Consider the following 111,787-nt stretch of genomic DNA (forward strand, 5'->3'; position numbering starts at 1 on the left):
TTCTGCATCGCCGCGTAAATCTCGGGGTCGCGGCTCTCGAGCCGCTCGGTGAAGAAACCGGTGTCGCGGTGCGGGGCGTTCATCGGGGCGTCTCCCTGGTCGAGGATGACACGGGTTTACCCCCACGGGACGCGGTGCAAAAGCCTCAAAGCGGCTCGCCGGGGCGCGGGGGCGACGGCGGCGCTTGTCATTCGGCGCCAACGCGGCCAAGGCTGGGCCGCGACGGGACGACGAAGGGACGCCGCCGATGCGCCAGATCGCCTTTACCGCCAGCCGGGCCGAAATCGCGCAGACGGCGAAGGCCCGGCTCGCGCATCGCTACGGCGATGTCGCCCCCGAGGAGGCCGAGGTGATCGTCGCCCTCGGCGGCGACGGCTTCATGCTGCACACGCTGCACACGACGATGCATCTCGACGCGCCGGTCTATGGCATGAATTGCGGCACGATCGGTTTCCTGATGAACGAGTATTCCGACGACGGGCTCGACAAACGCCTCGCCGCCGCCGAGGAGGCGGTCATCAACCCGCTGGCGATGCGGGCCGAGCATCGTGACGGCCAGGTGCACGAGGGACTGGCGATCAACGAGGTGTCGCTGCTGCGCGCGGGCCCGCAGGCGGCGAAGCTGCGGATCAGCGTCGACGGCCGGGTGCGCATGGCCGAGCTGGTCTGCGACGGGGCGCTGGTGGCGACGCCGGCGGGCTCGACCGCCTACAACTACTCGGCCCACGGCCCGATCCTGCCGATCGAGGCCGAAGTTCTGGCCCTGACCGCGATGTCTGCGTTCCGGCCCCGGCGCTGGCGCGGCGCGCTGCTGCCGAAGGACGCCGTCGTCCGGTTCGACGTGATGGAGCCCGACAAGCGCCCGGTCATGGCCGACGCCGACAGCGGCCAGTCGGTGCGCGAGGTCGTGTGGGTCGAGATCCGCTCGGAGCCGGCCGTGGGACACCGCATCCTGTTCGATCCCGGACACGGGCTGGAGGAACGCCTGACGCGCGAGCAGTTCGTCTGATCCGCCGCTGGGGCGTCAGGAACCAATCCGCGCGCCTTTCATTGCACAGGCATGGAGACACTGACCGCGATACTGTCGAGCCCGTGGTTCCTGATCGTCTGGGCGGCGCTGATGCTGCCGTGCTTGATCTGGACGATCCGCGACCTGCGGGTGCGCAACAGCCACCTGATGCCGCTGATGCAGCTCGTCTGGTGTCTGACCGTGCTCTATTCCGGTCCGGTGGGCCTCCTGATCTACGTCACCTGCGGACGCAAGGAGATCGCGGAGGATGGCCTGTATCGCCGGGCCTTCCGGTCGGTCGCGCACTGCTATTCCGGCTGCGGCATGGGCGAGGTCGCGGGCCTCGTCATCGCAGCGGGCCTGCTGGCGCTCGGCAATCTCTGGGTGGCGCTGATCACCTTCACTATGGCCTATGTCGCCGGTTTTGCGCTGACCGTGGGGCCGATGGTGCAGGGCGGCACCGACATGCGCACCGCGGTCAAGGACGCAGTGATCGCCGAGACGCCCTCGATCACCATCATGGAGGTCGTGGCCATCGGCATCGACCTGTGGCTTTCGGGCGATGCCGGGATGGGCGACGTGCTGTTCTGGTCGTCGTTGATCGTGTCGCTGACCTGCGGCCTCGTCGCGGCCTATCCGGTCAACATCCTGCTGATCGCCAAGGGCGTGAAGGAAGGCATGATGGACCCGCGCAACACCCACCATGACCACGGCGGCGGCCACGCCCATGCGTGACCGCCACGATCGTCACGCGCGGGGATAGCCCAGCGTTTTCAGGCGGTCCGCGATCTCGTCGATGATGGCGGGGTCGTCGATCGTCGCCGGCAGCTTGAACTCCACCCCGTCGGCGATCGAGATCATCGTGCGCCGCAGGATCTTGCCCGACCGCGTCTTGGGCAACCGGTCCACCACCAGCGTCATGCGGTAGGCGGCCACCGGGCCGATCCGGTCGCGCACCATAGCGGCACATTCCGTCACGATCTCGTCGTGGGACCTGTCGACGCCCTTGGTGAGACAGATGAAGCCCATGGGCAACTGGCCCTTCAACTCGTCCGCGACGCCGATGACCGCACATTCGGCGACGTCCGGGTGGTCGGCCAGAACCTCTTCCATCGCGCCGGTGGACAGGCGGTGGCCCGCGACGTTGATGACGTCGTCGGTGCGGGCCATGATCCACAGATACCCGTCCTCGTCGATATAGCCCGCGTCGCCGGTCTCGTAGTAGCCGGGGAAGTGGTCGAGATACGATTTTCGGAAACGGTCCTCGGCGTTCCAGAGCGTCGGCAGGGTGCCCGGCGGAAGCGGCAGCTTGATCACGATCGACCCGAGATGGCCGGGCTCAAGCTCGTTGCCGTCATGGTCGAGGATCCGCAGATCGTATCCCGGCAACGGCACCGTCGGGCTGCCGATCTTGACCGGCAGTTTCTCGATGCCCATCGGGTTGGTGACGACGGGCCAGCCCGTCTCGGTCTGCCACCAGTGGTCGATCACCGGCACGCCCAGCTTCTCCGCCGCCCAATTGACCGTGTCGGGATCGGCGCGCTCGCCCGCGAGGTAGAGCGCGCGGAGGCACGAGAGGTCGTGCTTGCGGATGTATTCGCCCTCGGGATCCTCGCGCTTGATCGCGCGGAAGGCGGTGGGCGCGGTGAAGAACGACCGGACGTTGTGCTCTTCGATGACGCGCCAGAAGGTGCCGGGATCGGGGGTGCCGACGGGCTTTCCCTCGAACACGACGGTGGTGTTGCCGTGCAGCAGCGGCGCATAGCAGATGTAGCTGTGCCCGACGACCCAGCCCACGTCAGAGGCCGCCCAGAACACGTCGCCGGGGTCCACGTCGTAGACGTTCTTCATCGTCCAGTAGAGCGCGACGAGATGGCCGCCGGTCGCCCGGACCACGCCCTTGGGCTGCCCGGTCGTGCCCGAGGTGTAGAGCACGTAGACCGGGTGGTTGCCCTCGACCGCGACGCAGTCGGCGGGCGGGGCTTTATCTTGCGCCTCGTGCCAGTCGACGTCGCGGCCCGGCACCAAGTCGGCGGTCAGCTGTTCGCGCTGGAAGATGATGCAGAACTCGGGCTTGTGATGCGCCTCGTCGATGGCGGCGTCAAGCAGGGGCTTGTAGGCCACCGTCCGCGCGGGTTCGATCCCGCAGGAGCCGGCGATCACCGCCTTGGGCCGCGCATCGTCGATCCGCGTGGCAAGCTCGTGGCTGGCGAAGCCGCCGAACACGACCGAGTGGATCGCGCCGATGCGGGTGCAGGCCAGCATGGCGACCAGCGCTTCGGGCACCATCGGCATGTAGACGATGATGCGGTCGCCCTTGGTGACGCCGCGGCTGGCCAGCGCCCCGGCAAGGCGGGCGACCTTCTGCTGCAGCTCGGCATAGGTGATCCTCGCCTTGTTGTCGGTGACGGGGCTGTCGTAGATGATCGCCGCCTGCTGGCCGCGCCCGGCCTCGACGTGGCGATCGACGGCGTTGTAGCAGGTGTTCACGAGGCCGTCCGAGAACCACTCGTACATCGGGGGGTGATCGTCGAACAGGGCCTTCGAGGGTTTGCGCACCCAGTCGATGGCGTCGGCCTGTTCCATCCACCAGCCGTCGGGGTCGCTCTGCCACGCCCCGTACACGTCGCGGTATGCCATCGTATCCTCCCTGTCTCTCCTCGCTGGCGATCTAGGCAGGGTCGGCCGCGCGGGGCAACACGTTTGCGCAAACGAGATCGCCCGACGGCCGATTGCGACCTCGATGTCGGAGACCGGCGGGCGGCGGGGCGCTTCGCGTTGTCAGATGGAGCAGGGCGGGGCGATGCCCGCCCGTCCGCGGAGGAGGTCTGCTGTCATGGGTGACAAGAACCCGAAGAAGAAGCCGAAGGCCGTGAAATCCAAGCCGAAGCCGGCGACGGTGACCAGCATGACGGAACGCAAGTAGACCCCGGCGCCGCCGCGTTCGATCCCTCGTGCGGCGGCGTCCGGCCTCAGCCGTAGTGCGCCACCGGCGTCCCGGCGAGCGCCGACATGTTCAACAGCCCCCGCGCGGTGATCGACGAGGTCACGATATGCGCGCGGTTGCCCATCCCCATCAGGATCGGTCCGACCTCAAGCCCGCGCGCCTTCATCTTGAGGATGTTACGCACGCCGGATGCGGCGTCGGTGTTGGCAAAGACCACCACGTTCGCGGCCCCGTTCAGGCGGCTGTCGGGGAAGATCCGCGCCCGCAGCTCGGCGTCGAGCGCCGCGTCGGCGTGCATCTCGCCCTCGTAGGAAAAGTCCCGCGGCGCCGAGTCGAGGATGTCGAGCGCCCCGCGCATCCGCCGGCCGGTGTCGCAGTCGAGATTGCCGAACTGCGAGTGCGAGCAGAGCGCGATCTTCGGCTCCAGCCCGAAGCGCCCGACATGGCGCGCGGCGGCGATCACCGTCTCGGCGATCTGCTGCGGCTCGGGCTGGGGATGGACATGCGTGTCCGCGATGAAGAGCGGGCCGTCCTCGAGGATCATCAGCGACAGTGCACCCACCGGGTGCAGCTGGTCCGTGCCGAGTACCTGCTGGACGTAGTTCAGGTGCCAGAGATACTGCCCGAAGGTGCCGCAGATCATGCTGTCGGCTTCGCCCCGCTGGACCATCACGGCACCGATGGCAGTGGTGTTTGTGCGCATGATCGCCTTGGCGAGATCGGGGGTGACGCCGCGGCGGGCCATGATCTTGTGATAGGTGGTCCAGTAATCGTAGTAGCGCGGGTCGCTCTCGGGATTGACGATCTCGACGTCGGTGCCGGGCTTCAGCGGGATGCCGGCGCGGGTGGCGCGCGTTTCGATCACGTCGGGACGCCCGATCAGGATCGGCCGGTCGGTCGTCTCCTCGATCATCGCCTGCGCGGCGTGCAGCACACGCTCGTCCTCGCCCTCGGCAAAGACGATGCGGCGCACGGTGGTCGCCGCCGCCTCGAACACGGGCCGCATGATCAGGGCCGAGCGGAAGACCGAACCGTCGAGCTGCCGCTTGTAGGCCTCCATGTCCTCGATCGGCCGGCTGGCGACGCCGGTATCCATCGCGGCCTTGGCGACGGCGGTGGCGACGACGCCCATCAGGCGCGGGTCGAAGGGCTTGGGGATCAGGTAGTCACGGCCGAAGGTCAGCTGCTCGCCCTGGTAGGCGGCGGCGGCCTCGGCGCTGGTGGTGGCGCGGGCCAGCGCGGCGATGCCCTCGATGCAGGCGATCTTCATCTCGTCGTTGATCTCGGTCGCGCCGACATCCAGCGCGCCGCGGAAGATGAAAGGAAAGCACAGGACGTTGTTGACCTGGTTCGGATAGTCCGACCGCCCGGTCGCGATGATGGCGCCCGGCGCGACCTCGCGGGCGAGGTCGGGCATGATCTCGGGCTCGGGATTGGCGAGGGCGAAGATGATCGGGTCGTCCGCCATCTTCTCGACCAGCTCGGGCTTCAGCACGCGGGGGCCCGACAGGCCGAGGAACAGGTCCGCCCCCTCGACCACGTCCGCCAGTTCCCGCGGGCCGCCGGGCTGGGCGAAGGCCGCCTTCTGCGGCGTCATGCCGTCCTCACGTCCCTCGTGGACCAGCCCGTCGATGTCGCAGAGATAGACATTCTCGCGCTTGACGCCGAGCTTCACCAGCAGATCGAGACAGGCGATCCCCGCCGCGCCGCCACCGGTCGAGACGACCTTGATGTCGTCGAACCGCTTGCCGGCAACCTCCAGAGCGTTGGTCGCCGCGGCGCCCACCACGATGGCGGTGCCGTGCTGGTCGTCGTGGAAGACGGGGATGTTCATCCGCTCGCGGCACAGCTTCTCGACGATGAAGCACTCGGGCGCCTTGATGTCCTCGAGATTGATCGCGCCGAAGGTTGGCTCGAGCGAGCAGACGATGTCGGCCAGCTTCTCGGGGTCGGATTCGTTCAGCTCGAGGTCGAAGCAGTCGATGCTGGCGAACTTCTTGAAGAGGACGGCCTTGCCCTCCATCACCGGCTTCGAGGCGAGCGCCCCGATATTGCCCAGCCCCAGCACCGCCGAGCCGTTCGACACGACGGCCACGAGGTTGCCGCGGGCGGTGTAGTCGCGGGCGGTGTCGGGGCTTTCCTTGATCTCGAGGCAGGCCTCGGCGACGCCGGGCGAATAGGCCCGCGCCAGGTCGCGCCCGTTCGCCATTGGTTTGGTCGCGCGGATCTCGAGCTTTCCGGGTCGCGGGTACCGGTGATAGTCGAGCGCCGCCTGCCTGAACCCGTCTTTGCCCTTGCTGCCGTCCATGCTGTCCTCCGCCTGTCGTCGGGGCAGCGATAGCGGATGGCGGCACGGCCGGGAAGGGGGCTCAGCCGTCGCGGCCGGTCGCGCTGCGCAATTCGTCGATGCGGCGCGAGGCGTCCGCCTTGGAGAGGTCGGGGTCGAAGGTCTCTCCCGCCTCTTCGCACAATGTCTTGAGGTAGGACGCCTGCGCGCCGGTCATCGCCTCGTCGCCCGTCGTCCATTGGCCGACGGGCTTGTCGGCGTTGCTGGGAGTGTCGGTCTTCGGTTGGTCGAACGCGTCGGTCATGGTCGGTCTCCGGTTCATTTGTTCTCTAAATGTTCCGAGAGCAGACACGGTTCCAAGGTCTCTTCTGAGTCCGGTCACCTGTGCGTGATCGTCACTCCTCCGCCCGCCCGGTCTCCTCGCGCAGATAGGCGATGCGGTCCTCGGCCTGCTGCCGGTCGAGGCTGGCATCGAACGGCTCTCCGGCTTCGTCCGACAGCGCGCGCAGGATCGCGGCCTGCTTCTCGGTCATCGGGTCGTCGCCGTGGGTGCCGACGGTGGTGACGGCCGACAGCGGCGTGGCGTCTGCGGCCTTGGGGCTGTTTGTGTTGCGGCTCATGGGAGGGTCTCCTTTGTCGTCCGAAAACGAACGGCGGCGCGACCGGGTTCCCCGCGCGGGGCGCCTTGCGTCGGCCCGCGGGCCGCGCCACGATGGCCGCCACAGGAGGGACGCGAATGGATCTGATCGAGGCCGCGACGCGGGTACGCGAGAACGCCCATGCGCCGTATTCCGGGTTCAAGGTGGGCGCCGCGCTGCGGGCCGACGGCGGGGCAGTGCATGTGGGCTGCAACGTCGAGAACATCGCCTACCCCGAGGGCACCTGCGCCGAGGCGGGCGCCATCGCGGCGATGATCGCCGCCGGCGATACCCGTATCGAAGAGGTCGCCGTCATCGCGGATTCACCGTCGCCCGTCCCGCCCTGCGGCGGATGCCGGCAGAAGCTGGCCGAGTTTGCCGCTCCCGACGTCCGCGTCACGATGGCCACCACCCGCGGGGGGCGCCAGACGCTGACCGTGCGCGACCTTCTTCCCGGGGCGTTCGGCGCCGACCACATGGACGGCTGAGATGGACGCCCGGACGGTCCTGTCCGATCTGCGCGCCGGCCGGCCGCCCTCGTCCGAGGGGCTGGCCTGGTTCGCCTCGGCGCTTGCCGACGGCCGCGTTTCGGACGCGCAGGCGGGCGCCTTCGCCATGGGCCTGTGCCGCACGGGCCTGGACGACGCGGGCCGTGTCGCGCTGACCCTCGCGATGCGCGACAGCGGCGACCGACTGAGCTGGGACCTGCCGGGGCCGGTGGTCGACAAGCATTCCACCGGGGGCATCGGCGACTGCGTGTCGCTGGCGCTGGCACCGATGCTGGCGGCCTGCGGCGCCCATGTCCCGATGATCTCGGGGCGGGGGCTGGGCCATACCGGCGGGACGCTCGACAAGCTCGAGGCGATCCCCGGCCTCTCGACCGAGGTGAGCGAAGAGCGCTTCCGCGCCATCGTCGGCGACTTGGGCTGTGCCATCGTGTCGGCCACGGGCGATCTCGCCCCGGCGGACCGGCGGCTCTATGCGGTGCGCGACGTCACCGCCACGGTCGAAAGCGTCGACCTGATCACCGCGTCTATCCTGTCGAAGAAACTGGCCGCCGGGCTGGAGGCGCTTGTGCTCGACGTGAAGGTCGGGTCCGGGGCGTTCATGGCGTCTGCGGGAGAGGCCGAGGCGCTGGCCTCGGCTCTGGTCTCGACCGCGCGGGGCGCCGGCTGCCCCGCGGCGGCGCTGATCTCGGACATGGACGCGCCGCTCGCCCCGTCGCTGGGCAACGCGCTGGAGGTGGCCGAGATCATGCGCCTGCTTGCCGGACCGATTCCGCCGGGCCTGGAGCGGCTGGCGGACCTCACCGTCGCGCTTGGCGGGCGGCTGCTGACGCTCTGCGGCATGGTCGCGTCACGCGAAGAGGGCGAGGGGCGGCTGCGCGAGGTGCTGGAGAACGGGCAGGCGGCCGAGCTGTTCGGCCAGATGACTGCCGCGCTCGGCGGGCCGGTGGATTTCGTCGAGCACTGGCGCGACCGGCTGCCCCGCGCGCCGGTCGTGTACGAGGTGCCGGCGCCGGAAGGCGTCGTCACGGCGATGGACGGGCGGGCGCTTGGAATGGCCGTCGTGCGGCTGGGCGGCGGGCGCATGCGCGATGGCGACCGCGTCGATCCGTCCGTCGGGCTCAGCCGGGTGGCGCAGCTTGGCGATCGGGTGGGCCCCGGCGCGCCGCTGGCGCTGGTGCATGCCGCCAATGATGACGCCGCGGCGCGGGCCATCGACGCCGTGCAGGCGGCGATTACGTTGGGCGATACCGCGCCCGAGCGGCGCCCGCTGATCCTGAGGAGCCTCTGAGCCATGCCGCGCGCCTTTCTCGTCGTGCTCGATTCCGTCGGTTGCGGCGGCGCCCCCGATGCCGCCGCGTTCGGCGATGCCGGTGCGAACACGCTGGCCCACATCGCAGAGACCTGCGCCGCAGGACGCGCCGACGAGGGCCGCGAGGGGCCCCTGTCGCTGCCGAACATGGATGCGCTGGGTCTGGGCCGCGCGATCGAGCTGGCCTCGGGCGTGACCGCGCCGGGCCTCGGCGTCGCGCCCACGGGCCGGTGGGGCGCCGCGACCGAGGTTTCCCCCGGCAAGGACACGCCGTCGGGCCACTGGGAACTGGCGGGTGTGCCGGTGCCGTGGGACTGGACCTATTTCCCCGACACCCATCCCGCGTTCCCGCCGGAGGTGCGCGAGGCGGTCTGCACGGCGGCGGGCACCGACGGCATCCTGGGCGACTGCCACGCCTCGGGCACCGAGATCATCGAGCGGCTCGGGACCGAGCACGTCCGCACCGGCTGGCCGATCTGCTATACCTCGGCCGACAGCGTGTTCCAGATCGCCGCGCACGAAGAGACGTTCGGGCTCGAGCGCCTGCTGCGGCTCTGCCAGGATCTCGCGCCGCTCCTGCACGGGATGCGCGTGGGACGGGTGATCGCGCGGCCCTTCGTGGGGGACGAGGGCAGCTATCGCCGCACGTCGAACCGCAGGGATTTCGCCATCGCGCCGCCGTCGCCCACGCTGTGCGACTGGGCGCAGGTCGCCGGACGGCAGGTCAACGCGATCGGCAAGATCGGCGACATCTTCTCGATGCGGGGCATCGACACCGTGGCCAAGGGGACCGATGCCGAGCTGATGGAGGCCCTGCAGGCCCGCGTGACCGACGCCGACGAAGGCAGCCTGACCTTCGCCAACTTCGTCGAGTTCGACACCAACTGGGGCCACCGGCGCGATCCGACGGGCTATGCCCGGCAGCTCGAATGGTTCGACGCGCAACTGCCCCGCGTGATGGCGGGTCTGCAGCCCGGCGACCTGCTGCTGCTGACGGCCGATCACGGTAACGATCCGACCTACCGCGGCACCGAGCATACCCGCGAGAGGGTGCCGGTGCTGATGCACGGCGTGGCGCCGGGGGCGGTGGGTCTCTGCGCCTTTGCCGATGTCGCCGCGACGGTGGCAGACCACCTGGGTCTCGATCCGGCCGGGCCGGGGCGGAGCCTGCTATGAGCCTCGCCGAACGTCCGAAGCTGGAACTGCACCTGCATCTCGAAGGGGCGGCGCCGCCCGGCCTGATCCGCGACATGGCGCGCGAGAAGCGTGTCGATCTCTCGGGCGTGTTCGACGCGCGCGGGCACTACCATTACGACGATTTTCTCGGGTTCCTCAGGCTCTACGAGGCCGTGGTGTCGGTGCTGAGAACGCCGGAGGATTTCCGGCGCCTCACCCGCGCGGTGCTGGCGGAAAGCGCGGCCAACGGGGTGATCTATACCGAGGCGTTCCTGTCGCCGGATTTCTGCGGCGGGCGCGACCTGTCGGCGTGGCGCGACTACCTCGCCGCCATCCGGGACGCCGCGGACGAGGCCGAGCGGCAGGATGGCATCGTGATGCGCGGCATCGTGACCTGTATTCGGCATTTCGGCCCCGACGCCGCCCGCCAGACGGCGCGCTGCGCCGCCGAGACGGCGGATGACTGGCTGACCGGTTTTGGAATCGCCGGCGACGAGAACGCCTATCGCCCCGGCGATTTCGCCTGGGCTTTCGATTGCGCGCGGGAGGCCGGGCTGCGGCTGACGGCCCATGCCGGCGAGTGGGGCGGGGCGCAGAGCGTGCGCGAGGCGCTGGCCGATCTCCGGGTCGCCCGGATCGGCCACGGCGTCCACGCGATCGAGGATCCCGCGTTGGTCGAGCGTCTGGCCGAGGACGGGGTCACGCTGGAGGTGTGTCCGGGCTCGAACGTGGCGCTCGGCGTCTACCGCGACTGGCGCCGCCATCCGATCGAAGCGTTGCGCGCGAAGGGCGTGAAGGTCACCGTTTCGACCGACGATCCGCCGTTTTTCCACACCTCGATGCGGCACGAATACGACCGGCTGGCGGAGACCTTCGACTGGGACGAGACCGTGTTCGCCGAGGTCGAGCGTAACGCGGCGCAGGCGGCGTTCTGCGACGAGGCGACCCGCACGGCGCTGATGAAGCGGATTTCGGACGGCGGGGACTAGGCAGGCGCCCGGCTCCGCCCTTTGGCCAACGTGACGGGCAGTGTGTATCGGCGCTAGGATGCCGCGGTATTCTCTCTCGAGGAATTGCACGATGCGTATTGCCCTTCTCCTGGCGCTGGGATGCGCCACGCCCGCCGCCGCCGATGTCTGGACGTTCGAGACCCCGTCGGAGAACATCCAGTGCGTCGTCGGCATGGGCCACGACAGCTCGGACCTCGAATGTACCATCATCGAGCGGCACGGCCCCCCGGCCGCGGCCCGGCCGGCCGGGTGCACCAGTGATTGGGGACACACGTTCCTCATGTACGACCGGGGGCCGGTGCGGATGAGTTGCGCGCCGGTGAACGCCGGTCGCGGCGGGTTCGACCGGGCGGATTACGGCGTGACGGGGGAGTTCGGCGGCTTCACCTGCCACTCGTCCCGGGAGGGGCTGGAATGCCGCAACCTCGACGGCCACGGCTTCTTTCTCTCGCGCGCCCGGCAGACCGTGTTCTGAGGGCATGACCCGCGCATGAAAAAGCCCCCGCGCCGGGCGCGGGGGCTTCGGATGACTTCTTTCGGGCCGCTCGGGCCCGGAGCAGTCTTACTGCTCGGCGGCGCTGCGCGCGGCCTCGAGCCAGCCGTCGACGGTGTCGCGGTTGTTCTCGATCCAGGTCGCGGCGTGCTGCTCGATGTCGGACGGCTCGTTCTCGCCGTCATACATCTTGGCGTTCTGCTCGAACACGTCCTCGAGCGGCACCGAGGCCTCTTCGAGAAGCGCGCGCGCGGCCGGGTTCGCCTCGAGGAACTCGGTATTGGCGACCGGCACGATGTCGTTGGCCGGGAAGCCCAGCGTGCACGGATCGGCAACGCAGCCTTCCACGCCGTCCATCGTCGCGGCGTCCTCGAGATCGGCCATGTCTTCCGGCAGGTCGACCTCGGGCACCTCGATCCACATCACGTCTTCACCCGGCTTCAGGACGTTGACGGTCCAGTTCGGGGTCCAGGTGTAGAAGAAGATCGGGTTGCCCTGTTCCTCGGCGGCGACGGCGTCGGCCATCGAGGCGGAATAGCCGGCCTTCACGAGGTTGATGTGATCCTCGAGACCGTAGGCTTCCATGTGGTGGCTGATGTTGACCTCGCAGCCCCAACCCGGCGGGCAGGCTACCATGTCGGCCTTGCCGTCGCCGTTGCGGTCGAAGGCTTCCTTGACCTCGTCACGCTTGAAGTCCTCGAGCGACTGGATGTCGAACTCTTCCTGCGCGTCAGCCGACACGAGGTAGCCTTCCAGCGCGCCGCCCTCGGCCACGGTGCCGACCTTTTCGGCGCCGTTCTGGAAGGTGGACTCGTAGGTGTTGTGCAGCGGGAACCAGCCATCGACCCACAGGTCCTGATCGCCCTGGGCGACGGCCTGGTAGAAGATCGGGTTGTCGAGCGCGACCGGGCCCTCGACGGAATAGCCGAGCTCTTCGAGCGCCTGCTTGTAGATCTGCGTGTAGAAGTAGCCGGTGTCCCAGGTGGGCTGCGCCATCTGGATCGTCGTTCCCTCACCGGGCTGCGAGTCCTGCGCGAAGGCGGGCACGGTCATCAGCGCGGCCAGGGCGGTCGCGCCGGACAGCTTGGTGAATAGGTTCGGAGCGGTCATGTTTCGTCTCCCGTTTATCATTGTCTTCTCCGGTCCTCATGACGCGGAGAGGCGAGGCGACGGCCCCTGGGGGCCATCGCGGCGACAGGTCCGGGGCCGTCAGGCCGCCTGCTTGTCGGCGGCCGGCCTTGCCGGCTTTCCGGAACTGAAGAGGGATCGCAGGATGCCGGTCAGCGAAGGCGAGGTGCTGCTGCGCCGCTCGGCGAAGGACTGCGTGATGCGGTCCAGGATGATCGCCAGGATCACGATGCCGATGCCACCCTCGGTCGCGAGCCCCACGTCGAGCCGGCCGAGACCGGTGTTGACGGTCAGGCCCAGGCCGCCGGCGCCGATCAGCGCCGCGATGACGGCCATCGAAAGCGACATCATCAGCGTCTGGTTCAGGCCGGCCATGATGGTGCGCATGGCGAGCGGGATCTGGACCTCCCACAGCACCTGACGCGGGGTCGAGCCGAAGGCGTAGGACGCCTCGACCAGATCCTCCCGCACGCTACGGATGCCCAGGTTCGTCAGGCGGGTGATCGGCGGCAATGCGAAGATGAACGTGGCGATCACGCCCGGCACGGTGCCGACGCCGAACAGCATCACGATCGGCACGAGGTAGACGAAGGGCGGGATCGTCTGCATCACGTCGAGGACCGGGCGCAGCACCTTGAGGAACCGGTCGCTGCGCGCGGCCATGACCCCCAGCGGCACGCCGAAGAGCGCGCAGAAGAAGACGGCCGTCGTCACCATCGCCAGTGTCGTCATCGTCTCGGACCACACCCCGATCAGGTCGAGGAAGATCAGCGACACGATGCTGAAGATCGCCAGCCCGCGTCCCGCGGCCCGCCAGGCGATCGCCACCAGCACGACGGTGAACACCACCATCGGCACGAAGTTCAGAAAGCCGTCCAGCCCGTCGAGCACCCACTCGACGGGGATGCGGATCGACTGGAACACCGGCCGGAAGTTCGGAACGAGCCAGTCCTTGACGGCGAAATCGACCCAGTCGCCGAACGGCATTTCATAGATGTCGGAGGGGCTCCACATGTTCAGAATCCTCCGTTTGCGTTGTTTTCGGTCATGCTCATGCCGCGGTCATCCTGTCTCCGGCCTCGGCGGCCGCTTCCTCGCCGCGCACCAGCTGGGCGAATACCTCGCTCGGGCGGACGACGCCGACGAACGCGTCGCCGTCCATCACCGCGATCGGCATGCCGGCGCTGGCGGCCTCGTAGATTTCATGGAGGTACGCCTCGCCCTGGACGGCGGCGTAGTCGCGGTTCAGGACCGGGTCGATCGTCGTCTCGCCGTTGCGCAGCGCCGGGGCGGCCTCGCGATAGCTGAGAACGCCCGCGATCTTGTCTCCTTCGGTGATGAACAGCGCGTCCCGCTCCAGCTTTTCCATCCGCTCGACCGCGTCGGCCAGCGAATCCTGCAGCGTGAGCGAGCGGGGCTCGTTCGCGATCGTCTTGACCTTGAACACCCGCGAGCGGTCGATGTCCTGGGTGAAGGCGGCGACATAGTCGTCGGCGGGCTCGCCCACGATTTCCTGGGCCGTGCCGACCTGCACGAACCGGCCGTCCTTCATGATGGCGATCTTGTCGCCCAGGATCAGCGCCTCGTTCAGGTCGTGGGTGATGAAGATGATGGTCTTCTTCAGGCTGCGCTGCAGCTGCAGGAGCTCGTCCTGCATGTCGCGGCGGATCAGCGGGTCCAGCGCCGAAAAGGGCTCGTCCATCAGCAGGATCTCGGATTCCGCGCAGAGACCGCGGGCCAGGCCGACCCGCTGCTGCATCCCGCCCGACAGCTCGTCGGGGTAGCTGTCGGCATAGGCGCCGAGACCGACCTGGTCGAGCGCGTTCTGAGCCTTCTCGCGGCGCTCGGATGCGCCGACACCCTTGACCTTCAGCCCGTAGGCCGCGTTCTCGCCCACCGTGCGGTGCGGGAACAGCGCGAAGTGCTGGAAGACCATCGAGATCTTGTCGCGGCGCACCTTGCGCAGGTCTTCGCCCGAGCACGAGGCGACGTCGGTATCGTCCACCATGATGCTGCCCGACGTGGGAGGGATCAGCCCGTTGAGCATTCGCACCAGTGTCGACTTGCCCGAGCCGGACAGGCCCATGACAACGAAGATCTGGCCTTCATCGACTTCGAAACTGGCATCGTGGACGCCGACGGTCTGGCCGGTGCTTTCGAAGATTTCATCCTTGGTCTTGCCCTGCTCGACAAGGTCGAGGGCGGTTTCGGGAGAGCTCCCGAAGACCTTGTAGACGTTCTTTGCTGTGAGTTTGGCTGACATGAACCCCTGTGATTGCTGGCGCCCGTCCAGCGCTTCGGCGGTCAGACGCACACGTCGTTGATCTTTCGTCTTACAAAGGGTTGTCGGGCGGATGGTCAAGCGAAGATCGGTGACGAACCCGGCTTGCCGTCCGAGACGGGGTGGTAAAAAAAGTTTTCTATCAAGTACTTACATAGAGGAACGGTTTTTCCTCACGCGTTCCGAGATTCTTCGGGATTCTACTGTCTGATTCTGTCACAGGACATTCCGCCGGCAGATTTCAGCCGATGTGTCGCGGCAGCAGACCCTTGCGGTGGCGGGCCGTTGCAGATCGGCCGGGGGCCGCACGCTCGGGCGAACGGTTGGCCCGAGGCGCTCCGCGTCAGGTGTGATATGTTTTCGTGAAATCGAAATCGGCGGGCGGGCCGAAGGGTGGCCCGCCCGTGGTGTCAGGTGCGCGGGCCGCTCAGCCGGCCTGTCCGGCCGGCAGCATCACGCGGTCGATCACGTGGACGACACCGTTGGACTGGTCGACATCCGCGGTGGTCACGGTGGCGACGCGGCCGTTCTCGTCCTCCAGTTTCAGCTCGCCGCCCTCCATGTAGGCCTGAAGCGTGCAGCCCCCGACCGTGGGCACCGCGTGACGGCCGCCGTCATCCTCGATCATGCCGGCGATGTCGCTGGAAAACGCTTCGGCCGAGACGACGTGGCAGCCCAGGATCTGCTGCAGCTGGGCCTGGTTCTCCTCCATCAGCAGGGCCTCGAGCGACGCGTCCCGGATCATCCCGAACGCGTCGTTCGTCGGGGCGAAGACGGTGAACGGTCCGGCGCCCATCAGCGTCTCGCCCATGCCGGCGGCCTGGACGGCCGAGACCAGCGTCGTGAGGTTGGGCGCGTTCGAGGCGTTCTCGGCGATGGTCATGTCCGCCATCATCTCGGCGCCGCCGACGGTGGGGTTGGCGGACATCGTGTCCTGCGCGGCCGCAACGGTGGCGGTGCCAGCGACGAGCGCGGCGAAAAGGGTGGTCTTGAGCATGGAGTCCTCCGTGTTTCCAAACTCGGGGGCGGATGCCCGCCGATGCACGGAGACACGAGGGCCGCGGTGCAGGAGTTTCACGCGGACCGGATCTTTTCCGACCGCGCGGCGCCGACGGTTACTTGAGCTGGCTGTCCTTTGACGCGCGGCGGTTGATGCCGACCCGGGCGGGCGTGCGGCCGTCACGCTCCTGCCGGCACTCGATGCAGAGCTTGACGCCCGGAATGGCCGCGCGGCGGGCTTCGGGGATCGGCTCTTCGCATTCGGCGCAATGGGTCCGGCTTTCGCCGTGCGGGCCGGTCCGGGCCCGCATCCGCGCGAGCTCGTCCGCGATCGAGGCCTCGATCTGTTCGTTGACGGCACCGTCCTTTGACCAACCTCCGGCCATGGCTTGTCCTCCGGCTCGGGAATGGGAGACATGGTATCGAAGATAGGGGGCCGGGTGTGAGTACGGCAAGGGGTCGGCCGGGCGAGGCGGATTTGGTGGGCCGCGGGGGCGCTGCCCCCGCACCCCCGGGATATTTCTGGGCAGAAGAAGGGGCGTAAGATGGCACAAAGGGAGGCGCCGGGCCGGTGGGGGATGCTGGCGGTGATCTGCGTGGCCGTGGTCGGCGCGCTGGCCACGTGGTTCAGTGCCACGGCCGTCGTGCCCGAACTGACCTCGGCGTGGGGCCTGTCGGCCTCCCAGGCGGCGTGGCTGACGAGCGCGGTGCAGATCGGCTTCGTCGCGGGGGCGCTGGGGTCGAGCCTGGTGAACCTGCCGGACATCGTGCGCCTGCCGCGGCTGATGGCGGCCAGCGCGCTGGCGGCGGGGCTGTCCAACGCGGCGCTGTTGCTGGAGCCGGGGCCGGGCGTCGCCGTGGCGCTGCGTTTCGCGACGGGCGTGGCGCTGGCGGGGGTCTATCCCCCGGCGCTGAAGCTGATGGCCACGTGGTTCGTGCGGGGGCGCGGGCTGGCGCTGGGGCTGCTGATCGGTGCGCTCACGCTGGGCTCGTCGATGCCGCATCTTGTGCGGGCGGCGACCGAGGGGCTGGCCTGGGAGGCGGTGGTCATCGCCACCAGCGCCGGGACACTGGCGGCCGCGGCCTTGTTCCTGGGCGCGGTGCGGGAGGGTCCGTTCGCCTTTGGTCGCGCCGTGTTCGATCCGCGGCAGGCGCTACGGGTGCTGGCCGACCGGCCGGTGCTGCTGGCGAACATCGGCTATTTCGGCCACATGTGGGAGCTCTACGCGATGTGGGCGTGGATGCTGGCCTTTGGCACGGCGATCGCCGAAGCGGGCGTTGCGCCGGTGCCGTTCGGCTCGGCCTCGATGCTGAGCTTCGTCGCCGTGGCGTCGGGCGTGGCGGGATGCATCCTGGGCGGGGCGCTGTCCGATCGGATCGGCCGGTGCCTGACGACGGCGGGGCTGATGGCGGTCTCGGCCAGCTGCGCGGTGCTGATCGGTTTCGCCTTCGACGGCCCGTCATGGCTGCTGGGCGCGATCGCGGTGGTCTGGGGGATCAGCATCGTCGGAGACAGCGCGCAGTTCTCGGCGGCCGTGACGGAGCTGGCCGACACGCGCTTCGTCGGCACGGCGGTGACGGTGCAGATGGGGCTGGGCTTTGCGCTGACCGTGGTGTCGATCTGGCTGGTGCCGCTGGTGGCGGAGCTGCTGGGCGGCTGGCGTTGGAGCTTTGTCGTGCTGGTGCCGGGCCCGCTGGTGGGGGCGGCGGCGATGCTGGCGCTGCGCCGCCGGCCAGAGGCGGTCCGGCTGGCCGGCGGCGCGCGCTAGGCGGCGCGTGTCAGGCGACGTTGGTGCCCACGGGGCAGGTCACGCCGGTGCCGCCGATGCCGCAATAGCCCGCCGGGTTCTTGGCGAGGTACTGCTGGTGGTAATCCTCGGCAAAGTAGAAGGGCGGCGCGTCGACGATCTCGGTGGTGACGTCGCCATATCCTGCCGCTTTGAGGCGTGGTGCGAACTCGGCCATGGTCCGTTCCGCGGCGGCGCGCTGCGCGGCGTCGTGGACGTAGATGCCCGAGCGGTACTGCGTGCCCATGTCGTTGCCCTGGCGCATGCCCTGGGTCGGATCGTGGCCCTCCCAGAAGATCTTGAGGAGGTCCTCGTAGGACACTTTCGCCGGATCGTAGACCACGCGCACGACCTCGTTGTGGCCAGTGCGGCCGGTGCAGACCTCTTCGTAGGTGGGGTTCGGGGTGTAGCCGCCGGCATAGCCCACGGCGGTGCTGTGGACGCCGGGCACTTGCCAGAACATCCGCTCGACGCCCCAGAAGCAGCCCATGCCGAAGATCGCGACCTCGTGGCCTTCGGGGATTTCGGCAAGCGGCGCGCCGTTGACGAAATGCGTGGTCGCGGTCGGGATCGGGTGGTCGCGGCCGGGCAGGGCCTCGTCGGGGGATACCATTTCGGGCGTCTTGCGCTGGAACATGAACATCGCGCTCTCCTCGTCTGCGTGTTGCCACCGATATAGGTCCGGGGGCGCGTCTGCGCTACTCTGCGGGATGGGCGAGCGCGGCCTGGAACACGGTTTCGTGGCCCGGCGCGGGGTGACGCGGGATCATCAGCGCCAGCACCAGAGAGGCCAGCGCCATCGACGCGGCCAGCACGAAGACGCCGCCCGGACTGGTCACCCACAGATACCCCAGGAGCGCCGGCAGGAATACCGCGGCGATGTGGTTGATCGTGAAGGCGACGGCAGCGGTGGGGGCGATGTCGCCGGGATCTGCGATCTTCTGGAAATACGTCTTGAGCGCGAAGGCCAGGGTGAAGAACAGGTGATCCACCACGTAGAGCGTCGCCGCCAGCGCCACGCCCCAGCCGAAATAGTAGATGCCGCCATAGGCCAGGAACACAAGGGTCAGGCCGACATATTCGAAGATCAGGATGCGCCGCTCTCCGAACAGGCTCACGCCCTTTCCCATGAGCGGGGCGAAGGCGATGTTCGCGACGAAGTTGACGATGAACAGGGCGGTGACCTCATGCACGTCGAAGCCGAAGCGCTCGACCATCATGAAGGCGGCGAAGACCACGAAGATCTGCCGCCGGGCGCCGGACATGAACTGCAGCGCGTAATACAGCCAGTAGCGCCGGCGCAGGATCATGCGGGTCTGCTGGGGATGCGGCGCCTCGTATTGCGGATACGCGAACAGGCAGAACAGCGCGATCGCCGCCGTCGCCCCGCCCGACACCAGGTAGACGGTGTTGTAGCTGAGATCGAAGGCCCGCCAGGTGGCCACCAGCAGCGCGTACGAGATCAGGGCCGCGGCCGAGCTGACCGCGACGATCCAGCCCAGCATCTGCGGCGCCCGCCGCTTGTCCAGCCATTGCAGTTGCAGCGATTGGCCGATCGTTTCGAAGTAGTGGAAGCCGATCGAGGACAGCATCGTGATCGTCAGGATGCCGGCGAGGCTGGGAAACCACGCGGTCACCGCCGTGGTCACGCCCATCAGAAGCAGGCTGACGAGGCCCAGGACCTGTTCGCGCATCACCGCGATGAGGGCGATCACGCCGATGGCGAGAAAGCCCGGAACCTCGCGCACGGTGTGCAGCCAGCCGATCTCGACCCCGGTGAAATCCGCCGCCTCGACCACGAAGTTGTTCAGGAGCGCCGACCAGGTGGCGAAGGCGAGCGGCATCGCGAAGGCCGTGAGGAACAGCAGCGCCTCGGGTCGGCGCCAGCGGGGCTGGGTTCCCGCGTCTCTGAGCGGCACGATCTGCATCCGCCCGGCCTTACGCCCGTGCCGCCAGTTTGGCGAGGGCTTTCCGCCCGCTTGCGTCGCGCCGGCGGGACGGTCTAGTGAGCGGCCATGACACCAGAAGAGACCCAGGCCTATTTCACCCGCTCCGACGGCTCCTACGCGTTCGCGCGATGGGGGCGGCCGATCGCCCCGGTCGTGTTCGGCGTCGAGGACGAGACGCTGTCGACGGTGAAGGGCAGCCTCGAGGCGGTCACCGCGCTGGCCGGCAACGGGATGGCCGAGACGGACCCCGAGCTTGGCGTGAACATGATGGTTTTCTTCGTGCGCAGCTGGGAAGAGCTCTTGGGCGTGCCCGATCTCGACCGGCTGATCCCCGACTTCGCGGGGCTCATCGGGCGGCTGCAGGAGGTCGATGCGAACCAGTACCGCATCTTCCGCTTCGACGATGACGCGGCGATCCGGGCCTGCTTCGTGTTCCTGCGGATGGACGAGGCGCTGTCGGACCTTCCCGCCGAGACGCTGGCGCTGAGCCAGGCGGTGCAGTCGATCCTTCTATGGTCCGACACGGCCTTCACCGACACCTCGCCGCTGGCGGTGGTGGGCGAGGGCCAGACGATCCTGCGGCCCGAGATCGCCGACCTCGTGCGGGCCGCGTACGATCCGGTGATGCCGGCGGCGGCCGACGATCCCGCCCACGCGCTGCGGCTGGCGGCGCGGATCACCAGGCCGAGCTGAGCGTCGGCATGGACACGCCGCACCGCTTTCCCGTCCACGTCTATTACGAGGACACCGACCTTGCCGGCATCGTCTATTACGCCAACTACCTGCGCTTCATCGAGCGCGCGCGGACCGAGTGGGTGCGCGACCTCGGGATCGACCAGGGCCGGCTGAAGGACGAGCAGGGCATCGTGTTTGCCGTCCGCCGGGTCGAGGCCGATTACCTCCGGCCGGCGCGGTTCGACGAGGATCTGACGGTCGAGACGCGGCTGGTGTCGAGCGGCGGCGCGCGCGTCGTGCTGACGCAGGACGTCACCCGCGAGGGGGCGGTGCTGTTTTCCTCCGTGGTGACGCTCGTGGCGCTGTCCGACGGGGGGCGGCCCGCCCGGCTGCCGGCCGATCTGCGGGCCCGTTTGGGCTGAAATCTCTCGGCGACGCCGCGCCGATCCCGCACTTGTGTTGGCCTTCACCCGTGAAGTGCGGTAAAAATGCGTCTAGCAGGGCGCAGCAACACAGATAAGCGGCCGCGGAGAGAGCAGATCTGATGGAAATGGACTTTTCGATGTGGGCGCTCTTCGCCCGCGCGACGCTCACCGTCAAACTGGTGATGCTGGTACTTCTCGGCGCCTCGGTCTGGGCCTGGGCGATCATCATCCAGAAACACATCGCCTATCGCCGGGCCCGGAGCGAGGCTGCCCGGTTCGACGCGGCGTTCTGGTCCGGTGAGCCGCTCGACGACCTGTATCGGCAGCTCGGCCCCGATCCCGACGGCCGCGCCGAGGCGGTGTTCGCCGCAGGCATGACTGAGTGGCAGCGCAGCCACCGGCAGGACGGCGTGCTGATACCGGGGGCGCAGGCGCGGATCGACCGGTCGATGGACGTGGCGATCGCAAACCAGGCCGAGGATCTCGAACGCGGGCTGCCGTTCCTTGCGACCGTGGGCTCGACCGCGCCCTTCATCGGGCTGTTCGGCACGGTCTGGGGGATCATGCACGCCTTCATCCAGATCGCCGAGGCGCAGAACACCAACCTCGCCGTCGTGGCGCCCGGCATCGCCGAGGCGCTGCTGGCGACCGGGCTGGGCCTGCTGGCGGCGATCCCGGCGGTGATCTTCTACAACAAGCTGACCTCGGACAGCTCGCGCATCGTGCAGGGCTACGAGAGTTTCGCGGACGAGTTTTCGACCATTCTCAGCCGCCAGTTGGATACCTGACATGGGTGCCGGAGTGATGGACAATGGCGGAGGCGGCGGCACGCGCCGCTGGGGGCGCCGGCGCAGCCGCGGCGGGGCCAAGCCGATGGCCGAGATCAACGTCACGCCGTTCGTCGACGTGATGCTGGTGCTTCTGATCATCTTCATGGTCGCCGCGCCGCTGCTGACCGTCGGCGTTCCCGTCGAACTGCCCGAGACCGCCGCCGACCCGCTTCCGACCGAGCAGGAAGAGCCGCTGACCGTCACGTTGACCGGCGATGGCCGCGTCCTGCTGCAATCGAACGAGACCGAGTCCGATGACCTCGTCAGGCAGCTTCGCGCGATCGCCGCCGAGCGCTCCAGCAACCGCGTCTACCTGCGGGCCGACGGCGCGGTGTCCTACGCGCAGGTGGCCGAGGTCATGGGCGCGCTCAATGCGGGCGGGTTCGGCAATATCGGTCTGGTAACGGATTCCGGGGGCCGGCGGCTCGACGGGACGGACGAGTAGGCGGCGCGGATGCGCACGTATCTCTACATCTCGGCCGCGGGCCACGCGCTGCTGCTCGGGGTCGCCCTGTTCGGCGGCTTCTTCGTGCGCGAAGAACTGCCGCCGCCCGAGGTGGCCGAGGTGTCGGTCGTGTCCGAAGAGGAATTCGCGGCGCTCACTCGTCCCGAAGAGGGGCCGGCGATCTCGGACGCCGCCCCGGTCGCGCAGCCACCCGCGCAGGAGGACGAGACGCCCGAGGCGCCTGAGGCCGAGGCGCCGCCCGAGACGGCCGAGGCGCCGCCGGCGCAGGACCCGGATCAGCCCGACGCCACGCCCGAGTCGCTGCCCGAGCAGACGCCGGACGCCGAGGTGTCGGACGCGCCGCCCGAGGCGCCCGCCGCGCCCGACGACAGCGACCCATCGCCCGAGCCCACCGCGCCCACGCCGCGGCCCGCACCCCGCGTCGCCCCCGAGGCCGCGCCGCCGCCGCCGCCGGACGCCGAAGAAGCGCCCGTGGTCACCGAAAGCACGACCCCCGATCCCGCCCCGGCGCCCGAACAGGAAACCGTCGAGGAGCAGGAGCCGACCGCGCCGCCCGAAGCGTCGACCGAAATCGTGACCGAGGCCGAGCGGCCGACCACGGCACCCGAATCCTCTCCGCGCCCGCCCGGCCGTCCGACGCGCCCGATCCAGACGGCCGAGGCCGAACAGGAGCCGACGCCGCAACCCGAGCCCGAGCCTGAGCCGGAACCCGAGCCGGAGCCTGAACCAGAGCCCGAGCCCGAGGAGCCGACCGCGCCGCAGACACCCGGCTCGACGGCCGAGGCCTCGTCCGACTCGGTCTCCGGTGCGGTCAACGACGCGCTGGCCTCGCTGCGCGATCAGGAACAGTCCGGCCAGACCGCCCCGACCCAGGGCGAGCCCGCCGGTCCGCCGCTGACACGGGGCGAGCGCGACGCGCTGCGCGTGGCGGTGCAGCAGTGCTGGAACGTCGATGTCGGCTCGGAAGCGGCGTCCGTGGTGGTGACCGTGGGCTTCGAACTGGACCGCGAGGGACGGGTCGTGGGCAACGACGTCCGCATGATCTCGGCCGAGGGCGGCGGCGACAGCGCGCAGCGCACTGCGTTCGGCGCGGCCCGCCGCGCGGTCCTGCGCTGCCAGAGCCAGGGCCGCGACGGCTTTGACCTGCCGGACGAGAAGTACGCTCAGTGGCGCAACGTCGAAGTCACCTTCAATCCCGAAGAGATGCGCCTGAGATGATCCCGGCCGATCCCCGCCGACCGAACCGATCACGTTTCGGTCATCTGACAAGCGCGCTCGCGCTTCCTATGCTCTCGCCCGGTCGGACCTCCGGCCCGGCGCCCACCATGATGAGGATTCAATGACCTGGCTTCGCTGTCTCATGCTCGGTGCGCTTCTGGCGCTTCCGGTCCAGCCCGCCGTGGCGCAGGACAATCCCGGCCCGCTTCGGATCGAGATCACCGAGGGCGTGATCGAGCCCCTGCCGATCGCCATCCCGACCTTCATCGCCGAGACGCCGGCCGCCGAGGAATGGGCGCAGCGGCTGACGCAGGTGGTGGCCGACGATCTGACCGGCACGGGCCTGTTCCGGCGCATCCCGCAGGATGCCTTCATCTCGCCGGTGACCGAGTTCACGCCGCAGGTCGACTACGCGAACTGGAAGGCGATCAACGCGCAGGGCCTGATCATGGGCGCCGTCAGCGTGTCGGACGACGGCCGGCTCACGGTGAAGTTCCGGCTGCATGACGTGTTCGCCGAATCCGAGCTGGGGCAGGGCCTGCAGCTGGGCGGCTCGACGAATTCGTGGCGCCGTCTCGCGCACAAGGTGGCCGACCAGGTTTATTCCCGGATCACCGGTGAGGACCCCTATTTCGACAGTCGGGTCGTCTTCGTCTCCGAGCGCGGGCCCAAGAACGACCGGCGCAAGCGGCTGGCGGTGATGGATTACGACGGCGCGAACGTCCAGTTCCTGACCGACAGTGACGCGATCGTTCTGAACCCGCGCTTCTCGCCCACCGGCGACCGGGTGCTCTATACCAGCTACGAGACCGGGTTCCCGCGCATCTACGAGATCAACGTGGGCACGGTGAGCCGCACGCCGCTGCCGATACCCGGCGAGGACATGACCTTTGCGCCGCGCTATGCGCCGGATGGCCGGACGGTTGTGTTCTCGCTGACGCAGAACGGCAACTCCGACATCTATCGCCTTCAGCCCGGCGGCAGCCCCGAGCGGCTGACCTCGGCGCCCTCGATCGAGACCGCGCCGAGCTATTCGCCCGACGGTAACCGCATCGTCTTCGAAAGCGACCGGTCGGGCACGCAGCAACTCTATGTCATGCCGGCATCGGGCGGCGAGCCGCAGCGCATCAGCTTCGGTCCGGGTCGTTACGGCACGCCGGTCTGGTCGCCGCGCGGCGATCTCATCGCGTTCACCAAGCAGAACGAGGGCCGGTTCCACATCGGCGTGATGCGCACCGACGGTTCCGAGGAACGGCTTCTGACCGCGTCCTTCCTGGACGAGGGGCCGACATGGTCGCCGAACGGTCGCGTGATCATGTTCACCCGAGAGACCGCCGGCGCGAGCGGCGAGTCGGCGCTCTACTCCGTCGACATCTCGGGCCGGAACCTCAAGCGCGTCTCGACCGACGGCGCGGCCTCCGATCCCGCCTGGTCGCCGCTTCTCGATTAGTGATCGCAGTCGTTCCCAAACGCTTAACCCGGTGTTAAGACGGCACTCAAAGGGCCGTCGCCACCCAGAAAACAGGATGCTCGCCATGCATTTCCCCCGCCTCGCCGTCACGCTCACACTGGTTCTGGGCGTCGCCGCCTGTTCCAACGCGACCCGCTTTGGGCCCGGCGCCGAGGGGCAGGGGGCCGGCATGGGCCCCGGCGCGGGAATGGCGGGCAATGCCGCTGCGACCGGCACGGCCGATCCGAGCTCGCCTGCCTACTTCCAGAACACGGTGGGCGACAGGGTGCTGTTCGCGGTCGACCAGTCGACACTGTCGGACGGTGCGCGCACGACCCTGTCCGAGCAGGCGCGCTGGCTGACGAGCAATCCCGAATACACCGCCGTCATCGAAGGCCACGCCGACGAGCAGGGCACGCGGGAATACAACCTCGCGCTCGGCGCCCGCCGCGCCAGCGCGGCCGAGGATTACCTCATCAGCCAGGGCGTCGCTTCGAGCCGCCTGCGCACGGTGACCTACGGCAAGGAGCGCCCGCTCGAGGTCTGCTCGTCCGAGGCGTGCTATTCCAAGAACCGCCGCGCCGTCACGGTGATCGCCGCCGGCGGCACTCCGACGAGCTGAGGCCGGCCATGCTGCGCGCGCTGCTGATCGCCGCCCTCCTGCTGCCCGGCGTTGCCCGGGCGCAGTCCGCCCCCTCGACCGAGACGCTGGCCGATGTCCGGCAGGAGCTCTCGATCCTCTATGTCGAGGTGCAGAAGCTGAAACGCCAGCTGTCGACCACGGGCACCCCACAGGTCGATCTGTCCGGCACCTCGGCGCTGGAGCGGATCGACGCGATGGAGCGCGAGCTTCAGCGGCTGACCGCCCGCACCGAAGAGATCGAGTTCCGCGTCAACCAGGTGGTCGAGGACGGCACGAACCGCGTCGGCGACCTGGAGTTCCGGTTGTGCGAGCTGGAAGAAGATTGCGACATCTCCGAGCTGGGCGACACGCCGCAGCTGGGCGGAGACATGGGCGAGGCGCTTGGGCCCTCGGCGCCGCAGCAGGCGAGCCCGCCGTCGAACGGCGCCCAGATGGCGATCGGCGAACAGGACGACTTCGACGCCGCCAAGGCCGCTTTCGACTCGGGCGACTACAGCCGCGCGGCCGATCTGTTCGAGACCTTCACGACCAGCTACACCGGCGGGCCGCTGACGGCGCAGGCCCATTACTTCCGCGGCGAAGCTCTGAGCCAGCTTGACCGGACATCGGACGCGGCGCGTGCCTATCTCGCGGCGTTCTCCGGGTCGCCCCAGGGCGAGCGGGCGCCGCAGGCGCTGCTGCAACTGGGCCTCAGCCTGTCCGAGCTTGGCCAGAACGCCGATGCCTGCGTCACGCTGGGCGAGGTCACCAGCCGCTTCCCCGACAGTTCCGCCTCGGTCGAGGCACAGGCGGCGCGGGCGGACATGACCTGCCAGTGACCGACGCCGCAGAGGCGTCGCTGCTGGAGGCTGTCGCGCAGTCGATGCCGCGGGGCGCCTCGGTCGGTGTCGCGGTGTCCGGGGGGGGCGATTCCATGGCGCTGCTCGACCTCGTGTCGCGCTCGGCCGGATCGCGCGGCTGGGGCGTCCGGGCCGCCACGGTGGACCACGGACTTCGCCCCGAGGCGGCGGACGAGGCACGGATGGTGGCGCAGCATTGCGCCGATCTCGGCATCCCCCATGAGACGCTCGTCTGGCGCGATCCCCCGTCCGAGGGCAACCTTCAGGACCGGGCCCGCCGCGCGCGGCGGCGCCTGCTGACGGCGTGGGCACGGCGCGAGGGCATCGGGCACGTCGCGTTGGGGCACACGGAGGACGACCTGGCCGAGACCTTTCTGATGCGCCTCTCGCGGGAGGCCGGGCTGGACGGACTGTCGGCGATGCGTGCAGACTGGCAGGAAGAGGACGTGTGCTGGCACCGGCCCCTTCTGGCGGCCTCACGCGAGGCGTTGCGCGATTACCTGCGGGTGAGGGCGCTGCACTGGGTCGAGGACCCGTCGAACGACGACCCGGCCTTCGCCCGCGTGCGCGCCCGCAGCATCCTGGGACATCTGCAGCCGCTGGGACTGACCGGCGCGACGCTGGCCTCGGTCGCCCGCAACCTCGGCGACGCACGCGCGGCGCTGGCCCGCCATGCCGCCGAGGCCGCCGAGCGGATCGCCCGTGTCGAGGGCGGGGATGTGGTGTTCGGCGCGGACGCCCTGCGCGCGCTTCCGGCAGAGACCCGGCGTCGGCTGCTGATCGCCGCGCTGCGGTGGGTTTCGGGCGCCGAGTATCCGCCGCGCGAGGCGGCGCTCGACGCGCTGTGGGCCGCCGTGGGCGACCACCGGGATCACACGTTGTCGGGCTGCCTCGTGCTTGCCGGCGGCGACGTGGTGCGCGTCACGCGCGAAGCGGCGGCCTCGCGCGGGGTCGAGGGGCCGACGGATGCGTGCTGGGACGGGCGCTGGCGGCTCGACGGCCCCCATGCCCCCGATCTGCGCATCGCGGCCTTGGGTGAAGAGGGGCTGCGGCACTGCCCGGACTGGCGCGAAAGCGGCGTTCCGCGGGCGTCTCTTAGGGCCTCGCCGGCAGTCTGGCGGGGAGCGGACCTGGTCGCGGCACCGCTGGCCGGGCTCTCGGCGGGTTGGAGCGCTCAACTGGCGGGCGGCCGCGACCATTTCGCAAGCTATCTGTTATCTCATTGAAGTACGCGCCCCGATCCTTAGATTGGGGATGTGTGGTCGTTGCAACGCTCGACCGACGAAATTCATAGGAGTTCTCCTTGGGCAACGCGCGCAACATCGCATTCTGGGTCGTCCTGTTCCTGTTGATCCTGGCGCTCTTCAACCTGTTCTCCGGCGGCGGATCGAGCATGTCGTCGCGCCAGATCAGCTATTCCGACTTCATCGAGCGGGTGCAGGGCGGCGACGTCAATTCCGTGACGCTCGACGGTGAGCGCGTGCTGTTCCGCGGCGCGGACGGGAACGATTATTCGACCATCCGCCCCGAAGGCACCGACATCACCGACCGCCTGCTGGACCAGGGCGTGACGGTGAACGCCCGCCCGCAGGAACAGTCGGGCTTCACTACGGTGCTGATGACCTTCCTGCCGTTCCTGCTGCTGATCGGCGTCTGGATCTATTTCATGAACCGGATGCAGGGCGGCGGACGCGGCGGCGCGATGGGATTTGGCAAGTCCAAGGCCAAGCTGCTGACCGAGAAGCACGGCAGAGTCACGTTCGACGACGTGGCGGGCATCGACGAGGCCAAGGACGATCTGGAAGAGATTGTGGAATTCCTGCGCAACCCGCAGAAATTCTCGCGGCTCGGTGGCAAGATCCCCAAGGGTGCGCTGCTGGTGGGCCCGCCGGGCACCGGTAAGACCCTGCTGGCCCGCGCCGTGGCCGGCGAGGCGGGGGTGCCGTTCTTCACCATTTCGGGCTCGGACTTCGTCGAGATGTTCGTCGGTGTTGGCGCATCCCGCGTGCGCGACATGTTCGAGCAGGCGAAGAAGAACGCGCCCTGCATCGTCTTCATCGACGAGATCGACGCCGTCGGCCGCTCGCGCGGGGCCGGCTATGGCGGCGGCAACGACGAGCGGGAGCAGACGCTGAACCAGCTTCTCGTCGAGATGGACGGCTTCGAGTCGAACGAAGGCATCATCATCGTCGCCGCGACGAACCGCCCCGACGTGCTGGACCCCGCGCTGCTGCGTCCGGGCCGCTTCGACCGTCAGGTCCAGGTGCCGAACCCCGACATCAAGGGCCGCGAGAAGATCCTCGGCGTGCACGCCCGCAAGGTGCCGCTGGGTCCCGATGTGGACCTGCGGATCATCGCGCGCGGCTGCCCCGGCTTTTCCGGCGCCGACCTGGCGAACCTCGTGAACGAGGCCGCGCTGATGGCGGCCCGTGTCGGACGCCGCTTCGTGACGATGGACGACTTCGAGAACGCCAAGGACAAGGTCATGATGGGCGCCGAACGGCGGTCCATGGTGATGACCGAGGACGAGAAGAAGCTGACCGCCTACCACGAGGCTGGCCACGCCATCGTCGGGCTCAACGTCCCGCAGCATGACCCGGTGCACAAGGCGACGATCATCCCGCGCGGCCGGGCGCTTGGCCTCGTGCTGTCCCTGCCCGAACGCGACCAGCTGTCGGTGACCTACACCAAGTACAAGTCGAAGATCGCCATGGCGATGGGCGGCAAGGTGGCCGAAGAGCTCAAGTTCGGGAAGGACAACATCACCTCGGGCGCGGCGAGCGACATTCAACAGGTGTCCAAGATCGCGCGGGCGATGGTGACGCAGTTCGGCTTCTCGGAAGAGCTCGGGAACGTCGACTACGCGAACGAGCAGCAGGGCTATCTCGGGGCGATGCAGGGCCAGTCCAACGTTTCGCCCGAAACCCAGCAGAAGATCGACGCCGAAGTGCGCAAAATCGTCGACGAGGGTTACGAGACGGCCAAGCGCATCCTCACCGAAAAGAACGAAGACTGGGAGCGTCTGGCCCAGGGCCTGCTGGAATACGAGACGCTGACCGGGCCCGAGATCATGAAGGTCGTGAACGGCGAGCCGCTGAATCGCGGCGACGACAACGACGACACGCCCACGGGCACCACCTCGTCGATCACGTCGATTCCCAAGACGAAGGGCAAGCAGAAACCCAACGACGGTGGGCTGGAACCCGAGCCCTCGACCTGATCCACGCCTTCATTCGGATTAAGCGCCCCGGCGATGCACTCGCCGGGGCGTTTTCGTTTCAGGCGGCCCGGCGCCCCGCAGGTTTCGGATTGCGGCCTTCCACCCGGTCCGCATGATGCGCCCGACGACCGCATCCAAGGGACCGAGAAATGGCAGCGTTGAAACCAACTGACCTGACCGCCCATGTCACCTGGCTGGGCCGCGTGCCCCACCGGGACGCGGCCGAGATCGTCGGTGAGCCGCTGGAGGACATCACGCTCACCTTCGCGGGCCTGGATGGCGAGCATCACGCGGGTCTGACGCGCCCCTCGTGCAGCCGCGTGCTCGCGCTCTACCCAAAACGGGGCACCGAGATTCGCAACGTCCGGCAAATCAGCATCGTGTCCGAGGAAGAGCTTGCGCTCATCGCGGCGGACCTCGGGCTCGACGCGATCGACCCGGCGTGGCTGGGGGCCACGATCGTCTTGCGGGGCCTGCCAGATTTCAGCCACCTGCCGCCCTCCGCACGGCTGCAGGCCGACAGTGGCGCGACGCTGACCGTGGACATGCAGAATCGCCCCTGCCAATTTCCGGCCCGCACGATCGAGGCGGCGCATCCCGGCCACGGCAAGCGCTTCAAGTCCGCCGCCGAGGGGCGCCGCGGCGTGACAGCGTGGGTCGAGCGTGAGGGCCCCGTGCAGCGCGGCGACATGCTGCGCCTGTTCGTGCCCGATCAGCGCGCCTGGGCGGCGTCATAGAGCAAAAAAAAGACGCCGGGTGAGGGACCACGGCGCCTTTCTCTCTGAGAACACTTGGGTTGGCGGGGTTATATGAGGGTCAACCCAGCCATCGCCAGACCCATTGCAAGCCCGGCATGAACAACCATCGTCATCTTTAACATGTCACAACCTTTCCTCTTGAATCCTAAACGCCTTGACTCGGGAAAAGGTTTCATGCCGCGGTCGCGCTTCCGGGGTTGCTCGTGCATCGGCAAGGGTGCAGGGGCCAGGGCAGGAACTTGACAGTGGAGCGGTGCGCATGACGGCAGCCATTATCGACGGCAAGGCGTTTGCCGGCGAGATTCGGGAACGGGTCGCGAATCAGGTCGCGCGGCTGAAGGAGATGGATATCGTCCCCGGCCTTGCGGTCGTGCTGGTGGGCGACGATCCGGCCAGCGAGATCTATGTCCGCAACAAGAACCGGCAGACCGAAGAGGCCGGCATGGCCTCGTTCGAGCACCGGCTTGGCGAGGACACCGAGGAACAGGAGCTGGTCGAGCTGGTGCGCCGGCTCAACGCCGATCCGCAGGTGCATGGCATCCTCGTGCAACTGCCGCTGCCGGATCATATCGACGAGAACCTCGTCATCAACGCCATCGACCCGGCCAAGGATGTCGACGGCTTTCACGTCATCAATGCCGGGCGGCTCGCCACCGGGCAGAGCGCGATGGTGCCCTGCACGCCGCTCGGCTGCCTGCTGATGCTGCGCGACCGGCTGGGCGACCTCTCGGGCCGCGAGGCGGTTGTGATCGGACGCTCGAACATCGTGGGCAAGCCGATGGCGCAGCTTCTTCTGCGCGAGAATTGCACGGTCACGGTCTGTCACAGCCGCACGCGCGACATCGCCGACGTGGTGCGGCGCGGCGAGATCGTGGTCGCGGCGGTGGGCCGGCGCGATTTTGTGCCCGCCGACTGGATTCGCCGCGGCGCCACGGTGATCGACGTGGGCATCAACCGGATCGACGCGCCGGAAAAGGGCGAGGGCAAGACGCGCCTCGTGGGCGACGTGCAGTTCGATGCGGTCAAGGACGTGGCGGACGCCATCACGCCGGTACCGGGCGGCGTAGGGCCGATGACCATCGCCTGCCTGCTGGCGAACACGGTGACCGCCTGCTGCCTGTCGCACGGCCTGCCCGCACCGCAGGACCTGACGGTCTAGCCGGTCGCCACCGAGCGGGGCAGGGGCACCGCATGGGCGCGCTGTCCGGTCAGGATGGCGCGGCCCGGACCGGGAAGAAGTTCTCCGAAGACCGGGTCGGTCCATCTCAGCCCGCCGGTATAGGTGCCGTAGGCAGGCATGATCAGGCGCGACGCATCGTGCAGAAAGCAGCGCCGCGTCACCTGCCGTCCGCGCAGCGACAGTGCCGCCTTCGGGTGATAATGGCCCGAGACCTCACCCTGCGCCGCCGGGGCGGCGATGTGGCGGAAGGTCAGCGGGCCGTCCTCGTAGGTCTCGACCAGCGCGCCGCCAAGCGCGACGGGCGCGGGGTCGTGGTTGCCGACGATCCACACCCAGTTGCGCCCGGCCTGCAGCCGCGCAATCCAGTCGAGCGCGGCATCCTCCAGCGCCCCCGCCGCGGCGACGTCGTCGAAACTGTCGCCGAGGCACACCACGCGGGCGGGGTCCGCCGCCTCGATGTCGCGCTCCAGCCGGGCCAGCGTATCGCGCACCTCGTAGGGCGGTAGCATCGCACCGCCACGCCGCGCCATCCGCTCGGACTTGCCCAGGTGCAGGTCCGAGACGCACAGTAGCCGCTGCTCGGGCCACCAGAGCGCGCCCGAGCCCTGGGCGACCAGGCGAGTGCCGGCAAATTCGAAAGCATGCCCGTTCATGGTCCGTTCGTGCCGTGTGCGGCGGCGAAGATCAAGCGGTCAGCGGCTGCGAGCGGCGGTCAGTAGGGGACGCGCCAGCGGGACGGTGCGGGCTCCAGCGTGTCGAGCCCGGCGGTTTCCATCAGGCGCTCCGCCTCTTCCTCCAGCAGCCGCTCGGTCGCCGCGCCCTCGACCGGAACGCGACCCGCCTCGAGGAACAGCGGCGCCGCCAGCGGGGTCACGCGGGGCAGGGTCACGTGGTCGATCCGGCCCGAGGTGCGGGCCAGCATCTCTTCGATCCGGCCAAAATCGACAAGGCCCTTCAGCGCCTCCTCGCGCGTGATCTGCAGCATCAGGTGATCGGGATCGTAGCGTCTGAGCGTGTCGTACAGGATGTCGGCCGAGAACGTGGCCTGCTTGCCTGTCTTTCGCTGGCCCGGTGAGGCGGTGCGGTCGACGAGCCCCGCGATCACCGCCGATGCCTTGAACGTGCGCTTCATCACTGCGTTGCCGGCCAGCCAGGTCTCGAACGCGTTGCGCAGGTTTTCGGCCTGGAACAGCGGGGCCGGATCCTCGAGCCTGTCGAGCCCCCAGATCAGCACGGCGTAATCGGTCGAGACGAAGCCCATCGGGTGCAGGCCCATCTCCTCCATCCGCGCGGTCAGCAGCAGGCCGAGGGTCTGCATCGCGTTGCGCCCGGCGAAGCCGTAGACGCAGGTATGCTCGCGCCCGTCATGGGGAAAGCTCTCGATCAGCAGCCGGTCCGCCTCGGGCAGCTTCGAGCGGTCCCGCTGCAGGGCCAGCCACTCGGCTGTGTGGCCCGGCAGCTCGGGCCAGCCGTCCTGTCGGAACATCGACAGGATACGTTGCGACAACTGTGTCGAGGTGGCGAACTTGGTGCCCATGAATGTCGCGATCTTCGGCGGCTTATCGGCCCGGCGGGTGACCTCGACCGTCATTTCGCGCAGCGACTCGTAGCGCACGACGCGCCCGCCCATGAGGAAGGTGTCGCCGGGGGTCAGGGTGGCAGCGAAGCCTTCTTCGATCTCGCCCAGCGGCGCCCCGCCGCGCCCGCGCATCTTCACTTTCAGAAGATCGCTGTCCTGGATGGTGCCGATATTCATCCGGATGCGCCTGGACGCCCGGGGATCGCGCAGTTGCCACTGCCCGTCGCGCTGCACCAGCCGTTGCCAGCGGTCATAGGCCCGCAGCGCGTAGCCCCCGGTTGCCACGAAATCGAGGCAGTCGTCGAAGGCCGCGCGGCTCAGCCCGGCATAGGCGCCGGCGCTGGTCACCTCGGCGTACAAGTCGTCTGCGTCGAACGGCCCCGCCGCGGCAGAGATGAGGATGTGCTGACACAGTACGTCGCGCGGGCCGGGACCGCGCGGGTCACCGTCCAGGTCACGCTCGCGCACTGCCTGAAGGGCGGCGACGCACTCGACGATCTCGAACCGGTTGGCGGGCACCAGAAGCGCCTTCGACGGCGCGTTGTAGCGGTGGTTCGCGCGGCCGATCCGCTGGACAAGGCGCTTGACGTTCTTCGGCGCACCGATCTGGATCACCAGGTCGACGTCGCCCCAGTCGATCCCGAGGTCGAGAGAGCCGGTGCAGACGATGGCACGCAGGTCGCCCCGCACCATCGCGGCCTCGATCTTCTCGCGCTGCTCGCGGGCGAGAGAGCCGTGGTGGATGCCGATGGGCAGCGCGTCCTCGTTGGCCAGCCACAGTTCGTGAAAGAAGATCTCGGCCTGTGCCCGCGTGTTGTGGAAGATCAGGGTCGTCCGGTGCCGGCGCACCTGGTCCAGCACGGCCGGAATGGCGTATTTCCCGCCGCCGCCGGACCAGGGCGGGGCCTCGTCCGTCTGAAGCATCGAGATGTCGGGATCGGGGCCGGGATCGGCGTGGATGATCTCGCACGGGTCGGGATGGCGGGCGAGGAAGCGTCCGATGCCCTCGGGATCCTCGACCGTGGCTGACAGGCCGACGCGCCGCAGGCCCGGCACCAGCGTCTGGAGCCGGGCCAGCGCGAGCATGAGCTGATCGCCGCGCTTGGATTCGGACAGGGCGTGGATCTCGTCCACGATGACCCGCTTGAGCCCGGCGAAGATGCGCGGCGCGTCCTCGTAGGACAGCATCAGCGCAAGACTTTCGGGCGTGGTCAGCAGGATATGCGGCGGATCGGCCCGCTGCCGCCGCTTGACGTGAGAAGAGGTGTCGCCCGTGCGGTCCTCGACCCGGACGGGCAGGTCCATGTCGGCGATCGGCGTCCCGAGGTTGCGGCGGATGTCGGCGGCCAGTGCCTTGAGCGGCGAGATGTATAGCGTGTGCAGCCCCTGGTGCCCGCCCTCGGCCAGTTCCGCCAGGGTGGGGAGGAAGCCGGCCAGCGTCTTGCCGCCCCCCGTGGGCGCGATCAGCAGCAAAGAGGCCGCGTCGGCGCGGTCCAGCATCTCTTGCTGGTGCGGATGGACGTGCCAGCCGCGGGCGGCGAACCAGTCGTGAAAGCGGGTGGGAAGTTCGGTCATGCGGCGCAAGGTAGGGGCGGTGCGGGCGCTTTTCGAACCCGGCCGCGGCGATTTCCTGTCGCGGGGCGAGTCAGCCCGGCGACGATACCTTCATCAGCAGAAGTCCGGCGACGATCAGGGCCGCCGCGGCAACCCGCTGCGCGGTCACGGCCTCTCCCAGAACGGCGATGCCCAGGACAAAGGCCCCGACGGCGCCGATCCCGGTCCAGACGGTGTAGGCGGTCCCGAGCGGCAGGCTGCGCATGGCGACCGCCAGCAGGCCGAAGCTGCCGATCATGGTAACGACCGTCACGATCGAGGGGACCAGCCGCGTGAAGCCCGCCGACTGTTTCATCGAGAAGGCCCACACGATTTCCAGAAGCCCGGCCACCAACAGGCATGCCCATGCCATTCCGGCTCTCCTTTGTCGGGCCAGGCCGTCCTGGTCGGTGCAGTCCCGAAACGGGGGAGGTCGTCCTCCGCCACCGGATATGCGGGGTTCCGGCGCCGGCGGCAAGAGGGTGTCAGCGGACGATCTCTTCCTCGCGGACGAACATGTTGGCCCAGGCGCGGTCGATCAGGTCGGGCGTCATCTGGTAGGGGATTCCCTCGAATTCGCAGATGGCGCACATCTGGTCGATCAGGAAGACCGGCTGGTAGTTCGCGTAGATGTTGTCGATCTCGGGATACCTGGTCTTGATCAGGTGAACCAGCGTCGCCTCGTCCAGCGGCATCTTCTTCTTCTTGGCCACCATCGCGAAGATCTTGAGGAAGTCCGCCTGGTTCGGCCCGTCGACCTTGATCTTGAAGAAGATCCGCCGCAGCGCGGCCTGGTCGAAGATCTTGTTCGGGTGGAAGTTCGTCGAGAAGATCACGAGCGTGTCGAAGGGCACGGTGAACTTCTCGCCCGATTGCAGGGCGAGGATGTCGTGGCCTTCCTCCAGCGGCACGATCCAGCGGTTGATCAGCGCCTGGGGCGGCTCTTCCTGGCGCCCGAGGTCGTCGACGATGAAGATCCCGCCGGTCGATTTCAGCTGCATCGGCGCCTGATAGGTGCGCGCGGTGGGGTTGTAGACGAGGTCGAGCATCGACAGCGTCAGCTCGCCCCCCGTGACCACCGTGGGCCGGTCGCACAGGACGTAGCGCGTGTCGTAGCGGATGGTGCGCCGCAGCGAGGTGGGATCGTCCTCCTGCTCTTCCGCGGCGGTGTGCACGATCGGGTCGTAGACGGTAATGACTTGTCCGGAATACTCGATCGCGCGCGGCACGTAGATGCGGTCGCCAATCGCGTCGCGGATGCCGTTCGAGATCGAGGACTTGCCGTTGCCGGGCGGGCCGTACATCAGGATCGACCGGCCCGAGCCGACCGCCGGGCCCAGCTGGTCCAGCAGGTTCTCGGGCAGGATCAGGTGGCCCATCGCATCGGTCAGCTGCTTGCGCGTGACCTGGACGTTGCGGATCGACTGACGCTCGACCTGCGCGCGGTAGATGTCGAGCGGGACGGGCATCGCGCCGAAATACTCCGACTGCGCCAGCGCATCCATCGCCCGCGCCTTGCCGTTCTCGCTCAGCTGATAGCCCATCTCGGACGACGAGGTCGCGTGCAGCGTGCCCGTCGCCTCGAGCAGCCGCTGCGAGCGGGCGAGGTCGACCAGCTCCTGCGTCACCGGGACCGGCAGGCAGATCGTCCTGGCGATCTGGCTGACATGCTCGAGGTTCATGCGGAACATCGTCTTCAGCAGGATGTCCCGCATCATCACCGTCGGCAGGCGCATCTCTTCGAGCGAGCGTGGCAGCGGCGGCGCGGTCACCGCGTCGGCATGGATGTTCATCTGAGGTCCGGTCCCGTGGTGATGGTCGCGCACGGCGCGCGTGTGTCGTCAGACCGGACGGTGCCGGGCCAATGTGACCAAATAAAGAAAAAAGGCGGGGATGATCGCGGCCCGTCAGCGCATCAGCGCGACAAGCAGAAGATAGAGCAGGAGCGTGCCCCCCAGAGCCAGGCCCATCGGAAAATCGCGGCGCGTCCAGCTTTCCCAGTCCGGCACGGCCCGGCGCACGGCGGGCATGGCGCGGGCACCGCGATGGGTGGCGAAGGCCGCAAGGATCGTTGCGGCCAGCAGGTAGGCGACGATGACGATGTCGCCCAGCATGACGAACGGGGCCGCCGCCGCGGCGAACTTGGCGTCGCCCGCGCCCATCGCGCCGGCCGTGTTCAGAAGGAACCCCAGCACCAGGACCACCGCCAGGTTCGCCCATTGCCATGCCCAGGCCGACAGCGGCAGGGCGAAGGGGCCGACGACGAAAAAGACCGCGACAAGGGCGATCACCGCCCGGTTCGGGATCTTCATGAACTTCATGTCGCTCCACGCCACCCACAGGCAGATCGGCGCGGCGAACGGCAGGAAGGCCCAGGCGGCGACCGCGGGCAGGCCCATCAGTTCGCCACGTTCTCTTCCAGGGCCCTCAGCGCGCGCACGGCGGCGTCGAAGTGCTGCGGGTGGGTGTCGATGGCGCTGCGCAGCAGGCCCTTGCCGATCGCGACGTCGCCCTGCTTGATCGCGCTCAGCGCCATCGTGTGCATCAGCTGCGCCTGCTCGGTCTGGGTCATGGGCACGACAGGCAGATCGTAGTTGCCCCGCGCCCCGCGCGCCATGGCGAGGTTGTTCTTGGCGGTGAACATCTCGGGGTCGTAGGTGATCGCCTCGGCGAACAGCTCTTCGGCCTCGCCATAAGCGCCGCGGGACAGCTTCGAATAACCCCAGTTGTTGAGCACGCCCGAGGGGGTGTTCGTCAGCCCCAGCGCCGTCTCGTAGAAGCTGTCGGCGCGGTCCCATTCCTGGTTGCTGTCCGCCACCATCGCCTCGAGCCGGTAGCGCTTGTAGCTTTCGTGCGTCGGCGGAATGGAGTCCAGCGTCGCCTCGGCGCGCTCCCATTCGCCGGCGCGGATCAGGGCCTCGGCAAGGCCGACGTGGTCCTCGGGCAGGGCGTCGGGATGGGCCACGACCTTCTTCCAGGCCGGCACCGCCTCGCGGACGCGCTTGTCGCGGATCAGGGATTTCGCAAGGCCGCGCCGCAGGTCGATGCGGCTGGGTTCTTCACCGCTGGTGCGCTTGAAATAGCGCACCGCCTCGGCCGGATCGGCGGCCGAAAGCATCACGTCGTTCAGGTTGGTCTCGTCGATGGCGTTGACGCTCTTGAGCGCGCGGTTCACCTCGGCCTCTTCGGACGAGCCGCAGGCCGAAAGGGTCAGCGCGGTGCCAAGGCACAGCGCCCCGATAGCTATATGGCGCATGTATCTGCGTCCTTGTCCTGCTCGATCGATCGCCTCAAGGCTCGGACAGGATCAGGTACTCGCCGGTCCCGCGCCGCACCAGGGCGAAGTCGCTGTTATTCTCTGAAGAATACGCGCGATTTTCGAGTTTTGCGAGAGCCAAGGTCAGGTTCTCGCGGATCCGGGTGCTGCGGCCACTGTCCAGTGCAAAGGCCCTGCGGAACACGCGGGCCGCTTCGCCGGTCTCGCCACGCTCCATCAGCACGACGCCGAGGTTGTTCCACGCGGGGACGAAGGTCTCGTCGACCTCGACCGCCCGGCGGAGAAGCCGCTCCGCCTGTCCCAGTCGCCCGAGCTCGAGGTTGGCCGAGCCGAGAGCGGAGAGCACGTCGACCGTCGTGCCCTGCCGTGCGGCGGCGCGGAGATAGGCCTTGAGCGCCAGTTCGTGCTCGCCTGCGGCCATCAGGCGGTGCCCCACGGTCAGCCCGTCGACGCTTTCGCCGTCGCGGGCCACTTCGGGCGCAAAGAGCCGGTCGGGACTGGTCCCGCCTTCGCCGCAGCCGCCGGCGAGGGCCGCGAGGCCCAGCACCGCAAGCCAGCGATGTGCTCGTCTCATTCGATGCCTACGGCGTGCCACCCATGTTGCCCAGGGTCTGCGTGATCCCGTAGACCGAGGGTCCGAGCAGGATGATGAGCAGCGGCGGCACCGTCAACATCATCGTCGCGAGCGTCATCTTGGTGGGCAGGGTGTTCGCCTTTTCCTCGGCGCGCATCACCCGCTTGTCGCGCATCTCGCCGGCATAGACGCGCAGCGCATCCGCGATCGAGGTGCCGAATTGCTGCGACTGGATCAGCACGGTGACAAAGCTCGACACGTCCGACACGCCGGCACGCTCGGCCATGTCGCGCAGCACGGTGATCTTGTCCTTGCCGGCCTTGATCTCGTGGCTGACGATCTCGAACTCGTCGGCGAGGGCGGGGTAGCCCGCGCGGATCTCGCGGCTGACGCGAATGATCGCCTGGTCGAGCGACTGCCCCGCCTCGACGCAGACCAGCATCATGTCGAGGCTGTCCGGGAACCCGTTGGTGATCTCTTCCTGCCGGGTCTGCTGACGCTTGGTGATCCAGTATTTCGGCGCCATGTAGCCGATGCCGCCCGGCAGCAGGACCGAGATGATCATCTTCTGCGTGCTCGCGCCGTCGTCGCCCTGGGTCAGAAGAGCGTAGAGCACACCGGCCGCAAGACAGCCGAGCCCCAGCGCGAACTGCGCGAAGTAATACATCCGCACCGCGTTCTTCGAGCGGTAGCCCGCCTGCATCATCTTGACCCGGATCGCTGAATATTCCTCCTCGTCCTGCGGTTCGAGGAAGTTGGAGTATTTCTCCAGCTTGTCCTTCTTGCCGACCCGCAGCCGGCTGGGCTCGGGTTCCTCGGCGCGTCCGCTCTTCACCTGGTCGCGGAAACGATCCATCGGATCCTTCCGGCCCCTGAGCATGAACGGGATCGACAAGGCGATCAGCAGGATGCCCAGACCGCCCACGGCCAGCAGCGGTCCCGCGGGGCCCAGCATGTCGACGAGCATGGCGTTGATGGCTTCCATACGGGGCGTTCCTCAGACCTTGATGTTCACGAGCGCCTTCATCACGAAGATGTTGACGACGAGAAAGGCGGCGACGACGAGACAGGCCGGGATGAAGGCGCCGGTGTCCTTCACGTCGGCGTAGTAGTCCGGGCTGATGACGTTGATGCCGACCAGCGCGACCAGTGGAAAGCCCGACAGGAACATGCCCGACCACTTCGCCTCGGCGGTGATCGCCTTCACCCTGCGGAACAGCTTGAAGCGCGAGCGGATCACCTTGGCCAGCCCGTCGAGGATCTCGGCCAGGTTGCCGCCCGATTGCTGCTGGATCGTCACCGCCACGGCGAGGAAGCGCAGGTCCTGCATGTCCAGGCGTTCGGCCATGCCCTTGAGCGCATCGCCCACGTCGCGGCCATAGGCGGATTCGTCCGCGATCACGCCCATCTCGGAGCCGAGCGGATCGGGCACTTCCTTGGCGACGATGTTCAGCGCGGACGAGAAGGGATGCCCGACGCGCAGGCTACGGACCATCAGTTCGACCGCGTCCGGCAACTGCTCCTCGATCATGGCCATGCGCTTCTTCGCCTTGCCGTTCACCCAGACGAAGACGCCGCCGATCCCCATGCCCACGGCCACGATCGCGCGCACCAGAAGCGAGGCCTGCGTCGCCTGGCTGAGCGCGACGAAGGCGACGGCGGCGAGAAGCACCATCACCATGATCAGCTGCGTCGGCGAGAAGGCGATGTTCGCCTTCTGCGCCTTCTGGGCCAGCAGCGCATAAAGCGGCACCTGCTGGCTCTTCATGTGCTGCGACATCTCCTTGCGGAGCTGTTCGAGAACCTGTTCGCGGCCCTTGCCCTTTTCGAGCATGTCGAGCCGGCGGTTGACTCGGTTGTTCAGGCTGATCGACTTGCCGAACACGGTAAGGTAGAGGCCCTCGACCAGCACGAGCACGGCCACGAAGATCAGGCCGTAGATCAGCGGTTCTGCGGAAATGACCATGGATCAGGCTCCGGGGTGGAAGGGCTCGAAGATTTCCGGTGGCAGGTTGTAGCCCCACATCCGGAAGCGTTCGGCGAAATGAGAGCGGACGCCGGTGCCGGTGAAATGGCCGAGGATCTTGTTCTCGGGCGTCAGGCCGAGCCGCTGGTAGCGGAAGATCTCCTGCATCGAGATGACGTCGCCCTCCATGCCGGTGACCTCGGTGATCGAGGTCATGCGGCGGCTGCCGTCCTGCAGGCGGCTGACCTGCACGATCAGGTGGACGGCGCTGGCGATCTGGCTGCGCACGGCCTTGATCGGCATCTCGATCCCGGCCATCGCGATCATGTTCTCCAGCCGGCTCACCGCGTCGCGCGCGCTGTTGGCGTGAATCGTGGTCATCGAGCCGTCGTGGCCGGTGTTCATCGCCTGCAGCATGTCGATGACCTCTTCGCCGCGGGTCTCGCCCACGATGATCCGGTCGGGCCGCATCCGCAGCGCGTTCTTGAGACAGTCCCGCTGGCTGACCGCGCCCCGGCCCTCGACGTTGGCGGGGCGGCTTTCCATGCGGCCGACATGGGTTTGCTGCAGCTGAAGTTCGGCGGTATCCTCGATCGTCAGGATGCGCTCGGCATCGTCGATGAAGCTCGACAGCGCGTTCAGCGTCGTGGTCTTGCCCGAGCCTGTCCCGCCCGAGACGATCACGTTCAGCCGGGTCGACACGGCGGCCTCGAGATACAGCGCCATCTCCTCGCAAAAGGCGCCGAACTGCACCAGGTCGTCGATCGCCAGCTTCTCTTTCTTGAACTTCCGGATCGAGACGAGCGAACCGTCCACCGCGATCGGCGGCACCATCGCGTTGAAGCGCGAGCCGTCGGCGAGGCGGGCGTCGACATAGGGATTCGACTCGTCCACCCGGCGCCCCACGGCCGAGACGATCTTGTCGATGATCCGCAGCAGGTGACGCTCGTCCTTGAAGGTGACGTCGGTCAGCTGCAGGCGGCCGTTGCGCTCGACGAAGATCTGCTGCGGCCCGTTCACAAGGATGTCGGCCACGCTGTCGTCCTTGAGCAGCGTTTCGAGCGGGCCCAGTCCCTTGACCTCGTCATAGAGATCCTGCGTCAGCGTCTGCCGCTCCTCGCGGTTCAGAACGACGCCCATCTCGTCGAGCGCCTCTCCCGCGATCGACGAGATCTCGGCCCGCAGGTCGGCCTCGGCGGCGGTTTCCAGGGCCGACAGGTTCAGGTTGTCGAGAAGGCGTTTGTGCAGCTCGACCTTGATGTCGCTCAGCCGTTCCTTGCGTTTCTTCTCGCGGTCGACCGGTTTCGCCTTGGCGGGCGTCTCGGCCGCGGGCGCAGAGCGCGCGTTGCGCCGCGCGGGCAGCTCCTTCGCGGGGGCGGCGGGTGTCTCGGTGGGCTGCGCACGGGACGGCACGCCCTTCAGCGGCGTCGGCGCGGCACCCTGTGCCGGCTTGGAGTCGGTCGTCTTCTTGTAGCGCGAGAACATGGCAGGGAGCTCTGGCGTCGCTGTCAGCCGCCGGTCGCGGCCGAACGGTTCAGATCATGGGCGGATTTCGCGAGCTTCTGGACCTCGCGCCGCAGCGGATTCTTTCTGGCGATCTCGGCCAGCGGGACGCCGTGGTCACCGGCCTGCACCACCTGCTTGCCGCCATCGGGCAGCCGGACCTCAACCGAGATATCGAGGCTCTCTCCCAGGCGCTTGACGCGGCTCTTGCCGCTGAGATCGGTGAATTTCGGGGCGCGGTTCAGGATGTAGCGCAGCTTCTCGACAGGCAGTTCCTCGGCCTTGAGGGCCCGGATCAGCCGCAGCGCGTTCTGCGCCGATCGCATGTCCAGCTCGAACAGCGCGAAATACACATGCGCCGCCGAAAGCACGGTCTCGGTCCACTGCACGATGGTCGAGGGCATGTCGATGACGACATAGTCGAAGTTCGCCTGCGCCTCCTGCAACAGCCGCCCGATGTCCTCGGGCGTCACCAGGTCCAGCGGCAGCATGTCGGCGGGCGAAGTGAGGACGTGCAACTTCTCGTTGAAGCTGAGCAGCGCCTGCATGAAGCTTTCGCTGTCCATCGCCTCGGTGTCGGACAGCAATTCGTAGACCGCGTCGCGGCGCGGCAGGTCCAGATACGTGGCCACCGACCCGTATTGCAGGTCGAGATCCAGGATGCAGACCCGCGGCGGGTTCTTCTTCTCGATGTTGGCGAGTTCCCAGGCGAGGTTAACGGCAAAGGTCGTCGCGCCGACGCCGCCGGCAAGACCGTGCACCGGCAGGATCACGCCCTCGCAATCCTTTTTGGGCTTCAGCCGGTTGGTGTGGGGCTCTTCTGCCTGCGGCTCGGCCGGGGGTGCTGCCACGGGCGCCGGGGCGGGGGGCGTGCGGACGCGCTCGATCGCGTCGTGCAGCGCGCCCTCGGGCAGCGGGTAGGGGACGAATTCCTTGGCGCCCAGCCGCAGGAGCTGGTGCAGCACTATCGGGCTGACTTCCTCGGCGATGACGATCGCCGCGATGTCGCGCTTGACCGCCGACTTTATCAGCGCGGCGATGGTTCCGATGTTCGATTCGTCCTCTTCGTCCATCGCGATGGCGATGAATTCGAGGCTCTCGGCATCCGGCTGTTCCAGAAAGACCGCGGCGTCGGCGAACGAGAGGTCGCCCCAGCCTTCGCCCAGCTCGGATTCCATGTCCTCGATCAGCAGATCGAAGTTCTGGACGTCCCGACAGATCGTGCAGGCCACGATCGGGGCCGGGTCACTCTGAACAGCTGCACTTGGCGTCATTGCGTTACGGTCCTTCCTCTTCCGGAGCGACCCCTCTTTCCGGTTCTCGGCGCAGGCTCCGTCGCGGCGCCGGCGACCGCGTGGCCACAGGGCGCCCAGACATCGGTGATGACGATGAATGTTGGCGACATTACGGCCAAAAAACCGAAATTATCCGGTCATTCTGAACACCGGCCGTGGCAACATGCCCCAATCGACCGGGGTCAGCACGAGAACGCGACGGAAACGATCCCGGCAGTGCTGCCGCGCGACGGAACGCGTGCCGGCGATCAGCCTTCTCCGCCGCCGCCACCCGCGCCGGGGCCGCCACCACCGTCGCCCGCGCCGCCAGTGGATGGAACTTCGGTCGCGCTGGCGACGTATTCGCGGAAGATCACCTGTGCATACTTGCCGTTCAGCACCATCGGATGCCCGCCGACCAGCCCGGTGACCTCGGTCACGGTGCGGCGGTTCCGCATCTCGGGCTGCTGGGTGACGATCAGCGGCTGTGTTTCCCCGAACGAGGCCACGGCCTCGAGCCGCGAGCGGCTGATCCCGTGCGACGTCAGGAACGACACCACTGTCTGGGCGCGTCTCAGGCCCAGCTGCTTGTTGTAGGCCTGCGATCCGACGAGGTCGGTATGGCCATAGACCCGGAACCGCACTTCGGGGAATTGCCGAATCCAGGTCGCCTGGCGCGCAAGCGTCCGCTGCGCCTCGGCCGACAGGCTGGCCGAGTTGAACGCGAAGTTCACCATCGGGTCGACCTCGCGCGAAAAGCGCGTGTTGAGGCTTTGCAGGACGGTGGCCTCGCCGGTCATCAGCCGGGTGTTCTGCATCGTCGGGTTGCCGAAGCCGCCCTCGTCGATGTCCGCGCCCGCCTCCTGGTACCAGTCGGCCGAGGGCGGTGCCTCGCATGCGGCCAGGGCGAGGCCGGCCGCGGACAACAGAAGAGGGGCCAGGGTCCTGCGCATCTGCCTCACTCCATCACGTAGCCGTAGGAGCCGCCGAAATCCTGCTTGGCGACTTCGCCCGCCGCGCCGCGGGTGGGTCGGCGCGGATTGCCGCCGCTGGTGCGGCCGTGCAGGAACAGTTCCGACTCGGTCGGCGGAGTGATGCGGTCGGTGGGCATCGCCAGCGCCTCGCCACGCGTCGGCGTCACGAGGTGGGCGGTGATGATGATGACCAGTTCGCTCTGGCTGCGCTGGTATTCAGAGCTGCGGAACAGGGCGCCCAGCACCGGGACATCGCCCAGCCACGGCACCTGGCCCTTGAGATCCTGGAAATCGTCCTCGAGCAGGCCGGCGATGGCAAAGCTCTCGCCGTCGCGCAGTTCCACCACGGTCGAGGCCTCGCGCCGGCGGAACGAGCTGACGGAAAAGCCCTCGGCCTGGTAGGTCACGCTGCTGTCGATGCCCGAGACCGCGGCGTTGAGCTGCAGGTTGATGACGTCCGTGTCCACCACGCGCGGGGTAAAGGCCAGTTCGACGCCGAACGGCTTGTAGTCGATGGTCACGCCGCCGTCCTCGTCCGACACCGGGATCGGGTATTCGCCGCCGGCGAGAAAGCTCGCCTCCTGCCCGGACAGGGCGGTGAGGTTCGGCTCGGCCAGGGTGCGCACCAGCCCTTCGCTTTCCAGCGCTTCGAGCAGCACGGCGAATTGCAGCGCCCCGGCGTTGAAGCCCAGTTCCAGCGTGCCCTCGCGGGAGGTCTGCGAGGTGTAGTCGTTGCCGCCCAGCACGTTGTCCCGCGCGCCGTTGTCGGCAAAGACGCCGTTGCCGGTCGATGTGCCGATGTCGCCGCCCGCCGCCGTCCCGCTGAGCGCCACGGACGACGAGAGCGACTTGCTGACCGAGCGCTCGACCTCGGCGAACCGCACCTTTAGCATCACCTGCTGGGTGCCGCCGACATTCATCAGGTTCGACACCCGCTCGGGCGCATAGCGCTGCGCGAGGTCCAGCGCGCGGTCCAGCTTCGTCACGCTCGACACCGTGCCCGACAGGACGATGCCGTCGTTCGCCGTGCGGACCTCGATCGGCTCTCCGGGCAGGATCTGGCGCAACCGCTCCTTGAACTCGGTGATGTCCGGGGTGACCTGCACCTCGACATTGGTGATCAGTCGCCCCTCGGCGTTGAGCAGCGTCAGGGTCGTGCGTCCCGGCGCCTTGCCGAGCACGTAGATCGTCCGGTCCGACAGGGTGGAGATATCGGCGATGGCCGGGTTCGCGATGCTGAGTTCGGCGAAGGGCTGGTCCGATTCCACCACCACCGCCCGGTTCATCGGGACGTTCAGGTCGTTGGCGGTCGTGTCGCTCATCACGCGCAGGGTCTGCGCCCCGGCCGGGGCCATGATGCCAAGCGACAGCGCCGCCCCCGTCAGGACGGCTGCCAGAACCCGTGGAAGTCGCATCGATACTGCCTCTTTCGCCACATCGGGCGGGCATTCTTTCGGCCCGTTGGTCAAAAGCCTGCGCCGGTTCGCAATTGTTTGCAATATTCAGGCGTTTGCCGCGCAGCGTTTATGTGGACAACGTGCAACAGACGAAAAACGGCGGGGAAAGCCCCGCCGTCATGTGTCGCGCGTGCCTCAGTTCGTGCACGGGATCGGGATGTCGACCACCTCGGAGCCGCGGCGCGTCCGGATCGAGCAGGTTTCCTCCTTCTCGACCTCGACGACCTGTTCCTCGACGATGCCGAGCAGGCTCTTCTGGTCCACCTCGACCTGGCCGGCGACGGTGTCGTCCTCGGCGCCCACGAGGCTGAGCGACAACCGCCCGGTGCTCTGCGCCTGGGCCAGCCCCGCCACCTCGGTCGGCGTCGCCTCGACGGTGACGGTGCGGGCGACCACGGGGTTCGACAGGTCTTCGTCCGCCGACTGGTCGATGCCCACGAGCCGCACGTTGGTCTGGATCAGCTTGGTCACTTCCTGCCGGCTTCCGTTTGAGCGCGACAGCGTGCCCGTCCAGTACACGTCCACCCGGTCACCGGGCCGCAGGAAACCCGACACGCCCGAGGTCACGTCCACCCGGATCGCGAACGCCCGCATCCCCCGCGTCAGCCGCGACGAGACACCCGCATCCTGACCGGGCTCGGTCACCTTCTCCGCCAGCACCGCCTCGCCGGGGATCATCGTGCGCAGCACGGTCCTGGGCTCGGAACCTTCGGGGAAGAGTGCCGCCGCTTCGGTGAACGCACCTTCGGGGATGGCCGCCTGAGGCCAGAGGACCGGCCGGACGTCTTCTTTCGTCAGGCGCTGGCCGTAACGGACGGATTCGCTGAGGACGAAGACTTGGGTGGTGGGGACTTGGGGCTGATTGTTGGCACGCTCATTCTCCAAAGCGGCCTGATAAGCGCCGATATAGTTCTGAGCCATATAGACAGCGAATCCGGCCAAGCCGATACCGAGAGCTAATACCACTGCGAATATTGATCTCATGGCGGACTTCGTCGACCTCGGCGATTTGTCAGGCAGTCTTTGCGATTGTGCAAACGACGGTGGGAAAGAGCGTTGTCTGGACTTGGAGGCGCATTACGCGTGACTTCCAAGCCCAGACAGGTAGCATTAGCCGTCGTCTCCGGTTCCCGAGCTCGAAGAGGTCGCTGCGGTGCTCAGGTCACTCATGCCGTTCACTTCCGCATCCGTCAGGCTGCTTTTGACGCCATCTGCGAGATCTGTCACTCCGCTGTTCACGGAAGAGATCACAGCAATGCCCAGGCCCACGATGGCTGCGGTCAGCACGACCCAGTCGACCGTGACGGCGCCGTCTTCGTCTTTCTGAAACTTCTTGTAGAGCTTGAAGAAATCCATGGTGTCCTCCGTTCGGATGCAAGCTTTGGTTCGGTTTCGGGACGGCCGCGACCGGCATTCACTGGTAACCGCCCCGTCCGTCATGGGGCTCATATAGCCGGTCGAATGGGGCGCAAATTTGTTCGGGGAACGACGATTTCGCGCGGTTCCGGGAAGCGGAGACTTCTAGACAAGTAGCCGCCGAATCCTAACAGAATCTTAAGTTTTGAACGGTTTCAGCCGTTTGCGGCGGCGACGTAAATTGGCATCAGAATGGCATTCCGCGCCCGGACCCGGCTTGGCGCAGGGGGCAAGCGGGGGCATGCTGAGTCGCAAGAACACAGGCACAGACCGCAGGGGCAGGGCAGACCCCATGTTGATTCGATTCCTTTCGCTGGCCGCGATGGCGGCCGTGCTCGGTGCGGGCCCGGTCTGCGCGGGCGATCCGCCGCCGTTCAAGGACTTTACCTTCAAGCGCGTGAAGCCACCCGAGCCGGGGGCGAAGAAGCGGATCACGGTGCAGATCGCGCCGAAACCGCCCGAACCTGTCGCTCCGAAAGAGAAAAAGCGAACCAAACGGCAGGGAGACGCGCCGTCGGCCCCTGAACTTGCCGGGTGGTTCTGGGACGATCTGCCGGGCGCCGGGCTGGACCGGCTGGAGACGGCGCTGCGTCGGGTCGAACGGGGCGGCGCGATTCGTGTCCCCCGCCTGCAGGAGCTTCGTCCGATCGCCGACCGTCACGGGGCGGCGATCCTGAAGGCCACGGTCGGCACCCGCGTCTCGCCCGCGCTGGCGCTGGCGGTCATCTCTGTCGAATCGGGCGGGCGGCGCAGGGCGGTCAGCTCGGCCGGGGCGCAGGGGCTGATGCAGCTGATGCCTGCCACGGCCGCGCGGTTCGACGTGGCCGATTCCGACGTGGCGGCCGAAAATATCAGGGGCGGCGTGGCCTATCTCGACTGGCTCCTGGCCGAGTTCGGAGAGGATCCGCTGCTGGCGCTCGCGGGCTACAACGCCGGAGAGAACGCGGTAAAGCGCCACGGCGGTCCGCCGCCCTATGCCGAGACGCGCGCCTACGTGCCCAAGGTGCTGGCCGCCTGGAAGGCCGCCCGGGGGTTGTGCGTGACGCCGCCGCAGCTGATGTCCGACGGCTGCGTCTTCATCGGCAGCGCCGCCGGCCAGGGCTGAGACATCCGATCAGCTGGTAAAGACGTCGGCCCAATCGGGGGTGCGGCGGCGCATGGCGTCGACGAAGGGGCAGAGCGGGACGATGCTCACCCCCTCGGCGCGGGCATCGGCCACCATGCGGGCGACAAGCGCCTTCCCGGCGCCTGTGCCGCGCAGTGCATCCGGCACGCCGGTGTGATCCGCGATGATCTTGTGGTCCGAGACGACCGAATAGGTCAGTTCGGCCTCGGCGCCGTCGCGCCGGAGGGAGTAGCGGCCCCGGGCGGGGCCGGTCTCCCGATCGATGGCGTCGTCGGTCATGGGCGGATCAGTTCACGATGTTGGCGACGGTCTTTTCGCGGATCTCGTCCTCGGTCACGCCGTCGGCCGTCTCGACGATCTTCAGGCCGCCCTCGACCACGTCGAGCACGCCGAGATTGGTGATGATCCGGTTGACCACGCCGGTGCCGGTCAGCGGCAGCGTGCATTTCTTGATCAGCTTGGACTCGCCCGCCTTGTTGGTGTGGTCCATCACCACGACGACGCGCTTGACGCCGGCGACGAGGTCCATCGCGCCGCCCATGCCCTTGACCAGCTTGCCGGGGATCATCCAGTTCGCAAGGTCGCCGTTCTCGGCGACTTCCATGGCGCCGAGGATCGCCATCGCGATCTTGCCGCCGCGGATCATGCCGAAGCTGGTCGCGCTGTCGAAATAGGCGGTGCGGTTCAGCTCGGTGATGGTCTGCTTGCCGGCGTTGATCAGGTCGGGATCGACGTGGTCCTCGTCCGGGAAGGGCCCCATGCCCAGCATCCCGTTCTCGGATTGCAGGGTGATGTCCACGTCGTCGGGGATGTAGTTCGCCACCAGCGTCGGGATGCCGATGCCGAGATTGACATACGTCCCATCCTCGAGCTCCTGCGCGGCGCGGGCGGCCATCTGTTCACGATCCCAGGGCATGCTCTCTCCTTAAACATTGGGCGCGGCGGGGCGGCCGCGGTCAGTCAGGTGTGATGGTCGGCTCGGGCCGGCGCGTGGCAGCGGCCCGTGCACCGGGATGTCAGGCCGCCTTCACCGTGCGCTTTTCGATCCGCTTCTCGTGCTCGCCCTGGATCAGGCGGTGCACGTAGATTCCGGGCAGGTGGATCGAATCGGGGTCGAGCGAGCCGCGCGGGACGATCTCTTCAACCTCGGCGACGCAGACCTTGCCGCACATCGCCGCCGGCGGGTTGAAGTTGCGCGCCGTCTTGCGGAACACGAGGTTGCCGGTGTCGTCGGCCTTCCAGGCCTTGACGATCGACAGGTCGGCGAAGATGCCACGTTCAAGCACGTAGGTTTCGCCGTCGAAGTCCTTGTGTTCCTTGCCTTCCGCGATCTGCGTGCCCACGCCGGTCTTGGTGTAGAAGCCCGGAATACCGGCGCCGCCGGCACGCATCCGCTCGGCCAGGGTGCCCTGGGGATTGAACTCGAGCTCGAGCTCGCCCGAAAGATACTGCTGCATGAAGGTGTCGTTCTCGCCCACGTAGGACGACAGCATCTTCTTCACTTGGCGGGTCTGCAGCAGGATGCCGATGCCGAAATCATCCACCCCGGCGTTGTTCGAGGCAAAGGTCAGATCCTTGGTGCCGGCGTCGCGGATGGCCGACAGCAGCAGCTCCGGAATGCCGCACAGGCCGAAGCCGCCGGCGGCGATGAACATTCCGTCGAACAGCAGACCGTCAAGCGCGTCGGCGGCGGTTCCGTAGACCTTCTTCATGCCTCAACTCCGTAAAAATCAGGGTTGGTGGCACAGTGCCGAGGGACCCGGAAAGTGTCAATTGAGGCCGCGGGGTAAGGCGGCGGGCATGTGCACCGGGCGTGCACGGAACGTGCACCGCGCGTGCACCGGGCGTCTGCACGATGGCAGCGCCCGGTGGCGGCGGTGTCAGGCGTCCGAGCCGGAGCCCGAGGTGCCGCTCTTCTTCGCGGTCGAGCCCTTCTTGGCGGTCGACGACTTCGTGCCGCCGGTGCTCTTGGATGCCGTCGACTTCGAGGCTGTGGACTTCTTCGCCGTCGACTTCTTGGCCGTTGAGGTGGACTTGGACGCGCTCTTGGCGGCGGTGCCGCTGCTCTTCTTGGCGGCGGTCTTTTTCTTGCCGCCCTTCGCGGCCTTCTCGGCGATCAGCTCGACCGCGCGCTCGAGCGTGACCTCCTGCGGGTCGAGGTCCTTGGGCAGCGTGGCGTTCACCTTGTCCCATTTCACGTAGGGGCCGTAGCGCCCCTTCATCACGTTCACGGGGCCGCCGCTTTCGGGATGCTCGCCCAGCTCTCGCAGGGGCTCGGCGGCCTGGCCGCGGCCGCGGGTCGCCTTCTTGGCCAGTTCCTCGACCGCGCGGTTCATGCCGATGGTGAACACGTCGTCGATCTCGGCGAGGGGGGCGGTCTTGCCCTTGGCCGTCGGATCTTCGGCGTGCTTGAGGTAGGGGCCGTAGCGTCCGATGGTGGACCAGATCGGCACGCCGTCCTCGGGATGCTCGCCCACCCGGCGGGGCAGGCTGAGCAGCCTCACCGCCTTCTCCAGATCGACGCTGTCCGGCGCCCAGTCCTTGGGCAGCGACTGGCGCTGGGGCTTCTTGTTCTCCTCGGTCACGTCGCCGCGCTGGACATAGGGCCCGAAGCGGCCGTCATGCAGCCAGATCGGGTCGCCGTTATCCTCGCCCAGAAGCTTGCCCTCGGGCGGGATGGCGGGCGCCTCGGGGGCTGCGCTCGGCGGGCCGAACGGGCGGGTGAAGCGGCATTCGGGATAGTTCGAGCATCCGATGAAGGCGCCGCCCGAGCGCGCGGTGCGCATCGACAGGCGGCCGTCGCCGCAATTGGGGCAGGTACGCGGATCGCCGCCATCCTCTCGCGGGGGGAACAGATGCGGCTCGAGCACCTCGTTGATCTTCTCGAGCACCTCGGTGATCCGCAGTTCGGACGTCTCGGCGATGGCGGCGGAGAAGTCCTGCCAGAACTGGCGCAGCACTTCTTTATAATCGCGGTCGCCGGCGCTGATGTCGTCGAGCTGTTCCTCGAGGTCGGCAGTGAAGTCGTATTCGAGATAGCGCCGGAAATAGTTCGTCAGGAACGCGGTTACCAGCCGCCCCTTGTCCTCGGGGATCAGGCGGTTCTGCTCCTTGCGGACGTATTCGCGGTCCTGAATCGTGGTGACGATGCTGGCATAGGTCGACGGGCGGCCGATGCCCAGTTCCTCCATCCGCTTGACCAGCGTCGCCTCGGTGTAGCGCGGCGGCGGCTGGGTGAAGTGGCGCAGGCCGAGGACGGATTCGTTCGCCGCCAGCACCGCCGCGCCGTTGTTGCGCATCGCCGGATCGCTCGTCTCTTCGATCACGTCGTCGGCGGCGGGGCCGTTCTCGCCCGCCTTGCGGAACTGCTCGTCCAGCGACGCCTTGGCAAAGCCCAGGGGGTCGCCCTCGGTCAGTTGCGGCAGGCGGTTGTCATCATCCTCGCCCGCGGGTTCGTCCCGGCCTTCTTCGTAGACGCGGATGAAGCCGTCGAACATGATCACCTGCCCGGTGGCACGCAGCCCGACCTGGCCGTCCTGCGAGCGGATCTCGACCGTCGTCCGCTCGAGCCTGGCGGCCTCCATCTGGCTGGCGAGGGTGCGCTTCCAGATCAGGTCGTAGAGCTTGCGCTGATCGGGGTCGGACAGGCCGAGCGAGCCGGCATCCCTGTCCATGTTGGTTGGCCGGATGCACTCGTGCGCCTCCTGCGCGTTCTTCGCCTTGTTCTTGTACATGCGCGGCGACTTGGGGAGGTACTTTTCGCCGTAACGGTCCTTGATCGCGTCGCGGGCGGCCATCACGGCCTCGGGCGCCATGTCGATGCCGTCGGTCCGCATGTAGGTGATGTGGCCCGCCTCGTAGAGCCGCTGCGCCGCGCTCATCGTCTGGCGCGCGCCCATGCCGAACTTGCGGCTCGCCTCCTGCTGGAGGGTCGAGGTCATGAACGGGGCCGAGGGGTTGCGGGTGCCCGGCTTGGCCTCGACGCTGTGCACCGATAGCTGGCGGCTGGTGACGGCCTGAACCGCCATTTCGGCATGGGTGGCGTCCTTGATCGAGAATTTCTCGAGCTTTTCGCCGGCGAGCATCGTCAGCCGCGCCTCGAGGTCCTGGCCGCGCGGCGTGGTCAGCAGGGCCTTGACGCTCCAGTACTCCTGGGCGCGGAACGCCTCTATCTCCATCTCGCGCTCGACGATGAGGCGCAGGCAGACCGATTGCACCCGGCCCGCCGATTTCGCGCCCGGCAGCTTGCGCCAGAGCACCGGCGACAGGTTGAAGCCCACGAGGTAATCCAGCGCGCGGCGGGCGAGATACGCCTCGACCAGCGGACCGTCGACCTCGCGCGGGTTCTCCATCGCTTCTGTCACGGCGCTCTTGGTGATGGCGTTGAACACCACGCGGCTGACGGGCGTGTCCTTTTTCAGGGCGCGGCGCTTGTGCAGCGCCTCCTGCAGGTGCCAGCTGATCGCCTCGCCCTCGCGGTCGGGGTCGGTGGCGAGAATGAGCGAGGGATCGTCCTTGAGCGCGTCGGCAATTGCGCGAACGTGCTTCTGGCTGTCGCTGGCGATCTCCCATTTCATGTCGAAGTCGTGCTCGGGGTCGACGCTGCCGTCCTTCGGCGGCAGGTCGCGGACGTGCCCGTACGAGGCCAGCACGGTGTAGTCGGAGCCGAGATACTTGTTGATTGTCTTGGCTTTGGCTGGGGACTCGACGACGACAACCGGCATGAAGATCCTTTCCACTGAAACCGCGGCAGCGGCGGCGCTGTATGTGGGAAGGCTGCCCGCGTTGTCAATTGCGCATCGGGTCCCGGGGGGTCGGCCCGGGGTCAATGCGCGGTGGGAACGGCGGAGCGCCCGGCGGGTTCCGGCCGGCCCGCGACACGCCGCGCGGCGCCCCACCAGCAGGCCAGCGCGACGCCCGCGCCGGCATTGGCGTCGACCGCGTAGTGCGAGGCGAGAAGGACCGAGCCGAGCGTCGTCCCGCTCAGGGGACCCTAGTCGCGGCTGTCCGAGCCCGGCCGGGTCAGCAGGCCGCCGGGGCGGCGTTCGATCTGTCCGTCGAGTTCCAGCGTGACGAGTTGCGGGGTCACGGTGCCGGGGGCGAGGCCGAGGTCGCGGATCAGCTGGTCCTCGGCAACCGGGCTGGGGCCGAGGCGGTCGAGGATCTGGCGGTGGAGGGCATTCGCGGCACGCAGGTCGGGGCGCGGTTTGCGGCGTTTGGCGGGCTTGGTTGTGTCGCTTTGCGGGGGCGCGGCGGGGCGCGAGGGCTGTTCCAGGGACAGCGCCTCGGCCACGTCCTGCGGGCCGCGAACGAGGGTCGCGCCGTCGCGGATCAGCAAATTGCAGCCGGCGGCGCGGGCGTCGAAGGGATGGCCCGGCACCGCCAGGACGTCGCGCCCGATGTCGAGCGCGTCGCGGGCGGTGATCAGGCTGCCGGACTTCGCCGCGGCCTCGACCACGACGACGCCGCGGGACAGGCCGGCGATCAGGCGGTTGCGCCGGGGGAAATGCCGGGCCTGGGGCTGCAGGCCCATGGGCTGATCGGACAGGCGCAGGCCGCCCTCGGCAATTTCCTGGGCGAGCACCGCGTTCTCGGCGGGATAGACCACGTCGACGCCGCCGGCCATCACCGCGACCGTCGCGGTCGGGCCGGCGCCGACATGCGCGGCGGTGTCGACGCCGCGGGCGAGGCCCGACACGACCACGGCGCCGCTGCCGACCAGCCCTTCGGCCAGCCTGCGGGCCATGCGTGTGCCCAGGCTCGAGGCGTTGCGCGCGCCGACCAGCGCGACGCAGTACCGGTCGAGCAGGGAGGTGTCGCCGAGCGCCCAGAGAAGCGGCGGCGGGTCCGGGACATCGGACAGCGCGGCGGGATAGCCCGGCCCGCCCCAGCACAGCAGTCGCGCCCCGGCGAGGCGGGCGGCGCGCATTTCCTCGGCAGCGCGTTCGGGCGGGCACGGGGCGTAACGGTCGACGCCGGCGGCGCGGGCGACCTCGGGCAGCGCCGCGAGTGCGGCGCTTGCGCTGCCGTGTTCGGCCATCAGGCGGAAGAAGGTCGACGGGCCGACCCGTCGAGAGCGCAAGAGGCGGAGCCAGTCGAAACTGTCTTCCTCGGAGTGGGGGGGGGTGAGGGGGGTGAGGGAAGGGATATGATCCATCGCTCGCCTGCCTCCGCCAACTTGCAGGATCAGACTGGCGTTTGCGTGGTTAACACTTGGTGAACGGGAAGAAGGGCATTCGACACAACCCGCAGATCAGGAGGTAACCACCTGGAATCACGTCTTTTTTTTCTGAATTTTCCCTCAGGCCGCCGAGCCGCCCACCGTCAGGCCGCCGATCAGCAGGGTCGGCTGGCCGACGCCGACCGGCACCCATTGCCCGGCCTTTCCGCAATTGCCGATTCCCGGATCGAGCGCCATGTCGTTGCCGATGGCGCGGATCTGCTGCAGCGCCGTCGCGCCGTCGCCGATCAGCGTCGCGCCCTTGACCGGCCGGCCGATCTTGCCGTCCTTCACGCGGTAGGCCTCGGTGCAGGAGAACACGAACTTTCCGTTGGTGATGTCGACCTGTCCGCCGCCGAAGCCGACGGCGTAGATGCCGTCCCTGACCTCGCCGACGATGTCACCGGGGCTGGCGTTGCCGCCCATCATGTAGGTGTTGGTCATCCGCGGCATCGGCGCGTGGGCATAGCTTTCTCGCCGGCCGTTGCCGGTGGGGCTGACGCCCATCAGCCGGGCGTTCTGCCGGTCCTGCATGTAACCCACCAGCACGCCGTCCTCGATCAGAACGTTGCGGCCCGATGGCGTGCCCTCGTCATCCACCGTCAGCGATCCGCGGCGATCGGGGATCGTCCCGTCGTCCAGCACGGTGACGCCCGGCGCCGCGACGCGCTGGCCCATCAGGCCGGCGAAGGCCGAGGATTTCTTGCGGTTGAAGTCGCCCTCTAGCCCGTGACCCACGGCCTCGTGCAGCAGGATGCCGGGCCAGCCGGCGCCGAGGGCGACGTCCATCACGCCGGCCGGCGCGGGCTCGGCCTCGAGATTGACGAGCGCGATCCTCAACGCCTCGCGGGTCACCGATTCCCAATGCTCGCGCGTCAGCAGGGCGGCGAGCCCCGAGCGCCCGCCGCCGCCCATGCCGCCCGATTCGCGGCGGCCGTTCTCTTCGACGATGACACTGACGTTGAGCCGCGTCATCGGTCGGACGTCGCGGACGATGTGGCCCTCGGGGCGCAGGATCTCGACCTCCTGCAGCGAGGCGCCCATGGACGCGCTGACCTGCACCACGCGGGGGTCGAGGGCGCGGGCGAAGGCGTCGATCTCGCGCAGGGTGTCGAGCTTGACCGAAAAGGCGGCGTCGGCCATCGGGTCGGCGTCGCCATAGAGCCGCGTGTTGGTGGCGCGGGGCGCGTCGGCCAGCGTGCCGCCGCCGTCGCCCACCGCCAGCCGCGCGGTCTCGACGGCGCGGCGCAAGGCATGTTCGCCGATCTCGCTGGAATGGGCGTAGCCGGCGGTCTCGCCGCGGACGGCGCGCAGGCCGAACCCCTCGGAGGCGTCGTAGCTCGCCGTCTTCACCCGCCCGTCGTCGAACGACAGCATCTCGGCGCGGCGGCGCTCGAGGAACAGCTCGCCATCGTCCGCGCCCGCCACGGCCTCTTGCAGGAGCGACAGCGCGCGGCCCTCGTCGAGAAGCGTGTCGAAGGGGCGGAAGGGGGCGTCGGTCATGGTATCTCCTGCTGGCGGATGGGGGCAAGGCGCCTCAGGCGTCCGTTTGCCGCAAGGCTTTGGCTTGCCCGGTCCGGCCTAATATGGTTTCAGGTGCCGCGGAAACAAACGGATTCCGCCCGTGGTTCGGGCGGGGCCGGACGCGGCGCCCGCCGCCAGCCGAACAGGACCATGTGACATGCGCTTGATCAGACAGATCGCCTCCCTCGGGGCAACCGCCTTCGCACTTGCCGCCGGACCGGTGGCCGCCCAGTCGAACGATGGCATCGGAGAGCTCCAGATCGAGGGCGCGCCGCAGCCCGGCGGGATCGGCTTCCAGGAGGCCGCGACGAGCATTGCGCGCGATCTGCAATGGCTCGACGGCATGATCCTGGCGATCATCACCGCCATCGTGCTGTTCGTGACCGGGCTTCTGATCGCGGTGATGGTCCTGCACAACCGGGGCCGCAACAAGACGCCGTCGCGCTTTACCCACAACACCCCGATCGAGGTGACGTGGACCGTTGTTCCGGTGGTCATCCTGATGTTCATCGGTGCGTTCTCCCTGCCGGTGCTGTTCAACCAGCAGGAAATTCCCGAGGCGGACGTCACGGTGAAGGCCACCGGGTACCAGTGGTACTGGGGCTACGAATATCCCGACGAGGGGATCGCCTTCGACAGCTTCATGATCGGCTACGGCGAGAACTACGTCACCGACGACATCCGCGCCCAACTGCAGGAAGCCGGCTATACCGAGGACGAGTTCCGTCTCGCCACCGACGAGGCGATGGTCGTCCCGGTGGGCCAGACGATCGTCGTCCAGGTCACCGGCGGCGACGTGATCCACTCGTGGACCGTTCCGGCCTTCGGCGTGAAGCAGGACGCGGTGCCCGGCCGCCTGGCCGAGCTGTGGTTCGAGGCCGAGAAGGAAGGCGTCTATTTCGGCCAGTGCTCGGAGCTGTGCGGCAAGGACCACTCCTACATGCCGATCACCGTCAAGGTGGTGAGCCAGCAGGAGTACCAGGACTGGGTCGACAGCCGGACCGAAGAGACCGCAAGCGCCGCCCAAGCGGCCGGTGCGGTGCAGGTGGCGTCGGCTGAGTAAGCCGCTCTCAGAGGAATCGCCCGCCATGACCGAGACGACGCTCGCCCTCGACACCGACTACGAAGCCCAGTTCGGCGACTATTTCGCGCTGCTCAAGCCGCGCGTGATGTCTCTGGTGGTGTTCACCGCGCTGGTCGGGCTTCTGGTGGCGCCGACGGGCGTGCACCCGATGATCGGCTTCGCCTCGATCCTGTTCATCGCCGTGGGCGCGGGCGCCTCGGGCGCGCTGAACATGTGGTGGGACGCCGACATCGACGGCGTCATGCGCCGCACCGCCAAGCGGCCGGTGCCCTCGGGCCGTGTACGGCCAGACGAGGCGCTGTCGATCGGGCTGGTCCTGTCCGTCTTCGCGGTGGTGATGCTGGCGCTGGCGGCGAACTGGGTGGCCGCGGCGCTGCTGGCCTTCACTATCTTCTTCTATGCCGTCGTCTACTCGATGTGGCTCAAGCGGTCGACGCCGCAGAACATCGTGATCGGCGGCGCGGCGGGCGCGTTCCCGCCGGTGATCGGCTGGGCGGTCGCCACGGGCGACCTGACCTCGCCGGCGGCGTGGGGCATGTTCGCGCTGATCTTCCTGTGGACGCCGCCGCATTTCTGGGCGCTGGCGCTGTTCATGCGCACCGACTACGATGATGCACGGGTGCCGATGCTGACGGTCACCCATGGCCGCCGGACCACGCGGGTGCATGTCCTGATCTACACGATCGTGCTGGCGCTCTTCGCGGTGGGTGTCGGCTTCACCCAGATCGGTGGGCCGGTCTACCTGACGGGCGCGGTGCTGATGAACGCCTGGTTCCTCAAGGGCGCCTGGCAGATCTTCCGCCGCGACGAGACGATGGCCGAGGCCGATTCCTATGCCGTCGAAAAGGGCGTCTTCAAGTTTTCGCTGTGGTACCTGTTCCTGCATTTCGGCGCGCTCCTGGTCGATGCCAGCCTGCGCGCCGCGGGGGTGATCTGATGGCCTTTCGCACCTTGCACGACCTGCACACGCGGCGGATGTCGCGGAATGTCGGACTGGGCGTCACGCTGGGCGCGCTGATCCTGGTGATCTTCGGCATGACCTACGTGAAGGTCTCGGCGATCCCGACCGATGCCGGCCCCGCCGGCGAGGCCCGCCAGGAGGCCGCCGGATGAGCCTCGGCGCGCCCCAGAAGACCGCGCTGCAGATGGTCGGCGTCGCCACCTTCATGGGGGCGATGGGCTTTGCCGCGGTGCCGCTCTACGACCTGTTCTGCCGCGTCACGGGATATGGCGGCGCGCCCGGCACCGCCACCGCGGCCTCGGCCGACGTGCTGGACCAGACGATCAAGGTCCGCTTCGACGCCTCGCGCGAACGCGGCATGCCGTGGGAGTTCACGCCCCAGCAGCGCGAGATGGAGCTGAAGATCGGCGAGACGGGCCTGGCCTTCTACGAGGCCTACAACCCGACGGACCGCGTCGTCGCCGGGCAGGCCAGCTACAACGTCGCGCCGTTCGACGCGGGCGGCTTCTTCTCGAAGATCGACTGCTTCTGCTTCACCCAGCAGGTGCTGCAGCCGGGCGAGCGGGTGCAGATGCCGGTGACGTTCTTCGTCGATCCCGAAATCGTCGACGACCGCGACGCGAAGTTTGTGAACACGATCACCCTGTCGTACACGTTCTATGAAATCGACGTGCCCGAAACCGAGCAGGCGGCGCTGGCCCCGGCCGGTTCCGGCACCGACGTCAACTGAGAGCCTCCGAGGATCCGCAAGCGATGGCGCACGAAAAGAACCACGATTATCACATCCTGCAACCGTCGATCTGGCCGTTCCTGTCGGCCGTCGGAGCCTTCGTCATGCTGTTCGGCGGCGTGCTGTGGATGCACGGCATGGGCTTCTGGCTGTTCCTGATCGGCCTCGCGCTTGTCCTCTACTGCATGTTCGCCTGGTGGTCGGACGTCATCGGCGAGTCGACCCAGGGCGATCACACGCCCGTCGTGCGCATCGGCCTGCGCTATGGCTTCATCATGTTCATCATGTCCGAGGTCATGTTCTTCGCCGCGTGGTTCTGGAGCTTCTTCAAGCACGCCATGTACCCGATGGAGAGCTTCTCGGAAGGCACCTGGCCGCCGCCGTCGATCGAGACCTTCGACCCTTGGCACCTGCCGCTGATCAACACCCTGATCCTGCTGTGTTCGGGCGCGGCCGCGACCTGGGCGCACCACGCGCTGGTTCACGAGAACAACCGCAAGGACATGGGGTTCGGCCTGCTGATCGCGATCGGCCTCGGCGTGATTTTCACGGTGTTCCAAGCCTACGAGTACAGCCACGCCGCCTTCGGCTTCTCGGGCAACATCTACGGCGCGAACTTCTTCATGGCGACCGGCTTTCACGGGGCGCACGTGATCATCGGGACGGTCTTCCTGTTCGTCTGCTACCTGCGCCTGCGGATGGGGCATTTCACGCCCGACAAGCATGTCGGTTTCGAGGCCGCGGCCTGGTACTGGCACTTCGTCGACGTGGTCTGGCTGTTCCTGTTCGCCTCGATCTACATCTGGGGCAGCTGATCGCGCCTGCCGGCGCGACGCCTTCGGCGAGAGTATTTCTGCGAAGATGAAGAGGGGCGTGGGCTGGGGCCCGCGCCCTTCGTGCTTCGGAAGGACGCGATGCTGAGACGTATGATCTTTCCGCTGGTGCTGGGGCTTGGCGGGTGTGCGCTGCTGATCGGGCTGGGCGTCTGGCAGGTGCAGCGGCTGGCCTGGAAGACCGGCGTGCTGGCCGAGATCGAGGCGCGGATCGACGCGCCGCCGCAGGAGATCCCGGCCGACCCGGATCCGACGGCCGACCGGTACCTGCCGGTCACCGTCGCGGGCGGCTTCGAGGGCGAGGCGCTGCGGGTGCTGGTGTCGCCGGGGAACGAGGGGCCGGGCTATCGCATCATCGGCGCGTTCGAGACCGAAGGCGGGCGGCGGATCATGGTGGATCGCGGCTTCGTCCCCGAGGACCGCAAGGACGCCGCGCGGCCGGGCGGCGCGGCGACGGTCACAGGCAATCTGCACTGGCCCGACGAGACGGACGGGTTCACCCCCGATCCCGACCGCGCGGGCAATGTCTGGTTCGCCAGGAACGTGCCGCTGATGGCCGAGGCGCTGGAGACCGAGCCGGTGCTGGTCGTCGCACGGCAGGTCGACGGACCGGAGGCCGGGATCACGCCGCTTCCGGTCGGCACCGAGGGGATCCCGAACGATCACCTGGAATACGCGATCACGTGGTTCTCGCTCGCGGTGATCTGGGCAGGGATGACAGGGCTGCTGCTGTGGCGTATCAGGCAGCGCGCGACGGCAGGAAACGGGCAGGGGCAATGAACTACATCTCGACGCGGGGCCAGGCGCCGCATCTGGGCTTCGAGGAGACGATGCTGACCGGGCTTGCCCGGGACGGCGGGCTCTACGTGCCCGACACGATCCCGGCGATGTCGCAAGACGAGATCGCCGCGCTGGCGGGCGTCTCCTACGAGGAGGCGGCGTTTCGTGTGATGCGGCCGTTCCTGGACGAGATGATGCCCGAGGCCGACCTCAGGGCCTGCATCGCGCGGGCCTATGCGCCGTTTGGCCACGACGCGCGGGCGCCGCTGGTGCAGCTGGCGCCGGGGCATTTCCTGGCGGAACTGTTCCACGGGCCCACGCTGGCCTTCAAGGACTTTGCCATGCAGCTGATCGGGCAGCTGTTCCAGTACTCGATGAAGCGCAAGGGCAGCCGGATCACCATCGTCGGCGCGACCAGCGGCGACACCGGCAGCGCCGCGATCGAGGCGTTCCGGGGGCTCGACGCGGTGGATGTCTTCATCCTGTTCCCCAACGGCCGCGTCAGCGAGGTGCAGCGGCGGCAGATGACCACCGCGCCCGAGGCCAACGTGCACGCGCTGGCGCTGGACGGCGATTTCGACGATTGCCAGGCGGCGGTGAAGGACATGTTCAACGACTTCGCCTTCCGCGACGCGGTCGGGCTGACGGCGGTGAACTCGATCAACTGGGCGCGGGTGCTGGCTCAGGTCGTCTACTACTTCACTTCGGCGGTGGCGCTGGGGGCGCCGCACCGGCCGGTGGACTTCACCGTGCCCACGGGCAATTTCGGCGACATCTTCGCGGGCCACATCGCAAAGCGGATGGGCCTGCCGATCGGGCAGCTGGTGGTTGCCACCAACCGCAACGACATCCTGCACCGGACGCTCGAGACCGGGCGGCACGAAAAGCAGGGTGTAGCGCCGACGATCAGCCCCTCGATGGACATCCAGGTCAGCTCGAACTTCGAGCGGGCGCTGTTCGAGGCCTATGACCGCGACGGTGCCGCCGTGGCGCAACTGATGGACGAGCTGAAGGCGCAGGGCGGCTTCCCGGTCAGTCAGGGCGCGCTGCAGGCGCTGCGCGAGACCTACGCTTCGGGCCGGGCATCGGAGGACGAGACCGGCGCCACGATACGGGACATCGCCGCCCGCACCGGCGAGACGCTGTGCCCCCACTCCGCCGTGGGCGTGAAGGTGGCGCAGGAGCACCTGACCGAGCGGCCGATGGTCACGCTCGCCACCGCGCATCCGGCGAAGTTCCCCGACGCCGTCGAGGCGGCCACCGGGCGGCGCCCGGCCCTTCCCAAGCGGATGGCCGATCTTTATGAGAGACCGGAGCGCGTGACCGAGACACCGAACGATCTGGCCGCGCTGCAACGTCTGATAAAGGAGCGCCGCACCTCGTGACCGTGCAATTCCACACCCTGTCGAACGGCCTGCGTATCGTGACCGAGCACATGCCGGGCCTGAAATCCGCGACGATCGGGGTCTGGGTGACGGCCGGCGGACGGCACGAGCGGGCCGACCAGAACGGCGTGGCGCATTTCCTCGAACACATGGCGTTCAAGGGCACCAAGCGACGCAGCGCGCTGCAGATCGCCGAGGAGATCGAGGATGTCGGCGGTTACATGAACGCCTATACCTCGCGCGAGATGACGGCCTATTACGCCCGCGTGCTTGAGCCCGATGTGCCGCTGGCGCTGGACGTGGTGGCGGACATCGTGCTGAATCCGGTGTTCCACGCCGACGAGATCGAGAACGAGCGCGACGTGATCCTGTCCGAGATCGGGCAGTCGCTGGATACGCCGGACGACATCATCTTCGACTGGCTGCAGGAGGTCGCCTATCCCGAGCAGCCGCTGGGCCGGTCGATCCTCGGCCCCGCCACGCGGGTCGAGAACTTCACCCGTGCCGATCTCGAGCGGTTCGTGTCGGAGCGGTATGCGCCGGGCGAGATGATCCTGGCGGCGGCGGGCGCGGTCGACCACGACGCGATCGTGGCCGAGGCCGAGCGGTTGTTCGGCCACCTGGAGCCGCGACCCTCGGCGCCGGTGGAGCCGGCGCGTTTCGTGGGCGGTGAGCGGCGCGAGACCCGCAAGCTCGAACAGGTGCATTTCGCGCTGGCACTGGATTCGCCGGGGTATCTCGACGAGGACCTCTACACCGCGCAGATCTACGCCACGGCGATGGGCGGCGGCATGTCCTCGCGCCTGTTCCAGGAGGTCCGCGAGCGGCGCGGGCTTTGCTATACCGTGTTCGCACAGGCCGGCTCGTACGCCGACGCGGGGCTGATGACGATCTATGCGGGCACCTCTCCGGACCGGATCGGCGGGCTCGTCGATCTGACGGTGGACGAGCTGCGCCGCGCGGCCGACGACCTGAGCGAGCCCGAGATCGCGCGGGCGCGGGCGCAGATGAAGGCCGGTCTGCTGATCGGGCTGGAAAGCCCGTCGGGACGGGCGGAGCGACTGGCGCGCGTGCTGTCGATCTGGGGCCGGGTGCCGGCGTTGGACGAGACCGTAGCGCGCATCGACTCCGTCACCTGCGACGATGTGCGCGCCTTTGCCGGGCGGATCGCCGGGCAGGGCAACGCGGCGCTGGCGCTCTACGGTCCGGCCGAGAACGCGCCGGGGCTGGAGGCGCTGACCGGACGGCTCGCTGCCTGATGCTGTCCACGCGGCGCCGTGTCCGTATCGAGACGGAGCGGATGACGCTGCGTCCGCCGCAGCACGGCGATTTCCGCCCCTGGGCGACCCTGCGGGAAGAGAGCGAGAGCTTTCTCGTCCCGTGGGAGCCGACCTGGGCCGCCGATCACCTGACGCGAAAGAGCTTTACCAACCGGGTCTACTGGGCACAGCGGACGATCGGCAACGGCACGGCGCTGCCGCTGTTCCTGGTGCGTCGCGCGGACCAGTCGTTCCTGGGGGCGATCACGCTCGACAATATCCGCCGGGGGCCGGCGCAGGCGGGGACGCTGGGATATTGGATCGGCGCCCCCTTCGCGCGGCAGGGCTACATGTCGGAGGCGATCGCCGCCGTCGTGCACCATGCCTTCCAGACGCTCGACCTGAGCCGGATCGAGGCCGCCTGTCTGGCCGAGAACTCGGCCTCGCGCGGGGTGCTCGAGGGTTGCGGGTTCAAGTATGAGGGCGTTGCGCAGAGCTATCTGCAGATCAACGGCCGCTGGCGGAACCATGTGCTTTACGCCAACCTGCGCAGCGACCGGCGCGGGCGGACGGGGACGGGCTGAGTGCCCGCGAAACGGGCGGGGCCGCGACCTTAGGTCCTGCCTGCGGGATTGTGAACGGCTTCGGGGGTGACTTGGGGTCAACGCCCCGTAGGCTTGGCACACAACAGGAGGTGTGCCCATGTTCCGCTGTCTTGCCGTCCTCTGCGCGGCACTCGCCGCGATGCCCGCCGTGGCGCAGGACGACCGTCGCCCCAGCCATTGCATCGCCATCGCCGACGCGACGCCGGGGATGCAATACCTGCACAAGGCATCGTGGACGGAACCGGTGCCCGAGCAGTCGGTGCGCATCAACTATATCGACCACGCCAGTTTCCTGATCCAGACCGAGGACGGGCTGAGCGCGGTGACTGACTATACCGGCTATCTCGGGCAGACGGACCACGTGCCGGACGTGGCCACGATGAACCATGCCCATTCCAGCCACTGGACCGCGCAGCCCGACGAGCGGATTCCGAATGTCCTGAAAGGATGGGGCAACGGCTATGAGCCGAACGAGCATTGGCTGGATCTCGGCGGCATGCTGATCCGGAACGTGCCGACGGACATCCGCTCGGCCTATTCGGAAGGGACCGAGAAATACGGCAACTCGATCTTCGTGTTCGAGACGGCGGGCCTGTGCATCGGGCATCTGGGCCACCTGCACCACGAGCCCGACGAGATGCAGTATGCCTCGCTCGGCCGGCTCGACGTTGTGATGGCGGCGGTCGATGGTGGCCTCACCGTCAGCCAGGACACGATGAAGGACATCCTGAACCGGCTGAAGAGTTCGGTTGTGATCCCGATGCACTGGTTCGGCCAAAGCAACCTCGACCGGTTCCTCGCCGGCATGGAGGACACGTTCGAGATCGACCGCCGCGCGGGGAGCGCGATGGAGGTCTCTCTCAGGACGTTGCCCGACCGCCCGACCATCGTTGTCTTGCAGCCGCAGTACCTTAGTGACAACTAGGGGGCATGCTGACCGACCTGACCGATGACCTGGCCGCCCGTCTGGCGGCCGACCTGCCGGACGCCGCGAGGCGCGAGGTGGCCGAGCGCTATCTGGATGAACCGCGGGGCAACCGCCACGGGCGCGCGGGGGCCGTCTTTGCCCCCGGCACGACCGAGGAGGTCGCGACGATCCTGCGTTTCGCGCACGAGAACCGCATTGCCGTCGTGCCCTATGGCGGCGGCACCGGGCTGGTGGGCGGCCAACTGACGGACGAAGGGACCGTGCCGCTGGTGCTGTCGCTGGAGCGGATGTCGAAGATCCGCGCCGTGCATCCGGGCGAGAACGTTCTGGTGGCCGAGGCGGGCGCGATCCTGGCCGACGTGCAGGAAGCCGCGGCCGAGGCCGACCGTCTGTTCCCGCTGTCGCTGGCGTCGGAAGGGTCGGCGCGGCTCGGCGGGCTGATGGCCACCAATGCCGGCGGGGTGAACGTGCTGCGCTATGGCAACGCCCGCGACCTGACGCTGGGGATCGAGGCAGTGCTGCCGGACGGCACGATCGTCAACGCCCTCCGGCGGCTGCGCAAGGACAACACCGGCTACGACCTGCGGCACCTGATGGTGGGGGCCGAGGGGACGCTGGGGATCATCACGGCGGTCAGCCTGAGGCTGTTCCAGCGGCCCGCGAAGCAGGGCGTCGCCATGCTGGTCGTCGACAGCCCCGCGGCCGCGCAGGAGCTTCTGCAGCGCGCGCAGCACGCCACCGGCGGCGGCGTCTCGGCCTTCGAACTGATCTCGGGGCAGGGGCTGCGCTTTCAGGTCGAGGCCGGGCTCGACGTGCGCCAGCCCTTCGCGGAGATCCCGGAGTGGTGCGTGCTGGTCGATCTGGGCCTGCCCGAGGCGATGGACCCCGAGACGGTGCTGGAAGATCTCTTCGCCGCGGCCCTGGAAGACGAACTCGTCTCCGATGGTGTGATCGCCCAGAGCGCGGCGCAGGCCGATGCGCTGTGGCAGGTCCGCGAAAGCATCCCCGAGGGCAACAAGCGCGTCGGCGCCATTGCTTCGCACGACATCTCGCTCCCGCTCGGCGCGATCCCCGACTTCCTCGAGACCGCCGCGACGCGCCTGCAGGAGGCGCAGGGCCCGATCCGGATCAACGCCTTCGGGCATCTCGGGGACGGCAACCTGCACTTCAACCAGTTCCCGCCCGAGGGCGAGACGAAGGCCGATCACGCCCACAAGCGCGACGCGATCAGCCGCATCGTCCACGACCTCGTGCACGAGATGGAGGGTTCTTTTTCGGCCGAGCATGGCGTGGGCCGGCTGAAGGTCGATGAGCTCGAGCGCTACGGCGATCCGGGCAAGCTGATCGCGATGCGGACGCTCAAGGACGCGCTCGACCCCCACGGCATCATGAACCCCGGCGCCGTGCTGCGCGCGCGCTAGGCCCGGCGGAAATAGCCGAAGCCGAAGGGCGGCACCCGGCCGCCGTCGTCCGGCGTGCCCGGCGCGTCGGACAGCACCTGCCATCCCGGCTCGGGCTGCCAGTCGACCGCGCGGTTCGAGATGTTGAAGACGCACAGAAGGTCGTCCTCGGCGTCGTGCCGGCGGAAGGCCAGCAGGGGGAAGGGCGCCTCGCACCATGTCAGCGCGCCGGTGCGCAACGCCTCGGTCTCGCGCCGCCAGTCGATCAGCGCCCGCGCCCATGACAGCGGAGAGTTCGCCCGCTCTTCCTGCCGGTCCACCGCCATGGGGGCGTGGTCGGGATCCGGCGGCAGCCACGGGGCCGCGGAGGAGAAGCCGAGGTTCTTTTCCAGCTCTTCCCACGGCATCGGCGTGCGCGCCCCGTCACGGCCGCGATAGTCCGGCCAGTAGGCGCGGCCGAACGGATCTTGCAGGTCCTCGTAGGACAGGTCGGCCTCGGTCAGGCCCAGCTCCTGCCCCTGGTACAGGCAGACCGTGCCGCGCAGGCTGAGGATCAACGCCAGCATCAGCCGCGACAGGCGTCGCCGGTCGCCCGACAGGTGATCCCGCGCGGCCCACCGGCTGATGGCGCGGGGCACGTCGTGGTTGGTCAGCATCAGCGTCGGCCAGCTGTCCTGCATCTCGGCCTCGAAGCGGTCGAACAGGGCCCGGAGCCCTTCGGCCGTCGGCTCGGCGTTCAGCAGCTGGAACGTGTAGCAGCTGTGCAGGCGGTCGTCGCCGCGCGTGTACTTGGCGCCCACGGCGACGCTGTCGACGTCGGACACCTCGCCCATCAGGAACGTCTCGGGGTGGCGGTCGGCCAGGTCGCGCAGGCGATGCAGGTGCGCGATAAGCTGCGGCGGGTCCCGGTCGTAGGTGTGGCGCTGCATCCGGAACGGACTGTCGGGGGCGCCGCCCTCGTTGACTTCTGATGGATCGTTGCGCACCGGGTTGTCGCGCAGTTCGGGGTCGTTGAGCAGGGCCGCGATGGCGTCCAGCCGCAATCCGTCGACGCCGAATTCCAGCCAGCCGCGGCAGATGTCCAGCATCTCGGCCGCGACGTCGGGATTGTTCCAGTTCAGAGAGGGCTGCGAGGCGAGGAAGTCGTGCAGATAGTACTGCTTGCGGCGGTGGTCCCAGCTCCAGGCCGGACCGCCGAAGGCCGAGAGCCAGTTGTTGGGCGGCGTGCCGTCCGGCGCCGGGTCGGCCCAGACATACCAGTCGGCCTTGTCGCCCCGGTTGCGGCTGTCCTGGAACCACGGGTGCTGGTCCGAGGTGTGGGCCATCACCATGTCGATCAGCACGCGCAGACCGGCCTCGTGGGCCTCGTCGATCAACGTTCGCAGATCGTCGAGCGTGCCGAGCTGCGGGTCGACGGAACGGAAGTCGCTGATGTCATAGCCGAAATCCTCGCCCGGCGAGGGATAGAACGGCGACAGCCACAGCGCGTCGACGCCCAGCCCCGCCACGTGGTCGAGCCGGCGCCGCACGCCTTCCAGGTCGCCTACGCCGTCGGCGCGGGTGTCCTGAAAGCTGCGGACGTAGACCTCGTAGATGACGGCGCCGCGCCACCACTGATTTTGTCCCAGGTCATCCTTCATCGTGCTGGGAAAACCGGGGGAGGCGGTGCTGGGTTCCCGCCCGATCAGGCGCCGGAGAACTCACAGAGCACGTGGACATCCATGCCGAGCGCCTCGATCTTGCGGCGGCCGCCCAGCTCGGGCAAGTCGATGATGAACGCGCAGCCGACGATGTCGGCGCCGAGGCGCTGCATCAGGCCGATCCCGGCCTCGGCGGTGCCGCCGGTGGCCAGGAGGTCGTCGACGATCAGCACCGTCTCGCCCTTCTGGATGGCGTCGTCATGCACCTCGACGATCGCCTCGCCGTATTCCAGCTGATAGCCCTGCGAGATGACCGATCCGGGCAGCTTGCCCTTCTTGCGCACCGGGACGAAGCCGGTGCCGAGCTGGTGCGCGATCGCACCGCCAAGGATGAACCCGCGCGCCTCGAGCCCGACGACCTTGTCGATCCGCGTGCCCGCATACGGGTGCAGCATCTGGTCGACGCACATGCGAAAGCCCCGGGGATCGGCGAACAGAGTCGTCACGTCCCGGAACATGATCCCCTCGTGGGGGAAGTCGGCGATGGTGCGGATGTAGTCCTTGACGGTCTTGCGCGGGGTCATGGGCGATGGCCTCTGTCGGGTCGGAGTACCAGCCCGTCATCGGCCATGCCCGGCCCCGGTGCAAGGGCTCAGCGACGCGGAAAGACCTCGCGGCGCAGGCGGTAGAGCTTGTTGGACAGCCACCCCAGATGCGGGCGGTTCCAGTCCATGCGGTCCCTGACGAGAGAAGCTCTGGCAATTTGAACGTTCATTTTTTCGTTCCCTTTTTTTCATTGCTTCGTCATACCGTCCCCGGCGGTAAGCGGAATGTATATACAAACGATATGCATTTCGTCAAGTCTCCGACCGCCGGAAGGTGTATCGAGCGTGCGGGCACATGACCAAGAAGACCGATAAGAAGAAGTCGGCCAAGAAGGACAGCCAGCTGATCCTGCGCCTGGACAAGACCGACCGCGATGCCTTCGTCGAGCTGTGCAAGGATCTCGACACCACGGCGGCGCGCGAAATCCGCGCGTTCATCCGTGAGTATCTGAAACGAAACGGAAAAGAGTAGGGTTCCGCCTGACCCGCGTCAGGCGCCGAGAACCCGCCCGGCCACCGCGTCGAGCTTGGCGGTCAGCGCAGGATCGCGCTTTTCGGGCGCGGTCAGCAGGGCGTATTCCAGCGCGCGGTCGCAGCCGTGGGGGCACAGCGCCCGCTCGGACCCGAGAAGGTTCGGCAGGCGGCGCACCAGGTCGCGCGCCTTGTCGGCGTTTCCGGTCAGGGTGCGGACGATGTCGTTGATGTCCACCGTGTCGTGGCCCTCGTGCCAGCTGTCGTAGTCGGTGATCATCGCCACGCTGGCATAGCAGAGCTCGGCTTCGCGGGCGAGCTTGGCCTCGGGCATGTTGGTCATGCCGATCACGTCGCAGCCCCAGGCACGGTACATCCGGGACTCGGCCACCGACGAGAATTGCGGCCCCTCCATCGCCAGGTAGGTGCCACCCTCGTGCACGCGGACGCCCGCTTCGCGCGCCGCGGTGAGGCACGCGGCCCCGAGGCGCGGGCAGGTGGGATGGGCGACGCTGACATGGGCGACGCAGCCTTCCCCGAAGAACGACTTCTCGCGCTGGACGGTGCGGTCGATGAACTGGTCGATCACCACGAAATCGCCTGGCGCCATCTCTTCGCGGAATGATCCGCAGGCCGACACGCTGATCACGTCCGTCACGCCCAGCCGCTTCAGCGCGTCGATGTTGGCCCGGTAGGGCACGCTTGTGGGGCTGTGCGGATGCCCGCGGCCGTGACGGGGCAGGAACGCCATGCGCACGCCGTCCAGCGTCCCGGTCAGGATCTCGTCCGAGGGCGCGCCCCAGGGGCTTTCCACGGCCCTCCAGCGCGCGTCCTCGAGACCGTCGATCTGGTAGACGCCCGATCCGCCGATCACACCGATCATCGTGTCCGTCATCGCCGCGCTCCTGTTGCCGTTGCGGTCTCTGGATGCCCATGGCCGGGCGGGAATGCAATCGGTCCGGGGTCCTACTGGCCGGGCCGCTTGAGGCTGAACACGTCGGTCACCCGCGTGTAATCCTGGTAGCCGAGGCGCGAGAGCGGCTGGTAGCGGGTGATGTCGAAGATGCCGTCGACAAGGCAATCGTCGCGCAGGTGGACGCCGGTGACCTCGCCGAAGGCGACGAAGTTCGCCTCGCCCGGAAGTCGCACGATCTGGGTGAGCTGGCATTCCAGGTTGGCGGGCGCGCGCGCCACGCGTGAGCAGGGGATCGTAGCGCAGTCCTCGCGCTCGATCCCGGCCTTCTCGAACTCGTCGACATCGCGGTCCCAGGGGCCGGAGGACGTGTTCATCACGTCCATCATCGCGTACTCGACGATGTTTATGCAGAAATGCCCGGTGTCGCGCACGTTCGCCATGCTGTCCTTGGTATCGCCTCGGTCCGGCTTGGCCGAGGTCGAGGCGAACATCACCTGCGGCGGCACATAGGCCACGGCGTTGAAGAACGAGTAGGGCGCGAGGTTCTCGGACCCGTCCGCGCCTCGGGTCGAGACCCATCCGATCGGGCGCGGCGTCACCACGGCGTTGAACGGATTGTGCGGCAGGCCGTGGCCGTCTTCGGGGCGGTAGAACATGCGGAGCATCCTTGATGGCGGGTGGTTTGCCGCCTGTCTAGACGCATGCTAGGGGCAAGTCCAAGTCAGGCGGGCAGGCGGCCCGGGTGGAGTTGAGGCGCGTGATCCGGCTGGAGCAGGAGACCCCCGAGGATTGGTGGGAGGTCGAGAACCTCTTTGACCTGTGTTTCGCGCCGGGGCGCGAGGCGCTGTCGTCCTACCGCCTGCGCGACGACATCGACCCCGTCGCCGAGCTGTGCCTCGTCGCGCGGGACGAAGGCGACGGCGTGGGCGCCGCGATCCGGTTCTGGCCCGTCCGCGTCGGAGAGACCCCGGCACTGTTGCTGGGACCGGTCGCGGTTCATCCGACGCGTCAGGGCGAGGGGCTCGGCGGGCTCGTGATCCGCGAAGGCGTCGCGCGGGCCAGGCGGGCCGGGTGGCGGCATGTCCTGCTCGTCGGCGACGCGCCCTATTACGGCCGCTTCGGCTTCTCGCGTCTCGCCTCGGTCGAGATGCCGCCACCGACCAACCCTGAACGCGTGCTGGGCCTCAACCTTTTCGAGGACGGCAAGGAATTGCGGGGACGGGTGACACGTTGGGACGCGTGACTTGCCGTGCGGCCCCCGCGCGCCCATCTTTGTGGGCATGAGCGAGACCTTCGACACCACCCCCGAGATCGACCAGCAGACCCGCGCCGCGCTGGAGCAACTCGCCCGCCGGTTCCGCAGTGCGGACGGCATCGGCATGCAGGTCCTGTCGATGATCGGCGGCCATGCCGAGGGCCTGCTGCAGCGCCTGCCGACCCAGGTGCGCACCCAGCTCGACAGTGCCACGCGCCGGGCGCTCGAAATCGCGTCGGATGCGGCGCTCTATTCCCGCGGGCGCGTGCGGGACCAGCGCGACTGGCTCAACACCGCGCTGACGACCGGAATGGGCGCCATCGGCGGGGTCGGGGGGCTGCCCACCGCGCTTGGCGAGTTGCCGGTCACGACGACCGTGCTGCTGCGCGCGATCCAGGGCATCGCGGCCGAAGAAGGCTTCGACCCCGCGGATGAGAAGGTGCGCATGCAGTGCCTTCAGGTCTTTGCCGCCGCCGGCCCGCTGGCCCGCGACGACGGCACCGACATGGCCTTCCTGTCGACGCGGATCACCCTGACGGGCGCCACGGTGCACGGCCTCATCGCCCGCGTCGCACCGCGGCTGGCGACGGTGCTGGGCCAGAAGCTGGCCGCGCAGACGGTGCCGGTGATCGGCGCCGCGGCCGGGGCGGCCACGAACTATGCCTTCACCAGCTATTATCAGGACATGGCGCGGGTCTATTTCGGCCTGCGCGCGCTGGCCCGCGACAGCGGCCTTCCGGTCGAGACGGTGCTGGACGAGTTCCGGCTGCTGGTCGATCCGCCGCGCATGGTGCGCTGAGGGCGCGGCAGGCTCAGACCGACCAGCCCGACCGCCCGAGCCAGTCGATCAGTTCGGTTCGCACCGATTGCGCGCCGCTGGCGCGGGCCTCGTCGATGACCGTCTTGACCTCCTTCAGGTCGACCCGACGCAGCAGGTTCTTGACCGGTCCGATCGACGAGGGGCGCATCGACAGCGTCTTGAGCCCCATCGCCGCAAAGCACATCGCCTCGATGGGGCGGCCGGCATCCTCGCCGCAGAAGCTGACCGGCGTGCCCGTCTCTTCGCAGCGGGCGACGATATGCTCGATCAGCGTCAGGAACGAGACGTTGAGCGTGTCATAGCGCTTGCGCACGCGCTCGTTCTCGCGGTCGGCGGCGAAGAAGAACTGCTTGAGGTCGTTGCCGCCGATCGAGATGAAATCCGCCATCTCGAAGAACTGGCGCGGCGCGAAGGCAAGGCTCGGCGTTTCGAGCATCGCGCCGATCTCGACCTTCTCGGGCAGGACGTGGCCCAGCTTGTCCTCGCGCTCGAGCTCGTCGAGCATGTGTTGCCGGGCCGCGCGGAATTCGTCGAACTGCGCGATGAACGGGAACATCACCGCCAGCGGGCCGCCGTTCGTGGCGCGGATCAGCGCCTGCAACTGCATCCGCATGACGCCCGGCTTGTCGAGCCCGACCCGGATCGCCCGCCAGCCGAGGGCCGGGTTGGGCTCGTCCTGCGGCTTCATGTAGGGCAGCACCTTGTCCGACCCGATGTCGAGCGTCCGGAACACCACCGGCCGGCCCTTGGCGGCCTGCATCACGCGCGCGTAGAGCGCCGCGAGTTCGCCCCGGCGCGGCACCTTCGAGCGGATGAGGAACTGCAGTTCGGTGCGGAACAGGCCCACGCCCTCGGCCCCCGATCCTTCGAGCGAGGGCAGGTCGGCCATCAGGCCGGCATTCATCAGTAGCCGGGTGGTGGTGCCGCATTTCGACGTGGCGGGCTGGTCGCGCAGGTCGGAATACCGCTCCTGCGCCTTGGCCCGCATCGCGATCTTCTCGCGGAAGGCGCGGGCGACGTTGTCCTCGGGGCGCAGGTGGGCGACCCCCTGGTCGCCGTCGACGAGGATATGGTCGCCGGTCAGCGCCTCGGTCGTGACGCGGTCGCAATGGATCACCAGCGGGATCGCCAACGCCCGCGCGACGATCGCCGCGTGGCTGCCGACCGATCCCTGTTCCAGCACGATGCCGCGCAGCGAGCGGCCGTATTCCAGAAGCTCGCCGGGCCCGATGGAGCGCGCCACCAGGATCGGGTCGTCGGGCATCTCGGACCCGGTCTCGCTGCCCTGGCCGGTCAGGATCCGCAGCAGGCGGTTCGACAGGTCGTCGAGATCGTGAAGGCGCTCGCGGAAATAGGCGTCCGGCACGCTGCGCAGGCGGGCTCGGGCCGAGGATTGCTCTTTCTCGACCGCCGCCTCGGCGGACAGCCCGCGCGAGATGTCCTCTTCCATCCGGCCCAGCCAGGACCGGGAATTGGCGAACATGCGATAGGTCTCGAGCACCTCGCGCTGTTCCTTGTCGCCGTTGTCGGCGGCGCGCAGCAGGTCGTCGACGGACACGCGCAGGGTGTTGACCGCCGAATGAAGCCGCTCGGTTTCGCGCTCGGGGTCGTCGGCGATGGGGTTGGTGACGACGACGCGCGGCTCGTGCAGCCAGACCCGCCCCTCGGCCACGCCTTCCTGCGCGGTGGTCCCGCGGAACAGGACCGGGTTCTGATGACGCTTCGACAGCGCCGCACCTTCGCCGACGAAGGCGCCGAGTTCGGTCATCTCGGCCAGCACCATCGCCACGACTTCAAGCGCGTAGACCTCGTCCTCGGTATAGTGGCGCTGTTCCTTGGATTGCACGACGAGGACGCCGAGGCGTTCGCCCAGCCGCTGGATCGGCACGCCCAGCAGCGCGGAGTATATCTCTTCGCCCGTCTCGGGCATGTAGCGGAAGCCGCGCGTCTTGGGCGCGTCGGGCGCGTTGATCGGCCGCCCCTCGCGGGCGATGCGGCCCACAAGGCCCTCGCCCACGCGCATACGGGTCTGATGGACGGCCTCGATCTTCAGGCCCTGGGTCGCGCAGAGCTCCAGTGTCTCGGTGTCACGGAACAGGTAGATCGAGCAGACCTCGGTGCGCATCGAGTCTGCGATGATCTGGACGATATGGTCCAGCCGCGCCTGTCCGGCGCTTTCCTCCGCAAGGGCCGCGCGAAGGCGGCCGAGAAGCTTGCGGCTTTCGCTCTCGGTGCTGTCTGCCATCGTCCCTCTCGCGGGGGCCGGTCAGGCGGCCTTCTCCAATTCGAAGGCATCATGCAGGGCCTGCACGGCGAGTTCCATGTATTTCCGGTCGATCAGCACCGAAATCTTGATCTCGGACGTGGTGATGACCTTTATGTTGACGTTTTCGTCCTTGAGCGACTTGAACATCTTCGCCGCGACGCCGGCGTGGCTGCGCATGCCGATCCCCACGACCGAGACCTTGGCGACCTCGGTATCGGCCACGAGATCGTGGAAGTTGACGTCGCCCGTCTCCTTGGCCTGCTGGAGCGCCTTCTGGGCGCGGGCCACCTGGTCGACCGGGCACGAGAAGGTCAGGTCGGTGCGGCCCTCCTCCGAGATGTTCTGCACGATCATGTCGACGTTGACCCCCGCCTCGGAGAGAGGCCCGAAGATCGCCGCGGCGATGCCGGGACGGTCCGCGACCGAAATCAGCGTCATCTTGGCCTCGTCGCGGGAATAGGCGACGCCGGCGACCACTTTGCTTTCCACGATGTCCTCCTCGGCACAGACCAGCGTGCCCGCTTCCGCGTTGTTGTCCTCGAAGCTCGACAATACCCTGAGTCGCACGTTGTAGCGCATCGCGAGTTCGACCGAGCGGGTCTGCAGGACCTTCGCCCCGAGACTGGCGAGCTCCAGCATCTCCTCGAAGGAGATCCGGTCGAGCTTGCGCGCCTTGGGGCTGATCCTGGGATCGGTGGTGTAGACGCCGTCGACGTCGGTGTAGATGTCGCAGCGCTCGGCCCCGAAGGCGGCGGCAAAGGCGACGGCGGTGGTGTCGCTGCCGCCGCGGCCGAGCGTGGTGATCCGGCCCTCCGGGCTGATCCCCTGAAAGCCGGCGACGACCGCCACGCGCATCCCGGCCTCGAACCGGCCCATCACGTTGTCGGTCGGGATCTCCTCGATCCGCGCCGCGCCGTGGGCGCTGGAGGTCTTGAGCGGCACCTGCCAGCCCTGCCACGAGCGGGCGGGGATCTCCATCTCCTGCAGGGTCAGGGCCATCAGCCCCGCGGTGACCTGCTCGCCCGACGAGACGACGGCGTCGTATTCGCGCGCGTCGTAGAACGGCGAGGTCTCGTTGACCCAGCCCACCAGCTCGTTCGTCTTGCCGGACATCGCCGACACGATGACGATCACGTCGTAGCCCGCCGCGACCTCGCGTCCGACGCGCTTTGCGGCGCGGCGGATACGGTCGAGCGTCGCCACCGACGTACCGCCGAATTTCATAACCAGTATCGGCATGCTGCGTCCCTTGCCCGCGGCCCGCTCGGTTCATACGGGCCTGCCGGACGCGCCGCAAGATCCGCGCGTCGCCGGTTCAGTTCGACTTTCGCGTTGGAACGAAGGGCAGGGGCGCCACCGGTACGCCGTCCTCGGCCAGCTTGCGCGCCTCGTCGAGCCGCGCTTCGCCGTAGATCGACCGCTTCGGCGCGGTGCCCTCGTGCATGGCGCGGGCCTCGGACACGAAGCTCTGGCCGACATAGTCCGAGTTCGACTCGATCTTGCGCTTGAGCGCGGCCAGCGGATGCTCCTTCGCCGGGGACGTCTCGGACGGGCCCTCCTGCGGCCGCGCGTCGCGGCCCTGTCCGATCCGCGGCGCCATCATCGCCTTCTCGACCCTGTCCGCGCCACATTCCGGGCAGGTCACGTGCCCGGCGGCCTGCAGCGAGTCGAAGGCCGCCGCCGACTGGAACCAGCTCTCGAAGACGTGGGCGTCAGGGCATTTCAGCGTGTAGTGGATCATCGGGCGACCGCTATTGATTCCGTGCCACATAGATGTGTCATAAAGGTCGACAATTCAATAAGCCCCGGATTTCGCGTCACCTCTTGAGCCGCGCGACGCCGGGGTCGAAATTGCGCAGAAGCCGCGCGAGTTCGGGTTCGCGGACCCTCGACGCGGCCTTCTTGGGCGACATCCAGCGCCGCCGGCGTTCCGGCTTTTCCGGCCACATCGACATCTTCCGTTCGACCTTCAGCGGAAACAGCGCGACCACGCAGGGCAGGTCGTCGCCCGCGAGCTCCTTGGTGTAGCTGTAGATTCCCAGGCACGTCTCCGAGATCGATCCGCTGACGCCGGCCTCTTCGTAGGCCTCGCGCGCGGCGCTGCCGGCGGGGGTCAGCCCGTCGATCGGCCAGCCCTTTGGCGGGGTCCAGCGCCGGGTGGTCCGCGTCGTCACAAGAAGGACCTGCAATTTGCCCTTCTTCATCCGCCAGCAGATCGCGCCGAACTGGGTGCGCATGTCCCGCTTGCGGGCCGAGGGGACACGGAGCGGCTGCTGTGCGGCGCGGTTCATGGACATAGGCGGCACCACCTTTGCAGGACTCGCGACATGGGCGACGGACATCCCGACACCATACGGAGCCTAGCGTGCCACCTGCGTCATGCAATCGCGGGGTTGTTCGATTGACCGGGCGCAGGGGTGATATATTTCGCAGCGCATTGTCCGAACCGGGGTTTTCCGATGCGACTGTTGCTTGCCTGCATCGCCGCGCTGGCGCTGGCTCTTCCCGCGATGGCGAAGGAGCCGTTCCGCTTTGCCGCGCTCGAGGGCGGCACCCACGACCTCTCGGCGTGGCAGGGCGCACCGGTCCTCGTCACCAACACGGCCTCCCTCTGTGCCTTCACGCCGCAATACGAGGGGCTGCAGGCGCTCTACGATCGCTACCGCGACCGGGGGCTGGTCGTCCTGGCGGTGCCGTCCGACGATTTTCGGCAGGAGCTGGGCAGCGAGGCCGAGGTCAAGGAGTTCTGCGAGCTGACCTACGGGCTGGACCTGCCGATGACCGAGATCACCCGTGTTCGGGGTGCGGACGCGCATCCGTTCTACCGCTGGCTGGCCGAGGCGCACGGCTTTACCCCGCGCTGGAACTTCAACAAGGTGCTGCTGGGGCCGGACGGAGAGCTGGCCGCGACCTTCGGCTCGGCCACGCGGCCGCTGTCGGCGCCGGTCATCTCGCGCATCGAGGCGCTGCTTTCGGAATGACCGACACCCCGGCGCCGCGCTTCATCGGCTCGGAGATCTACCGCAATTCCAGCTATGGCGGGATGCATCCGCTGCGCGTGCCGCGCGTGCCGACGGTGATCGACATGCTCCGCGCGCTGAACTGGCTGGCGCCGGGGCAGTACCTGACCAGCCCCCGCGCCAAGCCGGCGGCGCTGACCGTCTGGCACGACCCCGACTACATCGACGCGCTGCAACGGGCGGAAACCGAGCAGGCGGTGTCGGACACGGTGCGTGCGCGCTACAACCTCGGCACCGCGGCGAACCCGGTCTATCCCGAGGTGTTCCGCCGGCCCGCGACCGCGGCGGGCGCGTCGTTCCTCGCCGGAGAGCTGTTGCGGCATGGCGGTGTCGTGCACTCGCCCGGCGGCGGGACGCATCACGGCATGCCGGATCGGGCCAACGGCTTCTGCTATCTCAACGACGCGGTGCTCGCGATGCTGTCGCTGCGCGCCAACGGTGCCCGGCGGGTCGCCTATGTCGACATCGACGCGCATCATTGCGACGGCGTGGAATACGCGTTCGGAGACGATCCTGACACGCTGCTGATCTCGGTCCACGAAGAGCGGCGCTGGCCGTTCACCGGAGCGCTGGAGGACGCGGGCGGCGGGCGGGTCTTCAACCTGCCGGTCCCGCGCGGTTTCAACGATTCCGAGATGGCCGCCGTGCGCGACCGGCTGATCCTGCCCCGGGTGGCGGCGTTCCGGCCGGACGCGGTGGTCCTGCAATGCGGCGCCGATGCCGCCGAGGAGGACCCCCTGTCGCGTCTGGCGCTGTCGAACAACGCCCATTGGCAGATCGTCGCCGCGCTGGGTCCCCTCGCGCCGCGCTACCTCGTGCTCGGAGGCGGGGGCTACAACCCGTGGTCCGTGGGCCGGCTCTGGACCGGCATATGGGCGGTGCTGAACGGGCTGGAGATCCCCGACCGCCTGCCGCCGGCGGCCGAGCGCGTGCTGCGCGGGCTCGAATGGCGCGGTCATTCCCGCGGGCGGAACCCGCCGGAGCACTGGTTCACGACCTTGCGCGACACCCCGCGTCCGGGCGAGATCCGGGACGAGATCGACACACGCCTGCGCTTGCTGGAGGCCCGATGACCCGCGCGTTCGTCGCCCTGCCGATCCCCGAGCCCCTGATCGGCCGGCTCGTGACCCTGTCGCAGATGCTGCCGCTCAAGCGTCGTGTCCCGCCCGAGAACTATCACGTCACGCTGGCCTTCCTGGGCGACGTGACCGACATGCAGCTGGACGACCTGCACGATGCGCTGCTGACGATCCGCAGCGCGCCCTTCGGGCTGACCCTGACCCCGCCGGCTTTGTTCGGCGGTGAGAAGCCGCGCGTGATCCATGCCGGCGTCGATCCCGCGCCGCCGCTGGTGGACCTGCACGACAAGGTGCAGGGCGCGATGCGCAAGGCGGGGCTGGCACCCGAGGGACGCCGCTTCGTGCCCCATGTCACCCTGTCGCGCGAAAGCCCGCGCGGCCCCGACCTGATGCGGCTCGAGACGGCGTTGGCGGACCTGTCGGACTTTTCCGCCGGGCCCGAGACGGTGCGCGACTTTCGGGTGATGGAGTCGCACCTGGGCAGCGCCGGCCCCGACTACGAGCCGCTCGAGCTGTATCCGCTGAACGGCTGAACGCTTGAGCGGTTCAGACCTCTGGCACACCACCCTGCATCACGGTCAGGAACCACGCGGTGTCGATGTTGCCGCCGCACAGGATCACGCCAGCCTTGCGGCCACGCTGACGCTCGCGCTCCTGCATCAGCGCGGCGAGGGCGGCGGCGCCGGCGCCCTCGGCCAGATTGTGGATGTCGCGGTAATAGACCCGGATCGCCTCGGCCACCTCGGCGTCGCTCACGGTGACGATCCGCGCGGTGCCGGGTCCGTAGATGTCGAGCGCCTCCTGAACCGGCACCCGAACGGCCATTCCGTCGGCGAAGGTACGGGCGCTGTCGGTGGCGACGAGCCGGTCGGCCTCGGCCGACAGTTTCGCGGTCTGCGCGCCCTCGCTCACCACGCCGACGACCTCGGTCGACAGACCCAGCGCATCGCGCGCCGCGATGACGCCGCAGATGCCCGAGCCGCAGCCGATCGGCACGTAGACGGTGTCGAGGTCGGGGCGGGCGGTGAACAGCTCCAGCGCGTAGGTCGCCACGCCCCGGACCAGCTCGCGGTGAAAGGGCGGCACGATGAACAGCCCTTCGGCCTCGGCCACGCGGAAGGCCTCTTCCCGTGCGGCGTCGAAATCGTCGCCATGCTCGACCAGTTCCGCGCCGAAGGCGCGCATCGCGGCGTTCTTCTCGACCGAGTTGCCGTGCGGCACATAGACCACCGCCCGCAGGCCGGCGGCCCGCGCCGCGCGCGCCTGGCTCTGCCCATGGTTGCCGCGGGTGGCGGTGATGACGCCCGGCGCCTCGGGATGGGTGCGGCGGAGCCAGTCGATGAAGGTGATCCCGCCGCGCACCTTGAAGGCGCCGGTGGGGCCGTGGTTCTCGTGCTTGACGACGACCTCGCATCCGAGCCGCTGGCACAGCTGCGGCCAGGCATATTGCGGGGTCGGGGCCATCTGGCGGTGCACCAGCCCGGCGGCGGCCTGCAACTCGTCTGCGGTGAACATCGCTTCTCCATTTGTCATGGCATCCGCCGCGCGGAGTCTTTAACCAACGGGCCTGACACTGACGAGCGGAGCGCGCATGTTCAACGGCAAGAATATCCTGATCACCGGCGGCACCGGCAGCTTCGGCAAGAAGTATGTCGAGCATATCCTGCGCGACTACACGCCGAACAAGGTGATCGTGTTCTCCCGCGACGAGCTCAAGCAGTTCGAGATGGCCCAGGTCTACGACGCGCCGCAGATGCGCTATTTCATCGGCGACGTGCGCGACGCGGACCGGCTGAAGCAGGCGATGGACGGGGTCGACTTCGTGATCCATGCCGCCGCCCTGAAACAGGTCCCCGCGGCCGAGTACAATCCGTTCGAGGCCGTCAAGACCAACATCCACGGCGCGCAGAACGTGATCCAGGCGGCGATCGCCGCCGGCGTCGAAAAGGTGATCGCCCTGTCGACGGACAAGGCGGCGAACCCGGTGAACCTCTACGGCGCGACCAAGCTCGCCTCGGACAAGCTGTTCGTCGCGGCGAACAACATGGTCGGTCCCCGGCCGACGCGCTTTGCCGTGGTGCGCTATGGCAACGTCGTCGGCTCGCGCGGGTCGATCGTGCCGTTCTTCCGCCGCAAGATCGCCGAGGGCGCCACGACGCTGCCGATCACCCATCCCGACATGACGCGGTTCATGATCACGCTCGACCAGGGCGTGCAGTTCGTCCTGACCAATTTCCGCCGGATGCAGGGCGGCGAGATCTTCGTGCCCAAGATTCCCTCGATGCGGATGACGGACCTCGCTCGCGCGATGGCGCCGGATCTCGACCAGGAGATCGTCGGCATCCGTCCCGGCGAAAAGCTGCACGAGATCATGTGCCCGGCCGACGACAGCCACCTCACGCTCGAGTTCCACGACCATTACGTCATCAAGCCGACGATCCAGTTCGCCCATGCCAGCGACTTCGCGCACAACCTTTTGGGCGAAGAGGGCCGGCCGGTGACGCAGGGTTTCGCCTACGAGAGCGGCACGAACGAGGAATGGCTGTCCGACGAGGACTTCCTGAAGATGATCGAGGGCGTCTGATGATCCCCTATGGCCGCCAGGACATCACGCAGGACGACATCGACGCCGTCTCCGAGGTGCTGCGGTCGGACTACCTGACCCAGGGGCCCGCGGTCCCCCGGTTCGAGGCGGCGCTGACGGCGGCGACTGGTGCGGCGCACGCGGTGGCGGTGAACTCGGCCACGTCGGCGCTGCACATCGCCTGCCTCGCGCTCGACCTGGGGCCCGGCGACCGGCTGTGGACGTCGCCCAATACCTTCGTTGCCTCGGCAAATGTCGGGCGATTGTGCGGGGCGGACGTGGATTTCGTCGACATCGACGCCGACACGTTCAACATGGACCCCGCCAAACTGGCGGCCAAGCTCGAGACGGCCGAGCGCGACGGCACGCTGCCGAAGGTTCTGATGCCGGTCCACATGTGTGGGCAATCCGCCGACATGGAGGCGATCGGCACGCTCGCCCGGCGCTATGGCATCCGCGTGGTCGAGGATGCGAGCCACGCCATCGGCGGCAGCTACAAGGACAAGCCGGTGGGCGCGTGTCCCCATTCGGACATCACCGTGTTCAGCTTTCATCCCGTCAAGATCGTCACCACGGCCGAGGGCGGCGCGGCGGTGACCAACGATCCCGAGCTGGCCGCGCGGATGGATCGCCTGCGCTCGCACGGGGTGACGCGCGACGCCGACCTGATGACGACCGAAAGCGAGGGCGGATGGTACTACCAGATGCTCGAGCTTGGGCTGAACTACCGCATGACCGAGATGCAGGCCGCGCTCGGCGTCAGCCAGATGGGACGGCTCGCCTCGTATGTCGACCACCGGGCCGCGCTCGCGGATCGCTACGACGACGTGCTGGGCGAGCTGCCGCTCGACCGGCCGGGTCGGCTGCCCGACGCGGGGTCGAGCTGGCACCTCTACGTCATCCGCGTCGCCGCCGAACGGCGGCGGGAGGTCTTCGATCACCTGCGGGCCTCCGGGATCGGCGTCAATGTCCACTACATCCCGGTTCACACGCAGCCCTACTGGCAGGCGCAGGGCTTTCGCCCCGGCGACTTCCCCGAGTCCGAAACCTATTACTCCCGCGCCATCTCGATCCCGGTGTTCGGAACGATGACCGAGGACCAGCAGGACGAGGTCGTCGCCCGGCTGCGAGAGATGCTGTGACGCTTTGCCTGATCCCGGCGCGGGGCGGCTCGAAGCGCATCCCGCGCAAGAACGTCCGCACCTTCGCCGGGCGCCCGATGATCGCCTGGTCGATCGCGGCGGCGCGCGAGGCCGGCGTGTTCGACCGCCTCGTCGTCTCGACCGACGATCCCGGCATCGCCGAGGTGGCGCGGGCCGAGGACGCCGAGGTGCTGCACCGCCCCGCGGAACTGGCCGACGACCATGCCACGACGGCCGCCGTGGTGCGCCACGGGATCGAGCAGGCGGGGCAGGGCCACGACGCGGTCTGCTGCCTCTACGCGACGGCGCCCTTCGTCCGCGCCGCCGACATCCGGGCGGGTCTGCCGATGCTGGACCGCGCGGCCTTTGCCGTGCCGGTGACGAGCTTTCCCTTCCCGATCCAGCGGGCGGTGCGGATCACCGGGGAGGACCGGCTCGAGATGATGCATCCCGAGCACCTGAACACCCGCAGCCAGGACCTGGAGGAGGCGTGGCACGATGCGGGCCAGTTCTACTGGGGCCGCGTCACAGCCTGGACGGAAGGCACCCCGCTCTTCGGCTCCAGGACGATGCCGATCCGGCTGCCGCGCTGGCGGGTGCAGGACATCGACACCGAAGAGGACTGGCGCCGCGCCGAGGCGATGTTTCAGGCGCTCGTGGCTTCCGGAGCGTAGATTTCGCCGTTGTAGAAGGGATGCGCGCTCAAGAGCCGCTCCAGGAAAGCAGACGGATCGTGGGCCGGCACGCCTTCGAAACTGCGCCTGAACGCAGCAATGCTGGCCTCTTCCGAGTCGAGATACGCGTCATTGCCGGGCGAGGCCGCGACGCGCGTCGTGACGTCCAGGTCCGTCGGCAGGACGGTCCGGAAGATCTCGTCCGTGCGGGGGCCGTGGTATTCCGATGTTACGACGATGACCTGCCGTAGCGCGGGAAGCCGCGCCAGAATATCGGTTCCGAAGAATACCGCGTCGCCAACCGTGTCGCGGGCGCGTCGGTTCTGAAGAATCCGCTCCCCGTTCACACCAAGCTTCACTGCCTCGGCTGCCATCACCGCGCTGATCGGGGTCTTGCTGTCGGTGCGATAGGCCCAGCCCGAGGTCACGAAGACGGCGTCCGGCGTGTCCCGCCAGAGCGAGACGGCTCTGTCCAGCCTTGCACGAGATTGATCATTCAGGCGAAGATCGGCATCCATTAGGTTTGCCAGAACCAGTACAGCGACGGAGGCTCTTTCGAGGTCGGTCGTCACGCTCGTGTCCCTCTAGAGGCAAGGATGAAGTTTGGCCTATCCATTTCTACTCGTGTTGTCCAATTCGGCCGACGGCGGCGTTCTGGCAGATCAGTTGCGGGCGCGGGACTGGGACGTGGAACTGAGCGGTGACAAGCTTGGCCCCGAAAAGGCGGCGAAACCCTCTCAATTGATCGTCAGTTACGGGTATCGCCATATCGTGGACCGCGCGACGATCGCGGCAGTGTCGGGCGAGATCGTCAATCTGCACATCAGTCTCCTGCCATGGAACCGGGGCGCCGATCCGAACATCTGGTCGTTTCTGGAGGACACGCCGAAAGGGGTCACGATTCACCGCCTGACGCCCGGATTGGATCGGGGGCCGATCTTTGCGCAACGGCGCGTCGAATTCGACGAGGCCGAAGAGACACTCGCATCGAGCTACGAGAAGTTGCAGAACGTCGTGCGGGAGGTGTTTCTGGACAACGTTTCGGCCATTGCACAAGGCCGCATCGCCCCGTGGCCGCAGGAAGAGGGCGGCTCGTCTCACAGGTCGGCGGAGCTTGCATCATATCGAGATGCCCTGCTGGGCCACGAGGGGTTCGATGTTCCGATCCCGACGCTGCGACGACGCTGGAGGGATTTCAGCGCCGCTGCGCGATAAGCTCCATCACGAGCGACGCCGAACGCTTCGCAGCGCCCGTATGTCGGGTCGCGAAGTCGTTTGCCCGAGACGAATACGCCGCCAGCTTCTCACGGTCTTTCAACAGATCGAGGCCGAGGATTTCGAGACCGTGCGCATCCGGCGTGCATGTGAGCGCCCCGGCTTCCAGGGCCTCGATGGCCGGAAACGTGATCCCGAAGATGGATGGCCCCATCACCACGGGTTTGCCGAGCGACAGGGGCTCGACGATGTTGTGACCGCCATGATCCACCAGGCTCGCTCCGACAAAGACCAGGTCGGATAGCTCGTAGTAATAGGCCATCTCGCCGAGAGAATCGCCCAACAGGACCTGCGTTGTCGGCACGCCGGAGAGGTCCGCCCCAAGCGCAGCGCTGCGCCGCGAGACCGGCAGTCCGGCTTCGGAAAGGCGCCGGGCCACGGCGTCGAACCGCTGCGGGGAGCGTGGCACCCAGACGACCTGAGCGACCTCCAGTGCCCGGCGCACAAGCGGCACGAGGTCTTCTTCCTCTCCGGTAACGGTCGACGCCAGAAGAAGGACCGGACGCTCCGGTGACCAGCGCGTCCGCGTGGCCTGCGCCGCGGCGCGTTGGCATGCGTCCATCGGTTGATCGAACTTCAGTTCACCGGTCAGCGCAATGCGCTCCGGTGCTACGCCGACGCGCAGGTAGCGTGAGAAATGGGTTTCGGATTTCGTGAGAATTGCAGTGAACTGGGAAAACAACTCCAGCCGTACACCCCCGAAGCGCCGGGAATCCCGTTCGATCGTCCGGTCGAGCAAGTTGCCGTTCACCTGCAGCATCGGCACCCCGACGGCCCGCGCGACGATCAGCTGGCCCGCCCACACTTCAGACTCGACGATCAGGCCGGCGGCGGGCCGCAAGCGTCTCAGGAACAGCCGAAGGGCCCAGAACATGTCCGCCGGAGCATAGCGATGCGTCACTGCCTCGTCGGTGAACAGACGGCGTCCCTCGGACAGGCCGGCCGGTGAGGACGAGGTGAGGCAGATCGAGTATCCGTCACGCAGCAGTTCCGAGATCAGCGGCGCAACGGCCCGGACCTCGCCGAGGGACGCCGCGTGAATCCAGATGCTCCCACACGCACCGACCGGTCCAAAGCCGAAGCGGTGGTGAAGATTCTTGCGATAAAGCGGTTCGCGCCGGGAACGCCACATTAGAAATGCCAGGATCGCGGGCAGCAGCAGATGCAGCACCGCCTGATAGATCCAATGCGCAACGCGCAGCCGCCGCGAGGGCGGCGGCGGCAGCGTCAGGTCGAGGCTCACCTGTCGAGGTCTTCGTAGCGGATCGGGTGCCCTTGCCGGACTGCAGTCGACAGGCGCGCGCCCACCAGCGCGGCCTTGTCCGTGGGCGGGATACCGGCAGAGGGGCGGATGAACCGGAAATCCTCTTCCGCTACGACGTGCCCGGCGGGCAGATCGTGCAGCGCGAATGCCGAGCGTCGGCCCCAGGCCTTCGATCCGACCTCGTTCTCGGTCGTGTGCTTCTCGGGCGAGCCGCGCAGGGTGTGGATCTCTTCGACGCCCTGCGCGATCTCGCGCATCACGTCCGGCGTGGCCGAGAACTTGTGGTCCGGGCCGTCGCGCGTCGGGTCGTCGGTAAAGTGCTTTTCGACCGCCACCGCGCCGATCGCGGCCGCGGCCAGCGGCCCGCGCGACCCGATCGTGTGGTCCGAGAACCCGACCATCCGCCCGAAGCGCTCGCCGATCAACGCCATGGCGCGCAGGTTGATCTGCTCGAACGGGGCGGGATAGCTGGAACAGCAGTGCAGCAGGACCACCGGGCCCGAGCCGGCCTTGTCCAGAACCTCGAGCGCGTGCTCGATCTCGTCCATCGTCGCCATGCCGGTGGACAGGATCACCGGTTTGCCGGTGGTGCCGACCGCGCGCAGCAGGTCGTCGAAGGTCATCTCGAACGAGGCGATCTTGTAGACGGCGCAGCCCAGGTCCTCGATGAAGTCCAGGTCGCGCGGGTCGTAGATCGAGGTGAAGGGCAGAAGCCCCCGCTCGCGCGCCTTGTCGAAGAGCGGGCGGTGGAACTCCATCGGCATGTGCGCCCACTCGTAGAGATCGTAGAGCGTCGGCCGCCCCCAGGATTTCTGCACGTCCATCGAAGGATGGTCCGAACGCATCGTCAGGCTGTCGGCGTTGTAGGTCTGCAGCTTCAGGCAGTCCCACCCGGCATCCGCCGCGATGTCGACGAGATGCAGCGCGCGATCGAGATCGCCGTCGTGGTTTGCGCTGACCTCGGCGATCAGCAGGGTCTTTTCGTCGGGGCCGAGCGGTTTGCCTTCGAGCATGAGCGACATGGGCGGGTTCCTTGGATGCAGAATCCCGTCATGCCACCGGATCGCGGCGAGCGCAAAAGGCTTAGGGCGCGGCGACCGCCGCCAGCGGTGCGCGCGACATGGGCTGGCCGGGGGCCAGCGCGGCGGTCTTGGGGCAGGTCACCCGGATCACCGCGCTGCCGGTAATGCCGCTGTCGCGCAGGGCGCGGTCGAGGCCGGCGAGAGACGTCTCGACGATCCGCTCGCCGGCCTGCGAGACCTCGGCCGCGACGGTAACGGGGGCGTCCGGGCCAAGTCCGGCCCGCAGCAGCTCGTCGCGGATGTCGCCCGCCGTCCGCACGGCCATGTAGAACACCAGCGTCGTGCCGGGCCGGATGTGATGGGCCCAGTCCGGCCGTCGGTCGCCCGCGCGGCAGGTGCCGGTGGCAAGGACCAGCGTGTCGGTCTCGCCCCGGCGTGTGAGGCTGTCCCCCGTAGCGGCGGCCGCGGCGCTGGCCGCGGTGACGCCGGGGACGATCTCGCAGGGCAGTCCTGCGGCGCGGGCGGCCTCCAATTCTTCGGTCGCGCGCCCGAAGATCGACGGATCGCCCGATTTCAGGCGCACCACGCGGCGCCCCTTGCGCGCCTCGGCCACGATCAGGGCGCTGATCCGTTCCTGCGGCCAGGCATGGGCGCCGACCGTCTTGCCGACATGGACCCGCTCGGCGTCGCGGCGCGCAAGCTCCAGCGCCGCGGGATCGACGAGCCGGTCGTAGAACACCACGTCCGCCTCCTGCAGCCGCTCGACCGCGCGCAGGGTCAGCAGGTCGCGCGCGCCCGGACCCGCGCCGACGAGCGCGATCTGGCCCTGCCCGCCCTCGTCGGGGCCGCCATCGGCGATCGCCTGCTTCATCAGGCGCGCTGCCTCGCGCTCACCGCCGCGGCGGAAGGTGCGCCAGGGGGTTTCGGTCAGCGCCCACCGCCAGAAGGCGCGGCGCCGCGCCTCGGGCACACGCTCGGCCACGGCGTCGCGCAGCCGGCCCGCAAGCGCGGCGAAGCTGCCCAGGCGCGGGTCGAGCATCTGCTCAACCTGCGTCTTGATCGACCGCCCGAGGACCGGCGCGGTGCCTTCGGTCCCGATGGCGACGACGACCGGGTCGCGGTCGACGATCGACGGCGTCGTCACGTCGCACAGCGCGGGCCGGTCCACGACGTTCACCGTGGCGCCCGCGCGTTTCGCAAGCGCGTGCAGCGCCACGTCCGCCACCGGAGAGCCTGTCGCGATGAAGACCAGCGCGGCGTCCGCGAAGCTGTCCGGCGTGATCGCGCCCGTCCGGTGCTCGGCCCTGCCGTCGGCGACGAGGCCGGCAAGCTCGGGCTCCAGCGCGGCAGCGAGCAGAACGAGCCGCGCGTCGGTCTTGAGGATCAGGCGGGCCTTTTGCGCAGCCTGCTCGCCGCCGCCCGCGATGACCACGCGGCGGCCGCTCGTCCTGAAGAACATCGGAAAGCTTCGCATCTCGTCTCTCCCGGTGTCAGGCCGCCCGTCGCGACCGGTCGTCCCAAAGCGCGCGTGCCATAGCCGCGCCGTCGTCGGTCGCGCCGACGGTGTCCAGTGCCAGCGCCGCCGTGCTGAGCACGATGCTCTCGGCGAACTCGTCCTGCAGCCGCCCCTCCCACAGGGCGCTCAGAGCGCCCGGTTCGGTCGGCGCGTCGGCCAGACGCTGATGGGCGTCGACCAGCGTGCCGGTGCCTCCGGTCCAGCTCTGCCCGTCGCGCAGGCCGAAGATGGCGATGTCCTTGGCGGGGTGATGCTCGAACTCGCCGCCGCCGCCCTTGAGCACGGTCAGCTCCTTCAGCCCGAGGATGCCGGCGGCATCGCTCTGCAACTCGCGGTAGGGTGGGTGAAAGACGCCCTGCACCGCAGCGGGGGCGCCGGCGGGGTTCAGCATCCGCAGCGTCGTGTTGATGCACGAGCGCAGGCCCAGGACGTCGCGTAGGCGCAGAAGCTCCATCAGCCGCGGCGACAGCGCCTCGAGCGGCAGGTAGACGATCCCGCCCCGCGCCAGGCGCGCCGCGGCGTCGGGGATGTCCGCCGCCCGCGGTATTCCCGCCTCGGGCAGTGCGTCGCGGACATTCGCGCCAGGGGATTGGTGGCTGTTCCAGCCGTGCAGCAGCACCGGCACGCCCGCCTGCGCGACAAGCCGCGCCGCCAGCAGGAACCACGGCAGGCCGCGGCTGCGCCCGGCGGCATATGTCGGCCAGTCGAGCGCCGGGGCCGGGCCGGGCCAATCGGGCAGGCTACTCCGCGCGCCGGCCGCGAAACCGGCGATCTCCTCTGCCGTCTCGCCCTTCATGCGCAACAGCATGAGGATCGCGCCGATGGCCTCGGGCGCCGCGTCGGGGGCCATCATCGCCTCCATCGCGCCGGTCGCCTCGTCGATGGTCATCGACCGGGCCCGGCCCTGGCCGCGTCCGAGGATTCGGACATAGGGAGCTAGTGTCATTCCGCCGCCTCCTTTGCCGCCGCCTGCGACAGCAGGGCGGCGATCTCGGGTTTGCAGGACCCGCAGTTGGTCCCCGCGCCGAGCGCCGTGCCGATCTGCTCGACGCTCAGCGCATCGCCGCTCTCGATCGCTGACAGGATGGTGTTCATCCCGACATTGAGACAAGAGCACAGCACCGGTCCCGGGTCCGGCATGTCCGCGCCGGGGCGGCCCGACAGTGGCGTTTCGGCGGCGTCGCCCAGCAGGCCGGCGAGGTGTTCGCGCGAGAGCGCGACCGGCTCGAGCCCGACGAAGAGGGCGGCGACGAGGCGCCCGTTCTCGCTGAAGGCCAGCCGCGTGAGGCCGCGGGCGGGGTCGGCGACGCTTTGCACCGTGGCGTCGGGCAGGTCGAAGAGCGCCCGCGCCGTCGCTTCCCAGTCCATTGGCCGCGCGCGACCGGCGAGTTCCAGCCGCCAGCCCTTTTCGCTCCGCGCCCGTGCCCAGTACTCGCAGCGCGGCGTCGCGCGCAGGGCCGAGACGGCGAAGGCATGCCACGCCGCCTGGAACGGGGCGACGGAGACGACCGAGGCCTTGCTTTCGGGCTGTCCGGAAACGGGGTCGACCTCGGCCGCGACCAGCGCGTCGACGCGGCCCGAGGGCGCCGTCTCGGCCGTCCAGTGGATCGGGGCGAAGACCTCTCCGCGGCGGACGCGGTCGGTCACCAGGACGCGCAGCACGCAGGCGCCGTGCGGGCTGGTGACGTCGGCGAGGCCGGCGGGGGCGAGGCCGAGACGCGTGGCGTCGTCGGGATGGATTTCGAGAAACGGCTCGGCCAGGTGCCGGCTGAGACGCGGTGAGACGCCCGAGCGGGTCATCGTGTGCCACTGGTCGCGGATGCGGCCGGTGTTGAAGCGGAAGGGATAGTCGGCGCTGGCGACCGAGGCCGGGGCGCGTGCGCTGACCGGGACCATGCGGCCCTTGCCGGAAGGGGTAAAGAACCGTCCGTCGCCGAAGAACCGCCCGCCCGTGCGTGTGGCGGTGACCGGCCAGCGGACTGGCGAGAGGGCGGCGTATCCGGCATCCGAGATGTCTGACAGCGCGGAAATGTCGAAGTCGCGGCCCAGCCGCGCCGCCACGCCCGAGAGGGTGGCGTGTTCGCGAAAGATCTCGGCCGGCCCATCATAGTCGAAGGCGCGGACCCAGCCCATCCGCTGCCCGACACCGGCAAGGATCGCCCAGTCGGGCCGCGCCGTGCCGGGCGCGGACAGGGCGGCCCGCTGCCGGCTGATCGTACGGTCGGAATTCGTCACCGTGCCGTCCTTTTCGCCCCACGCGGCGGCGGGCAGCAGGACATGCGCCAGCCGGGCGGTGTCGGTCCGCGCGGTGATGTCGCTGACGACCGTGAAGGGGCAGGCGGCGATGGCGTCGCGCACCCGGTCTGCCTCGGGCATCGAGACGGCCGGGTTGGTGTTGATGATCCACAGCGCACGGATCGCGCCGCTTTCGACGCCGCGGAACAGCTCCACCGCCTTGCGGCCCGGACGTTCGGGCATCCGCGGCGCATCCCAGAAGTCGCGCACCGCGGCGCGGGCGACGGGATCCTCGAGCTCCAGGTGGCAGGCCAGCATGTTCGCCAGTCCGCCGACCTCGCGCCCGCCCATGGCGTTCGGCTGCCCGGTGACCGAGAACGGCCCCATCCCCGGCCGGCCGATCCGCCCGGTGGCGAGATGGCAGTTGAGGATCGCGTTCACCTTGTCGGTGCCGCTGGTGGACTGGTTCACGCCCTGGCTGAAGACGGTGACGACCTTTTCGGTGCGGCACCACAGTCCGTAGAAGCGCTCCAGCAGGCTCGCGTCCAGGCCGGTCCGTGCGGGATCGTCCGCGCGCGCGGTATCGAGCGCGGCGTCGAGGCCCTCGACATGTGCCAGGTAGGCGGCGTCGGTCGCCCCCCGCGCGTCGATGGCGGCGAGCAGGCCGTTGAACAGCGCCACGTCCTCGCCTGGCGCCACCGGCAGGTGCAGGTCGGCCAGGTCGCAGGTCGGCGTGCGGCGCGGGTCGATGTTGACCACGCGCAGGCCCGGCCGCGCCGCCTTGGCCGCCGCGAGCCGCTGGCAGAGGACAGGGTGGCACCAGGCGAGGTTCGAACCCACCAGCACCACGAGGTCGGCCTCTTCGAGGTCCTCGTAGGTGCCCGGCACCGTGTCGGTGCCGAACGCCCGGCGGTGCCCGGCGACGGTCGAGGCCATGCAGAGGCGCGAATTGGTGTCGATGTTCGCCGAACCGATGAAACCCTTCATCAGCTTGTTGGCGACGTAGTAATCCTCGGTCAGCATCTGGCCCGAGACATAGAAGGCGACGCTGTCGGGGCCGTGCTCTCGCAGCGTTTGCCGGAACCGCTCGGCCACGTGGTCGAGCGCCCGGTCCCATCCCGTCTCGATCCCGTCGACCTGCGGATGCAGCAGACGGTCGGCGTGGCCCACCGTCTCGGCCAGCGCCGCGCCCTTCGAGCAGAGCCGCCCGTGATTGGCCGGATGGTCGGGGTCGCCCGCGACCGACAGCCCCTCGGCCCCCGGCGTCAGCAGGACACCGCACCCGACGCCGCAATAGGCGCAGGTCGACCGGATGGGTTCCCCCTCGGCCATCAGGCGGCGTCGCGGGCGAGGGCGGCGGCGTCGAGCATAACGCGCCCGTCCTCGACGCGGACCGCGTAGGTCGGGATGCCGCCCTCGTCGGCGCCCTGCGCCTTGCCGGTTTCCAGGTCGTAGACCCAGTTGTGCAGCGGGCAGGTCACCTTTCGGTCATGCACGATCCCCTCGCTGAGCGGGCCACCCAGGTGGGCGCAGCGGTTGCCGGTGGCGAAGACCTCGTCATCCGCGGTGCGGAACACGGCGATGCAGCCCGATTGGGTCTTGATCCGGCGGGCGCCGCGCAGGGGGATGTCGTCCAGAGCGCCGATGTCGATCCAGTTCATTCCGCAGCCTCCAGGGTGAAATCGGCCAGCGGAGCGTAGTCGCGGCGTGTCTTGGCGTCGCTCCGCTCGGCCCAGGGGTCCTTCTGATAGACGGACTGGCTCAGGTCGAACCGCTCGACCAGCGCGGCGCGCGTGGCGTCGTCCGACAGAGTCTCGCGGACCCAGTCCAGCCCGACCTTGGCGATCCACTTGTAGGCACGGTCGAGGTATTTCGCGTGCTCGCGGTAGAGCTGCACGAAGGCGACGACCCAGGCCTCGGCCTCGTCCTCGGTGGCGACCTTGACCAGCGGTTCGACCTCTTTCACGTCCATCCCGGCGGCGCCGCCGACGCCGATCTCGAACCCGCTCTCGACGCAGACGATGCCGATATCCTTGCACGTCGCCTCGGCGCAGTTCCGGGGGCAGCCCGAGACGCCCAGCTTGACCTTGTGCGGCGTCCATGAGCCCCAGAGCCGCTTTTCCAGCTGCACGCCGAGCGCGGTGGAATCCTGCGTGCCGAAGCGGCAGTGCTCGCGGCCGACGCAGGTCTTCACGGTGCGCAGGCCCTTGGAATAGGCGTGGCCCGACACCAGCCCGGCGGCGTTGAGGTCGGACCAGATCGCGGGCAGGTCCTCCTTCTTGACGCCCAGAAGGTCGATGCGCTGGCCGCCGGTGACCTTGACGGTCTGGACCGCGTATTTCTCGGCCGCGTCGGCGATGGCGCGCAGCTCGTCCGCGTTGGTCAGCCCGCCCCACATCCGGGGCACGACGGAATAGGTGCCGTCCTTCTGGATGTTGGCGTGGTTGCGCTCGTTGACGAACCGGCTCTGCGGGTCGTCGGCATACTCCAGCGGCCAGTCCGCGAGGAGGTAGTAATTGATCGCGGGCCGGCAGACATGGCAGCCGTTCGGCGTCTTCCACGCCAGCTCCTGCCAGACGGCGGGCTGGGATTTCAGCTCCTGCGACTTGATCAGTCGGCGCACGTCCTCGTGGGACAAGTCGGTGCAACCGCAGACGGGCTGGGCGCCCTGGCCGGCATAGTCGGCCCCAAGCGTGACCGACAGCAGCTGCTCGACGAGGTTGGTGCAGGTGCCGCAGGACGCGCTGGCCTTGGTCGCGGTCTTGACCGTGCCGAGGTCGGTCGCGCCGTCCTGGATGGCATCGACGATCTGCCCCTTGCAGACGCCGTTGCAGCCGCAGATCTCCGCCTCAGGCGGTAAGGCTGCAACGGCCGCCATAGGGTCGGCGGCGGCGCCGCCCTGGAAACCGGGGCCGAAGATCAGCGTCTCGCGCATCTCCTCGATCTCGGTGCCGTCCTTGATCAGACCGAAGAACCAGTTGCTGTCGGCGGTGTCGCCGTACATCACAGCGCCGACCAGCTTGTCGTCCTCGATCACCAGCCGCTTGTAGACGCCGCGCGCGGGATCGCGGAACACGATGTCCTCGCGGCCTTCGCCCTCGGCGAAGTCGCCCGCGCTGAACAGGTCGCAGCCGGTGACCTTCAGCTTGGTCGACAGCTGCTTGACGACGAAGGCGTCCTCTTCCCCCGCAAGGGTCCGGGCCAGCACCCTGGCCTGTTCGTAGAGCGGCGCCACGAGACCGAAGAGCGTGCCGTCGAACTCGACGCATTCGCCGACGGCGTAGATGTCGGGGTCCGAGGTCTGCATCTGCGCGTCGACCTTCACCGCCTTGCCGACCTCCAGACCGGCCTCCTTGGCGAGCGTCGCGGCGGGGCGGATGCCCACGGCCATCACCACGAGTCCGGCGTCGATCTCGGTGCCGTCCTCCAGCGTGACGCCCTCGACCTGGTCGGTGCCCCGGATCGCCTTGGTCGAGGCACCGGTCAGCACGGTGATGCCGCGCTTCTCAAGGTCCTTCTGCAGGAGGTAACCCGCCGCCTCGTCGAGCTGGCGTTCCATCAGGTGCCCGGCAAGGTGCAGCACCGTCACCTCCATTCCGCGCAGGCGCAGGCCCGCGGCCGCTTCCAGCCCGAGCAGCCCACCGCCGATCACCACGGCGCTGCCGCCAGGCGCGCCGGATGCCTCGATCATCGCATTGGTGTCGTCGAGATCGCGGTACGAGATGACACCGGGCAGATCATGCCCCTCGATCGGGATGATGAACGGGTCGGATCCGGTGCCGAGGATCAGCTTGTCGTAGGGCGCCTCGCCATGCTCGCCGATCACGACCTTGCGGGCGCGGTCGATGCCCATCACCCGCTCGCCGAAGCGGCAGGTGATGTTCCGTTCGCCGTACCAGTCGTCGTCGTGGGTGACGATCTCGTCATAGCTCTTCTCGCCCGAGAGCACGGGGGAGAGCATGATGCGGTTGTAGTTCCCGCGCGGCTCGGCGTTGAACAGCGTGACGTCGTAGGCGTCGGGATCGGTTTCGAAGAGGTGCTCCAGCACACGGCCCGAGGCCATGCCAGCACCGATGACGACCAGTTTCTGCATCGGTCAATCTCCTCAGCAATACCACGCGACGATGTGTGCGAGCTCTCCGTCCTTGTGGATCGGGAGCGCGACCATCGAGGCGTATCCGGCGGGGTGTGTCTCGGTTTCGACGACGGGAGCGCCGGTGCCCAGCACGCGGCCGATCGGCCCCTGCCATGCGGTAACCTGCGGCTCGTTGCCGGCGTTGTCGGGATCCCACAGCGCGCCCTCGCGCGCACAGATCCCGTCGACCAGGACCGCGTCGTGCGCCTTGCCGACCCGTGCGGCGCGGGCGTCCCACAGTTCGAAGCGGCGGGCGATGGGCGTGCCGCGCGCCGACAGCAGGGTCAGCACGTAGGTGCGCCCTCCGGGCACCGGGATCGGCACGCCGAGGCCGGTGGTCAGCCCGGCCTTGCCGGCGCTGTCTGCCCGGATGAACCGATAGCCCGAGCCCAGGTCGCGCAGCAGCATCGGCGTTTCCGCCGCCCAGACGCCGCCGGGCAGACCCTGTCCGCGCGGGAAATGGGTGTGCTGCGAGACCCACTCGAAGTGCTTGGCGGCGCCGTAATAGCCGTCGTCCAGCATCAGCAGGCCGTCCTTTTCCGACCAGACCTCGATGGCGCCCGTACGGGTGTCGTCATCGCTGCAGATCACGACGAGCACGGCCTTGAGCGCCTTGCCGTCGAAAACCGGTACGGCGACCGCGCTGGTCAGACCCGCCGCGCGGGCGGCGTCGGCGCGCTTGAAATAGCTGCCGTCGAGGTCCTTGAGGACGACGGGGCGCGCCTCGGCCCAGGCCTTGCCCGGCAGGCCCTCGCCCCTGGCGAAGGTCTCTTGCCGCGACGCCTCTTCAAAGAGGGCGAGGTCGCCGTAATCGCCGGCGGCCAGCTTCAGCGAGTCCCCCTGGGGCACCCAGACCTCGCTCACCTGGATGAAGGTGCGGGTGGTGGTGTCGGTCGCGGTCTCCATCACGCGGCCTCCTTCCGGGGGGCCGGCTTGGCGCCGCCTTGTTCGTAGTCTTCGAGGAAGGTCAGGACCTGCTCGCGGTACAGGTAGTAGTCGGGATGCTCGAGCAGCGCCTTGCGGGTTCGCGGACGCGGCAGGTCGACGTCCAGCACCTTGCCGATGGTCGCCTGCGGGCCGTTGGTCATCATCACGACCCGGTCGGCCAGCAGGATCGCCTCGTCGACGTCGTGGGTGACGCAGACCGCGGTCACGCGGGTGCGCGACCAGACCTCCATCAGCACTTCCTGCAGCTCCCACCTTGTGAGGCTGTCCAGCATGCCGAACGGTTCGTCCAGCAATAGCAGCTTGGGGCTGAGCGCGAAGGCCCGCGCGATGCCCACCCGCTGCTTCATCCCGTTCGAGAGATCGCTGGCGGGCCGGTCCATGCTGTCGGCGAGACCGACCCTCTCGAGGTAGTACTCGACCACGTCCTGCCGTTCGGATTGCGACGCGCGGGGATAGACACGGTCCGCGCCGACACTGACGTTCTCCTTCGCGGTCAGCCACGGGAACAGCGAGGGCGACTGGAACACCACCGCCCGCTCGGGGTCGGCGCCCTCGACCGCGCGGCCGTCGAGCTTGATCGCGCCCTTCGAGATGTCGTTCAGCCCCGCCGCCATCGTCAGCACGGTGGACTTGCCGCAGCCCGAATGGCCGATCAGCGAGATGAACTCGCCCTTGTTCACCTTCAGATCGAAATCCTCGACCACGGTGAGCGGGCCCTTTGGCGTGGGGTAGACCTTGTGCAGCTGGCTGAAATCGAGGAAACGCTCTTCGATCATGCCCTGCTGCGCCCGTGCCTGGGCGGCGGGAAGGCCGTGGATCGGGGTGACGTCGGGCAGGGCGCGGGTGCCCTCGACCTTGGCGGCGATTCCGACGTCCATCAGATAGCCCGTCACCCGGGCGCGCAGGCGCTTGAACGCCTCGTCGTGGTTCATCGCACTGCGGTCGCGGGGGCGGGGGATGTCGACGGGGATGGCGTCGCCGAGCGTGCCGTCGGGGTTCAGCGGCACGATGCGGTCGGCCAGGAGGATCGCCTCGTCCACGTCGTTGGTGATGAGGACGCAGGTTTTCCGGTCGCGTTCCCAGATGTGCAGGATCTCGTCCGCCAGGTTCGCGCGGGTGAGCGCGTCGAGGGCCGAGAGCGGTTCGTCGAGCAGCAGCATCTCGGGGTCCATCGCCAGCGCACGCGCCACGGCGACGCGCTGGCGCATGCCGCCCGACAGCTCGGAGGGCCGGCGCTGGGCGGCGTGGGTGAGACCCACCATCTCGATATAAGTCCTTGCCCGCTCTGCCTTTTCCGCCTTCTTCAGTTGCGGGGCCACGGCGTCGACGGCGAGCATGACGTTGCCGGTGACGGTCAGCCACGGCATCAGGCTGTAGCTCTGGAACACCATGCCGCGCTCGGGCCCCGGACCCTGCACCGGCGCGCCCTTGAAGGCGACGCTGCCTGTGTCGGGCGTCTCGAGCCCGGCGAGGAGGTTCATCAGTGTCGTCTTGCCGGTGCCGGAGAAGCCGAGGATCGCCAGGAATTCGCCCTCGGCTACCTCCATATCGATGCCGCGGAGCACTTCGGCGCGGGACAGGCCTTCGCCGAAGCCCTTGGAAACGTTGTTCAAAGTCAGGATGCTCATGGCGGTCACCGATTGGCCGAGAAGGTGAAGAGCGACTGCAGCGCGAACATGATCCGGTCGAGCAGGAAGCCGATGATGCCGATGGTCAGGACGGCGACCATGATGCGGGCGAGGGACTGGGAGGAGCCGTTCTGGAACTCGTCCCAGACGAACTTGCCGAGACCGGGGTTCTGGGCGAGCATTTCGGCGGCAATCAGGACCATCCAGCCGACCCCGAGCGACAGGCGCAGGCCGGTGAAGATCAGCGGCAGGGCGGAGGGCAGGACGAGCTTGGTGATCTTGGAATAAGTGTTCATCTTCAATACCTTGGAGACGTTCACGAGATCCTTGTCGATCGATGCCACCCCCAGCGCGGTGTTGATCAGCGTGGGCCACAGCGAGCAGAGCGTGACGGTGATCGCGGAGACGAGGAACGACTTGGCGAAGAGGCCCCCGTCCGAGGCGGCGACGGCCGAGACGACCATCGTGACGATCGGCAGCCAGGCCAGCGGCGAGACCGGTTTGAATATTTGAATCAAGGGGTTGAGCGCCGCGTTGGCGGTGGCGGAGAGGCCCGCCAGGATGCCGAGGGGGATGGCGACGGCGCTGGCGAGGAGGAAGCCGAAGAACACCGTCTGGATCGAGGTCCAGATCTGATCATAGTACGAGGGCGCCCCGGTATAACCGATCTCGCGCACCTCGTCGGCGCGGCCGGCGTCTATAAGCTGTTGATTTCGTTCATCAACGCGCTCCTGGAAGGTGGCCTTGCGCTGGGCCTTGCGCTGGGCGTCCTCGTGCAGGTTCACTGTCTCGGTCCAGACGGCGGCGGGGCCGGGGATGGCGCCGAGCGAGGTCTGGACCTGCGGGGCGAGAATAGCCCAGAGCGCGAGGAAGCCGGCGATGGCGACGAGAGGAACGCCGAGAAGCCGCCATATTTCAGAGACTTGCGCCCGCGGGTTGTCGCCGGCGGCGGCCTTGAGGATCGGGGTCATCCAGGAGAGGCCCAGAACCTTGAACCAGGCGTCGGCCTTGTTGATGCGGGTGAACCACTGGGCGCGGCGCGCTTCCTTGTGGTCGGCTTCGAGAGAGTTCGGGTCGATGGCGGTCATGCTGTCTGTCCTCGAAAAGAACGGGGGCACCAGGCGTGCACAGGGCGTGCACCGCGCGTGCACAGGGCGTCATACGATCGTGCGGGCGCGCGTCCCGGCGGCGGGCCGGCGGGACGCGCCGCGCAGGTCAGCCCTGCACCTCGTTGCCGACGATCTTCTGGTCGCCCTTGAGCCCGATCGGCAGGCTTTCGAGATACGCGTTCGGTGCGCGCCCGTCGTAGGGGATGCCGTCGATGATGTCGGAGGCCGGGGTCGGTGCGCGGTAGCCGTCGCTGTCCCAGGGGAAGTCGGATTCTGCGGCGTGGCCCTCGTCGACCAGCTGGCGGGCGGCCTCGAGATAGATCGCGGGCTTGTAGACCGAGCGGGCGATCTCGTCGTACCAGCCGTCGTCCTTGGCCTCTTCGATCTGGCCCCAGCGGCGCATCTGGGTGAGATACCAGATCGCGTCCGAGTAGAACGGGTACGTGGCGTTGTAGCGGAAGAACACGTTGAAGTCGGGCACCTCGCGGGTGTCGCCCTTTTCATACTCGAAGGTGCCGGTCATCGAGTTGGCGATGACCTCTTCGTCGGCGCCGACATATTCGGGACGCGAGAGAATCTCGACCGCCTCGTCGCGGTTCGCGTTGCCGTTCTCGTCCAGCCACATCGCGGCGCGGATCAGCGCCTTGGTCACGGCGATGGTGGTGTTGGGGTTCTCCTCGGTGAAGGCGGCGGTCAGGCCGAACACCTTCTCGGGGTTGTTCTTCCAGATCTCGTAGTCGGTGATCACCGGCACGCCTATGTCCTTGAACACCGCCTGCTGGTTCCAGGGCTCGCCCACGCAATAGCCGTGGATCGTCCCGGCCTCGAGCGTGGCGGGCATCTGCGGCGGCGGCGTGACCGAGAGGAACACGTCGGCGTCGATCTGGCCGGTGACGTTCTCGGGGCCGTAATAGCCGGGATGGATGCCACCGGCGGCCAGCCAGTAGCGCAGCTCGTAATTGTGGGTCGAGACGGGGAAGACCATCCCCATGTTGAAGCGCTCGCCGCGGTTGCCGAACTCTTCGACCACGGGGGCCATCGCCTCGGCCGAGATCGGGTGCTTGGGCAGGCCGTCGGCGTTCTCGGGTATGTTGGGTTTCATCTGTTCCCAGACGGCGTTGGACACGGTGATGCCGTTGCCGTTGAGATCCATCGAGAAGGGCGTGACGATGTGCGCCTCGGTGCCGTAGCCGATGGTCGCGGCCAGCGGCTGACCGGCCAGCATGTGCGCGCCGTCGAGCTGTCCGTCGATCACCCCGTCGAGCAGAACCTTCCAGTTGGCCTGCGCCTCGAGCGTGACGAAGAGGCCCTCGTCGAAGAAGTATCCCTGTTCATAGGCGACGGCGAGCGGCGCCATGTCGGTGAGCTTGATGAAGCCGAAGGTCAGCACGTCCTTCTCAAGCTCCAGCGTCTGTGCGGTGGCGGCGCCGGTCAGGAGCGTGCTGGCGGCGAGACCTGCGAGAATGCGGTTCATTCGGTATCGTCCCCTTTGGGCCCGGACCGTGAGCGAACTGGCATCCGGGCAAACAAAAAAAGGCCGCTGGACACACCCCGCACGCGAAAATCGTGCGAAGAGCGTCGAGCAGCCTTGCTCAGATCACCCAGTCGTTGGGAGAAGTCCGTCCGTCAGGCGCCGTTGCCTGCTGACACGTCCTGATTGGGACAGCGTGCGATTCCCGGCAAGACGGAATTGCCGCACGGCGGCATTTCCGGCCGGCCGCGCCGGATCATGGGCCCGGCAGTGATGAGAATTTGGTCACTCGTCCGCCGAGGGATCAAAAATCCGGCCATCGAAAAACCGGTCGCGCTGAAGGAAGAGCCGTCCGGTTTCCGACGCGGCGGGGATCGGCGAGTCGATCGCGCCCTCGAGCTTTTCCGAGGCGCCGGGCATCTCGGCCCCGGTGGGGGAGAGCAGGCGGCGGTAGAGGTCGGTGCGGAACACGTCGCGTGCGGTGCGGCTGGCCTCGGTCCGGTTCAGCCCGGTGCGCGCGGCCAGCTGCCGGCCGATCCAGGCGGCCTGCGAGCGCCAGGGGAAGTTCGCGGCGCCGTGGTGGAACTCGATGAAGCGCTCGACGCGCCGCGCCTCGCCCGTGGCCGAGACCGTAAGCCGGCCCGCGAGGGCGCGGTCGATCACTTCGGCCGGGACGTTCAGATACGCCTCGCGCGACAACAGCTCGGCGGCGGTGGTGCGGCTGGCGGGGTCGCCCAGCCAGCGGCCCGCCCGCCACAGCGCCCGCATCAGCCGGCCCAGAAGCTGATCCTCGGACGCGGCCCAGTCCTCGCGCACGGCCAGCACCTTCTCCGGCGCGGAGGCCCAGATCGCGGTGCCCGGCAGCAGCAGCTCGCCCACGCCGTTCTCGACCGCGATGGAGCCCCAGGGCTCGCCCACGCAGAAGGCGTCGATCTCGCCTGCGGCGATCGCCTCGGCCATCAGCGGCGGGGGCACGGTGTGGATGTCGACAGCCTGCGGCGCGGGCAGGCCGAGGGCGGACAGCCAGTAATACAGAAGCTCGGCATGCATCGAGAAGGGGAAGGGCACACCGATGCGCAGGCGCCCCTCGGCGGCGGCGATCAGCGCCAGCCCGGCGGCGCGGGCGTCGTCGAAAGCGAAGTCGAACGCCGCCCCGCGCATCCGCGCGGCGAGCGTGCGGCTGACGCCGATGACCTCTCCGTTGAGCGACAGCAGGAGCGGCGCCGACAGCCGCGTGGCGATGCCGCCCAGCCCCAGCGCCATCGCCACCGGCACCGGCGAGAGCATGTGCGCCGCCTCGACCCGGCCGAAGGCCAGCATGTCGCGCAGGGACGACCACGAGGGCGCGCGCACGAGGTCCAACGCGATCCCCTCGGCCCGGGCGAAGCCCATCTCGTGCGCCACCACCAAGGGGGCGGCATCGACGAGCGGGATGAATCCCGCCGAGAGCACCGGCTGGCTCATGACAGGAGCCCTGCCGCCGTGACCAGCGCTTCGGCCACGTCGGCGACCTTGCGCCCCTGGTCCATCGCCGTCTTGCGCAACAGCGCGTAGGCCTCGTCCTCGTCCAGTCCGCGGGCCTTCATCAGCAGGCCCTTGGCGCGGTCGATGACCTTGCGCTCCTCGAGCGCGCGCTTGGTGGTCGCAAGCTCGGTCCGCATCTGGCGGAACATGTGGAAGCGGGCGACGGCGGCGTCGAGCACGGGCTTCAGCCTGTCGGCGCGCATGCCGTCGACGACATAGGCCGAGACGCCGGCCTCGATCGCGGCCTTGGTCAGGTTCGCCTCGCTGCGGTCCACGAACATCGCCACGGGCCGCTCCAGCGGGCTGGAGGCGAGGGTGAGCTCTTCGAGCGTGTCGCGCGAGGGGTTGGCGATGTCGATCAGCACCACGTCGGGGTCGCGCTCGGAGATGCGCCGGGCAAGCCCGGTCTGTTCCGAGATCACGTGGATGTCGAAATCGCCCGCGTCGCGCAGGCTGTCCACGATCAGCAGCGCGCGCTCGCGGTCCTGTTCGACGACGACGACGGAGAGACGGTCACTCATGGGGCGGCGGTCCGGTGCATGTTGCGATGCAGCATGGATTCGGCGGCGGGTTCAATCATCCGCGACCCCGGCGCGCGCCCGTTTGCGCGACAGACCGCGCGACTGCCCGCAATTTGTGCAACGCGCCGACGCGCGCCCGCCGGGGAAACGTCTTGAGCGTCAGGGATTTGCGGGGAAGCGGTGGAGGCGAGTACCGGAATCGAACCGGTGTAGACGGATTTGCAATCCGCTGCGTAACCACTCCGCCAACTCGCCTTCGTGGTGGTTTTCAAGGCTCTAGACGATGCGCGCGGGCGGCGCAAGGGGCGGGGTGTCAGGTGCCGGTCTGCAGGCGGGCGCCGGGCAGGGCGACGAGGCGGATCGCGTTGCGGCCGTCGTTCTTGGCGGCGTAGAGGCGGTCGTCGGCGGCGCCGAAGGCCTCGGGCAGTTCGGGCAGGTCGTCGAAATGCGCGCCCCCGATGCTGGCGGTGACGCCGATGTCGGGGCGGGAGCGGGGGCGGGCCTCGCGCTCGATCACGGTGCGCAGGCGCTCGGCGGCGCGGGCGGCGTCGGCCTCGGCCACGTCGGGCATCAGGACGGCGAATTCCTCGCCGCCGACGCGGGCCACGATGTCGTCGGCGCGGACCACCGACCGCATCGCCTGGGCGGCGGCGACGAGCACCTCGTCGCCCAGCCCGTGACCGTAGGTGTCGTTGATCCGCTTGAAATGGTCGAGGTCGGTGACGAGCAGGGCCGTGCCGCGGCGAAAGCTCTTGCGCCGCGTCTCGCCGAACAGGCGTGTGAAGCCGCGGCGGTTGGTGAGCCCTGTCAGGAAGTCGCGCTCGATCGTCTCGTAGAGGCTGCGCTCGAACCGGGCGCGGTGGCGGGCGGATTCGAGCGCGGCGCCGAACACGAGCGAGCCGAGGACATTCGCGAGGACCAGCGTGCCGACGAGTTGCACGATCGTACCGCCGAGCCACGGATCGGGGGCGAACACGAGAGTGACCAGCGACAGCGAGATGGTCAGGCCCATCGCGACATGGTGGACGAGGCGAAAGCGCTCGGGCCGCAGCCTTGGGTGCGACCATATCAGCCCGATCGCGGCGGCGATCACCATCGTCAGGACGCCGAACGGCGCCCCTGCGCCGCCGATGGCCAGGCGCGTGACGATCCCGACCGACAGCGCCGTCGCTGCGCCGAGCGGGCCGAGGAACACGCCGGCGAAGGCGACGAACAGGCTGCGGTTGTCGAGGATGAACCCCTGTTCCAGCACCGTCGGCTGCAGCATCTCGAGCGCCGCGCCAAGGCCGAACACCGCCCCGGCCAGGACGTGACGCTGCCATTTCTCCCAGCCCAGGCGCTGGAGCGTGCTGTAGGCGAGCGTCGCCAGTGCCATCGTTCCGAGAGCGTCAAAAACGGATAGGGCGTATTCCATGGGGTGGACCGAACCTTGTTGCGCGCCTGCTATGCCCTCCCGTTAACCGGATTGAAAGGAGGCTGCGACGGCGCGGCGCGGGGCGGCGCTGGTGCGTCGGCTCGGGGCTTGATAGGGCTGTGCCTCACCCGCCCTTTTCCGGAGCGCCCGTTCCCGTGTCCGACCTTGTCGTCAGCCTCACGACCATTCCCTCCCGCGTGGACACGCTGGGGGATTTCCTTGCGGGGCTGGAGCGGCAGACCCTGACGCCCGATCGGGTCGAGCTGTACGTTCCGCGGCGCTACAAGAAGCGCAAGCTGGGCCGCCTGCGCAAGCAGGACGTACCCGCCGCGTTCGAGGTGATCGAGTGCGAGGACATGGGTCCGGCGACGAAGATCCTGCCGGCGCTTACCCGCCACGCGCCCGATACCCGCCTCGTCTATTGCGACGACGACAAGGTCTATCCGCCGGACTGGCTGGCGCGTCTCGCCGCACAGGGCGACCGCTATCCGCGTGCCTGCATCGCCGACGAGGTGATGTCGGTCGCGACGCAGGCCTACAGGATGCACGCGACGGGCGAGGATCGCGTGGGGCTGGCGGAACGGCTGAGGCGGCGGATCGCGGGCACCAACCTGCCGCCCGAGTTCTGCGTCGTGGCCGGCTTTGGCGGGGTGCTGGTGAAGCCTCGCTTCTTCGACGCGCTGGTGCAGGACATCCCGGACGTCGTCTGGACGGTGGACGACGTGTGGCTGTCGGCCTGCCTGGCGCGGACCGGCACGCCGATCGTCTGGACGGGACGCGCCGATGGGGCGCGGGCGGGGAACATCGTGCGCGAGGGGGCCAAGGTGGGCCGGCGGCGGGACGCGCTGATCCGGTACGCCTACAAGGGATACGATCGGGACTCGGCCAATGACTACGCCGTCCGCTACGCCATCGAGCATCTCGGCGTCTGGCGACGGTTCCGCGCGGCGCGCAATAGCGCGGCGTCCTGAGCGGGTCGGACCCTAGAACGGGCTGGACACCGGGAATACCCCACCTTAACAGTCGGGATTATGCGACACCCTGCCTGCCTTTCGAGCCTGCTTGCCCTTTTCCTGAGCGCCGGAGGGCTCGGCGCGCAGGGGGGATGGGACGATCTCGCCCAGCCGCACCTGGATGTGGTCCCGCGCACCAAAGACGAGGCCGCGCGGATCGCCGCGATCGTCCGGCCCACCGAGACGTTCGACGCTGCCGAGCAGTTCGAGGTGAACCAGGCGGGCGCGGCCACGGTGCGGGCCCGCACCAACGCCGACGCGTTCTCGCAGCCCTCGGGCAACATCCCGTTCGAGCGCGAGCTGGATTTCAAGGTGGGCAACGGGCTGTTCAAGAAGCTCTGGGTGTCGTCGCCGTCCTCGACGCTGGCCTCGGACGGGCTGGGGCCGCTCTACAATGCGCGGTCCTGCCAGCGCTGCCACCTCAAGGACGGGCGCGGGCGGGCGCCGGAGGGGGCAACGGATCCGGCGGGCATGTTCCTGCGCATCTCGGTCCCGGCGCCGAGCGATGCCGAGATGAGCGAGATCGAGGCGTTCCTGCTGTCGGTCAACGACGACACCCCGCGGACCCGCCCCGATCCGACCTATGGCGGCCAGATCCAGGACAGGGGCGTGCAGGGCCATCCGGGCGAGGGAGAGATGCACGTCACCTACGAGGCGCGCGAGATGGCGCTGTCGGGTGGCGAGAGTGCCAGCCTGCGCGTGCCGTCCTACGAGATGGCCGATCCCGCCTATGGCCCGCTGGCCGACGACGCGATGCTGAGCCCGCGCGTCGCCCCGCAGATGATCGGGCTGGGGCTGCTGGAGGCTGTTCCGGCGGCGGACATCCTGGCGGGCGCTGACCCCGGCGATGCCGACGGCGACGGCGTCTCGGGCCGGGCGCAGGTGGTGTGGTCGTTCGACGAGGGGCGGCCGATGCTGGGGCGGTTCGGCTGGAAGGCCGGGGCGCCGACGATCCGCGAGCAGGCGGCGAGCGCCTTCGCGGGCGACATCGGCATCTCTTCGCCGGTCTTCGACGCGCCGGCGGGCGATTGCACCGAGGCGCAGGCGGCCTGCCGCGACGCGCCCCACGGCGACGGCGACGAACGAGGCACCGAGATCGACGCCGAGGGGCTGGACCTGGTGACGTTCTATTCGCGCAACCTGGGCGTTCCGGCCCGGCGTGATGTGGATGATCCCAAGGTGCTGCGCGGCAAGGAAGTGTTCTACGAGACCGGTTGCACCGGCTGCCACCGGCCGAAATTCGTGACCTCGCGGCTGGAGGATCAGCCCGAGCAGAGCTTTCAGCTGATCTGGCCCTATACGGACATGCTGCTGCACGACATGGGGCCGGGCCTGGCCGACGAACGGCCCGAGGGGCGGGCCGACGGGCGCGAGTGGCGGACGCCGCCGCTCTGGGGCATCGGATTGACCGAGCGGGTCAGCGGACATACGCAATTCCTGCACGACGGGCGCGCGCGCTCATTGCTGGAGGCGATCCTCTGGCACGGAGGCGAGGCCGAGGCGGCCAGGACGCGCGTCGTGGAGATGCCCCCCGCGGATCGCGCTGCGCTGATCCGCTTTCTGGAGAGCCTGTGACATGCGCCTGACCCTCGCCGCCCTCATGCTGACCGCAACCCCGGCGCTGGCGGGCGTCGAAGAGGCGATCGACGACCACGTCCTGCCGAACGCCGCGTCCTTCGCCGAGGCGACGTCGGCGCTGGCGGACACGGCGCGGGACGATTGCACCGCCGGGGCGGTGAAGCCCGCCTGGAACGACGCGTTCGACGCCTGGATGGGGATCTCGCACCTGCAGCTCGGGCCGCTGGAAGAGGGCGGGCGCACGCTGGCCATCGCGTTCTGGCCCGACAGCCGGGGCATGGCGCCCCGCGCGATCGCGGGGATCGTGGCCGACGAGGACCCGGTGGTTGGTGACGCGGACGCCTTCGCCGAGGTGTCGGTCGCGGCGCGGGGGCTCTTTGCGATGGAGCGGCTGCTCTACGGCGAGGACTATGCCGGCTACGGAGCCGACAGCTATGTCTGCCGGCTGGTCGAGGCGATGGCGGTGGACCTGTCGCGGTTGGCCGGCGAGGTCGACACGGCCTGGCGCGACGACTTCGCGCCGACGCTTCGGTCGGCGGGCGAGGCGGGGAACGACCGTTTCCTCGACCGGCGAGAGGCGGCGCAGGCGCTTTATACGGCGCTGATGACCGGGCTGACCTTCACCGAGACGCAGCGGCTGGCCCGCCCGATGGGCAGTTTCGACCGGCCCCGTCCCGAACAGGCCGAGGCCCGCCGCTCGGGCCGGAGCCTGCGCAACGTGATCCTGTCGCTCGAGGCGCTGCGCGGGCTGGCCGGGACGCTGTCGAGCGGCGACATCCCGCAGACCGAGGCCGCCTTCGACGCCGCGCTGGAGACCGCGCGCGAGCTGGACGATCCGGTCCTGGCGGGCGTGTCCGATCCGCAGGGGCGGCTGGAGGTCGAAGTGCTGAAGCAGCGCGTCGAGGCCATCCGCCGCGCCGTGGACGGCGAACTCGGCGCCGCGCTGGGCGTCTCGCAGGGGTTCAACTCGATGGACGGAGACTGAGCGATGACCACGCGCCGCGCCTTCCTCGCCTCTCTCGCCGCAGCGGCGGCAATTCCGGGTCTCAGTTGGGCCGATGCCGGCAGCCCCGCCTATCTCGCCGCCGCACGGGACGAGGACGGGGCCTTCGCGCTCTACGGTCTCACGGCTCAGGGCGCGGATCTGTTCCGCATCCCGCTGCCCGATCGCGGCCACGCGGCGGCGGCCCATCCCGAGGCGCCCGAGGCGGTGGCCTTTGCCCGCCGTCCGGGCACCTTCGCGCTGGTCCTCGACTGCGCGCTGGGCAAGCTGGCGGCGCGGCTGGAGGCGCCCGAGGGGCGGCACTTCTACGGGCACGGGGCATTTCTGTTGGACGGTGACACGCTGTGCACCACCGAGAACGACGTTGCCACCGGCGAGGGGCGCATTGGCATGTGGTCCCGCTCGGACGGCTACCGCCGGATTGGCGAGGTCGCGTCGGGCGGGGTCGGCCCGCACGAGATCCTGCTGCGGCCCGATGGCGGGCTGGTGGTGGGGAATGGCGGCATCCGCACCCATCCCGACAGGGGCCGCGAGAAGCTGAACATCGATACGATGGTGCCGAACCTCGCCTACATGTCCTCGGACGGGATGCTGGAGGAAACGGTCGAACTGCGCGAGGACCTGCACAAGAACTCGATCCGCCACATCGCCGTGCGCGAGGACGGGCTGGTGGCCTTCGCGATGCAATGGCAGGGCGACGCGTCGGCGGCGACGCCTCTGTTGGGTCTGCACCAGCGGGGGCGGCCGCCGGTCCTGGCCAGTGCCGACCTTGCCGAACAGATCGCGATGCAGGGCTATGCCGGTTCGGTGGCCTTCGACGGCGACGGGCGGACCGTGGCCATCACCTCGCCCCGCGGCGGACGGCTGCACCGGTTCTCGGACGCGGGCGAGCTGGTCGAGGTGCACCGCCGGGCCGACATCTGCGGCGTCGCCACGGCGGCGCACGGGTTCGTCGCCTCGGACGGCATGGGCGGGCTGTTCGGCCTGGAGGCGCACGAGATGCACGCGCTCGGCAAGCGGCCCCGGTCGTGGGACAACCACATCGTCCGGATCGGCGGACTGGTCTGAGACCGGGCTGTCGTCGCGCGAAAACCTGACGTTAGGGTCGGAGGAGACTCGGCCCGCAAGGAGGATGCGCCATGGCGAACCCGCTCTACGATACCCTGTTCGGCTGCCACGCGGGCAGCGGCGCGCCGTTCCTTCGGCTTCCCGACGGCCGGACCGTCACCTACGGCGCGTTCCTGGTCCGCGCGGCCCGCTTCGCCCATGTCCTCGGCGGTCTCGGCGCCGAACCCGGCGCGCGGGTGGCGGTGCAGGTCGAGAAATCGGCGGACGCGCTGGCGCTCTATGCCGCGTGCGCGCAGGCCGGGCTGATCTTCTTGCCGCTGAACACCGGCTACACGCCCGCCGAGCTGTCGTACTTCGTCGAGAACAGCGGCGCCGCGATCTTCGTCTGCGATCCCGGACGGTCCGAGACGCTGCAGGACGTGGCCGAAGGGGCAGGGGCGCGGCTTCTGACGCTGGGCGCGGCGGGGGACGGCACCCTGTCCGAGATCGCCGGCGACATGCCCGATGCCTTCGACACCGTGTCCCGCGACGGCGAGGATCTGGCGGCGTTCCTGTACACCTCGGGGACGACCGGGCGCTCGAAGGGGGCGATGCTGACGCAGAACAACCTTCTGTCGAACGCCGAGACGCTGGTCGCGTGCTGGCGCTTCACCGAGCGCGACGTGCTGCTGCATGCGCTCCCGATCTTCCATACCCACGGTCTGTTCGTGGCGACGAACGTGATTCTGCGCGTGGGCGGGTCGATGATCTTTTTGCCGAAGTTCGACACCGACGCGGTGATCGACTGGCTGCCCGAGGCGACGTCGCTGATGGGCGTGCCGACCTTCTACACGCGGTTGCTCGGCGATGAGCGGTTCGACCGGGACATCACCGCGAACATGCGGCTCTTCACCTCGGGCTCGGCGCCGCTTCTGGCCGAGACGCACCGCGCCTTCGAGGAGCGCACCGGCCACCGCATCCTCGAGCGGTACGGGATGACCGAGACCAACATGAACACTTCGAACCCCTATGACGGCGAACGCCGCGCGGGCACGGTCGGGCCGCCGCTGCCGGATGTCGAACTGAAGGTCTGCGATCCCGAGACCGGCGAGACCTTGTCGCAGGGCGAAATCGGCGTGATCGAGGTGCGGGGCCCGAACGTATTCAAGGGCTACTGGCGGATGCCCGAGAAGACAGCCGAAGAACTGCGCGACGACGGCTTCTTCATCACCGGCGACCTGGGGCAGATCGACGCGGACGGCTATGTCACGATCGTCGGGCGGGCGAAGGACCTGATCATCTCGGGCGGGTACAACGTCTATCCCAAGGAGGTCGAGACGGCGCTCGACGCGCTGCCCGGCGTGCTGGAGAGCGCGGTGATCGGCGTGCCGCATCCCGATCTGGGCGAGGGCGTGGTCGGGCTGCTGGTGCCCGCTCCGGGCGAGACGCCGGACCTTGCCGCGGCGGGAGCGGCGTTGTCCGAGACGCTGGCGAAATACAAGCAGCCCAGGCATCTGGCCGTGGTCGATGCGCTGCCCCGGAACACGATGGGCAAGGTGCAGAAAGCCGCGCTGCGCCGGGACTGGGCGGAGCTGTTCGACGGTGAACCCGGCCGCTAGGCCCATGTCATCCGACATTAACATTTGGGTCGGCGCGGCCGTCGCCCGCCCCGGTTGTGGGGGCGCTGCGCAATTGCACAAATGTCAGGCGACACGGCGTCAAGCTTGCCCCAATTGATTGGGTTCTCTAGCGTCACTTGCGCAACCCGTTGTTGACGCGACGGATCGTGTTCGTATCGATACCTGTCGTGAACGGACCCGCGTTGCGGGAGGAGAAAAAAAGACATCCGCGAAGCGGAGCACAGTCCAACAGGAGGAGGAGACCCCACAATGGAACGCCGCAAGTTTCTTACGAGTGCCGCCCTCGGCGCCGCCGCCGCGCCGCTGGCCACCCCCGCGCTGGCGCAGTCGCGCACCGACATGGTCATCGTGTCGACCTGGGGCCGCGACTTTCCCGGTCTCGGCACAAGCGCGCAGCGTCTTTCCGCGCGCATCGAGGAGCTGACCGAGGGCCGCATCGCGGTGCAGTACTTCGCGGCGGGCGAGCGCGTCGGCGCGTTCGACAGCTTCGACGAGGTCGCGAGCGGCAACGCGCAGGGCTACATCGCCGGCGACTACTACTGGAAAGGCAAGCATGCCGGCTGGGCGCCCTTTGCCGCGATCCCCTTCGGCCTGACCTACACCGAGATGGACGCCTGGATGAAGTTCATGGGCGGCCAGGAGCTGCACGACAAGCTGGGCGACGAATTCGGCCTCAAGGGCTTTGCCTGCGGCAATACCGGCGTGCAGATGGGCGGCTGGTTCAACAAGGAGATCAACAGCCCCGATGACCTGCGCGGCCTGAAGATGCGTATTCCGGGCCTCGGCGGGGACGTCATGGCCAAGGTCGGCGCGTCGCCGGTGTCGCTCCCGGGCGGGCAGATCTACGAGAACCTCGTCTCGGGCGCGATCGACGCGACCGAGTGGGTCGGTCCCTGGAACGACTTCTTCCTCAAGCTCTACGAGGCGGCGCAGTACTATTACTGGCCGGGCTTCCACGAGCCGGGCACGCAGCTGACGCTGGGGATGAACAAGGAATGGTGGTCGGGCCTCTCGGCCAATGACCAGAACCTCATCGAAGCCGCCTGCAACGAGGAGAACGCCCGCCAGGCCGCCGAGACCAACGCCAACAACGGCGTCTATCTCCAGCGACTGCTGGACGAGTACGGCGTCGAGCTGCGTGAGTTCAACGACGACATCTACGAGGCGCTCGGCGAGGCTTCGAACGAGGTGATCGAGGAAACCCGCGATCACAGCGCGCTGGCGGCCGAGATCATCGACAGCGCGCTGGCCGCACGGGACCAGGTGGGGGCCTGGGCCGCGCTGGCCGATGCGCCGTATGTCGCGAAGCGCAACCGCTTCCTCGACCTCTGAGAGACGCGTGCGGGGCCGGGCGCAAACGTCCCGGCCCCGCAACGCATCGCCCGGCCCCTGCCAGCGGGAGACTGAGCCGCCATGGAGCTTTTCGCCGACACGCCGACGCGCGCGGTCCGGACACGCCTGTTCGGCTGGGTCATGCTGGCGGTCCTGGCCGCCTATCTGGTCAACGTCGTCCTGACATTCTGGATGGGCTTTCCCGGCCTCAGCGGATTGTGGAGCGGTGATGGCGGGGGCACGGTGCTTCTGGCCGCGCTGCAGGCGGTGGCCTATGCCGCGGCCGTCGCCCTGGCCGTGGGGGGCGTGGGCGCCAATTCGCACCGGGGCCTTCGCGCCGACGCGGCGCTGGTGACCGCGATCAACACCTTCATCGTGCGCGCGGCGTTCTGGATCGTGCTGCTCGTCGGGCTCGGGGATGCGTTGATTTCGTTTCTCCGGGTCGAGGGGATGCTCGAGGCCTGGGTCGGCGGGGACCTCGCCAGCGATCTGGGCCGCTCGCAGTTCCGCGGCACGTTCGTGCACGCGCCCTTGGTAGTGCTGGGCATCGTCATCGGCGCGTTCACCCGGTCGCTGGGCTTCATCTGGCTCGCGCTCCTGGTGGTCGCGGCCGAACTGGTGATCGTGCTGACGCGCTTCGTCTTTTCCTACGAGCAGGCCTTCATGGCCGATCTCGTGCGGTTCTGGTACGGCGCGCTGTTCCTGTTCGCCTCGGCCTACACGCTGCTCGAGGACGGGCATGTGCGGGTCGACCTGTTCTATGCCGGGATGGCCCGCGCCAAGAAGGGCCGCGTCAACGCCGCGGGGTCGATCCTGCTGGGAATGTTGCTGTGCTGGACGGTGCTGATCATCGGATGCGGCACCGCCAACAGCGTCATCGTCAGCCCGATCCTCGTCTTCGAGGTGACGCAGTCCGGCTTCGGGATGTACGTGAAGTACTTCATGGCCGGCTTCCTCGGCCTCTTTGCCGTCACCATGCTGATCCAGTTCGTGGCGCAGCTCTTCGATGCCGTCGCGGACACGCGCGGCGAGCCCGGCGCGCGCGATGCGCACGCCGACATGATGTGATCCGACAGACCACGAGGGACCGTCCCCGATGGAGATCTTCTTTCTCGTCCTGCTCATCGTCATCATGGCGGGGGCGCTGGGGTCCGGCTATCCGGTCGCGTTCTCGCTGCCCGGTGCCGCGATCCTCACCGTCCTGCTCGCCGCAGGGGCGGGGTGGCTGTTCGCCGGATCGACCGATGCGTTCTTTGCCTCGGGCGGGCCGTCGCAATGGCTAAGCGCGGGGGTCACCAACCTGCGCGGGGTCTACTGGGAGCCCGAGCGCGACACCCTGATCGCCATTCCGCTGTTCATCTTCATGGGCATCATGCTGCAGCGGTCGAAGATCGCCGAGGACCTGCTGGTCACGATGGCGCAGCTCTTCGGGCCGGTGCCGGGTGGGCTCGGCATCTCGGTCGTGCTGGTGGGCACGCTGCTGGCCGCGACGACGGGGATCGTCGGGGCGACGGTGGTGGCGATGGGCCTGATCTCGCTGCCGGCGATGATGCGCTCGGGCTATTCCAACGCGCTTGCCTCGGGGACGATCGCGGCCTCGGGCACGCTGGGGCAGATCATCCCGCCTTCGATCGTGCTCATCATCCTGGCCGACCAGCTTGCCAGCGCGACCGACCAGGCCGACCAGGCGCGGCAGGCGCTGTTCAAGGAGGTCACCGGCGAATTCTCGATGCCGACCGAGTTCGCCGTCACCTCGACCAGCGCCGGCGAGATGTTCCTGGGCGCGCTGGCGCCGGGGCTGGTGCTGGTGGGGCTCTACATCCTCTTCATCCTGGGGCTGGCGCTGATCCGTCCGCGGCTGGCCCCCGCGGTGCCCTACGAGGGGCGCTATGACGCCAAGTTCCTTGGCGACGTCCTGCTGGCGATGGTGCCGCCGCTCGCGCTGATCCTGCTGGTGCTGGGCTCG

Annotated in this window: 107 protein-coding genes and 1 tRNA gene (1 of these 108 cut by a window edge); 50 read left to right on the top strand and 58 right to left on the bottom strand. The window is 68.5% G+C overall.

All coding sequences use genetic code 11. The features are described from left to right. The first annotated feature begins 247 nt into the window (after positions 1-247). Both BMZ25_RS11000 and BMZ25_RS11005 read left to right on the top strand, forming a co-directional pair. Positions 248-1,009, top strand: coding sequence for an NAD kinase (locus tag BMZ25_RS11000; RefSeq protein ID WP_092693496.1), 762 nt, complete (start codon positions 248-250; stop codon positions 1,007-1,009). A 51-nt stretch (positions 1,010-1,060) separates the two neighbouring features. Then, positions 1,061-1,744, top strand: coding sequence for a DUF4396 domain-containing protein (locus tag BMZ25_RS11005; protein ID WP_092693500.1), 684 nt, complete (start codon positions 1,061-1,063; stop codon positions 1,742-1,744). 12 nt (positions 1,745-1,756) lie between these two features. Here the strand turns inward: BMZ25_RS11005 and BMZ25_RS11010 are convergent, their stop codons facing one another. The 4 genes from BMZ25_RS11010 to BMZ25_RS11025 all read right to left on the bottom strand — a co-directional run bounded on the left by BMZ25_RS11010 (position 1,757) and on the right by BMZ25_RS11025 (position 6,863). Then, on the bottom strand, positions 1,757-3,649 hold the full coding sequence (locus tag BMZ25_RS11010) for a propionyl-CoA synthetase (protein ID WP_092693502.1): 1,893 nt from the start codon (positions 3,647-3,649) through the stop codon (positions 1,757-1,759). A gap of 332 nt (positions 3,650-3,981) precedes the next feature. Next, entirely contained in the window at positions 3,982-6,264 is a 2,283-nt protein-coding gene (locus tag BMZ25_RS11015; RefSeq protein WP_092693504.1) for an NADP-dependent malic enzyme, read from the bottom strand. A 61-nt stretch (positions 6,265-6,325) separates the two neighbouring features. Further along, positions 6,326-6,547, bottom strand: coding sequence for a DUF3072 domain-containing protein (locus BMZ25_RS11020; protein WP_092693506.1), 222 nt, complete (start codon positions 6,545-6,547; stop codon positions 6,326-6,328). Positions 6,548-6,638: 91 nt separating this feature from the next. Beyond that, positions 6,639-6,863, bottom strand: coding sequence for a DUF3072 domain-containing protein (locus tag BMZ25_RS11025; RefSeq protein ID WP_092693508.1), 225 nt, complete (start codon positions 6,861-6,863; stop codon positions 6,639-6,641). A gap of 116 nt (positions 6,864-6,979) precedes the next feature. Here BMZ25_RS11025 and BMZ25_RS11030 point away from each other — a divergent pair, with 116 nt between their 5' ends. The 5 genes from BMZ25_RS11030 (at position 6,980) to BMZ25_RS11050 (ending at position 11,360) form a co-directional block, all read left to right on the top strand. Further along, on the top strand, positions 6,980-7,369 hold the full coding sequence (locus tag BMZ25_RS11030) for a cytidine deaminase (protein ID WP_092693511.1): 390 nt from the start codon (positions 6,980-6,982) through the stop codon (positions 7,367-7,369). A 1-nt stretch (position 7,370) separates the two neighbouring features. After that, positions 7,371-8,678: a thymidine phosphorylase gene (locus tag BMZ25_RS11035; protein WP_092693514.1), complete on the top strand. Its 1,308-nt coding sequence runs from the start codon at positions 7,371-7,373 to the stop codon at positions 8,676-8,678. Positions 8,679-8,681: 3 nt separating this feature from the next. Next, positions 8,682-9,875, top strand: a complete 1,194-nt coding sequence (locus BMZ25_RS11040) for a phosphopentomutase (RefSeq protein ID WP_092693517.1) — start codon at positions 8,682-8,684, stop codon at positions 9,873-9,875. Beyond that, a complete protein-coding gene (locus BMZ25_RS11045; RefSeq protein ID WP_092693519.1) occupies positions 9,872-10,864 on the top strand; it encodes an adenosine deaminase in 993 nt (330 codons plus the stop codon). The genes BMZ25_RS11040 and BMZ25_RS11045 overlap by 4 nt, the downstream gene beginning before the upstream one ends. A gap of 91 nt (positions 10,865-10,955) precedes the next feature. Beyond that, the gene (locus tag BMZ25_RS11050; RefSeq protein ID WP_092693521.1) at positions 10,956-11,360 is read left to right on the top strand and encodes a DUF6636 domain-containing protein; all 405 of its coding nucleotides are present in this window, start codon (positions 10,956-10,958) and stop codon (positions 11,358-11,360) included. 87 nt (positions 11,361-11,447) lie between these two features. On the opposite strand, the gene proX is transcribed toward BMZ25_RS11050, so the two are convergent. The 5 genes from proX to BMZ25_RS11075 form a co-directional block, all read right to left on the bottom strand. Next, complete coding sequence (proX, locus tag BMZ25_RS11055) at positions 11,448-12,488, bottom strand: glycine betaine/L-proline ABC transporter substrate-binding protein ProX (protein WP_092693523.1); 1,041 nt, start codon at positions 12,486-12,488, stop codon at positions 11,448-11,450. Positions 12,489-12,587: 99 nt separating this feature from the next. Next, the gene (locus tag BMZ25_RS11060; RefSeq protein ID WP_092693525.1) at positions 12,588-13,520 is read right to left on the bottom strand and encodes an ABC transporter permease; all 933 of its coding nucleotides are present in this window, start codon (positions 13,518-13,520) and stop codon (positions 12,588-12,590) included. Between the two features lie 37 nt (positions 13,521-13,557). Continuing rightward, a complete protein-coding gene (locus BMZ25_RS11065) occupies positions 13,558-14,769 on the bottom strand; it encodes a quaternary amine ABC transporter ATP-binding protein (RefSeq protein ID WP_092694093.1) in 1,212 nt (403 codons plus the stop codon). Positions 14,770-15,214: 445 nt separating this feature from the next. Next, positions 15,215-15,784, bottom strand: coding sequence for a fasciclin domain-containing protein (locus BMZ25_RS11070; RefSeq protein ID WP_092693527.1), 570 nt, complete (start codon positions 15,782-15,784; stop codon positions 15,215-15,217). 118 nt (positions 15,785-15,902) lie between these two features. Further along, the gene (locus BMZ25_RS11075) at positions 15,903-16,172 is read right to left on the bottom strand and encodes a DksA/TraR family C4-type zinc finger protein (RefSeq protein ID WP_092693529.1); all 270 of its coding nucleotides are present in this window, start codon (positions 16,170-16,172) and stop codon (positions 15,903-15,905) included. Positions 16,173-16,331: 159 nt separating this feature from the next. On the opposite strand from BMZ25_RS11075, the gene BMZ25_RS11080 reads away from it, so the two are divergent. Beyond that, entirely contained in the window at positions 16,332-17,555 is a 1,224-nt protein-coding gene (locus BMZ25_RS11080; RefSeq protein ID WP_092693532.1) for an MFS transporter, read from the top strand. A gap of 10 nt (positions 17,556-17,565) precedes the next feature. Here BMZ25_RS11080 and msrA read toward each other — a convergent pair whose 3' ends face one another. Next, positions 17,566-18,216, bottom strand: coding sequence for a peptide-methionine (S)-S-oxide reductase MsrA (msrA, locus tag BMZ25_RS11085; RefSeq protein ID WP_092693534.1), 651 nt, complete (start codon positions 18,214-18,216; stop codon positions 17,566-17,568). A gap of 55 nt (positions 18,217-18,271) precedes the next feature. Beyond that, complete coding sequence (locus BMZ25_RS11090) at positions 18,272-19,501, bottom strand: MFS transporter (RefSeq protein WP_092693537.1); 1,230 nt, start codon at positions 19,499-19,501, stop codon at positions 18,272-18,274. An 87-nt stretch (positions 19,502-19,588) separates the two neighbouring features. Between BMZ25_RS11090 and BMZ25_RS11095 the strand changes: the two genes are divergently transcribed. From BMZ25_RS11095 to folD, 12 genes are all read left to right on the top strand, one after another. Next, positions 19,589-20,215: a hypothetical protein gene (locus BMZ25_RS11095; RefSeq protein WP_092693541.1), complete on the top strand. Its 627-nt coding sequence runs from the start codon at positions 19,589-19,591 to the stop codon at positions 20,213-20,215. 8 nt (positions 20,216-20,223) lie between these two features. After that, a complete protein-coding gene (gene ybgC, locus BMZ25_RS11100; RefSeq protein WP_092693545.1) occupies positions 20,224-20,619 on the top strand; it encodes a tol-pal system-associated acyl-CoA thioesterase in 396 nt (131 codons plus the stop codon). A gap of 122 nt (positions 20,620-20,741) precedes the next feature. Continuing rightward, entirely contained in the window at positions 20,742-21,410 is a 669-nt protein-coding gene (gene tolQ, locus BMZ25_RS11105; protein WP_092693547.1) for a protein TolQ, read from the top strand. A gap of 1 nt (position 21,411) precedes the next feature. Continuing rightward, complete coding sequence (gene tolR, locus BMZ25_RS11110) at positions 21,412-21,897, top strand: protein TolR (protein WP_092693548.1); 486 nt, start codon at positions 21,412-21,414, stop codon at positions 21,895-21,897. Between the two features lie 9 nt (positions 21,898-21,906). Continuing rightward, positions 21,907-23,136: a cell envelope biogenesis protein TolA gene (locus BMZ25_RS20855; protein WP_177190448.1), complete on the top strand. Its 1,230-nt coding sequence runs from the start codon at positions 21,907-21,909 to the stop codon at positions 23,134-23,136. A 121-nt stretch (positions 23,137-23,257) separates the two neighbouring features. Next, positions 23,258-24,586 carry a Tol-Pal system beta propeller repeat protein TolB gene (gene tolB / locus BMZ25_RS11125; protein WP_092693556.1) on the top strand — a complete coding sequence of 443 codons (1,329 nt, stop codon included), beginning with the start codon at positions 23,258-23,260 and terminating at the stop codon, positions 24,584-24,586. An 85-nt stretch (positions 24,587-24,671) separates the two neighbouring features. After that, positions 24,672-25,208, top strand: a complete 537-nt coding sequence (gene pal, locus BMZ25_RS11130) for a peptidoglycan-associated lipoprotein Pal (RefSeq protein ID WP_092693559.1) — start codon at positions 24,672-24,674, stop codon at positions 25,206-25,208. A gap of 8 nt (positions 25,209-25,216) precedes the next feature. Continuing rightward, on the top strand, positions 25,217-26,047 hold the full coding sequence (ybgF, locus tag BMZ25_RS11135) for a tol-pal system protein YbgF (RefSeq protein ID WP_092693563.1): 831 nt from the start codon (positions 25,217-25,219) through the stop codon (positions 26,045-26,047). Next, on the top strand, positions 26,044-27,294 hold the full coding sequence (tilS, locus tag BMZ25_RS11140) for a tRNA lysidine(34) synthetase TilS (RefSeq protein WP_235859848.1): 1,251 nt from the start codon (positions 26,044-26,046) through the stop codon (positions 27,292-27,294). Before ybgF ends, tilS begins: the two co-directional genes overlap by 4 nt. A 77-nt stretch (positions 27,295-27,371) precedes the next feature. Continuing rightward, entirely contained in the window at positions 27,372-29,288 is a 1,917-nt protein-coding gene (ftsH, locus tag BMZ25_RS11145; RefSeq protein ID WP_092693565.1) for an ATP-dependent zinc metalloprotease FtsH, read from the top strand. Between the two features lie 149 nt (positions 29,289-29,437). Beyond that, complete coding sequence (locus BMZ25_RS11150) at positions 29,438-30,025, top strand: MOSC domain-containing protein (RefSeq protein WP_092693568.1); 588 nt, start codon at positions 29,438-29,440, stop codon at positions 30,023-30,025. Positions 30,026-30,305: 280 nt separating this feature from the next. Then, positions 30,306-31,205, top strand: a complete 900-nt coding sequence (folD, locus tag BMZ25_RS11155) for a bifunctional methylenetetrahydrofolate dehydrogenase/methenyltetrahydrofolate cyclohydrolase FolD (RefSeq protein ID WP_092693570.1) — start codon at positions 30,306-30,308, stop codon at positions 31,203-31,205. Here the strand turns inward: folD and pdeM are convergent. The 15 genes from pdeM to BMZ25_RS11230 all read right to left on the bottom strand — a co-directional run bounded on the left by pdeM (position 31,202) and on the right by BMZ25_RS11230 (position 46,779). Then, a complete protein-coding gene (pdeM, locus tag BMZ25_RS11160) occupies positions 31,202-31,879 on the bottom strand; it encodes a ligase-associated DNA damage response endonuclease PdeM (RefSeq protein ID WP_092693572.1) in 678 nt (225 codons plus the stop codon). The genes folD and pdeM overlap by 4 nt on opposite strands. 59 nt (positions 31,880-31,938) lie before the next feature. Beyond that, the gene (locus tag BMZ25_RS11165) at positions 31,939-34,380 is read right to left on the bottom strand and encodes a ligase-associated DNA damage response DEXH box helicase (protein WP_092693574.1); all 2,442 of its coding nucleotides are present in this window, start codon (positions 34,378-34,380) and stop codon (positions 31,939-31,941) included. 70 nt (positions 34,381-34,450) lie between these two features. Next, positions 34,451-34,771 (bottom strand): DMT family transporter, encoded by a 321-nt coding sequence (locus BMZ25_RS11170; RefSeq protein WP_092693576.1) that lies wholly within the window; start codon positions 34,769-34,771, stop codon positions 34,451-34,453. Between the two features lie 112 nt (positions 34,772-34,883). Further along, positions 34,884-36,191, bottom strand: coding sequence for an ATPase (locus tag BMZ25_RS11175; protein ID WP_092693578.1), 1,308 nt, complete (start codon positions 36,189-36,191; stop codon positions 34,884-34,886). Positions 36,192-36,305: 114 nt separating this feature from the next. Further along, entirely contained in the window at positions 36,306-36,797 is a 492-nt protein-coding gene (locus tag BMZ25_RS11180; protein ID WP_092693581.1) for a prepilin peptidase, read from the bottom strand. Then, positions 36,797-37,654 carry a tetratricopeptide repeat protein gene (locus BMZ25_RS11185; RefSeq protein ID WP_092693583.1) on the bottom strand — a complete coding sequence of 286 codons (858 nt, stop codon included), beginning with the start codon at positions 37,652-37,654 and terminating at the stop codon, positions 36,797-36,799. Before BMZ25_RS11185 ends, BMZ25_RS11180 begins: the two co-directional genes overlap by 1 nt. 34 nt (positions 37,655-37,688) lie before the next feature. Next, positions 37,689-38,249, bottom strand: a complete 561-nt coding sequence (locus BMZ25_RS11190) for a tetratricopeptide repeat protein (RefSeq protein ID WP_092693585.1) — start codon at positions 38,247-38,249, stop codon at positions 37,689-37,691. Positions 38,250-38,256: 7 nt separating this feature from the next. Beyond that, positions 38,257-39,234 (bottom strand): type II secretion system F family protein, encoded by a 978-nt coding sequence (locus BMZ25_RS11195; RefSeq protein WP_092693587.1) that lies wholly within the window; start codon positions 39,232-39,234, stop codon positions 38,257-38,259. Between the two features lie 12 nt (positions 39,235-39,246). Then, positions 39,247-40,215, bottom strand: a complete 969-nt coding sequence (locus BMZ25_RS11200; protein WP_092693589.1) for a type II secretion system F family protein — start codon at positions 40,213-40,215, stop codon at positions 39,247-39,249. Positions 40,216-40,218: 3 nt separating this feature from the next. After that, positions 40,219-41,700 carry a TadA family conjugal transfer-associated ATPase gene (locus tag BMZ25_RS11205; protein ID WP_092693591.1) on the bottom strand — a complete coding sequence of 494 codons (1,482 nt, stop codon included), beginning with the start codon at positions 41,698-41,700 and terminating at the stop codon, positions 40,219-40,221. 23 nt (positions 41,701-41,723) lie between these two features. Then, positions 41,724-42,992: a CpaE/TadZ family protein gene (locus BMZ25_RS11210; RefSeq protein ID WP_092693593.1), complete on the bottom strand. Its 1,269-nt coding sequence runs from the start codon at positions 42,990-42,992 to the stop codon at positions 41,724-41,726. Positions 42,993-43,261: 269 nt separating this feature from the next. After that, positions 43,262-43,945, bottom strand: a complete 684-nt coding sequence (locus BMZ25_RS11215) for an OmpA family protein (RefSeq protein ID WP_092693596.1) — start codon at positions 43,943-43,945, stop codon at positions 43,262-43,264. Positions 43,946-43,950: 5 nt separating this feature from the next. Next, positions 43,951-45,381, bottom strand: coding sequence for a type II and III secretion system protein family protein (locus tag BMZ25_RS11220; RefSeq protein WP_092693600.1), 1,431 nt, complete (start codon positions 45,379-45,381; stop codon positions 43,951-43,953). Positions 45,382-45,558: 177 nt separating this feature from the next. Then, on the bottom strand, positions 45,559-46,407 hold the full coding sequence (gene cpaB / locus BMZ25_RS11225; protein WP_092693602.1) for a Flp pilus assembly protein CpaB: 849 nt from the start codon (positions 46,405-46,407) through the stop codon (positions 45,559-45,561). A gap of 126 nt (positions 46,408-46,533) precedes the next feature. Further along, positions 46,534-46,779 (bottom strand): Flp family type IVb pilin, encoded by a 246-nt coding sequence (locus BMZ25_RS11230; protein WP_092693604.1) that lies wholly within the window; start codon positions 46,777-46,779, stop codon positions 46,534-46,536. Between the two features lie 352 nt (positions 46,780-47,131). Between BMZ25_RS11230 and BMZ25_RS11235 the strand changes: the two genes are divergently transcribed. After that, entirely contained in the window at positions 47,132-47,944 is an 813-nt protein-coding gene (locus tag BMZ25_RS11235) for a lytic transglycosylase domain-containing protein (protein ID WP_092693606.1), read from the top strand. A 9-nt stretch (positions 47,945-47,953) separates the two neighbouring features. Here the strand turns inward: BMZ25_RS11235 and BMZ25_RS11240 are convergent, their stop codons facing one another. The 6 genes from BMZ25_RS11240 to tldD form a co-directional block, all read right to left on the bottom strand. Then, positions 47,954-48,244 (bottom strand): GNAT family N-acetyltransferase, encoded by a 291-nt coding sequence (locus BMZ25_RS11240; protein WP_092693608.1) that lies wholly within the window; start codon positions 48,242-48,244, stop codon positions 47,954-47,956. Between the two features lie 7 nt (positions 48,245-48,251). Further along, positions 48,252-48,881, bottom strand: coding sequence for a 3-oxoacid CoA-transferase subunit B (locus BMZ25_RS11245; RefSeq protein WP_092693612.1), 630 nt, complete (start codon positions 48,879-48,881; stop codon positions 48,252-48,254). Positions 48,882-48,981: 100 nt separating this feature from the next. Then, entirely contained in the window at positions 48,982-49,677 is a 696-nt protein-coding gene (locus BMZ25_RS11250; RefSeq protein WP_092693615.1) for a CoA transferase subunit A, read from the bottom strand. A gap of 168 nt (positions 49,678-49,845) precedes the next feature. Next, positions 49,846-52,689, bottom strand: coding sequence for a type I DNA topoisomerase (gene topA / locus BMZ25_RS11255; RefSeq protein ID WP_092693618.1), 2,844 nt, complete (start codon positions 52,687-52,689; stop codon positions 49,846-49,848). Positions 52,690-52,958: 269 nt separating this feature from the next. Further along, the gene (dprA, locus tag BMZ25_RS11260; protein WP_092693620.1) at positions 52,959-54,122 is read right to left on the bottom strand and encodes a DNA-processing protein DprA; all 1,164 of its coding nucleotides are present in this window, start codon (positions 54,120-54,122) and stop codon (positions 52,959-52,961) included. Positions 54,123-54,266: 144 nt separating this feature from the next. Continuing rightward, a complete protein-coding gene (gene tldD, locus BMZ25_RS11265) occupies positions 54,267-55,688 on the bottom strand; it encodes a metalloprotease TldD (RefSeq protein ID WP_092693622.1) in 1,422 nt (473 codons plus the stop codon). 178 nt (positions 55,689-55,866) lie between these two features. On the opposite strand from tldD, the gene coxB reads away from it, so the two are divergent. The 11 genes from coxB to BMZ25_RS11315 all read left to right on the top strand — a co-directional run bounded on the left by coxB (position 55,867) and on the right by BMZ25_RS11315 (position 65,695). Further along, positions 55,867-56,772: a cytochrome c oxidase subunit II gene (gene coxB / locus BMZ25_RS11270; protein WP_092693625.1), complete on the top strand. Its 906-nt coding sequence runs from the start codon at positions 55,867-55,869 to the stop codon at positions 56,770-56,772. A gap of 25 nt (positions 56,773-56,797) precedes the next feature. Further along, the gene (gene cyoE / locus BMZ25_RS11275; RefSeq protein WP_092693628.1) at positions 56,798-57,730 is read left to right on the top strand and encodes a heme o synthase; all 933 of its coding nucleotides are present in this window, start codon (positions 56,798-56,800) and stop codon (positions 57,728-57,730) included. Then, positions 57,730-57,906, top strand: coding sequence for a hypothetical protein (locus BMZ25_RS20860; RefSeq protein ID WP_177190449.1), 177 nt, complete (start codon positions 57,730-57,732; stop codon positions 57,904-57,906). The genes cyoE and BMZ25_RS20860 overlap by 1 nt, the downstream gene beginning before the upstream one ends. Further along, the gene (locus BMZ25_RS11280; protein ID WP_092693631.1) at positions 57,903-58,484 is read left to right on the top strand and encodes a cytochrome c oxidase assembly protein; all 582 of its coding nucleotides are present in this window, start codon (positions 57,903-57,905) and stop codon (positions 58,482-58,484) included. Before BMZ25_RS20860 ends, BMZ25_RS11280 begins: the two co-directional genes overlap by 4 nt. Before the next feature lie 23 nt (positions 58,485-58,507). Continuing rightward, positions 58,508-59,299 carry a cytochrome c oxidase subunit 3 gene (locus BMZ25_RS11285; protein WP_092693633.1) on the top strand — a complete coding sequence of 264 codons (792 nt, stop codon included), beginning with the start codon at positions 58,508-58,510 and terminating at the stop codon, positions 59,297-59,299. 99 nt (positions 59,300-59,398) lie between these two features. Continuing rightward, entirely contained in the window at positions 59,399-60,097 is a 699-nt protein-coding gene (locus BMZ25_RS11290; RefSeq protein ID WP_092693636.1) for an SURF1 family protein, read from the top strand. Then, positions 60,094-61,482, top strand: coding sequence for a threonine synthase (gene thrC, locus BMZ25_RS11295; protein ID WP_092693639.1), 1,389 nt, complete (start codon positions 60,094-60,096; stop codon positions 61,480-61,482). Before BMZ25_RS11290 ends, thrC begins: the two co-directional genes overlap by 4 nt. Beyond that, entirely contained in the window at positions 61,479-62,741 is a 1,263-nt protein-coding gene (locus BMZ25_RS11300) for a M16 family metallopeptidase (RefSeq protein WP_092693641.1), read from the top strand. Before thrC ends, BMZ25_RS11300 begins: the two co-directional genes overlap by 4 nt. After that, on the top strand, positions 62,741-63,325 hold the full coding sequence (locus tag BMZ25_RS11305; protein ID WP_092693643.1) for a GNAT family N-acetyltransferase: 585 nt from the start codon (positions 62,741-62,743) through the stop codon (positions 63,323-63,325). Before BMZ25_RS11300 ends, BMZ25_RS11305 begins: the two co-directional genes overlap by 1 nt. A 118-nt stretch (positions 63,326-63,443) precedes the next feature. Continuing rightward, positions 63,444-64,271, top strand: coding sequence for an MBL fold metallo-hydrolase (locus BMZ25_RS11310; RefSeq protein ID WP_092693645.1), 828 nt, complete (start codon positions 63,444-63,446; stop codon positions 64,269-64,271). Between the two features lie 5 nt (positions 64,272-64,276). After that, complete coding sequence (locus BMZ25_RS11315; protein WP_092693647.1) at positions 64,277-65,695, top strand: FAD-binding oxidoreductase; 1,419 nt, start codon at positions 64,277-64,279, stop codon at positions 65,693-65,695. Here BMZ25_RS11315 and BMZ25_RS11320 read toward each other — a convergent pair. The 3 genes from BMZ25_RS11320 to BMZ25_RS21295 all read right to left on the bottom strand — a co-directional run bounded on the left by BMZ25_RS11320 (position 65,692) and on the right by BMZ25_RS21295 (position 68,089). Next, the gene (locus tag BMZ25_RS11320) at positions 65,692-67,314 is read right to left on the bottom strand and encodes an alpha-amylase family glycosyl hydrolase (RefSeq protein ID WP_092693650.1); all 1,623 of its coding nucleotides are present in this window, start codon (positions 67,312-67,314) and stop codon (positions 65,692-65,694) included. The genes BMZ25_RS11315 and BMZ25_RS11320 overlap by 4 nt on opposite strands. Before the next feature lie 44 nt (positions 67,315-67,358). Next, positions 67,359-67,898, bottom strand: a complete 540-nt coding sequence (locus BMZ25_RS11325; protein WP_092693652.1) for an adenine phosphoribosyltransferase — start codon at positions 67,896-67,898, stop codon at positions 67,359-67,361. Positions 67,899-67,966: 68 nt separating this feature from the next. Then, positions 67,967-68,089 (bottom strand): hypothetical protein, encoded by a 123-nt coding sequence (locus tag BMZ25_RS21295; RefSeq protein ID WP_268874212.1) that lies wholly within the window; start codon positions 68,087-68,089, stop codon positions 67,967-67,969. A gap of 125 nt (positions 68,090-68,214) precedes the next feature. Between BMZ25_RS21295 and BMZ25_RS20865 the strand changes: the two genes are divergently transcribed. Beyond that, entirely contained in the window at positions 68,215-68,391 is a 177-nt protein-coding gene (locus tag BMZ25_RS20865) for a hypothetical protein (RefSeq protein WP_177190450.1), read from the top strand. Positions 68,392-68,409: 18 nt separating this feature from the next. Here BMZ25_RS20865 and BMZ25_RS11330 read toward each other — a convergent pair whose 3' ends face one another. Continuing rightward, entirely contained in the window at positions 68,410-69,285 is an 876-nt protein-coding gene (locus BMZ25_RS11330; RefSeq protein ID WP_092693653.1) for an S-methyl-5'-thioadenosine phosphorylase, read from the bottom strand. Between the two features lie 71 nt (positions 69,286-69,356). Further along, the gene (locus BMZ25_RS11335) at positions 69,357-69,962 is read right to left on the bottom strand and encodes a flavin reductase family protein (protein ID WP_092693656.1); all 606 of its coding nucleotides are present in this window, start codon (positions 69,960-69,962) and stop codon (positions 69,357-69,359) included. A gap of 86 nt (positions 69,963-70,048) precedes the next feature. Here BMZ25_RS11335 and BMZ25_RS11340 point away from each other — a divergent pair, with 86 nt between their 5' ends. Both BMZ25_RS11340 and BMZ25_RS11345 read left to right on the top strand, forming a co-directional pair. Beyond that, positions 70,049-70,549 carry a GNAT family N-acetyltransferase gene (locus BMZ25_RS11340; RefSeq protein ID WP_235859849.1) on the top strand — a complete coding sequence of 167 codons (501 nt, stop codon included), beginning with the start codon at positions 70,049-70,051 and terminating at the stop codon, positions 70,547-70,549. Between the two features lie 37 nt (positions 70,550-70,586). After that, the gene (locus tag BMZ25_RS11345) at positions 70,587-71,360 is read left to right on the top strand and encodes an EcsC family protein (protein ID WP_092694097.1); all 774 of its coding nucleotides are present in this window, start codon (positions 70,587-70,589) and stop codon (positions 71,358-71,360) included. A 13-nt stretch (positions 71,361-71,373) separates the two neighbouring features. On the opposite strand, the gene ptsP is transcribed toward BMZ25_RS11345, so the two are convergent. From ptsP to BMZ25_RS11365, 4 genes are all read right to left on the bottom strand, one after another. Further along, positions 71,374-73,626 carry a phosphoenolpyruvate--protein phosphotransferase gene (gene ptsP, locus BMZ25_RS11350; RefSeq protein ID WP_092693661.1) on the bottom strand — a complete coding sequence of 751 codons (2,253 nt, stop codon included), beginning with the start codon at positions 73,624-73,626 and terminating at the stop codon, positions 71,374-71,376. 21 nt (positions 73,627-73,647) lie between these two features. Continuing rightward, entirely contained in the window at positions 73,648-74,886 is a 1,239-nt protein-coding gene (locus BMZ25_RS11355; RefSeq protein ID WP_092693663.1) for an aspartate kinase, read from the bottom strand. Positions 74,887-74,962: 76 nt separating this feature from the next. After that, positions 74,963-75,388: a DUF1178 family protein gene (locus BMZ25_RS11360; protein ID WP_092693665.1), complete on the bottom strand. Its 426-nt coding sequence runs from the start codon at positions 75,386-75,388 to the stop codon at positions 74,963-74,965. A gap of 76 nt (positions 75,389-75,464) precedes the next feature. Next, positions 75,465-75,944: an NUDIX hydrolase gene (locus tag BMZ25_RS11365; RefSeq protein WP_235859850.1), complete on the bottom strand. Its 480-nt coding sequence runs from the start codon at positions 75,942-75,944 to the stop codon at positions 75,465-75,467. Between the two features lie 162 nt (positions 75,945-76,106). Between BMZ25_RS11365 and BMZ25_RS11370 the strand changes: the two genes are divergently transcribed. Genes BMZ25_RS11370 through thpR form a run of 3 tightly spaced genes read left to right on the top strand, consistent with a single transcriptional unit; the run spans position 76,107 to position 78,279 of the window. Beyond that, the gene (locus tag BMZ25_RS11370) at positions 76,107-76,628 is read left to right on the top strand and encodes a glutathione peroxidase (protein ID WP_092693667.1); all 522 of its coding nucleotides are present in this window, start codon (positions 76,107-76,109) and stop codon (positions 76,626-76,628) included. Continuing rightward, the gene (locus BMZ25_RS20870; RefSeq protein WP_177190451.1) at positions 76,625-77,740 is read left to right on the top strand and encodes an acetoin utilization protein AcuC; all 1,116 of its coding nucleotides are present in this window, start codon (positions 76,625-76,627) and stop codon (positions 77,738-77,740) included. Before BMZ25_RS11370 ends, BMZ25_RS20870 begins: the two co-directional genes overlap by 4 nt. After that, positions 77,737-78,279: an RNA 2',3'-cyclic phosphodiesterase gene (gene thpR / locus BMZ25_RS20875; RefSeq protein ID WP_177190452.1), complete on the top strand. Its 543-nt coding sequence runs from the start codon at positions 77,737-77,739 to the stop codon at positions 78,277-78,279. Before BMZ25_RS20870 ends, thpR begins: the two co-directional genes overlap by 4 nt. 13 nt (positions 78,280-78,292) lie before the next feature. On the opposite strand, the gene BMZ25_RS11380 is transcribed toward thpR, so the two are convergent. Further along, positions 78,293-79,261 (bottom strand): threonine dehydratase, encoded by a 969-nt coding sequence (locus BMZ25_RS11380; protein ID WP_218142534.1) that lies wholly within the window; start codon positions 79,259-79,261, stop codon positions 78,293-78,295. Positions 79,262-79,337: 76 nt separating this feature from the next. On the opposite strand from BMZ25_RS11380, the gene pseB reads away from it, so the two are divergent. The 3 genes from pseB to pseF are packed head-to-tail and all read left to right on the top strand — an operon-like array spanning position 79,338 to position 82,146. Beyond that, on the top strand, positions 79,338-80,330 hold the full coding sequence (pseB, locus tag BMZ25_RS11385; RefSeq protein WP_092693673.1) for a UDP-N-acetylglucosamine 4,6-dehydratase (inverting): 993 nt from the start codon (positions 79,338-79,340) through the stop codon (positions 80,328-80,330). Then, a complete protein-coding gene (gene pseC, locus BMZ25_RS20460) occupies positions 80,330-81,472 on the top strand; it encodes a UDP-4-amino-4,6-dideoxy-N-acetyl-beta-L-altrosamine transaminase (protein ID WP_143071524.1) in 1,143 nt (380 codons plus the stop codon). Before pseB ends, pseC begins: the two co-directional genes overlap by 1 nt. Then, positions 81,469-82,146 (top strand): pseudaminic acid cytidylyltransferase, encoded by a 678-nt coding sequence (gene pseF / locus BMZ25_RS20465; RefSeq protein WP_143071525.1) that lies wholly within the window; start codon positions 81,469-81,471, stop codon positions 82,144-82,146. The genes pseC and pseF overlap by 4 nt, the downstream gene beginning before the upstream one ends. Here pseF and BMZ25_RS11395 read toward each other — a convergent pair. After that, on the bottom strand, positions 82,119-82,718 hold the full coding sequence (locus BMZ25_RS11395; protein WP_143071526.1) for a YdcF family protein: 600 nt from the start codon (positions 82,716-82,718) through the stop codon (positions 82,119-82,121). The genes pseF and BMZ25_RS11395 overlap by 28 nt on opposite strands. 31 nt (positions 82,719-82,749) lie before the next feature. Between BMZ25_RS11395 and BMZ25_RS11400 the strand changes: the two genes are divergently transcribed. Continuing rightward, positions 82,750-83,361 carry a formyltransferase family protein gene (locus BMZ25_RS11400; protein WP_092693677.1) on the top strand — a complete coding sequence of 204 codons (612 nt, stop codon included), beginning with the start codon at positions 82,750-82,752 and terminating at the stop codon, positions 83,359-83,361. Here BMZ25_RS11400 and BMZ25_RS11405 read toward each other — a convergent pair. From BMZ25_RS11405 to BMZ25_RS11475, 15 genes are all read right to left on the bottom strand, one after another. Then, positions 83,342-84,664 carry a 3-deoxy-D-manno-octulosonic acid transferase gene (locus BMZ25_RS11405; RefSeq protein ID WP_092693679.1) on the bottom strand — a complete coding sequence of 441 codons (1,323 nt, stop codon included), beginning with the start codon at positions 84,662-84,664 and terminating at the stop codon, positions 83,342-83,344. The two genes, BMZ25_RS11400 and BMZ25_RS11405, sit on opposite strands and share 20 nt — an antisense overlap. Next, complete coding sequence (locus BMZ25_RS11410) at positions 84,661-85,707, bottom strand: N-acetylneuraminate synthase family protein (protein ID WP_092693681.1); 1,047 nt, start codon at positions 85,705-85,707, stop codon at positions 84,661-84,663. Before BMZ25_RS11410 ends, BMZ25_RS11405 begins: the two co-directional genes overlap by 4 nt. A 61-nt stretch (positions 85,708-85,768) precedes the next feature. Further along, positions 85,769-87,181: a siroheme synthase CysG gene (gene cysG / locus BMZ25_RS11415; protein ID WP_092693683.1), complete on the bottom strand. Its 1,413-nt coding sequence runs from the start codon at positions 87,179-87,181 to the stop codon at positions 85,769-85,771. Positions 87,182-87,197: 16 nt separating this feature from the next. Next, positions 87,198-88,169, bottom strand: a complete 972-nt coding sequence (locus BMZ25_RS11420; RefSeq protein ID WP_092693685.1) for a glycosyl transferase family protein — start codon at positions 88,167-88,169, stop codon at positions 87,198-87,200. Then, positions 88,166-90,790: a nitrate reductase gene (locus tag BMZ25_RS11425; RefSeq protein WP_092693687.1), complete on the bottom strand. Its 2,625-nt coding sequence runs from the start codon at positions 90,788-90,790 to the stop codon at positions 88,166-88,168. Before BMZ25_RS11425 ends, BMZ25_RS11420 begins: the two co-directional genes overlap by 4 nt. Beyond that, the gene (gene nirD, locus BMZ25_RS11430; protein WP_092693689.1) at positions 90,790-91,119 is read right to left on the bottom strand and encodes a nitrite reductase small subunit NirD; all 330 of its coding nucleotides are present in this window, start codon (positions 91,117-91,119) and stop codon (positions 90,790-90,792) included. The genes BMZ25_RS11425 and nirD overlap by 1 nt, the downstream gene beginning before the upstream one ends. Beyond that, positions 91,116-93,551 carry a nitrite reductase large subunit NirB gene (gene nirB, locus BMZ25_RS11435; protein ID WP_092693691.1) on the bottom strand — a complete coding sequence of 812 codons (2,436 nt, stop codon included), beginning with the start codon at positions 93,549-93,551 and terminating at the stop codon, positions 91,116-91,118. Before nirB ends, nirD begins: the two co-directional genes overlap by 4 nt. Positions 93,552-93,563: 12 nt before the next feature. Further along, positions 93,564-94,499, bottom strand: coding sequence for a GAF domain-containing protein (locus BMZ25_RS11440; protein WP_092693693.1), 936 nt, complete (start codon positions 94,497-94,499; stop codon positions 93,564-93,566). After that, on the bottom strand, positions 94,499-96,169 hold the full coding sequence (locus BMZ25_RS11445; protein ID WP_092693695.1) for an ABC transporter ATP-binding protein: 1,671 nt from the start codon (positions 96,167-96,169) through the stop codon (positions 94,499-94,501). The genes BMZ25_RS11440 and BMZ25_RS11445 overlap by 1 nt, the downstream gene beginning before the upstream one ends. 5 nt (positions 96,170-96,174) lie before the next feature. Beyond that, positions 96,175-97,257 (bottom strand): ABC transporter permease, encoded by a 1,083-nt coding sequence (locus BMZ25_RS11450; protein WP_092693697.1) that lies wholly within the window; start codon positions 97,255-97,257, stop codon positions 96,175-96,177. Between the two features lie 127 nt (positions 97,258-97,384). After that, positions 97,385-98,752, bottom strand: coding sequence for a CmpA/NrtA family ABC transporter substrate-binding protein (locus BMZ25_RS11455; RefSeq protein WP_092693699.1), 1,368 nt, complete (start codon positions 98,750-98,752; stop codon positions 97,385-97,387). A 282-nt stretch (positions 98,753-99,034) separates the two neighbouring features. Further along, positions 99,035-100,213: an ABC transporter substrate-binding protein gene (locus BMZ25_RS11460; RefSeq protein ID WP_092693701.1), complete on the bottom strand. Its 1,179-nt coding sequence runs from the start codon at positions 100,211-100,213 to the stop codon at positions 99,035-99,037. Then, positions 100,210-100,794 (bottom strand): ANTAR domain-containing response regulator, encoded by a 585-nt coding sequence (locus BMZ25_RS11465; protein WP_092693703.1) that lies wholly within the window; start codon positions 100,792-100,794, stop codon positions 100,210-100,212. Before BMZ25_RS11465 ends, BMZ25_RS11460 begins: the two co-directional genes overlap by 4 nt. A 181-nt stretch (positions 100,795-100,975) precedes the next feature. Then, positions 100,976-101,049: transfer RNA gene (locus BMZ25_RS11470), tRNA-Cys, on the bottom strand. 58 nt (positions 101,050-101,107) lie between these two features. Then, positions 101,108-102,208, bottom strand: a complete 1,101-nt coding sequence (locus tag BMZ25_RS11475; RefSeq protein ID WP_092693705.1) for a GGDEF domain-containing protein — start codon at positions 102,206-102,208, stop codon at positions 101,108-101,110. A gap of 155 nt (positions 102,209-102,363) precedes the next feature. Between BMZ25_RS11475 and BMZ25_RS11480 the strand changes: the two genes are divergently transcribed. The 8 genes from BMZ25_RS11480 to BMZ25_RS11515 form a co-directional block, all read left to right on the top strand. Then, the gene (locus BMZ25_RS11480) at positions 102,364-103,179 is read left to right on the top strand and encodes a hypothetical protein (protein WP_092693707.1); all 816 of its coding nucleotides are present in this window, start codon (positions 102,364-102,366) and stop codon (positions 103,177-103,179) included. 60 nt (positions 103,180-103,239) lie between these two features. Beyond that, positions 103,240-104,796, top strand: coding sequence for a di-heme oxidoreductase family protein (locus BMZ25_RS11485; RefSeq protein WP_092693709.1), 1,557 nt, complete (start codon positions 103,240-103,242; stop codon positions 104,794-104,796). Position 104,797: 1 nt separating this feature from the next. Next, positions 104,798-105,784, top strand: coding sequence for an imelysin family protein (locus tag BMZ25_RS11490; RefSeq protein ID WP_092693711.1), 987 nt, complete (start codon positions 104,798-104,800; stop codon positions 105,782-105,784). A gap of 3 nt (positions 105,785-105,787) precedes the next feature. Further along, the gene (locus BMZ25_RS11495; protein ID WP_092693713.1) at positions 105,788-106,870 is read left to right on the top strand and encodes a DUF1513 domain-containing protein; all 1,083 of its coding nucleotides are present in this window, start codon (positions 105,788-105,790) and stop codon (positions 106,868-106,870) included. A gap of 71 nt (positions 106,871-106,941) precedes the next feature. Next, positions 106,942-108,468, top strand: coding sequence for a malonate--CoA ligase (locus BMZ25_RS11500; protein ID WP_092693715.1), 1,527 nt, complete (start codon positions 106,942-106,944; stop codon positions 108,466-108,468). A 270-nt stretch (positions 108,469-108,738) separates the two neighbouring features. Next, positions 108,739-109,821 carry a TRAP transporter substrate-binding protein gene (locus BMZ25_RS11505; RefSeq protein ID WP_092693717.1) on the top strand — a complete coding sequence of 361 codons (1,083 nt, stop codon included), beginning with the start codon at positions 108,739-108,741 and terminating at the stop codon, positions 109,819-109,821. An 81-nt stretch (positions 109,822-109,902) separates the two neighbouring features. Further along, the gene (locus BMZ25_RS11510; protein WP_092693719.1) at positions 109,903-110,889 is read left to right on the top strand and encodes a TRAP transporter small permease subunit; all 987 of its coding nucleotides are present in this window, start codon (positions 109,903-109,905) and stop codon (positions 110,887-110,889) included. Between the two features lie 28 nt (positions 110,890-110,917). Next, positions 110,918-111,787, top strand: partial view of a TRAP transporter large permease gene (locus BMZ25_RS11515; protein WP_092693721.1) — the beginning only. The gene runs 1,776 nt beyond the window's last position; the window shows 870 of its 2,646 coding nt (coding positions 1-870); the start codon lies at positions 110,918-110,920; its stop codon lies beyond the right edge, outside the window.

It is taken from the genome of Tranquillimonas rosea, assembly GCF_900111315.1.
GTDB lineage: Bacteria > Pseudomonadota > Alphaproteobacteria > Rhodobacterales > Rhodobacteraceae > Tranquillimonas > Tranquillimonas rosea.

Excerpts from the sequence above, each read along its gene's own strand:
- BMZ25_RS11455 (WP_092693699.1), bottom strand. The coding sequence starts at position 98,752 with ATGAACCGCATTCTCGCAGGTCTCGCCGCCAGCACGCTCCTGACCGGC.
- BMZ25_RS11445 (WP_092693695.1), bottom strand. The coding sequence starts at position 96,169 with ATGAGCATCCTGACTTTGAACAACGTTTCCAAGGGCTTCGGCGAAGGC.
- BMZ25_RS11090 (WP_092693537.1), bottom strand. The coding sequence starts at position 19,501 with ATGCAGATCGTGCCGCTCAGAGACGCGGGAACCCAGCCCCGCTGGCGC.
- BMZ25_RS20870 (WP_177190451.1), top strand. The coding sequence starts at position 76,625 with ATGACCGACACCCCGGCGCCGCGCTTCATCGGCTCGGAGATCTACCGC.
- BMZ25_RS11335 (WP_092693656.1), bottom strand. The coding sequence starts at position 69,962 with ATGTTCTACCGCCCCGAAGACGGCCACGGCCTGCCGCACAATCCGTTC.
- BMZ25_RS11185 (WP_092693583.1), bottom strand. The coding sequence starts at position 37,654 with ATGCGCCATATAGCTATCGGGGCGCTGTGCCTTGGCACCGCGCTGACC.
- nirD (WP_092693689.1), bottom strand. The coding sequence starts at position 91,119 with ATGAACTGGATCGACATCGGCGCTCTGGACGACATCCCCCTGCGCGGC.
- BMZ25_RS11170 (WP_092693576.1), bottom strand. The coding sequence starts at position 34,771 with ATGGCATGGGCATGCCTGTTGGTGGCCGGGCTTCTGGAAATCGTGTGG.
- BMZ25_RS11310 (WP_092693645.1), top strand. The coding sequence starts at position 63,444 with ATGTTCCGCTGTCTTGCCGTCCTCTGCGCGGCACTCGCCGCGATGCCC.
- BMZ25_RS11285 (WP_092693633.1), top strand. The coding sequence starts at position 58,508 with ATGGCGCACGAAAAGAACCACGATTATCACATCCTGCAACCGTCGATC.
- BMZ25_RS11070 (WP_092693527.1), bottom strand. The coding sequence starts at position 15,784 with ATGCTCAAGACCACCCTTTTCGCCGCGCTCGTCGCTGGCACCGCCACC.
- BMZ25_RS11320 (WP_092693650.1), bottom strand. The coding sequence starts at position 67,314 with ATGAAGGATGACCTGGGACAAAATCAGTGGTGGCGCGGCGCCGTCATC.
- pseB (WP_092693673.1), top strand. The coding sequence starts at position 79,338 with ATGTTCAACGGCAAGAATATCCTGATCACCGGCGGCACCGGCAGCTTC.
- tolQ (WP_092693547.1), top strand. The coding sequence starts at position 20,742 with ATGGAAATGGACTTTTCGATGTGGGCGCTCTTCGCCCGCGCGACGCTC.
- BMZ25_RS11505 (WP_092693717.1), top strand. The coding sequence starts at position 108,739 with ATGGAACGCCGCAAGTTTCTTACGAGTGCCGCCCTCGGCGCCGCCGCC.
- cysG (WP_092693683.1), bottom strand. The coding sequence starts at position 87,181 with ATGCGAAGCTTTCCGATGTTCTTCAGGACGAGCGGCCGCCGCGTGGTC.
- BMZ25_RS11365 (WP_235859850.1), bottom strand. The coding sequence starts at position 75,944 with ATGTCCATGAACCGCGCCGCACAGCAGCCGCTCCGTGTCCCCTCGGCC.
- BMZ25_RS11065 (WP_092694093.1), bottom strand. The coding sequence starts at position 14,769 with ATGTCAGCCAAACTCACAGCAAAGAACGTCTACAAGGTCTTCGGGAGC.
- ptsP (WP_092693661.1), bottom strand. The coding sequence starts at position 73,626 with ATGGCAGACAGCACCGAGAGCGAAAGCCGCAAGCTTCTCGGCCGCCTT.
- BMZ25_RS11370 (WP_092693667.1), top strand. The coding sequence starts at position 76,107 with ATGCGACTGTTGCTTGCCTGCATCGCCGCGCTGGCGCTGGCTCTTCCC.
- BMZ25_RS11015 (WP_092693504.1), bottom strand. The coding sequence starts at position 6,264 with ATGGACGGCAGCAAGGGCAAAGACGGGTTCAGGCAGGCGGCGCTCGAC.
- coxB (WP_092693625.1), top strand. The coding sequence starts at position 55,867 with ATGCGCTTGATCAGACAGATCGCCTCCCTCGGGGCAACCGCCTTCGCA.
- BMZ25_RS20860 (WP_177190449.1), top strand. The coding sequence starts at position 57,730 with ATGGCCTTTCGCACCTTGCACGACCTGCACACGCGGCGGATGTCGCGG.
- BMZ25_RS11490 (WP_092693711.1), top strand. The coding sequence starts at position 104,798 with ATGCGCCTGACCCTCGCCGCCCTCATGCTGACCGCAACCCCGGCGCTG.
- BMZ25_RS11005 (WP_092693500.1), top strand. The coding sequence starts at position 1,061 with ATGGAGACACTGACCGCGATACTGTCGAGCCCGTGGTTCCTGATCGTC.
- BMZ25_RS11315 (WP_092693647.1), top strand. The coding sequence starts at position 64,277 with ATGCTGACCGACCTGACCGATGACCTGGCCGCCCGTCTGGCGGCCGAC.
- BMZ25_RS11020 (WP_092693506.1), bottom strand. The coding sequence starts at position 6,547 with ATGACCGACGCGTTCGACCAACCGAAGACCGACACTCCCAGCAACGCC.
- BMZ25_RS11215 (WP_092693596.1), bottom strand. The coding sequence starts at position 43,945 with ATGCGCAGGACCCTGGCCCCTCTTCTGTTGTCCGCGGCCGGCCTCGCC.
- BMZ25_RS11355 (WP_092693663.1), bottom strand. The coding sequence starts at position 74,886 with ATGCCGATACTGGTTATGAAATTCGGCGGTACGTCGGTGGCGACGCTC.
- BMZ25_RS11000 (WP_092693496.1), top strand. The coding sequence starts at position 248 with ATGCGCCAGATCGCCTTTACCGCCAGCCGGGCCGAAATCGCGCAGACG.
- BMZ25_RS11235 (WP_092693606.1), top strand. The coding sequence starts at position 47,132 with ATGTTGATTCGATTCCTTTCGCTGGCCGCGATGGCGGCCGTGCTCGGT.
- nirB (WP_092693691.1), bottom strand. The coding sequence starts at position 93,551 with ATGCAGAAACTGGTCGTCATCGGTGCTGGCATGGCCTCGGGCCGTGTG.
- ybgF (WP_092693563.1), top strand. The coding sequence starts at position 25,217 with ATGCTGCGCGCGCTGCTGATCGCCGCCCTCCTGCTGCCCGGCGTTGCC.
- BMZ25_RS11510 (WP_092693719.1), top strand. The coding sequence starts at position 109,903 with ATGGAGCTTTTCGCCGACACGCCGACGCGCGCGGTCCGGACACGCCTG.
- BMZ25_RS11245 (WP_092693612.1), bottom strand. The coding sequence starts at position 48,881 with ATGCCCTGGGATCGTGAACAGATGGCCGCCCGCGCCGCGCAGGAGCTC.
- cpaB (WP_092693602.1), bottom strand. The coding sequence starts at position 46,407 with ATGAGATCAATATTCGCAGTGGTATTAGCTCTCGGTATCGGCTTGGCC.
- cyoE (WP_092693628.1), top strand. The coding sequence starts at position 56,798 with ATGACCGAGACGACGCTCGCCCTCGACACCGACTACGAAGCCCAGTTC.
- BMZ25_RS20865 (WP_177190450.1), top strand. The coding sequence starts at position 68,215 with ATGACCAAGAAGACCGATAAGAAGAAGTCGGCCAAGAAGGACAGCCAG.
- BMZ25_RS11345 (WP_092694097.1), top strand. The coding sequence starts at position 70,587 with ATGAGCGAGACCTTCGACACCACCCCCGAGATCGACCAGCAGACCCGC.
- tolB (WP_092693556.1), top strand. The coding sequence starts at position 23,258 with ATGACCTGGCTTCGCTGTCTCATGCTCGGTGCGCTTCTGGCGCTTCCG.
- BMZ25_RS11485 (WP_092693709.1), top strand. The coding sequence starts at position 103,240 with ATGCGACACCCTGCCTGCCTTTCGAGCCTGCTTGCCCTTTTCCTGAGC.
- pal (WP_092693559.1), top strand. The coding sequence starts at position 24,672 with ATGCATTTCCCCCGCCTCGCCGTCACGCTCACACTGGTTCTGGGCGTC.
- BMZ25_RS11250 (WP_092693615.1), bottom strand. The coding sequence starts at position 49,677 with ATGAAGAAGGTCTACGGAACCGCCGCCGACGCGCTTGACGGTCTGCTG.
- BMZ25_RS11425 (WP_092693687.1), bottom strand. The coding sequence starts at position 90,790 with ATGGCCGAGGGGGAACCCATCCGGTCGACCTGCGCCTATTGCGGCGTC.
- BMZ25_RS11210 (WP_092693593.1), bottom strand. The coding sequence starts at position 42,992 with ATGACGCCAAGTGCAGCTGTTCAGAGTGACCCGGCCCCGATCGTGGCC.
- BMZ25_RS11150 (WP_092693568.1), top strand. The coding sequence starts at position 29,438 with ATGGCAGCGTTGAAACCAACTGACCTGACCGCCCATGTCACCTGGCTG.
- BMZ25_RS11175 (WP_092693578.1), bottom strand. The coding sequence starts at position 36,191 with ATGAACATCCATGCCGACGCGGTGACCGCGCCGCCGCTGCCACGCTCG.
- BMZ25_RS11180 (WP_092693581.1), bottom strand. The coding sequence starts at position 36,797 with ATGGGCCTGCCCGCGGTCGCCGCCTGGGCCTTCCTGCCGTTCGCCGCG.
- BMZ25_RS11495 (WP_092693713.1), top strand. The coding sequence starts at position 105,788 with ATGACCACGCGCCGCGCCTTCCTCGCCTCTCTCGCCGCAGCGGCGGCA.
- BMZ25_RS11410 (WP_092693681.1), bottom strand. The coding sequence starts at position 85,707 with ATGTCGCTCATGCTCGAAGGCAAACCGCTCGGCCCCGACGAAAAGACC.
- BMZ25_RS11280 (WP_092693631.1), top strand. The coding sequence starts at position 57,903 with ATGAGCCTCGGCGCGCCCCAGAAGACCGCGCTGCAGATGGTCGGCGTC.
- BMZ25_RS11060 (WP_092693525.1), bottom strand. The coding sequence starts at position 13,520 with ATGTGGAGCCCCTCCGACATCTATGAAATGCCGTTCGGCGACTGGGTC.
- BMZ25_RS11230 (WP_092693604.1), bottom strand. The coding sequence starts at position 46,779 with ATGGATTTCTTCAAGCTCTACAAGAAGTTTCAGAAAGACGAAGACGGC.
- BMZ25_RS11075 (WP_092693529.1), bottom strand. The coding sequence starts at position 16,172 with ATGGCCGGAGGTTGGTCAAAGGACGGTGCCGTCAACGAACAGATCGAG.
- BMZ25_RS11460 (WP_092693701.1), bottom strand. The coding sequence starts at position 100,213 with ATGAGCCAGCCGGTGCTCTCGGCGGGATTCATCCCGCTCGTCGATGCC.
- BMZ25_RS11475 (WP_092693705.1), bottom strand. The coding sequence starts at position 102,208 with ATGGAATACGCCCTATCCGTTTTTGACGCTCTCGGAACGATGGCACTG.
- BMZ25_RS11360 (WP_092693665.1), bottom strand. The coding sequence starts at position 75,388 with ATGATCCACTACACGCTGAAATGCCCTGACGCCCACGTCTTCGAGAGC.
- BMZ25_RS11045 (WP_092693519.1), top strand. The coding sequence starts at position 9,872 with ATGAGCCTCGCCGAACGTCCGAAGCTGGAACTGCACCTGCATCTCGAA.
- BMZ25_RS11030 (WP_092693511.1), top strand. The coding sequence starts at position 6,980 with ATGGATCTGATCGAGGCCGCGACGCGGGTACGCGAGAACGCCCATGCG.
- BMZ25_RS11025 (WP_092693508.1), bottom strand. The coding sequence starts at position 6,863 with ATGAGCCGCAACACAAACAGCCCCAAGGCCGCAGACGCCACGCCGCTG.
- BMZ25_RS11200 (WP_092693589.1), bottom strand. The coding sequence starts at position 40,215 with ATGGTCATTTCCGCAGAACCGCTGATCTACGGCCTGATCTTCGTGGCC.
- folD (WP_092693570.1), top strand. The coding sequence starts at position 30,306 with ATGACGGCAGCCATTATCGACGGCAAGGCGTTTGCCGGCGAGATTCGG.
- BMZ25_RS20855 (WP_177190448.1), top strand. The coding sequence starts at position 21,907 with ATGCGCACGTATCTCTACATCTCGGCCGCGGGCCACGCGCTGCTGCTC.
- BMZ25_RS11325 (WP_092693652.1), bottom strand. The coding sequence starts at position 67,898 with ATGACCCCGCGCAAGACCGTCAAGGACTACATCCGCACCATCGCCGAC.
- BMZ25_RS11440 (WP_092693693.1), bottom strand. The coding sequence starts at position 94,499 with ATGGAGACCGCGACCGACACCACCACCCGCACCTTCATCCAGGTGAGC.
- BMZ25_RS11040 (WP_092693517.1), top strand. The coding sequence starts at position 8,682 with ATGCCGCGCGCCTTTCTCGTCGTGCTCGATTCCGTCGGTTGCGGCGGC.
- pdeM (WP_092693572.1), bottom strand. The coding sequence starts at position 31,879 with ATGAACGGGCATGCTTTCGAATTTGCCGGCACTCGCCTGGTCGCCCAG.
- tolR (WP_092693548.1), top strand. The coding sequence starts at position 21,412 with ATGGGTGCCGGAGTGATGGACAATGGCGGAGGCGGCGGCACGCGCCGC.
- dprA (WP_092693620.1), bottom strand. The coding sequence starts at position 54,122 with ATGGATCATATCCCTTCCCTCACCCCCCTCACCCCCCCCCACTCCGAG.
- BMZ25_RS11050 (WP_092693521.1), top strand. The coding sequence starts at position 10,956 with ATGCGTATTGCCCTTCTCCTGGCGCTGGGATGCGCCACGCCCGCCGCC.
- BMZ25_RS11465 (WP_092693703.1), bottom strand. The coding sequence starts at position 100,794 with ATGAGTGACCGTCTCTCCGTCGTCGTCGTCGAACAGGACCGCGAGCGC.
- BMZ25_RS11450 (WP_092693697.1), bottom strand. The coding sequence starts at position 97,257 with ATGACCGCCATCGACCCGAACTCTCTCGAAGCCGACCACAAGGAAGCG.
- thrC (WP_092693639.1), top strand. The coding sequence starts at position 60,094 with ATGAACTACATCTCGACGCGGGGCCAGGCGCCGCATCTGGGCTTCGAG.
- BMZ25_RS11305 (WP_092693643.1), top strand. The coding sequence starts at position 62,741 with ATGCTGTCCACGCGGCGCCGTGTCCGTATCGAGACGGAGCGGATGACG.
- thpR (WP_177190452.1), top strand. The coding sequence starts at position 77,737 with ATGACCCGCGCGTTCGTCGCCCTGCCGATCCCCGAGCCCCTGATCGGC.
- BMZ25_RS11220 (WP_092693600.1), bottom strand. The coding sequence starts at position 45,381 with ATGCGACTTCCACGGGTTCTGGCAGCCGTCCTGACGGGGGCGGCGCTG.
- BMZ25_RS11500 (WP_092693715.1), top strand. The coding sequence starts at position 106,942 with ATGGCGAACCCGCTCTACGATACCCTGTTCGGCTGCCACGCGGGCAGC.
- pseC (WP_143071524.1), top strand. The coding sequence starts at position 80,330 with ATGATCCCCTATGGCCGCCAGGACATCACGCAGGACGACATCGACGCC.
- tldD (WP_092693622.1), bottom strand. The coding sequence starts at position 55,688 with ATGACCGACGCCCCCTTCCGCCCCTTCGACACGCTTCTCGACGAGGGC.
- BMZ25_RS11330 (WP_092693653.1), bottom strand. The coding sequence starts at position 69,285 with ATGACGGACACGATGATCGGTGTGATCGGCGGATCGGGCGTCTACCAG.
- BMZ25_RS11380 (WP_218142534.1), bottom strand. The coding sequence starts at position 79,261 with ATGTTCACCGCAGACGAGTTGCAGGCCGCCGCCGGGCTGGTGCACCGC.
- BMZ25_RS11290 (WP_092693636.1), top strand. The coding sequence starts at position 59,399 with ATGCTGAGACGTATGATCTTTCCGCTGGTGCTGGGGCTTGGCGGGTGT.
- ybgC (WP_092693545.1), top strand. The coding sequence starts at position 20,224 with ATGGACACGCCGCACCGCTTTCCCGTCCACGTCTATTACGAGGACACC.
- BMZ25_RS11095 (WP_092693541.1), top strand. The coding sequence starts at position 19,589 with ATGACACCAGAAGAGACCCAGGCCTATTTCACCCGCTCCGACGGCTCC.
- BMZ25_RS11420 (WP_092693685.1), bottom strand. The coding sequence starts at position 88,169 with ATGACACTAGCTCCCTATGTCCGAATCCTCGGACGCGGCCAGGGCCGG.
- msrA (WP_092693534.1), bottom strand. The coding sequence starts at position 18,216 with ATGTTCATGTTCCAGCGCAAGACGCCCGAAATGGTATCCCCCGACGAG.
- BMZ25_RS11035 (WP_092693514.1), top strand. The coding sequence starts at position 7,371 with ATGGACGCCCGGACGGTCCTGTCCGATCTGCGCGCCGGCCGGCCGCCC.
- BMZ25_RS11080 (WP_092693532.1), top strand. The coding sequence starts at position 16,332 with ATGGCACAAAGGGAGGCGCCGGGCCGGTGGGGGATGCTGGCGGTGATC.
- BMZ25_RS11205 (WP_092693591.1), bottom strand. The coding sequence starts at position 41,700 with ATGTTCTCGCGCTACAAGAAGACGACCGACTCCAAGCCGGCACAGGGT.
- BMZ25_RS11195 (WP_092693587.1), bottom strand. The coding sequence starts at position 39,234 with ATGGAAGCCATCAACGCCATGCTCGTCGACATGCTGGGCCCCGCGGGA.
- BMZ25_RS21295 (WP_268874212.1), bottom strand. The coding sequence starts at position 68,089 with ATGAACGTTCAAATTGCCAGAGCTTCTCTCGTCAGGGACCGCATGGAC.
- BMZ25_RS11240 (WP_092693608.1), bottom strand. The coding sequence starts at position 48,244 with ATGACCGACGACGCCATCGATCGGGAGACCGGCCCCGCCCGGGGCCGC.
- proX (WP_092693523.1), bottom strand. The coding sequence starts at position 12,488 with ATGACCGCTCCGAACCTATTCACCAAGCTGTCCGGCGCGACCGCCCTG.
- BMZ25_RS11010 (WP_092693502.1), bottom strand. The coding sequence starts at position 3,649 with ATGGCATACCGCGACGTGTACGGGGCGTGGCAGAGCGACCCCGACGGC.
- topA (WP_092693618.1), bottom strand. The coding sequence starts at position 52,689 with ATGCCGGTTGTCGTCGTCGAGTCCCCAGCCAAAGCCAAGACAATCAAC.
- BMZ25_RS11190 (WP_092693585.1), bottom strand. The coding sequence starts at position 38,249 with ATGAGACGAGCACATCGCTGGCTTGCGGTGCTGGGCCTCGCGGCCCTC.
- BMZ25_RS11165 (WP_092693574.1), bottom strand. The coding sequence starts at position 34,380 with ATGACCGAACTTCCCACCCGCTTTCACGACTGGTTCGCCGCCCGCGGC.